Origin of the sequence: Yonghaparkia sp. Root332, from assembly GCF_001425665.1 — a bacterium.
Classification (GTDB): domain Bacteria; phylum Actinomycetota; class Actinomycetes; order Actinomycetales; family Microbacteriaceae; genus Microcella.
Genome location: NZ_LMCX01000002.1, coordinates 338,027 through 453,369, shown reverse-complemented (window position 1 = coordinate 453,369; position 115,343 = coordinate 338,027). Strand labels below are relative to the sequence as shown.

The window sequence follows — 115,343 nt, the reverse complement described above, 5'->3', positions numbered from 1 at the left end:
GCCTAGGCGGGCCGCGCGGGTTGATAGCGTGTCGGCGTGACGACGACGTCTTCCCCCGCGCCCTCCGCCGACCCGCGCCCCGGCGCCGCCGAGCCGACCCCGAGCGCGGTGATCCTGCGCCTGCGCCGCATCGCGGGCGTCCTGAGCCTCGTCGCCGGGGTGAGCGTCCTCGCGAGCATCGTCTGGCAGGTGAGCGACCAGGTCGCCGCGGGGCGATTCGAGCCGACCGAGTACTTCGCGTACTTCACGATCCAGACGGCGCTCATCAACATCGTCGTGCTCAGCGTCGGCGGAGTTCTCGCCTTCCGCACGCCGATCGACACTCCGCTGTACGCGGCCACCCGCGCGAGCGTGTTCGCGTACGCGGTCGTCACGGGCGTCGTGTACAACCTGCTGCTGCGCGGCATCCCGAACGACGACGGCTACATCGCGCCGCCGTGGCCGAACGAGAACCTGCACGTGTGGATCCCGATCTACATCGCCCTCGACTGGCTGCTCAACCCCACGCGCCCCCGGCTGCGGTGGAGCACCATGGGGCTCGCGGTGAGCTTCCCGCTCATCTGGGTGGGAGTCACGATGGTGCGCGGTGCGATCACGGGCTGGTACCCGTACCCCTTCCTCGAGCCGTTCGGCCCCGCCGGCGTGCCGGGCGTCGTGCAGTACGTCGTCGGCATCGCGGTGCTGATCATCGCCCTCGCCGCCCTCGCCGTGGTCATCACGCGCGTCCACCACCGCGTGGCGCGGCGCTGACATGGCGACGCACGAGCACCTGATCCTCGTCGAGCACGACGTCGAGGGGCACGCCACCGGCTGGGTCACGGCCCACCCCGACCTCCCGCAGGTTCGCGTGACCGACGTCGCCGCGACGCGCGGCGACGGCGTCTTCGAGACGATCAGCATCGGCAGCGGGCACCCGCAGGCCCTCGCCGCCCACCTGGAGCGCTTCGCGCGGTCGGCGCGCATGCTCGACCTGCCCGAGCCCGACCCCGCTCTTTGGGGGGATGCTGTGCGCGCCCTCGCGGAGCTGCTGGCCGATCACGACGAGGCCTGGGTGAAGATCGTGCTCACGCGCGGCGTCGAGGGTCAGCCGACGCCGACCGGCTGGGCGTACGGGACGGTCTCGGCCGACTTCCGGCGCGAGCGCACGGACGGGATCGACGTCGTGCTGCTGGATCGGGGGCTCCGCAGCGACGTCTCCGCGACATCCCCCTGGCTGCTCGCGGGGGCGAAGACGCTCTCCTACGCCGTCAATCGCGCGGCGGCGCGCGAGGCTGCGCGGCGCGGGGCGGACGACGCGCTGTTCGTCTCGAGCGACGGGCTGCTGCTCGAGGGGCCGACGTCGACGCTCGTCGTGCGCCGCGGGACGGAGCTGCTGACGCCGCCCGCCGCCCTCGGAATCCTTCCGGGCACGACGCAGGTCGACCTGTTCGCGGCGGCTCCGGAGTGGGGGCTGGAGGGACGCGTGGCGACCCTCACGGCCGCGGATCTCGCCGCCGCCGACTCGGCGTGGCTCGTGTCGAGCGTGCGGCACGCGGCGCCCATCCGATCGATCGACGGCGTCGAGCGCGCGATCGACTCGGAGCTCTCCGCAGCGATGAACGGGTTCCTCCGGCGCCGGCTGCGCTGAGCCGGCCGGGCCTGGGAGTCCTCGGGACGTTCCTCGCCGTCCCGGAGCCCACGCGCGTAGGGTGGCGGATATGAGCAGCAGTCTGGAGTGCCTGACCGACTGGATGACCCGGCAGCGCTGGTACGCCGGCAAGGGCCGCGTTCCGAACCTCGTCGAGGTGACACGCGAGGTCTGGCCGACCGATGAGCCCGAGGCTCGCGTGATCGTGCTCATCCTTCGCGACCTGGCGAACAACCCGCCCTCGCTCTATCACGTGCCGCTCGTCGCCCGGAGGACGATCCCGAAGGGCGCTGGGCCTCACCTGATCGGCCGCGACTCGGACGACGACTACCTCTTCGACGGCGCGTACGACCCCGCGTACACCTCGGCGCTGCTGAAGCGCATGCACATCCACCGCAGCGATCGTCGCGCGCGCGTGCACGGCGGCGAGCAGTCGAACACGTCGATCATCTTCGACCAGGGCGGCGAGGCGCCGCTCGTGGCGAAGGTCTTCCGGCTCGTGCACACGGGCGAGAACCCGGACGTGACCCTGCCGTCGGCGCTCACGTCGCGCGGGTACCGGCAGGTGCCGCGCATGCTCGGCTCGATCACGGGCTACTGGAACGACCCGTACCACGGCGATCGCACGGCGATGGGGCATCTGGCGTTCGCGCAGGAGTTCGTGACCGATGCGACCGACGGGTGGGAGCTCGCGCTCGCGTCGGCCGCCGCGGGCGAGGATTTCAGCGCCGAGGCGGAGCGCCTGGGCCGCACGACCGCGGAGGTGCACACGGGGCTCGCGGAGGCGATGCCGACGCGCGATGCGACCCTCGGCGACATCGTGGGCTTCGTGGCGAACTGGCACCACCGGCTGTCGGTCGCGACCTCCGATGTGCCGGCGCTGCGCGCGCTGCGCCCTGCGATCGAGGCGGTGTACGACGCGGCGCAGGATGCGCCGTGGCCGCAGCTGCAGCGCATCCACGGCGATTTCCATCTCGGGCAGGCGCTGCGTCGCTCGACGGGCGAGTGGGTGCTCGTCGACTTCGAGGGCGAGCCGCTGCGCCCGCTCGACGAGCGCAACCGGGTCGACTCGCCACTGCGCGACGTGGCTGGGATGCTGCGCTCGTTCGATTACGTCGTGGGCGCGCGTCGCAACACCGCGGCGGATGCCGCGGCTCGCGACGCCGTCGACCCCGAGTGGGCGCACCGCTGCCGCCGGGCCTTCCTCGACGGGTACATCGCCCAGTCCGGCACGGATCTCCGAGCCCACCGCGCCCTCCTCGACGCGTTCGAGCTCGACAAGGCCGTCTACGAGGCGATGTACGAGGCGCGCAACCGCCCCACGTGGCTGCCGATCCCGCTCGCGGCGGTCGAGCACCTCGTCAGCTCGGACCGAGCAAGCGCCCGCCCCGCCTGAGCCTGCGCGCGTTCACCTGAGCGCCCGCACACGACCGTCGACTTCGGCACACTCACGATGTGGAGGAGTGACGTAATCCGTTTTCGTCACTCCTCCACATCGTGAGTGCGGCGCGCGGGATTGCTGTTTCCGCAGGCCCTCGCGTCAGCGCACCGGCCGAAGAGGCATGGTGCCGGTTATGGATCTCACATCGTGGATCGCGCCTCCAGGTGTTCGCCGGCTGACGGCCGACTGGTTCGAGGCGACGGCGGAATTCGATGAGGATCAGCTGCTCGACGCCTCTCCGTTCTCGGGGATGGTGGCGCCTCGCGATACGCGCCTTCCGCACGAGCGGCTGCTCGACCACCACGGCGGCATCGTCGCCACTGCGGAGCTGCTGAAGGCCGGCGTCGACGAGATGAGCATCCGGATGCTGCTCGGCAAGAGGCGGCTCGTGAGGCTGCGCAAGGGCTGGTACGGGCGGCCGAACCTCCCCACCGACGCCGCTCGGGCGTGGCGGATCGGCGGCCCGCTCGCGTGCGTGAGCGCCCTCGTGCATCACGGCGTTCTCGACCCCGCAGTTCTTCGGGTCGACGACGGTCTGCATGTCGCCGTGCGCCAGAACACCTCGCGTCGGCCGAGCACGCTCACGATCGCGACATACCCCTTCGAGGACCGCGCGGCTGCCCCGCCGATCCTCCACTGGAGCACGCGCGACTTCCACAGCGGCGATCGCGCCGCCGTCAGCATCCGTGCCGCGCTCGAGCAGGCACGGCACTGCCGGCCCCTGCTCGCCGCGCGAGCGGCGGCAGCAGCAGCAGCAGCAGCAGCAGCAGCAGCAGCAGCAGCAGCAGCAAAGACCTAGCGGCTCAGCGCCTCCGTCAGCATCGCGATGAGCGCCTGCAGCTGCACCGTGCCCTCCTGCGAGAGCACCTCGTCCGATCCGTCGAGCGCGCGCGCCGCGAGGCCCGCCTTCGAGTCGATGAGGTCGGCGATGCGCGCGTCGATCGTCTGCGCCGCGAGGATGCGCCAGGCGGTGACGGGCAGCTCCTGACCGATGCGGTGCACGCGGTCGATCGCCTGCGTCTGCTCGGCCGAGGTCCACGAGAGCTCCGCGAGGACGACGTTGGACGCCGCCTGAAGGTTCAGCCCCACGCCCGCCGCCGACAGCGAGCAGACGATGACCGCGACATCCTCATCGTTCGTGAACGCGTCGATCGCCTCCTGACGCGCCTTCGTCGACTGATCGCCGCGCACGCTCACCGACTTCAGCCCCGCCGACGCGAAGTGCGCCTCGGCGGCATCCATGACATCGATGTGCTTGGCGAAGAACACGACCTTGCCGACGTTGCGCGCCAGCTGCGCCGTGTAGTCGGCCGCGAGCACCGCCTTCGCCGTGCCGATGCGGCGCACGAGCGTGAACACGTTGTCGCCGTTGGTCGAGCCCTTCGACTCCTCGAGCTCCGACTGCGCGACGAGGCGCACGAGCTCGGCGTCGACGCCGACCGGAGGCACCTCGCGCGCCGCCGCCACTCGGCGGTAGCGCTCCACGAGACGGGCGATGAGCGCGCGCTCGGAGTCGCGGATCGAGCGACCGTACTCGTCATCGAGCTCGACCGGGATGTCGGCGATGCGGCGAGCGGGGATGTCGGAGGCGACATCCACCTTCTTGCGCCGCACGATGCCCATATCGATGACGCAGCGACGCGCCTCGGCGAAGAAGCCCGGGTCGACGGGTGTGAGGCCCGTCTCCTCCAGTTTCACCATGAGCTCGCCCAGCGGCTTCTTGTCGTCGATCCAGCCCAGGAACTTCCAGATCATCCGGAAATCCTCGATCTGGTTGATGAGCGGCGTGCCCGTGAGCGCCATCATGAGCGCCTTCGGCGTGACCGCGCGGATGCTCGTCGCGAGAGCCTGCACGTGGCGCGAGCGCTGCGAGGTCGCGTTCTTGATGAAGTGCGCCTCGTCGACGACCATGCCCTTGAAGCCGAACCGGCCGAGCCAGCCGACGTGACGGTCGAGGATCTCGTAGTTGACGATGATGACGTCGGCGAACGCGTCGAGGTCGTCGCCGTCGCCGTGGACGACCGTCGACGAGCGCTGCGGGATCCAGCGCTGCACCTCACGCGCCCAGTTCGTCTTCACGACGTTCGGCACCACGACCAAGAGCGGGAACGCCTGCGCGACGTTCGCCGCCATGAGCGCCTGCGCCGTCTTGCCGAGGCCCGGCTCGTCCGCGAGCAGGAACGAGCGGTGACCCGCGCGCACCGCCTCGATGAGCCGCGCCTGGTGACGCATGAGCTCCATGCCGCCCGGAGTCACGAGCGAGCCCGCCTCCGGCAGATCCATCGACGCGGCCTGACCGCCCGCGCCGTACTCGAACGACCGGAACAGCGGTTCGATGAGCTCCCAGTTCGACAGGCGCGCCGTCTGCGGCTTCGGCAGCGCCGCGAGGGCCGAGAAGTCGGGGGCGAGGAAGGGGTTCGCGAGCTGCGCGCGCTTCACCGACGTCGGCAGCACCTGCTTCGCGACCTCCGGCTTCACCGGTGCGGGCTCGGTGATGATGATGAGGTCGTCCGGCTCGAGCTCGGCCCCGGAGGCCAGCAGCATGTCGCGACGCATGAGCTTGGCGGCGTCCGACACCTTGGCCTCGGGCGCGAGAAGCTGGATGAGCGTCGTGTCGCGCGCGGCCGTCTTCGCCATGATGCCGGCGAGGCCGTCGAGACGCTTGAGCACCTCGGCGCGCTCGCCCTCGGGCACCTCGCGGTCCTCCTTGACGCGCGCGCGCTCCTCGCGCACGAGCAGGGCGGCGACCTGGAACTTGGTGCGGTTCGACGGGCTCACCTTGCCGCCGCGCTCGGCGGCGTTCTCCACCTCGCGCACCGCGCGGGCGAGGATCGGGATGATGCCCTGCTCGTCGAGCGGGCGACGGCGACGGGTCGGTGAACCGCCCTTGCGCTGGGACGACTTGACACGCTGGCCGGACTGGGCCATGCCCCTCCTCGGGAACGCGCGGCACGAGGACCGCGGGGATGCTGTGGTGCGTGGGCGGGGCATCCGGACCTCGAAGGAGCATCCGTCTGCGGAACCGCCATCGGCACCCGTGATGAACCGGTGTGCAGTGGCCCCGCCGGTGTGCTCGGGGCCGGTGCCTCCGCGCCCTGACCCGGTCGAGAACGACGCGGTGGGCTCGGGAAGCTGAGAGCAGTCTACGCCTCCCGACGGCGCAACGCAGGCACCATTCTGAGAAAACCCCGACAGACGGGTGGATGCGGCCGCGGCCGCGCGGCTCAGACCCCGCCGCCGCCTCCCCCTCCTCCGCCGCCGCCGGAGGAGCCGCCGCCGCTCGAGCCGCCCGACGAGCTCGTGCCCGAGTAGCTCGACGACACGCGGGAGGACACCGTGCTGATGCCGGAGGAGAACGCGGCGGCCGAGAACGCCGACCGCCCCGAGTACCACGAGGGCTGATGCTGCTCGTCGTAGAAGCGGCCGAGCAGCTCCGCCCACTCCTTCTCGTGGCCGAGCAGCACGGCCCAGGGCAGGAGGCGCTCCGTCAGCCGCAGCGCCTCGTCGCGGTCCTGCACGTCGACCCGGTCGCGCAGGGCGCCCTCCGGCGACTGGAGCACGCGCATCCGGTCGGCCTCGGCGAGCTCGATGTACTGCTCGAGACCGCGGATGTGATCGCGGAGCTCGGCGCCCGACGCCGTCAGCGGCGAGCGCCACAGGCACACGCCCGTGACGATGAGGAGGCCGATCGCGACGGCGATGAGGACGCCGGGGAGCGCCCCGCCCCTGCCCTCGTCGCTGACGAGGATCCCGGTCACGAACGCCGTGATGACGGCGGCGAGCCCGAGCGCGGGGAGCCCCGCGGAGTGCCTCGGCGGGATCGTCGTGCGCCATCCGCGCGATCGTGCATCGGATCCGATCGTCGCGACGAGAGCGGCGATCCGGCTGCCGACGGTCGTGTCGGAGTTCTTCAGCGTGCGCTCGGAGCCAGGGGCGAGGGCGGGCCCGAAGAATGCGGCGAGGAGCTGCGACTCCCGATCGGCCAGCCCCGCGGCCGACTCGAGCCGCAGCCGCCACTGCGAGCGCAGGGAGAACCGCGCATCCACCTCGATGACGGTGATCGCGCGTCGCACCGCGAGGTCGATCAGCTGGCTCGCGACTGCGCGGCTCTGGCGGCGGACGAGCCCCGCGCCCTCGAGCAGCGTGACGCCCTTCGGGGGCAGGTACTCGGCGACGAGGACGGGGCGGCCCGTCGCATCTCGGTACCGCGTGGCGCGCAGGACGAGGGACCGGACGGCGATCGCGAGAAGCGCCAGCAGCGCGACCAGCTGCACCCACGCGGCGGGGCTCGCGAGGTACGAGCGGTCGAACAGCCGGAAGGTGCCGGGCTCGAAGCCGAGCGCGATCGTCGCCGTCTGGTACGGCAGGAGCCCGTCGGCCTGCACCGACACGACCTCCCCCTCGCGCTCGATCGGGCACGTCTCGGTCGAGCCGGCGTCGCCGCGATAGCAGGCGAGCGCGCCGGGGATGAGCGCGTCGGCGAGGCCGTCCTCCAGCACGACGCGGCCGCGGACCTGCGCGAACGGCTGCGCCCAGTCGGTGCCCGTGAGGTTCCAGTAGAACTCCTCGGCGCCGGTGTCGTCGAAAGCGTCGACGACGTCGCGCTGCGTGTAGGTGATGACGTACGTCTGCAGGCCGCGCACGTACCGCCCCTCCGGCACGGCGGCGATGACGTCGACGACGCCGGAGTCCTCCTCGACCGAGTAGGGCCGCCCGATGCCGTTCTCGTCGGTCACGCTCACGACCTCGAGCGCGGTCGTGCGCCCCTGGTACTGGGCGGGCAGCGAGCGGCGGATCCCGCGGTTCTGGTCGAACTCGGGGAACCGCGCGACGAAGGTCTCCACGGTGGTGAGCTCGGCTCTGCCCTCGTCATCGACTCCGAGCCGATACTCGACGTCGAAGGAGTCGAAGGTGAAGTCGTCGACGCTCGCCGCGAGCGGTGCGGCGACCGCGGGCGGCGACCCGAGCATCGCCGTCACGAGCACCGCGGCGAGGAGGGCGAGAGCGCGCATGCGATGACGCTAGCGCCGAACGACGCTCATGTGCCGGGGGCGGTCTCGGCGAGCCAGCCGTCGAGGGCGCTGGGCTCATCGGTGATGACGCCGTCGACGCCGTGCGCCAGGGCCTCGCCCCAGCTCTCCTGCGAGTTGAGCGTGTAGAGCATGATGCCCAGGCCCGCCTCGTGCATCGCGTCGACGACCTCCGGCCGGGCGCGCACCTCCGCGAGGCGCGTCATGACCGCCGCCGCCCCGTAGTAGTGGGCGAGCCGCACCGGGTCGGCGGGCAGCGTGTGCCGCAGCACGACGCGCGGCAGGTTCGGCGCCGCGCGCGCGAGGTGGTGCAGCGAGCCGATCTCGAAGCTCGCGAACACGATCCTGTCCTGCACGCCGGCGGCGTAGATCTCGCTCACGACCGGCTCGAGCTCGTCCTCCGTCCAGATGCCCTTGAGCTCGACGAGCGCCTTCTTGCGCGAGATCTGGAAGACGTCGACGAAGTCGTCGAAGTGCGGGATGCGCGTGCCCGCCCACTCCGGCGCGTACCAGGAGCCCGCGTCCAGAGTCTGAAGCTCGGCCCACGTGCGCTCGGCGACGAGCCCGGTGCCGGTCGTCGTGCGCTCGAGGGTCTCATCGTGGATGATCACCGGCTCGCCGTCGAGGGTCTTCTGCACGTCGAGCTCGACGAACTCCATGCTCGAGTCGAGCGCGGCCTGGATGGCGGGGATCGTATTCTCGGGCGCGCTCGCGCGGTCGCCGCGGTGGCCGGCGATGAAGGCGGGCTGGCCCGGCTCGCGCAGCGTGCCCCACATGTTGGCGGCGTGGACGGTGGCCGCGTCGTGATCGACGACCATGACGAGGACGAGAGCGAGCGACGCGGCGGCCGAGACGGTCATCCGCCGCACGGAGTACGGCCGAGGAGTGCCGCGATCGGGCGTTCGCGCTGTCGTCATCGACGTCGCTCCGTGGGTCGGGGAGCCTGCCTCGGTGCAGGGTTCCGCCACACTATCCCATCCGTTACCGTTTCGTGACCTGAATCGTGATCGCGTGTTCGCACGCTGCACAGGACGACGCCCGCCGCGCGATGCGGGTCGCGCGACGGGCGTCGTCGGTTCGGGGCGGATGCCCGCTAGATGCGATCGCGCCGGTCGCGGTCGCGCGTCGCCGCGTACGCGATAGCGGCCACGAGCGCGATGCCCAGCACCACGAGCAGCACGGTCGACCAGAGCGGGAAGCCGTCGTCGTCATCGGTCTCGACGACGTCGTCCCCATCATCGACGGGCTCGTCGGGAGCCTCCTCGGACGGCTCGTCGGCGGGCTCCTCCTCGGCTGGCTCCTCGCTCGCCTCCTCGCTCGGCTCGTCGCTCGGCTCGGGCGAGGCCGAGAGCGACGAGATCCCGGCAGGGCCCTCGCTGGCCGAGGCCGCCGCGCCGCTCGCCACGACGCCCAGCAGGGCGAGGAGCAGGCCGAGCAGGCCCGCGAGGATGAGGGCGCGGACGCCCGTGGAAGGTTCTCGGTGTGAAACGGTGCGCATCATGTCGTCCTCCTTGGACGCCGTCGTCTCCGGATCGGTGACCTCCCTGGTAGGGCGGCCTGCGAGCAATGCTCGCGCACGCGGCACGGTGCGGCGATGCGGTTGACAGCGGCACCGGCCGGGGCTACGACCGCGCGACGCTGACCTCGCGGCTACGACTGCGCAGCGACTCGGCGGCGGAGGAGGAGGAGCACCGCGGCTGCAGCGGCGGCGGCGAGGAGCACCGCGAGCGCGATGAGTCCGACCGCCATCGCGCCGCTCGAGGCGGCATCCTCCGGGTCGGACACGGGGCTTGCGCTCGGCTCCGCGCTCGGCGAGGGCTCGCGCGTGCCGCTCGGGGCGGGCGTCGCGCTCGGCGACGGAAGGAGCGTCGGAGCACGCGAGGGCTCGGGGTCGATGACGCTCGGCTGCGGGTCGGGCGAGGCGGCCGCAGCGGGCGGAGCGGGCGCCGGTTGCGCCGGGGCGGGCTGCGCGGGGGCGGGCGCAGGAGCCGGTTGCGCCGGCACGGGTGCGGGCGCCGAGTACGGCGGAAGGGACGCCCCGTAGCGCGCGAAGACCTGCACGCCCCACGTCGACCCGCCGGCGGAGAGGAACGCGATTCCGACGTCGGTGAAGTCGCCGAGCATGTTGGCGCGGTGGCCGGAGGAGCCCCACCAGCCCTGGTGCATGGCCTCACCGCTCGGGTAGCCGCGCGCGACGTTCTCCCCGATGAAGCTCCACCCGCCGGGGATCCGGCTGCCGAGCGACTGGTTGTGCGAGAGCGCGCCCGACGCGGCCATCGCCTGCGCCCACTCGAGCGCGACGGCGTCGAGCGCCGCCATGCGCTCGAGCGAGGAACGGCCCTCGCCGTTGCGCGCCTGGTTCAGGAGCGAGAAGAGCACCCCGCTCTCGTCGGCGTGCGCGGGCTGCGGTGCGGCGATCAGTGAGCCGAACAGACCCAGCACGAGGGCGAATGCGACGAGGAGTGCGGAGCGCGTGCGCGGAGCATCCGCCCCCGGAATCGTCACCAGCCGCATGGCGAGCCCCCTCGCGACGCCGTCAGCGTCGGACCGGGCGGCCCGAGACGGCGGTCTTCGCCATCGAGGATGCCATGCCGGCGAAGATCACGTCGTGGAACGGCGCGATCGCGAACCAGTACAGGCGCCCGCCGAGGCCGGAGGGGAAGAAGATCGCGCGCTGGCGGAGAGTCGACCCGCCGCCCGGGCGGGGCAGGACGGTGAACTCGAGCCAGGCGCGGCCCGGGACCTTCATCTCGGCCCGCAGCCGCAGGAACCGGCCGCGGTCGATCTGCTCGACGCGCCAGAAGTCGAGCGCGTCCCCGGGGGCCAGGCGGTCCGGGTCTCGGCGCCCGCGCCGAAGGCCGACACCGCCGACGAGCTTGTCGAGCCAGCCGCGCGCGGCCCACGCGACGGGCAGCGAGTACCAGCCGTTGTCGCCGCCGATGCCCTCGACGACCGCCCACAGGGCCTCCGGTGGCGCGGGCGTGTCGAGCTCGCGCAGGTCGGTGTAGACGGTGTGGCCGCTCCAGTCGGGGTCGCTCGGCAGCAGGTCGCTCGGCGCGCCCTGCACGGCGGCGTTGCGCCAGCTCGTCTCGACCTCGCCCTCGCGCATCTTCGCGAGCGCGTACCGGACGGCGAGCCGGTAGCCCGTGAGTCCGCCGGGCGGGGGCGGGATCACACCGTCGATGTCGTGCTCGCGCATGACCGCGTCGTACTGCAGGCTCGAGATGATCGGCACGGCGAGCGCGCGCGGGATGGGCGTGACGAGGTTGACCCACTGGCTCGCGAGATACGGCGTGAGCACGGGCAGGCTCGCGATCGGGCGCTGCTTGAGCCCCGCCTCGACCGCGTACCCGTTCATCATCTGGCCGTAGCGCAGCACGTCGGGCCCGCCGATGTCGAAGGCGCGGTTGACGGTCGCCGGCAGCGTCGCCGACTCGATCAGGTAGTGGAGGACGTCGCGCACGGCGATCGGCTGGATGAAGTTGCGCACCCACTTCGGCGCCGGCATGTACGGCAGCACCTCGGTCAGGTGCCGGATCATCTCGAAGCTCGCCGAGCCCGACCCGATGACGACGCCCGCCTGGAGCGCGATCGTCGGCACGCCGCTGCCGAGCAGGATGTCGCCGACCTCCTTGCGGCTGCGCAGGTGGCGCGAGAGCGGGCCGTCGGGGTGGAGCCCGCCGAGGTAGACGATGCGCCCGACGCCCGCGGCCCTCGCCTCGGTCGCGACGGTGCGCGCGATGCGCTGCTCGGTCTCCTCGAAGTCGCCCGAGCTCGCCATGGAGTGCACGAGGTAGTAGAGGACGTCGATGCCCGACACCGCCGCGCGCACGTCGCTGGAGCGCTGCAGATCGCCCGTGGCGACCTCGACCTCGTCGCCCCACGGCACCTCGCGCAGGCGGTCGGGGTCGCGGACGAAGACGCGGACGTCGTGGCCCGCCTCGAGCAGTCGGGGCACGAGCCGCCCGCCGATGTAGCCGGTCGCTCCGGTGACGAGTACGCGCATGCGCCCACGCTAGGCGGCGAGGCTGAGTGCCCTCGGTGCCGCGCGAGCGCGTCAGCAGAAGTCGTCGAAGACCTGGCGCGGGTGGGCCGCATCGCTGTTGTCGACGACGATCGTCGCCGCCCGACGCGGGTTCGCCTCCTTCTGGTAGAGGTACTGCCCCTCGCTGTACCGCGGCGCGAGGCTGCCCTCGCCGTCGCGCGCCACGAGCCGCGCATCGCGCACCTCGGGCGGGACGTCGAGCCAGATCGACCGGTTCCAGAGGCCGCGCAGCTCGGGCTGATGCAGGAAGATGCCGTCGATCAGGAGGACGGCATCGGCGGGGATGCTCCGCTCGCGCACCTCGAGGGGCGCGTCGTGCTCGTGGTCGAACACGGCGAGCGCGACCGAGTCCGCCCCCGAGCGGAAGGGCTCCACGAGCGCCGCCCGGAGCGCGGCGACGTCGATCGAGTCGCGGTAGTACCCCTCGGCCGAGTCGCGACCCCGCGCGTACCGCTCGACCTTCGGCCGCAGGAAGTCGTCGACCGTCGCCCGGAGCACGTGCACGCCGCGCTCACGCAGCACCGCCGCCCACGCGTCGGCGAACGTCGTCTTGCCGGCGCCGTCGACGCCGTCGATCGCGACGAGCGCGCGCCCGCGGGGGTGCGCGGCCTGCAGGTCGTCGGCCAGCTGCTCCAGGAGAGCGCGTCGGGTCTCGCTCATCGCGCCAGCCTAGGCTTGCCCCGTGACGGCCGCCGAGTCCTCCCCCAGCGCGCGCGTCATCCCGTGGTTCCTCGCGAACGCTCGGCCCCTGCCATGGCGCGCGCCGGGCTTCTCGCCGTGGGGCGTGCTCGTGAGCGAGATCATGCTGCAGCAGACCCCGGTCGCGCGCGTCATCCCGCGGCTCGAGCAGTGGCTCGCGCGCTGGCCCAGCCCCGACGCGCTCGCGAGCGACTCCCCCGCCGAGGCGGTGCGCGCCTGGGATCGCCTCGGCTACCCCCGCCGCGCCCTCAACCTGCACGCCGCGGCGGTCGCGATCAGCGAGCGGCACGGCGGCGAGGTGCCCGCTGACGTGGATGCCCTGCTCGCGCTCCCCGGCATCGGCGACTACACCGCGCGCGCCGTCGCGAGCTTCGCGTTCGGGGTCAGGGCGCCCGTGGTCGACGTCAACACGCGCCGCGTCATCGCGCGCGCGATCCACGGCCGGGGCGCGGCGGGCCCGGCCCGCACCCGCGCGGATCTCGCCGACATGGAGGCCCTCCTCCCCGACGACGCCGCGGATGCCCGGCTCATGAACGCCGGACTCATGGAGCTCGGCCAGGTCGTGTGCGTCGCCCGCGCCCCCCGCTGCGACGCGTGCCCCCTCGCCGCGCTGTGCGCCTGGCGCGCGGCCGGCTACCCCGACTACGACGGGCCGCGCGCGCCGCGGCAGGCGCGCTTCGAGGGCAGCGACCGCCAGGTGCGCGGCCTCATCATGCGCGAGCTGCGCCACGCGGACGGGCCGGTCCCGGCGGAGATCCTCGACGGGGTCTGGGCGGATGCCGTGCAGCGCGAGCGCGCCCTGGCCGGCCTGCTCGCCGACTGCCTCGCGACCGGCTCGCGCGAGGAGGGCTACGCGCTGCCCGGCTCCTGACGGCGCTCGGGCCGCGCCTCCGGCTCCGGCCGCTCCGCCGGCCGGTCCGCCGGTCGCTCCTCCGGGTGCCCGGCGATGAACAGGCTCGAGAGCTCGCCGTCGTCGTCGGGCGAGCCGTGGAACTCGAGCACGAGGTCGACGAGCCGGCGCTGCAGCTCCTCCAGCCGCTCGGGGCGCAGCTTGAAGCCCATGCGCACCATGAAGAGCTCGTCGAGGTCGCGCCCCTCGATCTCCTCGAGGAAGGTGCGAATGAGGAGGTCTCCGGTGCCGTCGGTCGGGGCATCCCACGACTTGCCCGTCGCGCGGTACGGGATCTCCACGCTCCCGCGCCGCCCGGGGCGCCCCTCCTCGGCGGCGAGGAAGCCCGTGTCGACGAGCGTGCGCACGTGGTGCAGGCTCGTCCCGGGGTTGAGGCCGAACTGCACGGCGATCTCGCGGTTCGAGTGGGACTCGTACAGGCAGTAGCGGAGGATGCGGAGCCGCAGCGGCGACGACAGGGCGCGCCTCGCCGCCCGATCGCGGGCATCCTCGCTGCTCATGGCGACCACGGTAGTGCGTCGGCGGGCGCGCGGGAAGAACCGATTGACACTTCTCAATCGGTGGCGGCAGACTGGCCGCTGTGAGCTCCGAGACCCCCGCGACCGCCCCCGCTCCCCCGGCCCCTCCCGACGCCGCGCGGACGCTGTGGCGACGCCCGAACTTCCTGCGGTTCTGGGGAGGCGAGGCGGGAGCCCAGCTGGGCAGCGAGCTCGGGTTCCTCGCGATGCCCGTGCTCGCGATCGTGCTGCTCGGCGCCGACGAGGTCGAGGTCGGCCTGCTCGGCGCGGCGGGAACGCTCGCCTTCCTCGTCGTCGGCCTCCCCGCCGGCGCGTGGATCGACCGGGCCCGCAAGCGCCCCATCATGATGCGCGCGAACGCGGTGCGCGTGGTCGCCTTCGCCGCCGTGCCGCTGCTGTGGTGGGCGGGAGTGCTCGAGGTCTGGCACCTCATCCTGTTCGCCGTCGTCGTCGGCGTCGCGACCGTCTTCTTCGACATCGCCTACCAGAGCTACATCCCCGTGCTCGTGCCGCGCGAGCGCATCGCCGACGCGAACGGCAAGCTCGAGTCGACCGCGCAGCTCGCGGGCGTCGGCGGGCCCGCGCTCGGCGGTCTGCTGCTCACGATCGTGCAGGCGCCCGTGCTCCTCGCCGCGACGGCCGCGACCTACCTGGGCTCGTTCATCATGCTCGCGACCGTGCGCGACGACGAGGTCGCGCGCCCGAAGGAGGACCGCCGCCCGCTGCGCGTCGAGATCGCCGAGGGGCTGCGCTTCGTCTTCGGCAACCGGCTGCTGCGCGCGATCACGCTCTGCACCGCGTCGACGAACTTCTTCGCCACGATCGGGCTCACGATGCTGCCCCTCCTCGTGCTGCGCGACCTCGGGCTGGGCCCCGAGATCTTCGGCATCGCCACCGCCGTCGGCGCGATCGGCGGCATCGTCGGCGCGATCGTCGCGGCGCGACTGAGCGCGCTCATCGGCGAGGGCACGATCATCCCTGTCGCGGCCCTGCTCGGCGTCGTCGGCCTCATCCCGATCGTGCTCATGCCGCTCCTGCCTGCCGCGGCCATCCCCCTGCTCATTCTCGGTCAGGCGCTCAGCGCGATCGCCGTGCTCGTCTACAACATCGCGCAGGTGAGCTTCCGCCAGCGCATCTGCCCCCTGCCGCTGCTCGGGCGCATGAACGCGTCGATCCGGTTCGTCGTGTGGGGAGTCATGCCGATCGCCGGCGTGCTCTCCGGCGTCCTCGCCGCCCAGCTCGGCATCGCGACGACCCTGCAGATCGCGCTCGTCGGCATGCTCCTCGGCTCGGGGTTCGTCGTGCTCTCACCGCTGCTGCGCATGCGCCGGCTGCCGGAATCGGCCGACGAGCACGCGGCGAGCGGCGCCTGAGACCTGACGGACGACGCGACCCGACGGACGACGCGACCCGACCGCAGCCCGTACCCCTCGCGCGCGTCGCGCAGGCGTTCATCAGCGACAATGATCAGGATGCTCGTGAGCGGCTCACCGCTCCCCCGACCACCCCGCCCTCGCGCTCGAGGGCCGCACCGCACGAGGAGTCCGCGATGACGCTGCCCGGCACCCCCACCCCCTCCGAGTCGACGCAGAGGGTCGGCGTGCTCGAAGGCGCCCTGCTGGGCGTGCTCGGCATCATGGGCGCGCTCATCATCGGCGGCTCGCTCGTCGTCATGGTCGCCTCGCTCGTTCTCGGCGGGAGCGCGCTCGAGATCTCCGAGTAGGCGGGTCGGTCTCCGGAGCAGGGCCGCCTCCGGGGCCGTGCGCGCGGCTCAGCGCGCCGCGGGCTCCTCGTCGAGGTCGTCGTCGTCCTCGTCGAACTCGCGCGGCTTGACGTAGGGGTCGGGGTCGCCGGCGTACTCGGCGGAGGCGGCCTCCGCCTCCGTCCGGGCATCCCGCTCGCGCGCCTCGCGCAGCAGCGCCTCGATGGCCGCGGCGTTCTCGGGCACCCCGTCGAGGATGAACTCGAGCGACGGCGTGAGCCGTGTGTTCAGGTTGCGCCCGACCTCGGTGCGGAGCATCCCCGTCGCCGCCTTGAGCGCCGCGGCCGTATCGGCGCGCTCCTCATCGGTGCCGTAGACGGTGTAGAAGACGCTCGCGTGCTGGAGGTCGCCCGTCACCTGGACCGCCGTGATCGTCGCGAACCCCATGCGGGGGTCGCGGATGCCGCGCTCGAGGCGCTTGGCGATGACCTCGTGGATGCGGTCGGCGACCTTGCGGACGCGGGGGCTCTCACCCATGTCTTCTTCCCCTTGCTGGTGGTGCGGGTAGTGGGACGGGCCCCCGCCTCGCGTGGAGGCGGGGGCCCGTGGCCGGCGTCATCAGACGCGCGGCTTCTCCTTCATCTCGATCGTCTCGATCTCGTCGCCGATCTGGATGTCGTTGAACTTGCCCAGGCCGATACCGGCCTCGAAGTCCGTGCGGACCTCGGTGACGTCGTCCTTGAACCGGCGCAGCGACTCGATCGCGAGGTTGTCGCCGACGACGACGCCCTCGCGAATGACGCGCGCCTTGGCGTTGCGCGTGATCGTTCCCGACCGCACGATGACACCGGCGATGTTGCCGAACTTCGACGAGCGGAAGATCTCGCGGATCTCGGCGACACCCGACTGGACCTCCTCGAACTCGGGCTTGAGCATGCCCTTGAGCGAGTTCTCGATCTCCTCGAGCGCGGCGTAGATGACCGAGTAGAACCGGATGTCGACGCCCTCGCGCTGAGCGCGCTCGCGCGCCTTCGTGTCGGGCCGGACGTTGAAGCCCACGATGATCGCGTTGTCGATCGTCGCGAGGTTGACGTCGCTCTCGGTCACGGCACCCACACCGCGGTGGATGATGCGCAGCTGCACGCTGTCGTCGACCTCGATCTTGAGCAGGGCTTCCTCGAGCGCCTCGACGGCACCGGAGACATCACCCTTGATGATGAGGTTGAGCGACTCGACCTTGCCGTCCTCGAGGGCCTTGGTGAAGTCCTCCAGGCTGATGCGCTTGCGCGCCTTGGCGAGCGAGGCGTTGCGCTCGGCGGCCTCGCGCTTCTCGGCGATCTGTCGGGCCGTGCGGTCGTCGTCCGTGACGATGAAGGTGTCGCCGGCGCGCGGAACGCTCGACAGACCCTGCACCTGCACGGGTCGCGAGGGGTAGGCCTCGTCGACCTTCTCGCCGTTCTCGTCCGTCATCGCCCGCACGCGGCCGTAGGCCGTGCCCGCGACGATCGGGTCGCCGACGCGCAGCGTTCCCGCCTGGATGAGCACGGTGGCGACCGAGCCGCGACCCTTGTCGAGTCGGGCCTCGATCGCGACGCCGCGGGCGTCGCGGGCCGGGTTGGCGCGCAGGTCGAGCCCGGCATCCGCCGTCAGGAGAACGGCGTCGAGAAGCTCGGTGATGCCCTTCTTCTGCAGCGCCGAGACGTCGACGAACATCGTGTCGCCGCCGTACTCCTCGGCGACCAGACCGAACTCGGTGAGCTGCTGGCGCACCTTGGCGGGGTTGGCCCCCTCCTTGTCGACCTTGTTGACCGCGACGACGATCGGGACGCCGGCGGCCTGGGCGTGGTTGAGCGCCTCCACCGTCTGCGGCATGATGCCGTCGTCGGCCGCGACCACCAGGATCGCGACGTCGGTCACCTGCGCACCACGGGCGCGCATGGCGGTGAACGCCTCGTGACCCGGGGTGTCGATGAAGGTGATGGCGCGCTCGATCTCCTCGTGCTCCGTCCAGACCTGGTACGCACCGATGTGCTGGGTGATGCCACCGGCCTCGCCCGCGACGACGTTCGCCTCGCGGATCGCGTCGAGCAGCTTGGTCTTTCCGTGGTCGACGTGGCCCATGACGGTGACCACGGGCGGACGGATGACGAGGTCCTCCTCGTCGTCGACCTCGTCGAGGTCGATGTCGAAGCCCTCCAGGAGCTCCTTGTCCTCGTCCTCGGGCGAGACGATCTCGATGCGCCAGCCCAGCTCGGCGCCGAGCACCTCGAAGGTCGCGCCGTCGAGCGACTCGGTCGCCGTGGCCATCTCACCGAGGTGGAACAGCACGGTCACGAGGTTGCCCGGAGGGCAGTTCATGCCGCTGATGGTCTCGAGCTTGTCGGCGAAGTCGGTGATCGAGGCGCCCTGGCGCAGACGGACCACCGTCTTGCCGTCGCCGCGGGGAACGCTGACGCCACCGACCGACGGCGCCTCCCGCATCTCGAACTCCTGCCGCTTCGTCCGCTTCGACTTGCGAGCCTTGCTCTTGCCGCCGCCACGACCGAAGGCGCCCGCCGTGCCGCCGCCGGGGCCGCGACCGCGACCGCCGCCACCGGGTCGGGGGCCGCTGAAGCCGCCGCCGGGAGCGCCGCCGGGGCGCTGGAAGCCGCCGCCACCGGCGCCGCCGGGACGACCGGGGCCGCCCGTGCGCGCCTGGAACGGCGCGTTGGTGCGCGGGGCACCGGGGCGCGGCGACCCGGGACGCGGGGCGCCGGGACGCGGGGCGCCCGGGCGCGGGGCCGTCGGACGCGGGATCGCGCCGCCGCCGGGGCGGGGCATGCCCTGCGTCGACGAGAAGGGGTTGTTGCCCGGGCGGGGCTGGCCGGGGCGGGCCATGCCCTGCTGCGAGGCGAAGGGGTTGTTGCCCGGGCGCGGGGCGCCAGGAGCCGCGGGACCGGCCGGCTTCGCGTCGGCGGGCTTCGCCTCCGCCTGCGGGGCGTCGGCGGGCGCGGCCTCAGCCGCGGGGGCCGCCGGGGCGGCCGGCGCGACGGGCGCCGCGGGAGCGGGCGCCGCCGGGGCCTCGGCCTCGGGCGCCTTGGGGGCCGCGGGGGTCGCCGGCTTGGCCGCGGGCTTCGCGGCGGGCGCGGCAGCGACCTTGGTCGCGGTCACACCAGCGGCCTCGAGCGCCTGGCGCAGCTTGCGCGCCACGGGGGGCTCGATCGTCGACGACGGTCCCTTGACGAACTCGCCGAGCTCCTTGAGCTTCTCGAGGGCGACCTTGCTTTCGATGCCGAGCTCGCTCGCGATCTCGTGCACGCGTGGTTTTCCAGCCACAATTCTCCTGTCTGGGGTCCGCTCCCAGGCAGGGGCGGACCGTTAGGGGTTGACGAAACTCATTTCGAGTCGCTCATTAGTTGTCCAAGAGCCGATCAGCCTGTTCTCTCGTGGATCCGTCGGATCCGATGTGCGTCAGAACCGGCCCCGCGTCGAGCGGACCAGCGACACGGAGCGCGCGAGCCCATGCTCGCCGCGCAGTCGCGGTTTCGACGCAGTCGCGAGTGCGATGCACCCACGCGCCCCGACCCGGCAAGCGGCTCAGGGCATCCGGCTCGACCGCTCCATCGCGAGCCACCACCCTCAGTAGCGAGAAGCGGGAAGCGCGCCGACGGCAGCCGATGCACGTTCTGACGGGATCCATACTACCCCCTCGCCCCTCGATCGCCCGAGCCGGGCGTGTCGCGCGCGGCGATCAGTCCTCCATCACGGAGTCGGGCTGGATGTCGATCTTGGCGCCGGTCAGCTTCGCGGCCAGACGGGCGTTCTGCCCCTCCTTGCCGATCGCGAGGGACAGCTGGTAGTCGGGGACGAGCGCGCGGACGGCCTTCGTCGCCGGGTCGATGACGAAGGCGTCGGTCACCTTCGCCGGCGAGAGGGCGTTCTTCACGAACGTCGCGAGGTCGTCGGAGTGGTCGACGATGTCGATCTTCTCGTTGCCCAGCTCGGCGGTCACGGCCCGCACGCGCTGACCGAGCTCGCCGATGCACGCGCCCTTGGCGTTGACGCCCGGCTCGGTCGCGCGGACGGCGATCTTGGTGCGGTGGCCGGCCTCGCGCGCGAGCGCCGTGATCTCGACGACGCCGCTCGCGATCTCCGGCACCTCGAGGGCGAACAGGCGCCGCACGAGCGAGGGGTGCGTGCGGCTCACGGTGATCGACGGGCCCTTGAGCCCGCGCGAGACGCTCGTGACGTAGACGCGGATGCGCTGGCCGTGCGGGTACTCCTCGCCAGGCACCTGCTCCTCGGGCGGGAGGATCGCCTCGATCGCGCCGAGGTCGATGTGCACCATGCGGGGGTTCGGGCCCTGCTGGATGACGCCGGCGATGATGTCGCCTTCGCGCCCCTTGAACTCGCCGAGCACCTTGTCGTCGCCGATGTCGCGCAGGCGCTGGTTGATGACCTGCTTGGCGGCGAACGCGGCGATGCGGCCGAAGTCGTCGGGGCTGTCAGGAGCCTCGCCGACGAGCGCGCCCTCCTCGTCGAACTCGGGCGCGTACACCGTGACGTGCCCGGTCTTGCGGTCGAGCTCGACGCGGGGCTGCGGCTGGTCGGAGCCGCGCTGATCGGGCTGATCGGTGTGCTTGAGGTAGGCCGTGAGGATCGCCTGCTCGATGATCTGCACGAGCTCCTCGAACGGGATCTCCCGCTCGCGCTCCATCATCCTCAGGACTGCCAGGTCGATGTCCACGTGGGGTACCTCCGCTATTCGATTGGGCGACGCGACGCGCGATGGCGCGGGCGCGGGTCGGACCTCCACGGTACCCGACTCCGCGCCCGCACCGCCTCCCGCGGCCGCTGCGGGGGGCCTCCTCAGTCGCGCCAGACCTGGACGACCGAGGGCCGCGGCGCCCGCACCGCACCAGGTTCGGTCGAGCCGTAGTCCGGGAAGAGCGAGGTCGGGGCGTCCACCGTGCCGTCCTCGCCCGGGTGCTGCACGGCGACGAGCACCATGCCCTCCTGGGCGCGGATCACGGGCCCGCACGTCTCGGCATCCCTCGGCACCGACAGGAACTGCTGCACCCGGCAGCGGTCCGGCCCCTCGAGCGGCACCTTGAAGAGCCCGTCGTTCTTGCGGATCGTGCTCGGGGCGCCGTCGGTCGAGATCCAGAGGTTTCCCTCGGAATCGAAGGCGACGTTGTCGGGGCACGAGATCGGCGAGACCATCGCGGGCGGGAATCCGGCGAAGTACGTCAGGGCGGCGCCGCTCGGGTCGCCGCAGAGCAGCAGGATGCTCCAAACGAACCGCGCACCGGCCTGCCCGTGCGACTCCACGAGCTCGATGACGTGGCCATCCCTGTTCGCGAGCCGCGGGTTGGCCTCGTCGACCGGCGCGTCGATGCCACGGCGGGTGTTGTTGGTGCACGCGATGTACACGCGACCGGTCGTCGGGTGCGGCTCCACGTCCTCGCAGCGGTCCATCTTCGTCGCGCCCACGAGGTCGGCGGCGAGCCGCGTGTGCACGAGCACCTGCTCGACGGTCATCCCCGGCACAGCGCTACGACCGTCGCGGGTGAGCGCGATCCACTCCCCCGAGCCGTCGAACGCGCCATCCTGCGGCAGACGACCCGAGCCGTCGATCTCGGCGGCGGGCGAGTCGCCCGTGAACCGCGCGACGAACAGGTCGCCCTCGCTGAGCAGCCGCAGGTTCGCCCGCCGCGCGCCCGGCCCGCGGCCGCGATTGACGCGGTGCTTCGAGACGAACTTGTAGAGGTAGTCGCCGCGCTCGTCGTCGCCCATGTACGCGACGACCCGGCCATCCTCGGCGATCGTCACGTTCGCGCCCTCGTGCTTGAACCGCCCCATCGCGGTGTGCTTCACGGGGGTCGAGGTCGGGTCGCTCGGGTCGATCTCGACGATGTACCCGAAGCGGTTGGCCTCGTTCTCGAAGCCGGCCGCCGTGCCGTCGAAGCGCGGGTCCCAGGTCTCCCACCCCGTGCTCGTGGGTCGCTGCGCGAAGCCGTATCGAGCGCGCTCGGGCGAGTCGGCGGGGGCGGAGAAGTAGCCATTGACGTTCTCCTCGCCCGACAGGACCGTGCCCCACGGGGTCGTTCCGCCCGCGCAGTTGCCGAGCGTGCCGAGCACGGTGCGCCCCTCCGGGTCGGCCGCGGTGCGCAGGAGTGCGGAGCCGGCCGCGGGACCGGTCAGCGCGAACGGCGTCTCGACGGTGATGCGGCGGTTGCGACGGCCGCCCGGAACGGTGCGCCACGGGGCCCCCGGGGCATCACGCACGACCTCGACGACGCTCATGCCCTGCGCGGCCTTGTAGATCTCGCCGCGGCGGCGCAGCTCGGCGGCGTCGCTGGACGGAGGGAACATGATCCCGGGGTTGACGTACTCGTGGTTCGCCACGAGCACGCCGGTGAGCCCGCCCTCGTCGACGAGGATGTCGAGGTAGTCGTTGTTGTAGCCGAACTGCATCGCCTGCGCGGCGGGCGACTGGGCGGCGAGGTGGAACACCGGCGCGCCGGCGAGCACGGGGTCGCCCCAGCGGATGAGCGGCGCCCAGGTGTACCCGGCGGGCACCACGAAGGAATCCACGCTCGCGTCGACGGGCGCGATGGGGTCGAAGGGCAGCCCGGTCGTGGCGGGCGCGGCGAGGGCGGGTGCCGGGCGATCGACCGACGTGCTCGCGATGGCCAGGGCACCCGCGGCGGCTCCGCCCAGGAGGGCGCGACGGCTGAAGGCCGTCTGCACGACCGAGCGGAAGCTGACGTTCTGCGAGGTGTTGCACTCCGGCCCGAGGCACGCGTCCGCGCACTTCAGCCGGCACGTGACGGGTGAGCGCTTGCCCCGCGCGTGATCGACGATCGGCAGGCTCGGTCGCTGCTCGCGGTCGGCACTGATGGTCATGGTCGGACCCCCCTCGGTCTCGTGACGGATGCTCCGCCACGCTCGCGCAGGGTCGCGACCTCCCGATGGCTCACGCGCGACCAGTCGGTGGTCGCCTCGTGAACGCGGGGTGAACCGGTCAGCCGGCCGTGCGGATCGCCTCCGGCACGTCGGCGATCGCGAGGTCTCGGCGCTCGCCCGAGCGGCGGTCCCAGAACTCGACGACTCCCTCGGCGGCCGTCCGGCCGACGATGACCACGAGCGGCACGCCGAGCAGCTCCGCGTCGCCGAACTTGACGCCCGGCGAGACCTTGGGACGGTCATCCAGCAGCACATCGAGACCCGCGCCCTCGAGCTCGCTCGTCAGCGTCTCAGCGATCTCGAACACGACCGGGTCCTTGCCGGTCGCGACGACGTGCACGTCGAACGGCGCCACCTCGCGGGGCCAGATGAGCCCGCGCTCGTCGTGGTTGGCCTCTGCGATCGCCGCCAGGATGCGCGTGACGCCGATGCCGTACGAGCCCATCGTGACCGTGACGAGCTTGCCGTTCTCGTCGAGCACCTTCAGGTCGAGGGCCTCCGCATACTTGCGGCCGAGCTGGAACACGTGCCCGATCTCCATACCGCGCGCGAGCTCGACCGGGCCCGAGCCGTCGGGCGCGGGGTCGCCCGCGCGCACCTCGGCGATGTCGGCGACCCCGTCGGCCACGAAGTCGCGCCCCGCGACGAGCGAGATCACGTGCTTCTCGGGCAGGTTCGCCCCCGTGACCCACGCCGTGCCGTCGACGACGCGGGGGTCGACGAAGAAGCGGATGCCCGTGCGGGAGGTCTCGCCGAGAACCGGGCCCTCGGCCGACCAGGGCCCGATGTAGCCCTTGACCAGGCCGCGATGCTTCGCGAAGTCCTCGTCGGTCGCGGGGTCGACGGCCGCGGGCGCGAAGGCCACCTCGGCGCGCTTCAGATCGACGTCGCGGTCGCCGGGAACGCCGACGATGACGAGCTCGGTCTCGCCGCTCAGGTGCGTGAGCCGCAGGACGACGTTCTTGAGCGTGTCCGCGGCCTCCCACGCGCGGTCCTCGCGCGCGTGCCGCTCGTTGAGCAGGGCCACGAGCGTCGCGATCGTCGGGGTGTCGGGCGAGTCGACGATCTCGGCGTCGGGCAGGCCGTCGACCGGGCGCGACTCGGGAGCGGGCGAGCGGTACGCCTCGACGTTCGCGGCGTAGCCGCCGTCGGTCCGCACGAAGGTGTCCTCGCCGATCGGCGTGGGGTGCAGGAACTCCTCGCTGCGCGAGCCGCCCATGGCGCCGGCGTCGGCGTGCACGATGACGTACTCGAGTCCGAGACGCTGGAAGATGCGCTCGTAGGCGTCGCGCTGAGCCTGGTACGAGACCTCGAGCCCGGCGTCGGTGTAGTCGAACGAGTAGGCGTCCTTCATCGAGAACTCGCGGCCGCGCAGGAGGCCCGCCCGGGGTCGCGCCTCGTCGCGGTACTTGTCCTGGATCTGGTAGATCGACAGCGGGAGGTCCTTGTACGAGGAGTAGAGGTCCTTCACCAGCAGCGTGAAGACCTCCTCGTGCGTCGGCGCCAGGAGGTAGTCGGCGCCCTTGCGGTCCTTCAGACGGAAGATGCCGTCTCCGTACTCCTCCCAGCGCCCGGTCGCCTCGTAGGGCTCGCGGGGAAGGAGCGCCGGGAACAGCACCTCCTGCGCGCCGATCGCCGCCATCTCCTCGCGGATGACCTCCTCGACGCGGCGCCGGACCCTCAGGCCGAGGGGCAGCCAGGCGAAGACGCCGGGCGCCTGACGACGGATGTAGCCGGCGCGGACGAGCAGCCGGTGGCTCGCGACCTCGGCGTCGGAGGGGTCGTCGCGGAGCGTGCGGACGAAGAGCTGGGAGAGGCGGGTGGGCACCCGTTCAGCCTAGTTCGTGCGCGGGACGGGCATCCGACACGGCACCCCCCGTTCGAGGGGATCGGCAGCGCGCAGGGCACAATGAAACAGGCCTGCGAGCGACGGCAAGGGGGGCTTGGGTCGCTCGCAGGCCCTTCCCGTCGCGCGAGAGTGCGCGCAGCGGGAAACCTGCACGACAAGAGGGTCCCCCTGGCGACCCTCGCGAGTCCTACCGCCGCCCCCCGGCGTCGTAGTCAGAACGGCCCCCCGGCCGATGTCCCCACTGTAGTGACCGCGCGGGTGCGCGGTTCAGTCCCCCATCAAGGGGACAGCCCCGCGCGAGAGGTGCGCGGGCGGCCGGATCAGGCCGTGACGACCTCGGGCTCGCCGACGGCGCCCGCGGGCATCGACGCGGCGAGGCGGTTGGCCTCCTCGATGAGCGTCGCGACGATCTCGCTCTCGGGCACGGTCTTGATGACCTCGCCCTTGACGAAGATCTGGCCCTTGCCGTTGCCGGAGGCGACGCCGAGGTCGGCCTCGCGCGCCTCGCCGGGGCCGTTCACGACGCAGCCCATGACGGCGACGCGCAGGGGCACGGTCATGCCCTCGAGGCCCTTCGTGACGTCCTCCGCGAGGGTGTAGACGTCGACCTGGGCGCGACCGCACGAGGGGCACGAGACGATCTCGAGCTTGCGCTCGCGCAGGTTGAGGCTCTCGAGGATCTTGAGGCCCACCTTGACCTCCTCGGCGGGAGGGGCGGAGAGCGAGACGCGGATCGTGTCGCCGATGCCCTCGCCGAGCAGGATGCCGAAGGCGGTCGCGCTCTTGATCGTGCCCTGGAAGGCGGGGCCGGCCTCGGTGACGCCGAGGTGGAGCGGCCAGTCGCCGCGCTCGGCGAGCTGGCGGTAGGCCTTGACCATGACGATCGGGTCGTTGTGCTTGACCGAGATCTTGAAGTCGTGGAAGTCGTGCTCCTCGAACAGGCTCGCCTCCCACACGGCGCTCTCGACGAGGGCCTCGGCGGTCGGCTTGCCGTACTTCTGCAGCAGGCGCGGGTCGAGCGAGCCGGCGTTCACCCCGATGCGGATGCTCACCCCCGCCTCCTTCGCCCGACGCGCGATCTCGCCGACCTGGTCGTCGAACTTGCGGATGTTGCCGGGGTTCACGCGGACCGCGGCGCAGCCGGCGTCGATGGCCTGGTAGACGTACTTCGGCTGGAAGTGGATGTCGGCGATCACCGGGATCTGGCTCTTCTTGGCGATGATGTGCAGCACATCGGCGTCGTCCTGGCTGGGCACAGCGACGCGCACGATGTCGCAGCCGGTCGCGGTGAGCTCGGCGATCTGCTGGAGGGTGCCGTTGATGTCAGTCGTGGGCGTCGTCGTCATCGACTGCACGCTCACCGGGTGGTCGCTGCCGACCATGACCTTGCCGACCTTGATCTGGCGGGTCTTCCGGCGAGGAGCGAGCACCTCGGGAACCTTGGGCATTCCGAGATTGACAGCAGGCACGGCGACTCGACTTTCCGGTGGAGCACGGGCGCGCGCGGCGCCCCTCAGGGACAGGCTCAGACTAGAGCACGGGGCTGAGCAGGAGCTCGGGCTCGGTCGCGGCTCGCACCTCCTCCGCGCTCACCCCCGGAGCGCACTCCACGAGCACGAGGCCGTCGGGCGTGACGTCGATCACGGCGAGATCGGTGATGATGCGGTCGACGACCCCGCGCCCCGTGAGCGGCAGCGAGCACTCGCGGACGATCTTCGCCGAGCCGTCCTTCGCGACGTGCTCCATGAGGACGATCACCCGGCGCGCGCCGTGCACGAGATCCATCGCGCCGCCCGGACCCTTGACCATCTTCCCCGGGATCATCCAGTTGGCGAGGTCGCCGGACTGCGAGACCTGCATGGCCCCCAGCACGGCCGCGTCGATCGCGCCGCTGCGGATCATGCCGAAGCTCAGCGCCGAGTCGAAGAACGCGGCGCCGGGATCGATCGTGACGGTCTCCTTCCCGGCGTTGATGAGATCCGGGTCCACGGCATCCTCGCCCGGGTACGGTCCGACGCCGAGGATGCCGTTCTCGGACTGCAGGATGACGCTCACGCCCGACGGCATGACGTTCGGGATGAGGGTCGGCAGCCCGATGCCGAGGTTGACGTACGAGCCGTCGGCGAGCTCGCGCGCGGCGCGCGCGGCCATCTGCTCTCTCGTGAGCGCCATGTCACTCCCCGTCCGGTCGACGCACGGTGCGACGCTCGATGCGCTTCTCGATGTCGGGGCCGACGACCACGACGCGGTCGACGAAGACGCCCGGCAGGTGCACCGCATCGGGGTCGAGCTCGCCGGGCTCGACGAGCCTCTCGACCTGGGCGATGCAGACGCCGCCGGCCATCGCCGCGAGCGGCGAGAAGTTGCGCGCCGACTTCTCGAAGACGAGGTTACCGTGGCGGTCGGCGACGGCGGCGTGGACGAGCGCGAAGTCGGTCGTGATGGCCTCCTCGAGCACGAACTCGCGCTCGGCGCCGCGGTACGGCAGCAGGCGCACCTCCTTCGGCGCCGAGGCGAGCGCGACCGTGCCGTCCGGCGCGTACCGCTGCGGCAGGCCCCCCTCGGCGACGGGCGTGCCGACGCCGGTCTGCGTGAAGAACGCCGCGACGCCCGAGCCGCCGGCCCGCAGCTTCTCGGCGAGCGTGCCCTGCGGCGTGAGCTCGACCTCGAGCTCGCCGGAGAGGAACTGCCGCTCGAACTCCTTGTTCTCCCCCACGTACGAGGAGGTCATCTTCCGGATGCGGCGCGCCGCGAGCAGGACGCCGAGCCCCCAGTCGTCGACGCCGCAGTTGTTGCTCACGATGCTGAGCTCATCGGCGCCCTGATGGAGCAGCGCCTGGATGAGCACCATCGGGATGCCGCAGAGCCCGAACCCGCCGACGGCGATGCTGGACCCGCTCGGAATGTCGGCGACGGCCTCGTGAGCCGATCCGACGGTCTTGTCGATGGACACGACCCTCGTCCCTTCCCGAGTCGACGACGGAGCGGCCCCGTTGCCGCTCACAGATCGACTCGGCACCAGCACCCTACCCACCCGACAGCGCTACTGTCGTTCGTATCCGCACGAGCGCTCACGAGGCGCGCGGACGAGCGCGAAGGAGCCCTCCCCATGTCGGACGACATCGTCATCATCGGCGCAGCCCGCACCCCCCAGGGTCGCGCGCGCGGCGCCCTCGCCCCGCTGACGGCCGTGCAGCTCGGGGCGACGGCCATCGCCGCGGCCCTCGCCGAGTCCGGTCTCTCGCCCGAGGCGGTGAGTCGTGTGCTCATGGGGCAGGTGCTGCAGGCGGGAGCGGGGCAGAACCCGGCTCGCCAGTCGGCGCTCGCGGCGGGCATCCCCTGGTCGGTGCCCGCGATGACGCTCAACAAGGTCTGCCTGTCGGGCGCCGTCGCCGTCGTCGATGCGGTGCGGATGCTCCGCCTCGGTGACGCGGACGTCGTCGTCGCCGGCGGCCAGGAGTCGATGACCAACGCCCCGCACCTGCTGCCCGGCAGCCGCCTGGGCTGGGCCTACGGGACCGTGAGCGCGCTCGACTCCGTCGCGCACGACGGCCTCACCGACACCACCGACGGCATCTCGATGGGCGAGAGCACCGAGCGGCATGTCGGTGCGCTCGGCATCACGCGCGCGGAGCAGGACGAGATCGCCGCCGCCTCGCACCAGCGCGCCGCCGCGGCGCGCGACGCCGGGCGCTTCGCGGCCGAGCTCGCCCCCATCGAGGTTCCCGGGCGCGGCGGGGCGACGACCCTCATCGACGACGAGGGGGTGCGCGCCGACAGCACCGTGGACTCGCTCGCCCGGCTGCGGCCGGCCTTCTCCGCGAACGGCACGATCACGGCCGGCAACGCCTCGCCGCTGAGCGACGGCGCCGCGGCCCTCGTGCTCGCCCGCGCGGCGTGGGCGCGCGAGCAGGGGGCGCCGGTTCTCGCGCGCGTCGTCGACTACGGGCAGGTCGCCGGCCCCGACAACTCCCTCCACGGTCAGCCCGCGCGGGCGATCGCCCGGGCGCTCGAGCGAGGCGGATGGCGGGCCGACGAGCTCGACCACGTCGAGATCAACGAGGCCTTCGCGGCGGTGTCGCTGCAGTCGGCGCGCGATCTCGACCTCGACCTCGCGGTCGTCAACCCCGACGGCGGCGCCATCGCGCTCGGCCACCCGATCGGCGCCTCCGGGGCCCGGCTCACCGTCCACGCCGCCCACTCGGTCGCGGCGGGGCGGGCGCGCCGCGCCGCGATCGCCCTGTGCGGCGGGGGCGGGCAGGGCGAGGCGATCCTGCTCGAGCGGGTGTGAGGCGCGCGGCGAGCATCCGCCCTCTCGACTAGAAGAGCGAGACCGGCTTGACGATGTCGGCGTAGATGAGCAGGGCGCTCATCGCGCCGAGCACGACGACGACCGCGAGCGTGAACGGCACGAGCTTCGCCGTGTCGATCGGCCCCGGGTCGGGGCGCCGGGTGAGCCTCGCGAACGCGCGGCGCAGCCCCTCCCACAGGGCGCCGGCGATGTGACCGCCGTCGAGCGGCATGAGCGGGATCAGGTTGAAGACGAACAGCGCGACGTTGAGCGAGGCGAGGAGGCCGATGAGGCTCGCCACGCGCTCGGCGACCGGGGTCGAGTCCAGGCTCGCGATCTCGCCCGCGATGCGGCCCACCCCGACCACGCTGATGGGGCCGTTCGGGTCGCGCTCCTCGGGGCCGAACGCCGCCTCGGCGACGTCGACCATCCGCTGCGGGAGGTTCAGGATGATTCCGACGACGGCGGTGACGTTGTCGCCGACCGCGGGCAGCACCTCGCCCACCGGCTGCTGCACCGTCTCGTACGCGGGCGCGATGCCGACGAAGCCGACCTCCTCGGTCAGCAGCTCGCCGTCGGGCCCCTCGACGATCTCGCCCTCGGCGTCGAACGCGTAGCGCTCGGTCAGCAGCGGCGTGATCGTGACGGTCCGCTCGGCGCCATCGCGCTCGATCACGACGGGCAGGGCGTCGCCGGCCGCGGGACGGACGAGAGCGGTGACGTCGGCCCACTCGCGGATGCTCGTCCCGTCGATCGCGACGATGCGGTCGCCCGGCAGCAGCCCCGCCTCGGCGCCCGGGGCCGCGGGGTCGCCCGACTCGCACTCCTGGCGCTCGCTCGTCGCGGGGAGGACGCACTGGGACACGCTGCCGAGCGTCGTGGAGGGCTGCGGGATGCCGAAGCCGACCAGGAGGACGGCGTACAGCAGGACCGCGATCACGAGGTTCATGAGGGGGCCGCCGAGCATGATGACGACGCGCTGCCGGACGGGGAGCCGGTAGAAGGTTCGGTGCTCCTCCCCCTCGACGATCGTGTCGGCGGAGGCCGAGCGGGCGTCCTGCACGAGGGTCTGGAAGAAGCCGGTCGAGGCGGTGCGGGCTCGACCGCCGGACTCGACGGGCGGGTACATGCCGGCCATGGAGATGTAGCCGCCGAGCGGGATCCACTTGACCCCGTACTCGGTGTCGCCGCGGCGCCACGAGACGATCGTGCGGCCGAAGCCGATCATGAACTGGCCGACCCGCACGCCGAAGAGCTTCGCGGGCACGAAGTGCCCGAGCTCGTGCAGCGCGATCGAGACGACGAGCCCGACGACGACGACGAGCACGCCGAGGATGTACAGCAGAACGGGCTCCACGGCGCCACTGTAGCGCCGCGGCACCGCCCCGGCCCTGAGTCGCGGCTGAGCGGAGCCCTGACGGGCGCTCGGCGCTCGGAGTACGATCGGTCTCCGTGACGGGGGTAGAGCAGGCCGAGCAGGTGGCGCAGCCGACGGACGAGCGCGTGGGCACCCTCGTCGCCGAGCGGTACCTGGTCGAGAGGCTCATCGGCCGCGGCGGCATGGCGACCGTCTACGAGGCCGCCGACCAGCAGCTGCCTCGCCGCGTCGCGCTGAAGATCTTCAAGCCCGAGCTCGCCGACGGCGACGATATGCGCCGCCACGAGGCGGAGGTCGCGCTGCTGGCCTCGCTCAACCACCCGGGCCTCGTGACGCTCTTCGACGCCTCGACCACGGAGGACGGCGGCGCCGTGCTCGTGCTCGAGCTCGTGCAGGGCGACGATCTGCGCCTGACGATGGATGAGGGTCCGCTCCCGAGCGAGGAGGTGGCCGTGATCGGCGCCGCCGTCGCCGACGCCCTCTCGTACAGCCACGATCGGGGCATCGTGCACCGCGACGTCAAGCCGGGCAACATCCTCGTGCCCGCCCACGACGGCACCGACACCGCGCCGCGCGCCAAGCTCGCCGACTTCGGCATCGCCCGGCTCGTCGACGAGACCCGCGTCACCGCCACGGGCGCCGTCCTCGGAACGGCGCACTACCTCAGCCCCGAGCAGGCCGTCGGCGGCGAGGTCGGCCCGGCGAGCGACGTCTACTCGCTCGGACTCGTCCTGCTCGAGGCGCTCACGGGCGAGCGGACCTTCCCGGGAACCGGCGTGGAATCGGCCGCCGCCCGGCTCGCGCGCGATCCCTTCCTCCCGCCCGACATGAGCCCCGAGTGGGCCGGCCTCATCCGCGCGATGACCGCGCGCGAGCCCGACGATCGGCCGACCGCTCGCGAGGCCGCGGAGCGTCTGCGGGCGATCGCGAGCATCCCCGCCTTCCGGCCCGTCGACGAGTCGCTCGACGCGACGCGCGTGCTGCCCGCCGTTCCGACCGAGGCCACCGAGGCGATGGGGGCGGATGCTGTGCTCGGCTCCCCCGGCGCGGCCGCGATCGACGCCCCGAGCTCGGCGCCGCGCTCGTCCGTCGACGAGCCCACCGCCGCGATGACCGCCGCGCACGCGCCCGCCGACGGCGCTGCGAGCGCGCCCGCCACGAGCATCCCCGCTCGGCACGAGAACGGGCTCGCCTCGCGCTGGGAGCAGCTCCGGACGCGGCCCCTCGCCGTCGCGGCGACGATCCTGGCCGCCCTCGTGCTCGTGCTCGTCGGCTACGGCGCATCGACGGCGCTCGCCGGGCTCGCGGCGGCCGACGCGCCGCCCGCGGCTCCCGAGTACCCCGCCGTCGACGGCGCACTGGGCGAGCACCTCGAGCAGCTGCAGCGGAGCGTGGCCCCGTGAGACGCCGACTCGGCGAAGCCCTCGGCGCCGGGGCGATCGTGCTGGCGCTGCTCGCCGGCTGCGCGCGGGCCCCGGCCTACGACCCGGCGACCGCCGAGCGCCTCCAGCAGCACGTGCTCGCAGTGAGCGACGCCTCGGCCGCCGGCGACTGGGCGACGACCACGACGCGACTGCTCGAGCTCGAGGCGTCGGCGAGCACCGCCCTCGCGCGCGGCGAGATCACGCAGGAGCGCTTCGACGCCATCATGTCCGCGCTCGCCCTCGTGCGGGCCGACATCGACGCGGCCGTCGCCGAAGCGGAGCGCGCGGCGGAGCAGGCAGCCGCGGAGCAGGCGGCCGCGGAGCAGGCCGCCGCCGAGGAGGCCGCCCGTCAGGCCGAGGAGAACAGCGGCAACGGCGACAAGCGAGGCAAGAAGGACGACTGACGGGTCGTCGCGGGCGATCGCCCGATCGGCGCCGTGACCGGGCGCTCGCACTGCTTGTACCGGCGCGCGGAGGCGAGCGCAACCCCCACTCCGCGATGAGGCGTCCCGGCCGTCCGGGGATACCGTGAGCACTGATGACGATCGAGGCGATCCACGGCGGTGCGCTCGACCCTCGGGTCGGGCGCGTCGTCGGCGAGCGCTACCGCGTCGAGCGGCTCATCGGTCGCGGTGGGATGTCGAGCGTCTACGCCGCCACCGACACCGCTCTCGGGCGCACCGTCGCCCTCAAGCTCTTCGTGAGCACAGCGCGCGGCGACTTCGATCGGCAGAGCGCCGAGATCGGCGTGCTCGCCGGCCTCAGCCACCCCGGCCTCGTCACGCTGTACGACGCCTTCGAGAGCTCCGACGGCGACGGCGTGATCGTCCTCGAGCACGTCGACGGCCCCGACCTCCGCCAGCGGCTGCGCCAGGGACGGCTCGACCCCGACGCGGTCCGGCTGCTCGGGCGCTCGATCGCCGATGCGCTCGCCTACGTGCACGGCCACGGCGTCGTCCACCGCGACGTGACGCCCGCGAACATCCTCCTCCCCGGCGAGCGCAGCCACGGCAGCCTCCCCGTCGCCAAGCTCACGGACTTCGGCATCGCGCGCATCATCGACAGCACGCGGCAGACGAGCGAGGGCTCCGTCATCGGCACGGCCAACTACCTCAGCCCCGAGCAGGCTCTCGGTGCGGATGTCGGCCCGGCGAGCGACGTCTACTCCCTCGGGCTCGTCATGCTCGAAGCGCTCACGGGCGAGCGGGCCTTCCCTGGCACCGGCATCGAGGCGCTCGCCGCGCGACTCCACCGCTCCCCCGCGATCCCAGAATCGGTGCCGCCGGAGTGGCACGGCATCCTCGCCGCCTGCGTCGCTCGCGAGGCCGGCGACCGCCCCACGGCGGACGAGGTGGTCAAGCGCCTGCGACGCCTCGGCCGGGCATCCGCCGCTCACGGGGTCCGCACCGGACCGACGGCGACCGCGACCGCCGCGTCCCCCTCCCCGGTCGCCATCGATGACGAGCACGGCGCGGGCGCCGCCGTCGGGACGAGCCTCACGATCGAGCAGGCCCTCGCGGTCGACCCGACCATCGCGACGGCGCAGTCCCGTCGCGTCCGTCTTCGCGGCCGTGACGACTACCGCGGCGCACCCAGCCGGGGGCGCCGCGCCCTCCTGCTCTACACCGCCGTCGGGGTCATCGCCGCCGCGCTCTCCGTCGGCCTCCCGCTGCTCCTGACCGTCGAGCAGACGGACCCGGTCGAGACCGTCGAGCCCGATTACCCCGGTGTGGACGGATCCCTCGGGAACCACCTGGAGCTCCTGCAGAGACTGGTGGCGCGATGAGAGCCGGAGCCGCGGTCATCCTCGCGCTCGCGATCGGCCTCGCCGGCTGCGCCTCGGACGAGCCGGAGCGGGTCTACACGCCCACCGCGGCGAACGAGCTGCAGTCCGTCGTCCTGGAGATCTCCGAGGCCGCGAGCATCGCCGACTACGCCGCGGCCGCGGGATCGCTCGACGAGCTCGAGGCCGCCACGATCGCCGCGTTCGCGCGCGGAGAGCTCAGCAGCGCCCGGTACGACGCGATCATGGTCGCCATCGGGCTCGTGCGCTCGGACCTCGAGGTCGCCATCCAGCAGGAGGCCGAGGCCACGCGCGAGCCGACTCCGACCCCCGAGCCCGTCGACGCCGGATCCGGGACGATCGGCGGGACGACGGGCGGCACGACGGTCGGCACGGGCGCGACGACCGACGGCGGCACCTCCGGGAGCACGGGCACGGGCACCGGCAACGGCAACGGTCGCGGCAACCCCGGCGAACCCGGCCCGCCGAACGACCGGGGCAAGCCGAGCGGCTGAGGCTACGGGGCGAACGCGCCGCTCGCGATGAGCGCGTCGGCCTCGGCCCGCGCCCAGCGCTCCGCCTCCAGCACGCCCTGCAGCGTCATGGGCTGCGGCTCGTGCCGGTCGACCACCGCCCGCACGACGTCCAGGATGCCCAGGTAGCTCACCGCGCGATCGTGGAACGCGTGGACGGCCTGCTCGTTGGCCGCGTTGAGCACGGCGGGGAAGGTCGCGCCCGCGACGCCGACGCTCTTCGCGAGCGCCACCGCCGGGAACGCCTCCTCGTCGAGCGGCTCGAAGGTCCAGGTGCTCGCGGTCGTCCAGTCGAGGGGCGCGCCGACGCCGACCACCCGATGCGGCCAGTCGAGGCCGAGCGAGATCGGCAGGCGCATGTCGGGCGGCGAGCACTGCGCGATCGTCGACCCGTCGACGAACTCGACCATCGAGTGGACGATCGACTGCGGGTGCACCGTGACGTCGATGCGGTCGAAGGGCACGTCGAAAAGCAGGTGCGCCTCGATGACCTCGAGGCCCTTGTTGACGAGCGTCGAGGAGTTCGTCGTGATGACCTTCCCCATGTCCCACGTGGGGTGCGCGAGCGCCTCGGCGGGCGTGACGCCCTCGAGCGAGGGGCGCGAGCGGCCGCGGAAGGGCCCGCCGCTCGCCGTCAGCACCAGACGCCGCACCTCGTGGTGCTCGCCCGCGAGCAGCGCCTGCGCGATCGCGGAGTGCTCGCTGTCGACCGGCACGATCTGCCCGGGGGCGGCGAGGCTCGTCACGAGCGAGCCGCCGACGATGAGGCTCTCCTTGTTGGCGAGGGCGAGGATGCGCCCCGCCTGCAGCGCCGCGAGCGTCGGCGCGAGACCGACCGACCCGGTGATGCCGTTGAGCACGACATCGCAGTGCACGTCCCGCACGAGCTCGGCCGCGGCCTCGGCGCCGAGGGCGACGTGCTCCACGGAGTGGGCGCGCGCCTGGGCCTCCACGAGCTCGCGGTTGCGACCCGCCGCGAGCCCGACCACGCGGAAGCGATCGGGGTTCGCGGCGATGACCTCGAGCGCCTGGACGCCGATCGAGCCGGTGGAGCCGAGGATGATGACGTCGCGCATGGTCACCATCCTGCCCGACGCGCGCCGGGCATCCGTCGCCGCTAGCTCGTAGCGAGGATGTCGACGACGAAGACGATCGTGTCCTCCGCGCCGATCGATCCGTCAGGCGTGCCGCCCTGCGGGCCGTAGCCGAGCTCGGGCGGGATGATCGCGATGACCTGCGAGCCGACGAGCTGGCCGACGAGCGCGTCGCGGAAGCCGGGGATCACGCCGCTGGTCGGGAAGGATGCGGGCTGGCCGCGCTCCCAGCTCGAGTCGAAGATCTCGCCGGTGTTCCAGTTGATGCCGGTGTAGTGGACGGTCACGGTGTCGTCCGCGCCGACCTCCTCGCCGTCGCCCTGGATGAGCGTCGCGAGCTGGAACTCGGCCGGCGGCTCCTCGTCGGGGATCGTCACGGTCGGCGCGCCGTTCTCCGCGAGCTCGACGGCCGGGAAGCCCTCGGGTGCGTCCTCCGCGCTGCCCTCGGCGCGCTCGAGCGGCTTCGGGGCGATCGAGACGACGTCAGCGACGAATACGAGCGACTGCTCGGCCTCCAGCCCGAACTGGGGCTGGCCCTCGGCGCCGAACGCGTCGGCGGGCGGGATGACGCCGACGACGCGCGAACCCTCAGTGGCGCAGACGAGCGACTTCGACAGGCCGGAGAGCAGCTCGGACTCGCTGTCGACGAGCACCTGGACCGTCTGGCCGGCCTCGAACGTGGTCTCGATCTGCTCGGCGGTGCCGCCGTTGAGGATCGTGTAGTTGACGTTGACGGTGTCGCCCTCGGCGACCGCCGCGCCGTCGCCCTCGATGACGACGGTGCGCTCGGTCTCCTCCGGCTCCAGGGGGCCCTCGAAGGAGATCTCGGGCTGAGTCTCGAAGTCGCCGGCGACCGTGATGGCCTCGGAGGAGGCGCCCGAGGCGGCGGGCTCGCAGGCCTCGTTGGCGCGGTCGGCGGTGGAGTCCTCCGCGGCGGGGGTGCAGGCGGCGAGCGTCGCCACCAGACCGAGGGAGAGCAGAAGAGCGGAGGTGCGGCGCACGAGAGAGTCCTTTGCGTCAGCGGGCACGAAGTCCCCATCCTCCCACGGCCGGCCTTGGTGCGGGCTCCGAGCGGCGGCTCTGCCCCCGGCGGCGGCTCCCCCGCCTCTACGCGCTCGCGATGAGGATGCTCACCTCGTGGTGCACGGGGAAGCTCACCGAGTTCGCGATGAAGCACAGCTCGCTCGCCCTCTCGTGGAGCGCGCCTGCCCGGTCCGCATCCGCCCTCGTGTGATGCGCCGCGAGCGTCACGATCGGCCGCAGCGTCGCCTCGGTGAGCCGGCCGCCGTCGCCGACGGTCTCGAGGGTTCCCGTCGCGTCGTCGGAGTAGTCGACGACGACGAGCCCGTTCGCCGAGGCGACGTGCAGGTAGCTGAGCATGTGGCACTGGGCGAGGGCGGCGATCACGAGCTCCTCGGGGTTCCAGCGCTCGGCGTCGCCGTGGAAGGTGCGATCGCTCGACCCGTCGATCGCGTGGTTCTTGCCGTCGGCGAGGATGCGGTGGTCGCGCCCGTAGGCCCGGTACGAGGCCGTGCCCTCGCCCCTGTTGCCCGTCCACTCGATGCGGACGGCGTAGCCGTGGTGAGCGCTCATGATCGTTCCGCCTTCCGGCCCGGGCGGAGGACCCGGGAGTACACTCATCCCACCATGACTGACACCCTCTCCGCCTCCGTTCCGAGCGCCATGAGCGAGCACGAGGTCGCCCAGGAGCGCCGCATCGTCACCGCCGTTCCCGGCCCCAAGTCGCAGGCACTGCACGCGCGCCGCCTCGAGGTCGTCTCCGGCGGCGTCGGCACGACCCTCCCCGTCTACATCGACCGCGCGCACGACGCGATCGTCGTCGACGTCGACGGCAACCACTTCATCGACCTCGGCGGCGGCATCGGCGTCATGGGCGTGGGGCACACGAACGACGCGGTCGTCGCGGCCGTCCAGGAGCAGGTCGCCAAGGTCACCCACACGCTCTTCACCGTCACCCCGTACGAGCCGTACGTGCGCGTCGCCGAGCTGCTCGTGCAGCACACCCCCGGTGACCACGCGAAGAAGGTCGTGCTCGTGAACTCCGGCGCCGAGGCGCTCGAGAACGCGGTGAAGATCGCGCGCAAGCACACGGGCCGCAACGGCGTCGCGGTGCTCGACCACGGCTACCACGGGCGCACCAACCTCACCATGGCCATGAACTTCAAGGCCATGCCGTACAACCTCGGCTTCGGGCCCTTCGCGGGCGACGTCTACCACGCGCCGAACTCCTACCCCTTCCACGACGGCCTCTCGGGCGACGAGGCCGCCAAGCGCACGATCTCGTACCTCGAGAAGCGCGTCGGCGCTCAGGACCTCGCGTGCCTCGTCGCCGAGCCCATCCAGGGCGAGGGCGGGTTCATCGTCCCCGCCGAGGGCTACCTGCTCGCGCTGCAGGAGTGGTGCACCGCCAACGGCATAGTCTTCGTCGCCGACGAGGTGCAGTCCGGCGTCGCGCGCACGGGCGCCTGGTACGCGAGCGAGCACTTCGGGCTCGTCCCCGACATGATCACCACGGCCAAGGGCATCGCGGGCGGCATGGTCCTCGCGGGCGTCGTCGGCCGCGCCGAGATCATGGACTCCGCGCACGCGGGCGGGCTCGGCGGCACGTACGGCGGCAACCCCGTCGCGTGCGCCGCGGCGATCGCCGTCTTCGAGCAGATCGAGCAGCGCGGGCTCCTCCACGAGGCGGCGCGCATCGAAGGCACCCTCGTACCGCTGCTGCGCGAGCTCCAGGCCAAGCACCCGGTCATCGGCGACGTGCGCGGGATCGGCGCGATGATCGCGATCGAGTTCGTCGACCCCGAGACGCACGAGCCCGACGCCGCGACGGTGTCGCGCGTGGCCGCGGCCGCGGCGCAGAACGGCGTGCTCGTGCTCACCGCCGGGACCTACGGCAACGTGATCCGCTTCCTGCCCCCGCTCGTGATCACCGACGAGCTGCTGCGCGAGGCGGTCTCGGTGCTCGACGCCGCGCTCTCGGAGGCGTGAGCGCCCGCAGCGACGGCGCAGGTCGCGGGCACGGCGCGCTGACCGCGGCCGGCTCGGTCGAGCTCGCGGTCATCGAGCGGTCCGGCCTCGTCGAGTCGCGGCACGTGGGGGCCGCCGCGCTCGTCGACGCCGAGGGCCGCGTGCTGCGGGCCGTCGGCGACATCCGCGCCACCGTGTACCCCCGCTCGACCCTGAAGCCTCTGCAGTCGATCGCCGTGCTCGGCACGGGCGCGCGCTTCGCCGACGACGAGCTCGTGCTCGCGACCGCCTCGCACTGCGGCTCGCCCGCGCACGTCGCCGTCGTCGAGCGGATGCTCGCGGCCGACGGGCGCGACGCCTCCGCTCTGCAGTGCCCGGCTCAGTGGCCCCTCGGCGCCGGCGCGCGCGCCGACCGCCGCGCCGCCGGCCTCGGCCCCTCCCGCACGACGATGAACTGCTCGGGCAAGCATGCCGGATTCCTGCGCGCGAGCGATGCGCTCGGCGCCGATGCCGCGACGTACCTCGATCCGGCCCACCCGCTGCAGCAGCGCATCCGCTCGACGATCGAGGAGTGGACGGGCGAGCCCGTCCGGCACTCCAGCATCGACGGGTGCGCCGCTCCCCTGCACGCCACCTCGCTCGCGGCCCTCGCGCGCGGCATCGCCCGGGTCTCCGCCGGGAGCACCCCGGACGCCGCCCGCCTGATGCGCGCGATCGCCGCCGAGCCGTGGGCGATCGACGGCCCGGGTCGCGCCAACACCCTCGCCATCGAGCGGCTCGGTGTGCTCGCCAAGATCGGCGCGGAGGGGCTCGTCGTCATCGGCACCCGGTCAGGAGTCGCCGTGGCCGTGAAGGTGCTCGACGGCTCGATGCGCGCGACCACGCCGGTCGCGCTCGCCCTCCTGGTCGACGAGGGCCTCGTCGACGCCGACGCGGCCGCCGAGGTGCTCGCCGCGATCGTCGAGCCGGTGCTCGGTGGCGACGAGGTCGTCGGTGCGCTCCGCGTGACCCTCGACGGCTGAGGCCGGGCTCGGCGCCGTGCCCAGCTAGGACGTCTTCGCGAGCTTCCGTCGGCGCGCAGCCGCGGAGAACTGCGAGATCAGCACGAGCGCGATCGCGAGCAGGAAGACGCCCGAGGCGATGACGTTCGCCTCGGCCGGGATCCCGCGGGCGGCGGCCGTGTAGATGTACGACGGGAAGGTGACGTCGGCGCCGCGGTTGAAGTTCGTGATGATGAAGTCGTCGAAGCTCAGGGCGAACGACAGCAGCGCGGCGGCGATGATGCCCGGCAGCAGCAGGGGGAAGGTGATCCGCCAGAACACCTCGCGGGGGGACGCGTACAGATCGCGCCCCGCCTCCTCCAGCGCCGGGTCCAGGCTCGCGACCCGCGCACGCACCGTGACGACCACGAAGCTGATGCAGAACATCGTGTGGGCGAGGATGATCGTGCCGATGCCCTTGCCGACGCCGGCCTGCAGGAACTGCGCGGCGAGTCCCGCGCCGAGGACGACCTCCGGGGTCGCCATCGGCAGGAACAGCAGGAGCGTCGTGGCGGAGCGGAACCGGAAGCGGTAGCGCACGAGCGCGATCGCGATCATCGTTCCCAGGGTCGTGGCGAGCACCGTCGCCACGACGCCGATGAGGATGCTGTTGCCGAAGGCCTCGCAGACTCCCTGCGCGTCGCAGACGTTGAGCCAGTTGTCGAGGGTGAAGCCGCGCCAGACGATGTTGGTGCGGCGCGAGTCGTTGAACGAGAACACGATCGTGTAGACGATGGGCACCATCAGGAACACGAGCGCCATGATCGAGTAGATCCAGATCGCGTACTTCCCGAAGCCTCTCACAGCAGGTCCTCCGTTCCGCTGCGCTTCACATACGCGCTCACCAGGATCAGGATCGCGGCCATCAGCACGAGGGAGAGCGCGGCGGCGGCCGGGAAGTTCTGCAGCACCAGGAAGTTCGCCTCGATGACGTTGCCGATCATGGCCGTATCGGTGGAGCCGAGGAACTCGCGGCTCGCGTTCACGTAGTCGCCCGCGGCGGGGATGAACGTCAGCAGCGTTCCCGACATGATGCCGGGGGCCGCGAGCGGCAGCGTCACGCGGAAGAACGTCGACCGGGGGCTCGCGTACAGGTCGCCGCCCGCCTCCACGTAGCGCAGGTCCAGCCGCTCGAGGGAGGTGTAGATCGGCAGCGTCATGAAGGGGATGAAGTTGTAGGTGAGGCCGAAGACGACCGCGAACGCCGAGCCCGTGATCGCGGCATCCCCCGGAAGGATCGCGAGCGCCTGCAGGAAGCCGACGATCGGGCCCTCGTCCGAGAACAGCTGCTTCCACGCGATGGTGCGCAGCAGGAACGAGATGAAGAACGGGGCGATGACGAGGACGAGCGCGAGCGCCTGCAGGAGCGGCCAGCGACGCAGCGTGATGCCGACGAAGTAGGCGAGCGGGAACCCGATCAGCAGGGCGAAGAGCGTCGCGAGCGCGGCGAATCCGAACGCCCGGATCGTCTGCGGCCAGTACTGCTCGAGAACGGTGACGTAGTTCTCCCAGCGGAAGGCGTTCTCGAACTGGCCGAACAGCACCGGGTCGGGCTGCTGAAGGCTCGTGATGACGAGCGAGAACAGCGGGACGAGGAAGAAGAGTCCGAGGTAGAGGAGCCCGGGCAGCAGGAGCAGAAGAGCGATCGGGCTCTTCCTGCGGGCTACCGGCTCGGCCGCCGTCGTGGCGGTCGCGAATGCGCCGAAGGCCATGGGTCAGGCCCCCTCCAGCTCCGCCTCGAGCTGCTCGCGGCGCTGCGTCGCGATCATGCTCGTGTCGGTGTCGTCGTCGAACCGGTGCGCGGGAAGCTCCGAGGGCTCGTCCGCGAGCCCGAAGGTGTGCCCGACGTCCCAGGTCATCCAGACCTGGTCGCCGTCGCGGTGCATGCGGGAGATGCTCGTGTTCTGCGCGAACACGGTGAAGAGGCCGAAAACGGGCGAGCTCACCTCGTACTGCGTGCTGACTCCGCTGAACGACACGTCGGTGATGCGCCCGGGGCCGACCATGTTACGGCCGGAATCGCGCGCTGGTTCGGTGGCGTGCAGGGTCACCTTCTCCGGGCGGACGCCGATCGCGACCTCGCCCGAGTGGCGCGAGGCGCGGTCGCGGGGAACCTCGACGCGGTTGCCCGCGACATCGACGACCATCGACGAGCCGGTCGCGCTGACGACCTGGCCCGACATGATGTTCGACTGACCGAGGAAGGTCGCCACGAAGGCCGTGCGCGGCAGCTCGTAGAGCTCCTGCGGCGCGCCCATCTGCTCGATGACGCCCTTGTTCATGACGGCGACGGTGTCGGCCATAGTCATGGCCTCCTCCTGGTCGTGCGTCACGTGGAGGAAGGTGAGCCCGACGGTGTCCTGGATTCCCTTGAGCTCGATCTGCATCTGGCGGCGCAGCTTCAGATCCAGAGCGCCGAGGGGCTCATCGAGCAGCAGCAGCGCAGGACGGTTCACGATCGCGCGGGCGAGCGCCACACGCTGCTGCTGACCGCCCGAGAGCTGGGAGGGCTTACGGGACGACACGTGGTCGAGCTCCACGAGACGCAGCGCCTCGTGAGCCAGAGCATCCGCATTCGCCATCTTGCGCCTCTTCAGCCCGAACGCGACGTTCTCGATGATCGTCATGTGCGGGAACAGCGCGTAGCTCTGGAACACCGTGTTGACGGGGCGCTGGAAGGCCTTCGTCGCCGTAACGTCCTTCCCGCCGATGAGGATCCGCCCGGCGGTGGGCTCCTCCAGACCGGCGATGAGCCGCAGGGTCGTCGTCTTACCGCAGCCGGAGGGGCCGAGCAGGGCGAAGAACGATCCGGCGGGGATGCGCAGATCCAGGTCCTCGATGGCGGTGAAGCCGGGGAACCGCTTGGTGATGCCGACCAGTTCCAGGTCGGCACCCGCCTCGGCGAATCCCGACTGCGGAACAGCGCTGATGGACACCTCGGTGGTGCTCCTTCGGATGAGTGGGGTGGAGTCGGACTACGAGCCGAGCAGGATGCTCTGGAACGACGACTGGAACTCGTTCTCCTCCTGGGCGGTGAGCCCGCGGAAGATCTTCGCGTTCGCGAGAGTCTCGGCATTCGGGAAGATGAGCTGGTTCTCGGCGACCTCAGGATCGATCGCGAGCGCCGCCTCCTTCGCGCCCTCGACGGGGGTGATGTAGTTCACCCAGAGCGCCACCTCCGCCGCGACCTCGGGCTCGTAGTAGTAGTTGATGAGCTTCTCAGCGTTCGTCTTGCGCGGCGAGCCGATCGGGATGAGGAAGTTGTCGTTCCAGAGCGTCGCGCCGCCCTCGGGCAGCACGAACTTCCACTTCTCGTAGCCGGCCTCGTAGTTGAGCAGCGTGATGTCTCCCGACCAGCAGATCGCGGCGAGGGTGTCGCCGTTGACCAGGTCCTCCGAGTACGCGTTGCCGCGGACGTTGCGGATCTGACCGGACTCGACCTGCTCGCGGAAGACGTCGAGCGCCGCGTTGAACTCGTCGGCCGAGAAGTCGCCCGAGATGTCGACGCCCTGCTCGAGCATGATGACGCCGATCGTGTCGCGCATCTCCGAGAGCACACCGACGCGGCCCTTGAGGTCGGGTCGCCAGAGGTCGCTCACCGCGCGCACCTCGTCCGTCTCGTCGGTGTTGTAGCAGATGCCGGCGAAGCCGCCCTGCCACGGCAGCGAGTGCACGCGGCCCGGGTCGAACTGAGGGTCCTGCAGGCTCGCGACGAGGTTGGCCGCGTTGGGGATGTTGTCCTTGTTGAGCTCCTGCGTGTACCCGAGCTGGATCCAGCGGTTGACCATCCAGTCGGTCAGGCAGACCGTGTCCGCCCCGATGTCCTGACCGAGGGCGAGCTGGTCGCGGACCTTCGCGAAGTAGGAGTTGTTGTCGTCGACGTCGATGAGGTAGTTGACCTCGATGCCCGACTCCTCCTGGAAGCGCTGGAGCGTCGGGTAGTTGCCGTCGTCGTCCTCGTCGATGTAGAGCGGCCAGTTCGCCCAGTTGAGCGTCTTGTCGCTCTCGGACTGATCCTCGGCGGGCGAGACCTCCTCGGAGCCGGTCGAGCACGCTGCGAGAGCCAGTGCCGTGGCGCCCGCGCCGGTGCCGGCCAGCATGGCGCGGCGGCTGATCTGCGCCCGCTTGGCCTGCGCGATGAGGCTGCGGATCATCGGGTCTTCGGGAAGCGGACGGTGCATGGCGCTGCTCCTAACGCGAATCAGGTACGACGGTGTACTCGGGTTCTGTGACGGTGGGTCGATACTGGCACACCGCTTCCGGCATCGCACCATGTGCGGCCCGATTCGTCCATTCTGAAACACAATCTTCACGAAATCAGCACATCCGGGCGAAAAAACGTGCGGAATCCATCGCCCCGTGACGCTACGCTGATGCCGCAGCGCACCGTGGCGATGTGACCCGGGACGACGCTCGCCGACACAGGAGAGAGAACATGAGAATCGCGGTTCCCGCGGAGGTCAAGAACAACGAGTACCGGGTCGCGATCACGCCGGCCGGAGTGCACGATCTCGTCGCCAACGGGCACGAGGTCATCGTGCAGGCGGGCGCCGGACTCGGCTCCTCCATCACCGACGACGAGTACGCGGCGCAGGGCGCGCGCATCGTCGCCGACGCCGCCGCCGTGTGGGGCGAGGCGGAGCTCCTGCTGAAGGTCAAGGAGCCGATCGCCTCCGAGTACGCCCACTTCCGCCCCGGCATGGTGATGTTCACCTACCTGCACCTCGCCGCGGAGAAGGAGCTCACGCAGGCGCTGCTCGACTCGCGCGTGACGGCGATCGCCTACGAGACCGTCCAGCTGCCCTCGCGCGCGCTCCCCCTCCTCGCCCCCATGAGCGAGGTCGCGGGCCGACTCGCCCCCATCGTCGGTGCGAACGCCATGATGCGCCCCAACGGCGGGCCGGGGCTCCTCGTGCCCGGAGTCCCGGGCACCCACCCCGCGGACGTCGTCGTCCTCGGTGGCGGCGTCGCCGGGACGAACGCGGTGGCGATGGCCGTCGGCCTCGGCGCGCGCGTCACCGTGCTCGACACGAACATCCAGCGCCTGCGCGAGCTCGACGCGCTCTACGCCGGCAGGGTCCAGACGATCGCCTCGAACGGCTACGAGATCGAGCGCGCCGCGGTGCGGGCCGACATGCTCATCGGGTCGGTGCTGATCCCCGGGGCGAAGGCGCCGAAGCTCGTCAGCAACGAGCTCGTCTCGCGCATGAAGCCGGGCAGCGTTCTCGTCGACATCGCCGTCGACCAGGGCGGCTGCTTCGCCGACTCGCGGCCGACGACGCACGCCGAGCCGACCTTCACGGTGCACGACAGCATCTTCTACTGCGTCGCGAACATGCCGGGCGCCGTGCCGTCGACCTCGACGCACGCCCTCACGAACGCGACCATGCCGTACGTCCGCGCGATCGCGAACCGTGGCTGGCGCGACGCGCTCCGCGCCGACCCCGCCCTCGCCCTGGGGCTCAACACGCACGACGGCAGCGTCACCAACGAGCCCGTCGGCGCGGCCCACGGGCTGGACTCGATCGAGCTCGCGAGCGCGCTCGCCTGAGCCGCACCCGGCCGGCCCCGCCCGCGCGGGGCTGGCCGGGTCACACGTCGCGACCGGCCCCGAGGCGCAGCGCCTCCCATCGCGCGCGGATCGGACGGCGCCCGTCGACCACGATGACCTCGTCCTGCGCTCCCTCGTCGCGGAGGGGGATGCTCGCGCGCGCGCCGAGCACGGCGCGCGCGTCGCTCTCGCCGGCGTCGACGAGCACCACGTCGCCCTCGCGTCGCGCGAGCGCGAGCGCCGCCCATGCGGCCTGCCACGACTCGGCGTCGGCGACGACGATCCACGCGGGGTGCGGCGGCGTCAGGCGCGATGACGTCGGATCCGATGGCTGCGGGTGCGGCGGCGGCGGATGCGGCGACTCGGTGGAGCCCGAGGGCGGCATGCTGACCGCACTGGACAGCACGGCGGGATCGGTCGCGACCGCGATTCCCGCGCGGCGCAGGCGATCGGCGGTGACCGCGGGCCGCGGCGAGACGACCGCGGTCGGACGCCCCGGGGTCGGGCGCCAGAGCGGAACCTCGGGCAGGCGCGGCCCGGGGGGCGGGCCCTCCGGCTCGATCAGCTGCACCGCCCGGCCCCGCCAGCGTCCGCGACCGGGCGGGGCCGCGGCATCGAAGTCTCCCGGTGCGCCACCGGCGGCACGATGATCGTCGAGCGAGGCGGCCCGGAGCAGGAGCACCGAGTCGAAGCGGCCAACGACGCCGGAACGGGCGCGCAGGACCGATGAGCAGCTCGCCACGAGGGAGCCTCCCCGTCGGCGGAGCCGGCGATCGATCGCGTCGAGCGCGTCGAGGACGTCCAGCGCTCGGTCGCCCGCCTCGGCGACGAGCGCGTCGATCTCCGAGGCGATGAGCACGAGCGGGCGAGGAGGGGCGGCGGCCTGCGCGGTCGCTCCGTCGAGCTCGTCGCGGAGCTCCGCGAGCACGCCGAGCGCGTCGGCGAGCCCCGCAGGCAGCACCACGACGTCGCACTGGGCCTCCCCCGCGCTGCGCGCGATCATCGCGAGGGCCTCCGCCGCTCCGCTCCCCCGCGCGCCGACGACGAGCAGCGCGCCGTCGCGCTGCGGATCCCATTCGCCACGCACGCGACGCTGCCGATCGGGATCATCGACAGCACCCAGTGCCAGCCGGAGCGGCGGGGTCGAGGCGGCGGGCGCATCCCCCTGCGGCACCGGCGCCCAGGGGTCGGGCGCGGCGAGCGCGCTCGGCGCCCCGGTCTCCGCGTCGAGCGCCCGCGCCTCAGCGCGCGTGACGCGGGCCGGGAGGGGCGGGAGCCAGGGCCGCGCGGCTCGCGGGGCCGCCGCCCATCGAGCGGCGACCGCCTCGATGTCCGCCGGGGCGATCGTGGCGATGTGGACGGCGCGCGATCGACCCGCGACGGCGAGCACCGCCCGCCCGGCGGGAGACCCGTCCGGCGGGGGCGGACCGGGAAGGAGCCCAACGGCATCGGACGCGCTGGCCATGCGGAACGCGAGCCGGATGCCGCAGTTCGCGGCGACCGCATCGCGGACCACGCCGCCGGGTCGCTGCGTGCAGAGGACGAGATGGATGCCGAGCGAGCGCCCGCGGGCAGCGAGATCGGCCACGAGGGCCTGCAGCTCGGGGAAGCTCTCGACGAGGACGGCGTACTCGTCGACGAGGATGAGCAGTCGCGCAAGGGCCGCGGGCGGCAGCTCGCCGATGTCCCGCGCCCCGTGCTCGAGGAGGGCCGTCTCGCGCCGCCGGATCTCCGCGCGCAGGCTGCGGAGCGCGCGCTCGGCGGCGACCGCGTCGAGATCGGTGAGCAGGCCCGACACGTGCGGGAGGGCGGCGAGCTCCGCGAAGGCGGACCCGCCCTTGAAGTCGACGAGGAGGATCGATCGCTCGGCGGGGGCGCCGCCGGCCGCCCATGCGAGGGCGACCGTGCGGAGGAACTCGCTCTTGCCGCTGCCCGTGGTGCCGCCGACGAGAGCGTGCGGGGCGTCGCCGAGCAGGTCGAGCTCGACGAGCCCCTCAGCATCGACCCCGATGACGCCGGGCGCCCGGAGCGCCGGCGCCCCCGAGGACTCCGATGCGGGCGACGCCACCGGCGCGACGAGCGCCGCCCAGCGCAGGGACTCGGGCAGCGCGGGCGTCGCCGTCGCACGGCGATCGACGATCGCGGCGTGCTCGCGACGCGTGGCGCCCTCGGGGCGGATGAGGCGCTCGCGGCCATCCGGCAGGCGAAGGCGCGCACGCGTGGGCGATTCCACGATCAGGTCGACGGACGCCGACGCGGACTCCCCCGACCGGACGGGAGCGGCCTCCGTGGGAACGCGCTCGACCGAGCAGCCGGGATGCAGATCGACGAGTCGTGCGATCGAATCCGCGGCCCTCCCCCGACCGATCACGCGGACCGGGCCGGCGGGGACGACGACGGGGAGAGCCGGGTGGGTCGCGGCCTGCGCGACGAGGTCGGCGAGGCGCTGAGCGGTCGGCCCGTCCTCCAGCACCGGCGGCCTCTCCGGCGCGATCGCGCTCGGGGCCGGGGCGACCCCGAGCCGGACGGGCGCCTCCGGCGTGACACCCGGGTCGCGGGCGCGGACGCGCTCGTGCACGGGCGGATGCGCGGCGTCGGCGCGCGCACGCTCGAGGGCGTGCAGCTCGGGCACCCGGGCCAGCCATGCGCTGCAGTCGCGATCGAAGCGGGCCGCCTCGTCGCGCACGTGACGACGGGCGGTGCGCCGGGAGTCCAGCGCGGTCGCGATCGCGATGAGGGGGCTGAGCGCGGCGAACACGAGAACGAAGACCGAGCCGGTGATCAGGAGGATCACCACGGCGCCGATCGCCGGGGCGATGACGGCGATCACCGGGAACGGCGTACGCGGAGGGGGCGACGGCGGGGCGGGGAGCGGGGGCATGACGAGCGCGGTCATGCACGGAGTCAAGCGCGGACGACACGAATGACGGACGGGCCGGAACGAGCTCGTGGAGCCAGGTGGCGGGCGACCGCGCTGGGGAGGAGCGGCGCCCCGGTCAGCTCACGACGACGAACTGCTCGCCGATGTCGATGCGCGTTCCGCGCACCACGCGGTACCGGCGCCCGGGTTCGCAGTAACGGGGCTCGGAGCCGGGCTCGCGGATGACAGAGCCGTTGCCCGAATGGCGATCGCTGACCCAGAACACCCCGTTGTCCTGACCGAACTCGAGGTGCGACTTCGACACGGAGCGACCCGGGTCGACGATCGTCACGAGGTGGTCGACCGCCTCGCCGGGCTCGGGGCTCGGGTTGCGGCCGATGATGCCGGAGCCGAGGACCGTGTAGCTCTCGCCCGTGGAGAACTGGAGGACGAAACGGGCTCCGGTGGAGCCGCGCGGGACGAGACGGGTGTTCTCGGTGTCGGGCTCGAGAGTGGACTCGGGCGGCGACGACACGAGCGGGGCCGGTCTCGGGGCCGGGGCGACCGCGGGCGCTGGCGGGGGGGCCGGGGCCGGGGTGGCCGCGGGCGCTGGCATCGGGACGGGCGCCGAGGTCGCGCTCACCGACGCCGGGCTCACCGCGGCCGGGCTCGCGATCGTCTCCTGCCCCACGATCGGGACCGGCGCGAGCGCCTCGCCGCACGTGCCGCAGAACAGGTCGCCGGGCTCGGGCCGCGTGCCGCAGCGGGAGCAGCCGCTCGGGGCGGCCTGCGCGACCTCCGCCCGACGCGGGCCGCCGTCGACCGGCAGGACGGAGGCGACGCCCGGCAGGACGGACGCGACGGCCGGCGGGGCGAGCGGCGGCTCGTCGGGCTCGGGCGGCGTCGCGGGCGTGATGGAGAGCGGCTCGCTCGCCGAGAACGGCATCGCCGTCGAGCTCAGCGTCACGGGAGGCACGACAGGTCCGCGCGCGGCGACCGAGCGCCCGCATTCGCCGCAGAACATGGCGATGGGAGGGAGAGTGGCACCGCAGTGCTGGCAGATCACGGCGCTCGCCTCCCCGGCTCGGTGCTCGAGCGGCCAGGATACCGGCGCAGCGAGCGCACGGAGAGCGCGGCGCGCCACCGGTCGCGGCGGCGGCGGCCCGCATCGAGACCGGCTCTCACGGCGTCCACGGCGGTCCAGACCCGGTCGGCCTCCCCGGGCTGCGGCGGCTCGGGCGCGTAGTCGACCCGATCGGCGACACGGGCGAGCACGCCCGCCTGCGGCTGGCCGATGATCCCCGCGACCTCGCGCCGGGTCGCGCCGACGGGCATGTCGAGGCCGTGGTCGGCGGCGGCGTCCGTGAGCTCGCGCCATCCGCCGAGGATCCGCAGGGTCGGGTCCGCGGCGCGCCGTCGCCGCCTCCGGCGCCCCGCCTTCGCCGCGACGACGCCCACGAACGGCGCCGCGATCAGCGCCATGGCGAGCAGGACGATGCCGCCGATCCGCGCAATGGCGGGCAGGAGGGCGAGGAGCGGATCCTCGTCCGGCCGCTCCCCCGGCTCGATCTCCGGGGGCGCCTGCTCGTCGGCTACGGGCGGCACCTCGGCGGGAGGCTGAACGGCGTTCTGCGGCCGCGACACCGGCACGGGCTCCTGCGGCTCGGCGGGCGGGATCTCCCGCTCGGGCGGCATGACGTCGATGGGTACCCAGCCCTCCCCCGCGACGTCGACCTCGATCCACGCGGTGAGCTGGTCGGAGCGCAGGCTCGCCTCCTCGCCGTCGAGCGGCCCGTAGCCGAGCACGACGCGCGACGGGAAGCCGAGCTCGCGGGCGACGAGCGCGGCGAGCACGGCGTACTGCTCGGCGTCGCCCACCATCGGTCGTCGGGTGACGAGCTCGCCGATGCGGTCGAGAGAGTGTCCGGAGCGGCTCGCCGGCTCGTCGGGGTCCACCCCGTGCGAGATGTAGCCCTGCTCGCGGATCGCGTCGAGCGCGGCCTGCAGCCGCGCGCCCGCGCCGTCGACGCCCGCTGTCACGCCATCGAGCCAGGTCCGGACGTCCTCCGAGACGGCGGCGATGCCGGGCACGGCGGTGGCGCCGGGCGCGCTGTCGGCGAGGCGGATGCTCGGCTCCTCCTCCACGACGGCGTCGAGCTCGTAGACGGTCTCGGGTGCGGCGCCGCCGATCAGCACGGCCGTGCCGGTCGTCGCGTTGAGGCGCACGCGGTCGCGCAGGTCGGCGGAGTCATCGCCCGCGAAGCGCACTCCGCGGAACTCGCCGACCGTCGGGAGCCAGCTGCCGGTGCTCTCGAGCAGCTCGATCCGGATGGTCGCGCGCTCGCCCGGCGTCTCGACCTCGCGCTCCGTCGGGATCCGCACGAAGCGCCCCGACGCCGCCGCCACCTCCGAGCTGCCGACCGCGAAGACCACGCCGTCGTAGCTGTCGAGGGTGGCGACGCGCAGGCGCGAGCCCGCCGGCGCGCCCGAGACCCGCAGAGCGATCGTGGATGCCCGGTCGAGGGAGAACGCGGAGCGGTACGCCGCGAGGGGGCTGGGCAGGTCGCGCGGATCGAAGGGCCGCTCGACGATCGAGCGCAGCACCACGCGATCCGCGGGCGGGGCGAGCGCGTCGGCGGCCGCGACGCCCGCGCCCACGGCGATGAGGAGCAGCACCGTCGCGGAGGCGAACGCGCGGGCGACGGCGCCGCGGGCATCCACCGGGTTCGCCGCGCCGCCCGCGCGGAGCGACTCGGTCCGGCGATGGCGCCGGAGAACCGCGATCCAGAGCATGAGGACGACTCCGAGCCCTGCCGCGATGCTGAGAGGGAGCGGCCGATCGTCGCGACCGAGCGCGATGGCGAGGACGAACCCGAGGGCGGGCACCGCGGTCGCGAGCGCGGGGCGGCGGGTCCGCAGAGCGATCGACGCCGTGAGCAGCGGGCCGACGTAGAGGAGCACGAGGGCGGGCACGAGGAGGGCCTGGTACGACCCGACGGGCAGATCGATCGTCAGGAGCTGGCGCCAGCCCAGTACGATCCCCGAGGCCAGTTCGAGGAGCCCCGCGGGCTCCGGCAGGATGCCGTACACGGTGCGCTCCGGCACGGCGAGAGGCACGCCGACGATCGTGAGCACCGCGACGGAGGCGAGGATGCCGCCCCACGCCGGCCAGCGCAACAGAGCACCGGCTGCCGCGATCGCGGTGCCCGCGGCGATCGCGATGACCGCGAGGAGAACGTACGGCGCGGCCCGGTACACGGGCCAGAGCGCGACGGCGACGAGCGCCCAGGCGAGGAGGGTGAAGACGATCGCGGAGGCGAGGATCGCGGAGCGGGGCGGCGCGGCGCGGGGTGCCGGCCGGGGCCGAGGCGTTCGCCCTCCGCCGGGACGCGACGTCACCGCGGAGCGCGAGGGCCGACCGCTCACCACTGCTCGGCCCCCCGCATCGCGCGGCGCAGGTCGGCGAGCGAGCCGATCGTGACGACGCTCAGCCCGCTGAGGCGCCTGCGGCCCGGCACGTGCTCGGGGTCGCACTGGATCGCGACGACCTCGACCGAGGGCGGGAAGGCCGCCGCCGCCGTGCGCAGCCGCGCCGGTCGCACGCTCGAGCCGATGACGAGGAAGGCGACCGAGACGCCGCGCGCGCTGCCGCCGGCGAGTCGGCTGACGTCGACGACGCCGAGCGCCGCGGGACTGAGGTCGACGAGGGCGAGATCGTCGAGCAGGCGGTGCGGGGCGATCGTGGAGAGGTCGCGCGTCGCGACGACGGTGCGCTTGGCGAACTCGGGCGTGAGCTCGGAGACGACGACCGAGACCTCGCGCGCGTCGCGGATAGCGCGGGCGCCCAGGCTTCCCGCGACGCTCACCGCGAGCTCGAACTCGGCGTCGGAAGCGAAGTCGATGCTCGCGATGCTGAGCGCGACGACGAGGTGGCTGCGCCGTGTCTCCTCGAACTGGCGCACCATGAAGGTCCCGGTCTTCGCCGTCGACTTCCAGTGGATGTGCCGCCGATCGTCACCCGGCGTGTACTCGCGCAGCGCGTGGAAGGCGAGATCGCTCGGCGTCAGGTCGCGCGTGGGCTGGCCCTCCAGATCGCGCACGAGCCCGCTGGAGGTCGACGGGATGTCGATCGTGCGCGGGTGGACGATGATCTCGACGGGCTCGGTGAAGGTCACCTCGCGTCGCACGAGGCCGATCGGGTCCGCCCGCACGGTGCGGACCGGACCGAGGACGAGACGGCCGCGGCGCGTCGTGGGCACGGGGATGTCGCGGTCGAGCCGGGCGCGGTGCGCGAGGCCGGGGAGGGCCACCGGCACGATCCCCTGCCCGACCGGCACGTCGAGGGACACCCCGAAGGCGCGTCGGCGCGAGGAGTTCGTGACCGCGAGCCGGGCGAGGGCGGCATCGCCGACCGCGATGCGGCTCGGGGGCGTCACGAGCTCGACGACGAGCGGCGTGCGACCGATCAGGTACAGCAGGGCCACGAGGGCGAGAGCGGCCGCCGCCACGCCGATGACGACGAGCTCGCGCCAGCCCCACAGGTACCCGGCGAGGAGCGCGAGCGGGGCGATCGCGGCGAGGGTCCACCCGACGGGCGTGACGACCGCCGAGGCGGCGCGGCGCACGCGATCGAGGCCCGCGCCCAGGGCGCGAGCGATGCGGACGGCGGCGACCAGGGCATCCGCCGTCACGCCGGTCCGCGTGCCGACGATGCGCGTGCGCGCGGTCGTCACCGTTGAGGTGAGAGTTCCCTCCTCCACGCCGCGGTGCGCGCGCTCCTCGGTGCGGCCGCGCGTCGCGGTGCGCCTGGAGTGCTCGACGGTGCGTGAGGTCACACGGCGACCCGATCGCTCGGCGGCGGGGTCTCGAGCAGCACCTGCCCCATGACGGAGGACGCGGTCACGCCGTCGAACTCCGCCTCGGGGTCGAGGATGAGCCGGTGCCCGAGCACCGGCTCGACGAGCGCCTTCACGTCATCGGGGATGACGTAGTGACGCCCCTCGACCGCGGCGTACGTCTTCGCGCAGCGCACGAGCGCGAGAGCCCCGCGCACGCTCGCGCCGAGCCGGACGTCCTCGTGCGCGCGCGTCGCCTCCACGAGCCGGGCGACGTAGTCGGTGATGACGGGGTCGACGTGCACCGTGCGGGCCGCGCCGATGAGGTCGCGGACGACGTCGAGGCCGACGACGGGCTCGAGCTTCGAGGCTCGGGGGCCGCCCGCCCCGTCGAGGATGCGCACGGTCGCGGAGTGATCCGGGTATCCGATCGCGGTCTTCATGATGAAGCGGTCGAGCTGCGCCTCGGGCAGGCGGTAGGTGCCGGCCTGCTCGATGGGGTTCTGGGTAGCGATGACGAGGAACGGGGCCTCGACCTCGTGCTCGACGCCGTCGACGGTGACGTGCCCCTCCTCCATGACCTCCAAGAGCGCCGACTGCGTCTTCGGCGAGGCGCGGTTGATCTCGTCGGCGAGCACGATCGTCGCGAAGACCGGCCCCCTGTGGAAGGAGAACTCGCCCGAGCGCTGGTCGTAGACGGTGATGCCCGTGATGTCGCCGGGCAGCAGGTCGGGAGTGAACTGCACGCGCGTCGTGGTGCCGCGGATGCTCTGCGCGAGCGCGCGGGCGAGCGAGGTCTTGCCCGTGCCGGGCACGTCCTCCAGCAGCAGGTGCCCCTCGCTCAGCATCGCCGTGAGGCTCAGGCGGATCACGTAGCTCTTGCCGAGGAGGACCTGCTCGACGTTGGCCACGATGCGGCCGGCGATGTCGGCGAACCAGCGCGCCTGGTCGGGGGTCATGGTCATTGCGGTGCTGCCTCTCGTCGACGGATGCCCGTTCGGCTCCCAGCCTGCCTCACGGCTCGTAGGTTCTCGTGTAGGCGACCCCGGCCTCGGTCACGGTGGTGCTGAGCTGCGGCGTCCCGGCCGGGCCCATCCGGAGGGTGCAGGTGCCCGCGACCTGGTCCTCGGAGAGGAGCTCCCCGCCGAGGCACGCGGTCTCGACGGCGTCGTACGCGGTGCCGGTGACGGGAGTCCAGTCGATCGTCACCTCGCGCTCCGCGGGAGCGGGGGCGGTCTCGGTGAAGACGGGGCGCGCGTCGATGAGGATCGCGGTGTCGATCGGGAACGGCTCCGACCATCCGCCGCACAGGAGGGTCTCGTTCTGCTCGCAGGCCTGAACCTGCACCTGGAGGCCGCGACCGTAGTGCGCGCCGTCCGGGGTCGTGAGCACCGTCGGCATCGACACGAGGGCCGAGTCCGCGACGGCGGCGCCGTCGACGATGAGCCGGTAGCGCACGAGCTCCGCAGCGCCCGAGGAGGTCGCGGCCGACTGGAGCACCGCATCCCATCGCCCTTCGCCGTTGGCCTGCGGTGCGCTCGCGACGATGCTCGTCACCGTGCCCGGGGTGGCTCGCGGGGTCGCCCTCACCTCGGCGCTCGCGGTGCATCCCTGACCGTTGTAGGCGTACACGACGACGCGGTACTGCACGTCGGCGGAGAGACCCCCGATGGTCAGCGAGGTCGTATCGCCGCTCACCGTGCGCACTCCGGGCGGCGGCGTGTGCGATCGGGCGCCCTCCTCCACGCCGGTGACGGTGCACTCGGGAGCGGTGCCGGAGTCGCTGATCCAGACGTAGTGGCTCTGGATGGAGCGCCCGTTGGGGGTGAATACGCCCGCCCACGACACGCTCACGCTGTGGTCCGCGGCCCCCGTGCCGGTCGTGGATCCGGTCGCGCTGGGGGCGCCGACGAGGATCGGCGGGCCGGCCGGGGTGCCCGAGCCCGAGGAGCTGTTCCACACCGTCAGCGGGTCGAAGGAGTCGTTGCGCGCGCTGACCGAGACCGCGTACGAGGTGCCGTTCTCAAGCGAGGCGTCGACGACGTTGAGCCAGTAGACGGTGCCGGCGGCGTCATCGGCGCCGACAGTGAGCTGGCGGACGACGGGGCCGACGACGACGCGGTACGAGCGGATGGGCGACGCCGAGGCGTCCTGCGCCGGCTTGCTCCAGCCGATGCGCAGGCCGCGGTCGAGCGGCTCGATTCCGACGATCGCCGGGGCGGGCGGGACGAGGTCGGACCACACCGGGTCCGGTAGCGAGGCGGGCTCGGACTCGCCCTGCGCGTTGATCGCGACGATCGAGATGCGCACGCGGTTGTCCGGCCCGTTCCCGGGGGTCGGGACGGTGCACGGCGAGAACCCGCACTCGACGGTCTGGAAGACGGAGCCGTCGCCGGCGCGCGCGACGGTCGCCCGGAAGCCCTCGATCGGCGCGTTGTTGGCGCTCCCCGGCGCCCACGCGATGTCGAGCGAGCGGTCGCCGTACGCCTGCACGCGCAGGTCGGTGACGGGGTCGGGCACGTCCTGGACGGAGATGCGCACGCTCGCCCAGACGTAGCGATCGGGATCGTCGGTCGCATCCGCCACCTGGTACTGGATCGCCGTGTCCGCGGGCGCCGCCCCCTCGGCCACCGTCACCCGGAGGCTCTGGCCGCCCTCGGTCGGTGCGACCGACACGCCGTCGGGGACCCCGGCGCCGTCGATGCCGCGGATCGCGACGACGCGCAGCGGCTGCTCGGGGAAGGGGTTGCCCGCCAGGTCGTTCGCGAGCACGTCGACGACGGTGCTCTCGCCGCGCGGGGCGATCGCGACATCGTCCGCCGGGCGGGCGAGCGGACGCGTGGAGGGCACGACGAGCACCTGGACGCGCCCTGCGGTGCCCTCGACGACGTCGTCGCGCACCGAGAGCGACACCGCGCTCGTCGTGCCCTTCGCGGCCGCGTCGTCGACGCGCAGGATGAGCCGCTGGCCCTCCACGCGGGCGCTCAGCCCCGAGCTCGGGCCGCCGGTGATCGCGTAGGCGAGCTCGTCGACGTCGTCGGGGTAGGGGTAGGAGGTGACGCGGACGAGGTCGATCTCGCGCTCCTGGCCCGGCTCCATCTCGAGCGAGGCGCCGAGGAGCACGGGCGGCTGGTTCTCGCGCGGGGTGACCGTGATCGGCAGCACGATGGTCGACACGCGCCCCTGCGTATCCTGCGTGCTCGTGCCGTCGGTGACCTCGAACGAGATCGAGGCGGGGCCGAAGTAGAGGTCCTCGGAGGTGAAGCGCAGCGTGTCGTCGTCGACGACGAGCTCGTCGCCGTTCGCGTTGGTCGCCCGCACGGTCGCGCTGTCGGTGAGCCGCACGCCGTCATCGCCGACGGCGAGCACGTAGTCGTTGATGTCGATCGTGACGGTCTCCTCGCTCACGACCTGGACGCGCGGCGCGCGCCGATCGAGCTGCGGGAAGGCATCGTCCGTGCCCGGCACCCAGATGAACGCGTAGGCGCGGACGGAGGGGTCGACCGGGTGCCGCACGACGAAGGGGATGATCTGGCGCTGGTCGTCGACCTCGATGCGCACGCGCCCGTTCGACAGGATCCGCGCGCCGCCCTCGTAGCCCTCGACGAGCTCGAGTCCGAGGTCCTCCACCTCGCCCTCGGCGAAGAACACCTGGGCGAGCACGTCGACGTCGACGGTGTCGACGTCGAGGATGTCGGAGAGCTGGAGCACCGTGTCCCGCGCGACCGGGGGCGTCAGCGGGGCGTCTTCGCGGACGACGACCGAGACGAAGGCCTGGGATGCCCCGCCCAGCCCGTTCTCGATGGCGTAGACGAATCCGTATCGGCCCTCGATCTCGGGCGGGGTGATGCGCACGTACTGGCCGTCGACGACCTCGGCCTCGGCCTCGGCGTCGGTGGACTCGACGGCGACCACCTGGAGGGGGGACCCGTCGGGGTCGGTGTCGTTCTCGAGGACGGGCACGAGCACGCTCACGCCCGTCCGCACCGTCACCTGGTCGTCATTGGCGACGGGATTCCGCGCGCCCTCGAGCCGCTGGCTGATCCCCACGCGGATCTCGCCCGTCGCGCGGGCTCCGATCGCATCGACGACCGTGTAGCGGAAGGAGTCGGTCCCGGAGCTGTAGACCCCGGCCTCGTACTCGAGGTAGTCCTGCCCCGTCTCGACGACCGTGCCCTTCTCGGGCGCGGTCTCCTGCCCGATGAGCTGCACGGAGTCGCCATCCGGGTCCATCCCCTCGACGGGGATCCGGATGCGCACGGTCTCCCCGGCGATCACGCGCGCGGTGAGAGTGCGCGGCACGGGAGGGGTGTTGGTCGACTCGTCGACCTCCCGGACGCTGATCCGGACGGTCGCCTGGGCGCGCTCGAGGCCGAGCGGCCCGAGGACCTCGTAGACGGCCGTGAACTCTCCCGGCGCATCGGGCGCGAGGTAGCGCAGGGCGTCGCCCGAGACGAAGAGCAGTCCGGAGTCTCCTTCGAGCCCGAGCGGGAGGTCGGGGGCGAGGGTGATGGGCTCGTCGTCGGGGTGCTCGTCGTTCTCCAGGACGGGGATGGTGACGGCGTCGCCGACGCGCACGATGATCGAGTCGTCCCGGGCGATCGGCGGCTGGACGCGCTCCAGGGGCGGGATCTCGATGACGGTGATCGTCCCGGTCGCCTGCGCGGCGCCGTTGCTGATGACGTACTCGATGCCGGTCGGCCCGGAGAGCGGACGGGTGAGGGTGACGCGGACATCGCGCTGCTCGAGGATCTCCGCGCGGATCCCGCTCTCGGCCGGGACGTCGGTGATGCCGGTCACCACGAGCACGCCCCCGCCGGGGTCGATGTCGGTCGTCGCCACGGCGACGGTCGCACTGCTGAGCGTGCGCACGAAGGCCGTCTTCGGGATCGTGATCGGAGCGGTGCCCGCCGCCGGCGGAGCGGCGACCTCGACGCGGACGACGCCCGTCGCGGTCTGCTCGCCGTCGGTCACGACGTACTCGAGGTAGTGCGTTCGCACCTCCTCGCTCACGAACCGGACGATGCCGCGATCCAGACTGGGCGTGATCGTGGCGCCGGGCTTGTCGGGCACGGCGCTCAGCCGGATCGGCCCCGTGCCGCCCCGGACGTGCGTGAGCGGCTCGATCCGAACCTCCTGGCCGGCGTAGGCGAGCACGACGAAGGGGTCGGCGATGATCGGCGTCTGCCCGCTCGGCTGCACGGTGACCGAGAGGGTCCCGGCCGCGGTCGCGGTGCCGTCGGAGACGGTCAGGGCGACGGGTCGGAGGCTCCCGGCGCCGCCGAGCTCCTGCACCGTCACGCGTCCGTCGGGGCGGAACGTCGCCCGGTCGGGGGCGGCCATGGTGGCATCGGCGAGGTAGAGCGGGTCGCCGTCGGGGTCGATCCAGTCACCCAGCACGCTCGAGGTGACGCTGCCGCCCTCCGCGACGAGGGTCTTGGAGGGGCGCACCTGCGCGGGCGGGCCGTTCTCGAACTGCTCCCGGATCCGCACGCGGACCGTCGCGGTCGCGGCCCCGCCGCGGCCGTCGGTGATCGTGTAGGCGAACACCACCTCTCCGCGGGCGGCGGGTGCGAGCGCGAGCTGGACGAGCTGCCCCTCGCCGACGATGTCGAGCCGGCCGACCTCCGGATCGAGCGCATCGACCTGACTGATCAGGAGCGCGTCGCCGTTCGGATCGGTGTCGTTGAGGAGGACGGGCAGCGAGGTCGACCTCCCGGGCCGGGCGCCGAGCTCGTCGTCGACGGCCACGGGCGGCTGCTGGGCGAGCTCGATCTCGGGGGGCGTGTCGAGCTGGTCGAGCTCGGCCTCCTGCTCGTCCTCCTCCTCGCGGAGCAGCTCGTCCCAGTTGTCGATGAGCGCGCCGTCGGTCTGCACGGCCCACGCGGCGCCCGAGAGCCGATCGTTGAGCACGACCCTCTCGTCGCGCACCGAGAGCTCGAGCTCGGCGCCGGGAGCGACTCCGGTCAGGTCGAGCAGTTCGGGCTCGCCCGCGCAGTCCCTCCACGCGCCGCCGTCGCTCCATGCGGCGAGCACGCAGTCGCCGACCGCGACGGGCTGGGCGGGCGCTCCGTCGCGCCCCTCCACGAGCGCCCGCGGATCCCCGCCGTCGAGCGGGACGGCGAGCAGACCGCCGCGATGCGCGATGAGCGCGGAAGCCGCCGCCGCGTCCGGGGCCGCGAGGAGGGGCTCCGAGCCCGCCGGCAGGATCGCGCTGAGGTCGATGACGCCGCTCTGCGTGTGCAGCAGGCGGCTCGCGGTCTCGAGCACGACCCAGCGATCGGAGGCGATCGAGACCTGAACCGCGGCGTCCGGCTCGAGGTCGAGGGGCCAGCGCCCCTCGACGGCATCCGGGCGGTCGGGGTCGATGCGGAGCACCTCGCCGCTCGCGGGCGACACCGCCACCACGCCGTAGCGATCATCGATCGCGATCGCCGAGCCCTCGCCGAAGACGAGCGGTGCGCTCGACGCGGCGTCGAAGTCGCCGAGGAGCAGCCGGGGCAGGATCCAGGTCTCGCCCGAGCCGGCGCTGTGGACGACCGCGGTCTCGCCGTCGATCGCGAGCGACGGATCGTCGGGAGGCAGCGGGACGCTCTCGACGACCTCCGCGCGCGCCGCGTCGATGATCTCGGCGGTCGCGTTGGCGCGGTCGACGACGACCACGTCGGCGGCCGACTGCACGAGCCGCAGGTCGGCCCCCTCCGACTCGACGACCGTGTCGAGGGCCGGGATCTGCAGGTTCGCCCGCCCGACGGAGCGCTGCTCGCCGTTGGCGATCCAGACCGATCCGTCGTTGAGGTCCAGGCGCTGGACCTCGAAGCCTGGCGAGATGATCGCGATCGTCGCGATGACCGCCGCGACGACCGCCGAGCTCGTCGCGGTGATGATGCTCGAGCGCCGAGCGTGCAGGAGGCGGCGCATCAGCGGCTCACTCCCCCGCCTCGGCGCACTTCTCGCCGCTCGCGTCGCCCACGCGGCCCTCGCGCACGACTCTGACCGTGATGCACGCCCGGTCGCCCGGGTCCACCGCGACGGCGAACTCGGTCTCCCGCTGCACGGTCTGGCCCGCGTCGGCGACCTGCACGCGGAAGGAGTCGCCCTCGGCGAGACCGGGATCCGCCCACGTGAAGACGATGGTGCCGCCGTCCTGCGCAGCCTGGATGCCCGTCACGCGCGGGATCTCGTCCTCGCCCCGGAGGGCGAGCATCGTCGCCGCCGCTCCCAGACCGATGACGACGAGCGAGACGAGAACGAGCACGACCGCGGCGGCGCGCGAGCCGGAGGTCCGTCCGACGCGGCCGCCGTTCTGCGTCGAGCTCTCCGCCGACTCCGCCGGTCCGGCCGCGTCGAGGGCGGGGGGCCGGCGTCGGCGGCGCGCCGGCCGACCGGCCGCGGAGGCCGGGGCGACGGCCTTGACGATCGTGCGATCGCCCGGGTCGGAGACGGTTGCGAGCGCCCACTCCTCGACCGAGACGTCGGCCTGCGTGGGCACGAGGCCCATCTCGAGCTCGACGCGCTGCAACTCTCGGACCAGCTCCATGGCGCTCTGCTGACGGCGGGAGGGGTCGCGCGACATCGCGCGCTTCAGCACGGCCTCGAGCGCCTCGGGCACGTCGTCGCGACCGATCGCCGGCACGCGGGCCTTCGTGATCCGGCCCATCAGCTCGTCGGAGGTGTTCGGGCCATCGGGGATCTCGAACGGCGAACGCCCGGCGAGCAGCGAATAGGTCGTGGCCGCGAGCGACCAGACCTCGCTCGTGACGGCGCCGGGCGTGTGGTCGAGGAGCACCTCGGGCGCCGACCAGGGGATGGACATCCCCACCGTGTCGTGGCTCGCCGCGGCGCTCAGGGTCGCGGCGATGCCGAAGTCCGAGAGGACCGGGTGCCCGTAGGCGGTGGTGAGGATGTTCGAGGGCTTGATGTCGCGGTGGAGCACGCCCGCGCGGTGCGCGGTCTCGATCGCGCTGCCGATCTGCACGGCGATGCGCAGCACCTCCGCGACCGGGAGGCGCTCCTTCCGGTAGCGGTCGGCCAGGCGCGCGGAGCAGAGCTCCATCACGAGGTACGGCCGGCCGTCGGCCGAGATGCTCGCCTGGTAGACCGTCAGGATCCCCGGATGGGAGGAGAGCTGGGCCATGAGGTTGGCCTCGACCTGGAACATCTGCCGGACGTTCTCGGTCACGACGTCGGCGAGCATGACCTTGACCGCGACGTGCCGCCTCGGCATGTTCTGCTCGTAGAGGAAGACGTCGGCGAAGCCGCCCGACCCGAGCAGACGGATGTGCGTGAAGCCGGGCAGGATCGGCGGCTCTGACGGTCGGCGACGTGCCACGGATTCCCCCCTCCCCGCTCGAGTCACCCTCAGTGTAGGAGCAGGCCGACGCACTCGGGCGCCGCGTCGCCGGGATGTGACGACATCGGAACGACCGGGGTCAGTCCAGCGATTCGGGAGCGCGGACGATGTCGACGACGATGATCGTGATGTTGTCGCGGCCGCCCTGCGCGAGCGCGGCGTCGACGAGCGCGTTGGCGGTCTCGCGCGCGCTCAGCCGGGCGGCGAGGTGGAGGCGCAGGCGCTCCGCCGGAACCTCCTTCGTGAGGCCGTCGGAGCAGAGCAGCAGGCGCATGCCCGGCTCGAGCGGGATCCGGGCGAAGTCGATGTCGGGCTCGGTGGAGAACCCGACGGCGCGCGTGATCACGTTGGCCTCCGGGTGGCTGTCGGCGTCGGCGGCGGCGAGCTGGCCGGAGTCGACGAGCTCCTGCACCATCGAGTGATCGGTCGTGACCTGCCGCAGCTCGTTGCCGATGAAGGAGTACACGCGCGAGTCGCCGACGTTGAAGACGGTGAGCACCGGGCGGCCCTCGTGCATCGTGAGCGCGACGCCCGTCACGGTCGTGCCGATGCCGCGGTCCTCCTCGTCGAGCTCGTGGATGTCCCACGTCGCCAGGCGCAGCGCCTCGGCGATCGCCTCGCTCTCGACGAAGTCGCCGTCGACGGCGGCCTGGAGGCGCCGCACGACGGAGTCGGACGCCCGATCGCCGTGCGCGTGCCCGCCCATGCCGTCGGCGACCGCGAAGAGGGGCACGTCGGCGAGATAGCTGTCCTCGTTGGCGGCGCGGCGGTAGCCGGTGTGGGTGACCCCGTGCCAGGAGAGCTCGATGACCTCGCCGCGGTGCGGCAGCGCGACGACGTGGCGGACGGTGCTGCGGCCGAGCGCGGTCACGAGGTACTCCGTGGGGGCTGAGGACGGTCGACCGCCATGACGACGATGTCGATCCCGTCGCCGAGGGCGATGGTCGAGTCGGGGAGCACGACGCACGACTCGCCCGGGCGGAGCCGCAGCTGCGGCCCCGTCGGCAAGTGTACGACGGTCCCGTTGCTGGAACCCAGGTCGGTCACCACGACCGACTCCCCGAGCTGCTCGATCCGAGCGTGGCGGCCGGACACGCCCTGCCGATCGGCGGGGACGACGATCCGGCGCGGCGCCGGCACCTCGGGCACGCGGCTCGCGCCGGGCCGCCGCCCGATCACGACGGGCAGATCGAGGGGCACCGGATGCTCGACCCCCGGCACGCGGAGGGCGAAGTCGGCGTGCTCGCCGATCGGGGGCGCCTCCCCCGCGCCTGCGAGCGCGCTCGCGGCGTCGCCCGGGCGATGCGGCAGGAGCGAGTCGAGCAGGAGCACGGGGCGGTCGGCGACCCGGCTGCGCGAGGGCAGGAACGGCTCGACGAGTCGGATGACGGTGTCGTCCCCCGGGGGCTCGTCGCCGTGCGGCTGGGGCGCGGCCGAGGGCGGGCCGGGATCGGAGGCGGACACGCCGGAAGGCCGGCGCCGGATCACGGTGTCGGCGGCATCCCCCTCGAGCTCCCCCATGCCGACCACGCTACCTCCCGCGGGAGGGCGCGGTCGGGCGCGCTCCCCGGCCGCGCGTCACTCGCCGAGGTACGTCATCACGTGCTTGAGGCGCGTGTAGTCCTCGAAGCCGTAGTGCGAGAGATCCTTGCCGTAGCCGGAGTGCTTGAAGCCGCCGTGCGGCATGTCGGAGACGAAGGGGATGTGCGTGTTGATCCAGACGCAGCCGAAGTCGAGGTCGCGGCTCAGGCGCATCGCGCGAGCGTGATCGTTCGTCCACACGCTCGCCGCGAGCGCGTACCGCACGCCGTTGGCGAGCGCGAGCGCCTCCGCCTCGTCGCGGAAGGTCTGCACCGTGAGCACGGGTCCGAAGATCTCCTCCTGCACCGCCTCGTCCTCCTGCCGCATGCCGGTCACGATCGTCGCCTCGTAGAAGTAGCCGCGCTCGCCCTGGCGGCGACCGCCCGTGACGATGTCGGCGTGGGCGGGCAGCCGGTCGACGATGCCGCTCACGCGCTCGAGCTGGGCGGCGTTGTTGAGCGCCCCGTAGAGGATCCCCTCCTCGTTCGGCGCGCCCGTGCGGCCGTGACTGCGGGCGCGCGCCGCGAGCGCCTCGACGACCGCGTCGTGCACCGACTCGTGCACGATGACGCGCGTCGCGGCGGTGCAGTCCTGACCGCCGTTGAAGTAGCCGGCGAGAACCAGGCCCTCGGCGACCTTCTCGGGGTCGGCGTCGGCGAAGACGATCGCCGGGGCCTTGCCGCCGAGCTCGAGGTGCACGCGCTTGAGGTCGCTCGCCGCCGACCGCGCGACCTCCATGCCGGCGCGCACCGAGCCGGTGATCGCGACCATCTGGGGGGTGGGATGCTGCAGCAGGGCCGCGCCCGTGCTCCGGTCGCCCATCACGACGTTGAGCACGCCGGCCGGCAGGAATTCCGCCGCGACCTCCGCGAGCCGGAGCGTCGAGAGCGGAGTCGTGTCGCTCGGCTTGAGCACGACCGTGTTGCCGGCGGCGATCGCGGGCGCGATCTTCCACACGGCCATGTTGAGCGGGTAGTTCCACGGCGTCACCTGGCCGATGACGCCGATGGGCTCGCGGCGCACGTAGGAGGTGTGGCCGGCGAGGTACTCGCCGGCCGATCGGCCGTCGAGATCGCGCGCGGCCCCGGCGAAGAAGCGGAGCTGATCGACCGACTGGTCGATCTCGTCGGCGACGAGCGTCGCGCGGGGCTTGGCGGTGTCCTGCGACTCGAGGTCGGCGAACTCCTCGGCGCGCTCGGCGACCGCGTCGGCGAGGCGGAAGAGCGCGAGCTGCCGCTCGGCGGGCGTCGTGCGGCCCCAGTGCGAGAACGCGCGGTCGGCGGCGCGATAGGCCTCGTCGATCTCCTCCGGCGTGCTGATGGGGGCGCGGGCGTACACCTCCTCCGTCGCGGGATCGATGAGGTCGATGCCGGCGTCGGCGCGGCTGGCGACGGTGCGGCCGTCGACGACATTGGTCAGGGTGCGAACGCTCATGCCGGAACTGTAGCGCTCGATTCGCGCGGATTCCAGGCGAATACGACGGAATCCGTCGCCCGAATCCGCTTCGCGGTGCGGGTTCACTTGAATTAGTCCGCGAGCACTGACAGAATCGGGGAATGGCAGCCCGTTCCAAGCCCGTTCAGCTCGATGATGTCTCGAAGGCGATCATCGAGCAGCTCCAGGACGATGGGCGGCGCTCCTACGCCGAGATCGGCAAGGCGGTCGGCCTGAGCGAGGCGGCCGTCCGTCAGCGGGTCCAGAAGCTCACCGAGTCGGGCGTCATGCAGGTCGTGGCGGTCACCGATCCGATGCAGCTGGGCTTCTACCGTCAGGCGATGATCGGCATCCGGGTGGCCGGCGACACGACCTCGGTCGCGGAGGCGCTCGCGCGCATCCCTGCCGTCGACTACGTCGTCCTCACCGCCGGGAGCTTCGACATCATGGCCGAGGTCGTCTGCGAGAACGACGACGACCTCATCGATCTGCTGAACAAGCAGATCCGCGGCATCGACGGCGTTCAGACGACCGAGACGTTCGTCTATCTACGACTGCTCAAGCAGTTCTACAACTGGGGAACACGATGACACTCTTCACCCGCAGCAAGAAGAAGCAGACCAGCGAGACGCACGACGTGCACGACGCTCATGGCGCGACGGGCGGCGGCGAGCTGCCGGGCTCCGTCGGCGCGACGCGCGAGGCCGAGCTTCAGACGATGGCCCGCGACCACCTCTGGATGCACTTCGCCCGTCAGTCGGGCATGGAATCGGGCGCCGGCGTGCCGATCATCGTGCGCGGCGAGGGCCATCACGTCTACGACTCGCACGGCAAGAAGTACATCGACGGCCTCTCAGGGCTCTTCGTCGTGCAGGTCGGCCACGGCCGCGAGCGCCTCGCCGAGGCGGCGCGCAAGCAGGCGGAGGAGCTCGCGTTCTTCCCGCTCTGGTCGTACGCGCACCCCACGGCCATCGAGCTCGCCGACCGCCTCGCCGACTACGCGCCCGGCGACCTCAACCGCGTGTTCTTCACCACCGGCGGCGGCGAGGCCGTCGAGTCGGCCTGGAAGCTCGCCAAGCAGTACTTCAAGCTCACCGGCAAGCCCATGAAGCACAAGGTCATCTCGCGCGCGATCGCCTACCACGGCACGCCGCAGGGGGCGCTGGCGATCACGGGCATCCCCGGCATGAAAGAGATGTTCGAGCCGCTCACCCCCGGCGGGTTCCGCGTGCCGAACACGAACTACTACCGCGCCGAGGAGATGGGCTTCCACGGCTCGCTCGAGGAGTTCGGCCAGTGGGCCGCCAACCGCATCGAGGAGGCGATCCTCTTCGAGGGCCCCGACACCGTCGCCGCGGTCTTCCTCGAGCCCGTGCAGAACTCCGGCGGCTGCTTCCCGCCGCCCCCCGGCTACTTCCAGCGCGTGCGCGAGATCTGCGACAAGTACGACGTGCTGCTCGTGAGCGACGAGGTCATCTGCGCCTACGGCCGCATCGGCGAGATGTTCGCGTGCACCGCCCTCGGCTACGTGCCCGACATCATCACGAGCGCGAAGGGCCTCACGAGCGGGTACTCGCCGCTCGGCGCGATGATCGTCAGCGACCGGCTGTACGAGCCGTTCAAGCACGGGCAGACCGCGTTCTACCACGGCTACACCTTCGCCGGGCATCCGGTCTCGGCCGCCGTCGCCCTGGAGAACCTCAACATCATGGAGGAGGAGGGCATCCTCGAGCACGTGCGCGAGAACTCGCCGAAGTTCCGCGCCGCGCTCGAGCGCTTGAAGGATCTCCCGATCGTCGGCGACGTGCGCGGCGAGGGCTACTTCTTCGGCATCGAGCTCGTGAAGGACAAGGTGACGAAGGAGACCTTCTCCGACGACGAGGCCGAGCGCCTGCTGCGCGGCTTCCTGTCGAAGGCGCTCTTCGACGCCGGGCTCTACTGCCGCGCCGACGACCGCGGCGACCCCGTCATCCAGCTCGCTCCCCCGCTCACGATCGGCCCGGCCGAGTTCGACGAGATCGAGGGAATCCTGCGGAAGGTGCTCACCGAGGCGTGGACGCGGCTCTAGACGACCACTCGGCGCAGCGCTACGCGGGGCTGAGCCACTGGCACGCGACGGCCGGCGACGATCTGTCGCCGCGCCCGTCGCTGCCGGGCGACCTCGAGACCGACGTCGCGATCATCGGCGCGGGGCTCACGGGGCTCTGGACGGCGTACGAGCTGCAGCGACGCGACCCCTCGCTGCGCATCGCCCTGCTCGAGAAGCGCATCGCTGGCTTCGGCGCATCCGGTCGCAACGGCGGCTGGGTGTCCGCCCTCTTCCCGCGCTCCGCGGCGTCGCTCGCGCAGACCCACGGGCGCGCCGCCGCGATCGCGATGCGCCGGGCCATGATCGGCACCGTCGCGGAGGTGGGTCGCGTCATCGCCGAGGAGGGCATCGACGCCCACTACACGCTCGGCGGTACCGTCGTCTTCGCCCGCTCCGACACCCAGTGGGCGGATGCCCGTGCCGAGGTCGAGCAGGCGCGCGCCTTCGGCGCCGACGCTCTCGAGCTCTGGGGCCCCGAGCGCGTGCGCGCCTCGGACGCGCGCGGCGCCGTATTCGACCCGGCCTGCGCGCGCGTGCACCCGGCGCGGCTGACGCGCTCGCTCGCGCGCATCGTCGAGCGCCGCGGCGCCACGATCTACGAGGGCACCGAGGTGACCTCGTGGGCGCCGGGGGTCGTCGAGACGGCTCGGGGGCGCGTGCGCGCCCGGCACGTGATCGCGGCCCTGGAGGGGTACGGGGCGACGGTCGCGCAGTCGCGCCGCCGCATCCTGCCCCTGTACTCGCTCATGATCGCGAGCGAGCCGCTGCCGGCCGCGGTCTGGGACGAGATCGGCATCGAGCACGGCCAGACCTTCTCCGACGGCCGCCACCTCGTCATCTACGGCCAGCGCACGGCGGATGACCGCATCGCCTTCGGCGGGCGCGGCGCGAGGTACCACTTCGGCAGCGCCATCCGGCCCGAGTACGACCGAGTGGGAAGCGTCTTCGACCACCTGCGGCGCACGGTGCAGGAGCTCTTCCCCCAGCTGCCCCCGCTGGAGGTCAGCAGCACCTGGGGCGGGCCCCTCGGGGTGCCGCGCGACTGGCACGCGAGCGTCGCGTACGACCCGCGGACGGGCCTCGGCTCGGCCGGCGGCTACGTGGGCGACGGGCTGTCGACGACGAACCTCGCCGGCCGCACGCTCGCCGATCTCATCACGGGCGCCGACACCGAGCTCACGCGCCTGCCGTGGGTCGGGCACCGCTCGCCGTCCTGGGAGCCGGAGCCCCTGCGGTTCCTCGGCGCGAACGCGGGGCTCGTCGCGATGACGGGGGCCGACATCGAGGAGCGTCTCACGAGGCGGCCGTCTCTCATCGCCCGCGCGATGGCGCCGCTCGTCGGCCACTGAACCGCTCCCGCCCAGCGCACGCGCAGGAGGCTCGGAGCAAGCGCCCCTAACCTGCGATGCGGAAGGAGGGCCGGATGACCGACACGCGCACGGCGACCACGGCGACGCGACTCGCCGACCGCTCCGGGCTCCGCTCCGGCCTCGTCCTCCTTGGACTCCTCTCCCTCTCGCTCGTGATCGGCCTCGTCGGCTCGCTCATCTCGCAGCCCGCGATCGACGGCTGGTACGCGGAGGCCGCGAAGCCCATGTGGACGCCGCCGAACGAGGTCTTCGGCCCGGTCTGGACCTTCCTCTACGCGGCGATGTCGGTCGCCGCGTGGCTCGTCTGGCGCCGACCGTCCTCCCCCGAGCGCACTCGCGCACTCACCGTCTACGGCGTGCAGCTCGCCCTCAACGCGATCTGGACCCCGGCGTTCTTCGGGCTCGGCTCGCTCGTCGGCGGCCCCGGCCTGTGGGTCGCCCTCGCGATCATCGTCGCGCTCGACTTCGCCGTGCTCGCCACGATCATCCGCTTCGGCGACGTCAGCCGGGCTGCCGCGGCGCTCCTCGTCCCCTACTGGCTGTGGGTGCTCTACGCGACGACACTCAACGCCGCGATGGCCGTTCTCGCCGGCTGAGCCCGTCGCCGCCGGTAGCGTGAGGGCGTGACCTCGACGCCGCCCGCGCATCGCCGCCGGTCGCGCGCCCGCGGCGGCAGGGGCATCCTCATCGGCCTCGCGGTCGTCGCGATCGCCGCGCAGGGCGTCGTCATCGCCGGCGCGGCCTGGGCGGTCGCGAACCCGCGCATCATCGCCGACCGGGTGACGGTGCTGACGACCGAGCTCGACCCGCTCGTCGCGGAGTACGCCGAGCGAGCCGGTGTCGGTGAGGAGGGCGTCGATCTGCTGCACGCGAGCCTCACCCGGATCGTGCCGGCGGGCGACTTCGACGACTACTGCTCCTCGGACGAGCCGGGGATCGGCGTGCTCGGCTGCTACACCCTCGACGACGGCCGCATCTACCTCTATGACGTCGAGAACCCCGACCTCGCCGCGCTCGAGCCCGTCGTCGCGGCGCACGAGATGCTGCACGCCGCGTGGGACCGCCTGACGGCGGATGAGCAGGATGCTCTCGCCCCGCTCCTCGAGGAGGCCTTCGCCGCGCTCGGCCCCGACCACGAGCTCGTCGAGCGCATCGCCGCGTACGAGGCCCAGGACCCGCGCTCGAGGATCCCCGAGCTGTACGCCATCATCGGCAGCGAGATCGCGCAGGTGCCCGCCGCCCTCGAGGAGCACTACGCGCGGTACTTCGTCGATCGCGCGGCCTCGGCCGGCCTCACCGATCAGGTGAACGCCGTCTTCGCCGACCTCGAGGCGCGGCTCACCGCCCTGAGCGACGAGCTCGAGGCGCTCGGCGCGCGCATCGATGCCGAGCAGGCCGCCTACGACGCCGACGCCACCGCGCTCGAGGCGGAGATCACGGCGTTCAACGCGCGCGCCGCCGAACCCGGCGGCTACACGAGCCAGTCGGTGTTCCTCCGCGACCGCGACGCGCTCCTCGCCCGCCAGCAGGAGCTCGACGCGCGCCTGCAGGCGACGAACGCCCTCGTCGCTCAGTACAACGCCCTGCTCGAGGAGCTCGACGCCCTCAACGCCGAGGCCGACGACCTCAACCGCTCGATCAACGTCGAGCTCGTTCCGATCGAGGAGCGCGAGGGCGTCGACGCGCCCGCGAGCGGCTGAGCGCCGGGCTCGTCAGTAGCTCGTGAGCACGTCGTTCGTGGGGAAGATGCGCTCGATCTCGGCGAGGTCGTCGGGAGTCGGCGCCCACGCATCCGCTGCCGCCGCGTTCTGCGCGATCTGCTCGGGCGTCGTGGCGCCCGCGATGACGCTCGTGATGGCCGGGCGGCTCAGCAGCCACGCGACCGTCGCCTCGAGCATCCCGACCCCCCTGCGGGAGCAGAAGGCCGCGTAGGCCTCCATGCGGTCCCAGGGGGCGTTCTCGACCAGGTGCGGGCGCTGGCGCATGATGCGCGAGTCGGCGGGGCCGCCCTCGCGCGTGAACTTCCCCGTGAAGAGGCCGTTGTAGAGCGGGAAGTACGGCAGAACGCCGACGCCGCGCGCGGCCGCCGCGGGCAGGAGCTCGCGGTCGGCGCCGCGGGTCAGCAGGCTGTACTCGTTCTGAGCGGACACGAAGCGCTCGTGGCCGTGCAGCTCGGCCACGAGGTCGGCCTCGACGAGCTGCCAGGCCGCGAAGTTCGAGTGACCGAAGTAGCGGATCTTGCCCTCGTCGACGAGCTCGTCGAGCGCCGCGAGGGTCTCCTCGATCGGGGTCGCCGGGTCGGGGGTGTGGAACTGGTAGAGGTCGATCCAGTCGGTCCGCAGGCGGCGCAGGCTCCCCTCGACCGCGAGGCGGATGTAGCGGCGGGAGCCCTTCGCGCCCCAGTGCGGGATGGGGCTCTCGTAGTCGGCGTGCCCGAACTTCGTCGCGAGCACGACCTCGTCGCGGCGGCCCGCCAGCGCCTCGCCCATCATGGACTCGCTGCGCCCGTAGGCGTAGCCGTAGATGTCGGCGCCGTCCAGGAGCGTGATGCCGTGGTCGAGCGCGGCGTGCAGAACGCGCGTCGTCCCCTCCTGCGACTCGGTCGCGCTGCCTGGGCGGCCGAAGTTGTTGCAGCCGAGCCCGATCGTCGACACGCGGAGGCCCGAGCGGCCGAGGGTGCGGTAGGTCATCTCGCTCATCCCTCCATCCTGGCGCACGCACCCGGGCGGGGGCTGCGCCGCTCCTCCCCAGGAGGCGGTCCGCGAGCGCGCGTCAGCCGCGTCCGATTCCCGCCGGTCGGGGATGCCACGGGCGGTTAGCCTGTCGACATGATGAGCACCACCGCCCCCGCCGCCCCTCCCGCAGCCGCGTCCACCGCGGCGCCCACCGCCTCGGCCGCGCCCACCTCGGCGCCGCCGTCCTCCTCCCCCGCGGGTCGTCTCGTCGTCGACTCGCCTCTCGGCCGCATCCTGCTCATCGGCGACGACGAGGCCGTGACGCGGCTCGAGATTGAGACCGCCGACGGCTTCAGCGACGGCGAGGGGCCGGACGCCCCCACGCCCGTCCTCGAGCAGGCCGCCGCGCAGCTCGCCGAGTACTTCGCGGGCGATCGGCGGGAGTTCGACGTGCCTGTCCGGCTCGGGGGCACCGCGTTCCAGCGGGCGATCTGGGCGGAGCTCGACGCGATCCCGTTCGGCACGGTGCGCAGCTACGGCGAGCTCGGGCGCGCGACCGGGCGGGCCACCGCCGGTCGCGCCGTGGGCGGAGCCGTCGGGGCCAACCCCGTCCCCCTTCTCGTCCCGTGCCACCGGGTCCTCGCGGGCGACCAGCGCATCACGGGCTACAGCGCGGGGCTCGGAGTGCCCACCAAGGTGTGGCTGCTGGACCACGAGGGCATCGCGCACCGCTGATGGGTGCCCGCATCGACCTCGTCGTCGCCGCCGACGGCCGTGCGCGCTGCGGGTGGGCTGGGGACGACCCGGAGTACCGGCGCTACCACGACGAGGAGTGGGGCCGAGAGCTCCGCGGGGATCGCGCGCTGTTCGAGAAGCTCAGCCTCGAGGCGTTCCAGTCGGGACTCTCCTGGATCACGGTCCTCAAGCGCCGCGAGGGCTTCCGCGCCGCCTTCGCCGGCTTCGAGCCGGAGGCCGTCGCCGCCTTCGACGAGACCGATGCGGACCGCCTGATGAACGACGTCGGCATCATCCGCAACCGCGCGAAGATCTCCGCGACGATCGCGAACGCGCAGGTCATCGCGCCGTGGGTGCGGGACGAGCCCGGCGCTCTCGACGCGCTCATCTGGTCGCACGCGCCCGCGCACCGCGCCGCTCGGCCCCGCTCACTGGGTGAACTGCCTGCCACCACCCCGGAATCGATCGAGCTCGCACGCGCGCTGAAGGCACGGGGGCTGCGGTTCGTCGGGCCGACCACGGCCTACGCGCTCATGCAGTCCGCCGGCCTCGTCGACGATCACCTCGACGGTTGCTGGCGGGCGGACAGCGCAGTCGCGGAGGGGTGAGCGGCGCGGTCAGCAGCGGCGCGATCAGCCCGCGGCGGCGAACCCCTCGAGCGTCGCCGGGACGATGAGCTCGAGCTCGCCGGGGGCGCCCGGGCGCATCGGCCAGCCGCACTCCCCCGCCGCGGCGATGACGCCCTCGACGGACCCGGGCAGGGGCCCGCGCTCCAGGAGCGCGCGCACGAACGCCCCCTTGCCCTTCTTGTTGAAGTGGTTCAGCGCGCGCGTCGCGCCGTCCTCCCCGAGGGAGACCACGCGCACGAAGAGGGCGTCGTCGCGCTGCGGCAGCGGACCGAGGGCCGCGTAGCCCTCGGAGCGCAGATCGAGGATCGGACCATCGATCGACGCGAGCACCTCCGCGTTCGCGCCGCTCCAGTGACGCTTGAGCGCGATCCCCGGCAGTCGCGAGTCGTGCGAGAGCCGGTAGGCCGGGATCGCGTCGCCCGCGCCGATGAGACCGAGCAGCGCCGAATGGACGAGCACGTGCGCCTCCGCTCGCGTGCGTGCCGGGCGCGCGAGCGTCGCGGCGTCGAGCGCGTCGTACAGCACGCCCGTGTATCGGTCGATCGCGGCGAGCGTCGGGCTAGAGTGGACGACGCGGTTCCGGGCCAGCTCGCGCTCCGCGGCGCGGGCCGAGAGCTTGAGCGCCCGAGCAGCGGCGGCATCGTCGGCGGCGAGCGACGCGAGCGCGTCGAGGACGGTGCGCCGGGCATCCCCCAGATCAGGGAACGACAGAGCCGCGAGATCCAGAGAGGATCCCGCGGCTCCGCCGTCGCGCTTGGTCTCGGAGGGCGGGAGGAGCAGCGTCGTCACGACGCCGACCTCCGCGGCCCGGCACCCGTGAGGGTTCCGAGGCCGGACACGTCAGGAGACGAGCTCGGCCTGGCCCGCGACGATCGTCACGGTGTCGTTCTCGACCGACAGGAATCCGTCTTCCGCACGCGCCGTGATGGCGGCGCCGCTCACGGGAGTGATGCGCACCTCGCCGGCGCTGAGGATGCCGAGGATCGGCTCGTGCCCGGGGAGGATGCCGATCTCGCCCTCGGTGGTCCGAGCGACGATCTGCTTCGCCGCCCCCGACCACACCTCGCGGTCGGCGGAGACGACGCTGACGGAGAGCTCCGCCATGATCAGCCGTTCTCCTTCTGGATCTGGGCCCACTGGCGCTCGACGTCCTCGATCGCGCCGACGTTGAAGAACGCCTGCTCGGCCACGTGGTCGAAGTCGCCGCGGACGATCGCGTCGAACGACTCGATCGTGTCCTTGAGCGGGACGGTGGAGCCCTCCACGCCCGTGAACTTCTTGGCCATGTAGGTGTTCTGCGAGAGGAACTGCTGGATCCGGCGCGCACGCGACACCGTGATCTTGTCCTCCTCGCTGAGCTCGTCGACACCGAGGATCGCGATGATCTCCTGAAGCTCCTTGTTCTTCTGGAGGATCGCCTTCACGCTCGTGGCGACGCGGTAGTGGTCGTCGCCCAGGTAGCGCGGGTCCATGATGCGGCTCGTCGAGGTCAGCGGGTCGACGGCGGGGTACAGGCCCTTCGACGCGATCTCGCGGCTGAGCTCGGTCGTCGCGTCGAGGTGCGCGAAGGTCGTGGCCGGGGCCGGGTCGGTGTAGTCGTCGGCGGGAACGTAGATCGCCTGCAGCGAGGTGATCGAGTGACCGCGCGTCGAGGTGATGCGCTCCTGAAGGATGCCCATCTCGTCGGCGAGGTTGGGCTGGTAGCCCACCGCGGACGGCATGCGGCCGAGGAGGGTGGAGACCTCCGAGCCGGCCTGCGTGAAGCGGAAGATGTTGTCGATGAAGAGCAGGACGTCCTGCTTCTGCACGTCGCGGAAGTACTCGGCCATCGTCAGCGCCGAGAGGGCGACGCGCAGACGCGTCCCCGGCGGCTCGTCCATCTGGCCGAAGACGAGGGCGGTCTTGTCGAAGACGCCCGCCTCCTCCATCTCGTGGATGAGGTCGTTGCCCTCACGGGTGCGCTCACCGACGCCGGCGAACACCGAGACGCCGCCGTGGTCCTGCGCGACGCGCTGGATCATCTCCTGGATGAGGACGGTCTTGCCGACGCCCGCGCCTCCGAAGAGGCCGATCTTCCCACCCTGCACGTACGGGGTGAGGAGGTCGATGACCTTGATGCCGGTCTCGAAGAGCTGCGTCTTCGACTCGAGCTGGTCGAACGACGGCGGCTTGCGGTGGATCGGCCAGCGCTCGCTGACCTCGACGGCAGCGCCCGGCTCGCCGTTGAGGACCTCGCCCAGGACGTTGAAGACCTTGCCCTTCGTGACGTCGCCGACCGGCACCGAGATCGGGGCGCCGGTGTCGCGCACCTCCTGGCCGCGGACGAGGCCGTCGGTGGGCTTCAGGGCGATCGCGCGGACGAGGTCGTCGCCGAGGTGCTGAGCGACCTCGAGCGTGAGCGTCGTCGACTCCTCCCCGATCGTGACGGTCGTCTGCAGCGCGTTGTAGATGCCGGGGATGGCGTCGTGCGGGAACTCGATGTCGACGACGGGGCCCGTCACGCGCGCGATGCGGCCGACGCCGGCGTTCGCGGTGGGGGTCGCCGAGGTCGAGGCCTTCTTCGCCGCGGGCTTCTTCGCGGCGGGCGTCTTCTCGTCCGGAGCAGTCGTAGTCATGGGTTCGTCCCTTTTTCTCGGTGCTTACTTCGCCGAGACGAGGGCGTCTGCGCCGCCCACGATCTCGGAAATCTGCTGGGTGATCTCGGCCTGGCGGGCGTTGTTCGCCAGACGGGTGTACTCGCGGATGAGCTTGTCGGCGTTGTCGGTGGCCGACTTCATGGCCTTCTGACGTGCGGCGTGCTCGGAGGCGGCCGACTGCAGCATCGCGTTGAAGATGCGGCTCTCGATGTACACGGGCAGGAGCGCGTCGAGCACGTCGTCGACCTCGGGCTCGAACTCGTAGAGCGGGAGCACGTCGGTCGAGCCCGGCTCCTCGACGCCGTCGACGACCTCGAGGGGCAGGACGCGCACGATCTCGGGAGTCTGCGTGACGAGGCTGACGAAGCGGTTGTAGACGATGTGGATCTCGTCCACGCCCTCCGACTCGCCGCCCGCGATGAACGCCTCGACGAGCGTGTCGGCGATGTCCTTCGCGGTCTCGAACGTCGGCTGGTCGGTGCCGCCCATCCACTCCTTCGCCGCGGCGCGGCGACGGAAGGCGTAGTACTGAACGGCCTTCCGACCGACGAGGTAGTTGACGACCTCTCGCCCCTCTCCCTCGAGCCGCGTGCGCAGCTCGTTGGCCTCGCGGATGACCTGCGAGCTGAAGCCGCCGGCGAGGCCGCGGTCGGAGGTGAAGACGACGACGGCCGCGCGGCGGGGGTTCTCGCGCTCGGTCGTCAGCACGTGGTCGACGTTCGAGTACGTGGCCACGGCCGAGACGGCGCGCGTCACGGCACGGGCGTAGGGCGCCGACGCGGCCATGCGCGCCTGAGCCTTCTGGATCCGCGAGGCGGAGATGAGCTCCATCGCACGCGTGATCTTCTTGGTCGTCTGGGCAGACCGAATCTTCTGCCGGTAGACCCGAAGCTGCGCTCCCATGTCTCTCTTTCTGTCGGAGGGGTGAGGATGTCCGGTGCCGGTACGCGGCGGGCCCTGCGCCGTGGAGGTGCGGGCCCGCCGTCGCGCCTAGCGCTTGCGGCGGACGATCTTCTCCTGGTTGATGTCGTCGGCCTCGGTCTCGTCGAACTCCTCGTGACCGGCGTGGACGCCGCCCTCGGCACCGCCCTGGAACTCGAGGACGAAGGCGTCGACCGCCTTCTCGAGCTCGGCCTCGGTGTCGCCGTCGAGCACGTTGGTGTCGCGCAGCGTCGTGAGGATCGAGGTGTTGCGGTGGAGGTGGTCGAGCAGCTCGCGCTCGAAGCGGAGGACGTCGTCGACGTCGATCGTGTCGAGCTTGCCCTTCGTGCCGGCCCAGATCGAGACGACCTGCTCCTCCACGGGGTACGGCGAGTACTGCGGCTGGCGCAGGAGCTCGGTCAGACGGGCGCCGCGCGCGAGCTGACGACGGCTGGCCGCGTCGAGGTCGGAGGCGAACATCGCGAACGCCTCGAGCGAGCGGTACTGCGCGAGCTCGAGCTTCAGTGTTCCGGAGACCTTCTTGATGCTCTTCACCTGCGCGTCGCCGCCGACGCGCGAGACCGAGATTCCGACATCGACCGCGGGACGCTGGTTGGCGTTGAAGAGGTCGGACTGCAGGAAGATCTGGCCGTCGGTGATCGAGATCACGTTGGTCGGGATGTACGCGGACACGTCGTTGGCCTTGGTCTCGATGATCGGCAGGCCCGTCATCGATCCCGCCCCGAGCTCGTCCGAGAGCTTGGCGCAGCGCTCGAGCAGCCGGGAGTGCAGGTAGAACACGTCACCGGGGTACGCCTCGCGCCCCGGAGGACGACGGAGGATGAGGGACACGGCGCGGTAGGCCTCGGCCTGCTTCGACAGGTCGTCGAAGATGATCAGGACGTGCTTGCCGCCGTACATCCAGTGCTGGCCGATGGCCGAGCCCGTGTAGGGCGCGAGGTACTTGAAGCCCGCGGGGTCGGACGCCGGTGCGGCGACGATCGTCGTGTACTCCATGGCGCCGGCCTCCTCGAGCGCGCCCTTCACGGCCGCGATCGTCGAGCCCTTCTGACCGATCGCGACGTAGATGCAGCGGACCTGCTTCGAGACGTCGCCCGACTCCCAGTTGGCCTTCTGGTTGATGATCGTGTCGATCGCGATCGCCGTCTTGCCCGTCTGGCGGTCGCCGATGATCAGCTGGCGCTGGCCGCGGCCGACCGGGATCATCGCGTCGATGGCCTTGATGCCCGTCTGGAGAGGCTCGTGCACGCTCTTGCGCTGCATGACGCCGGGCGCCTGGAGCTCGAGGGCGCGGCGACCCTCCGCGGCGATGTCGCCGAGGCCGTCGATCGGGACGCCGAGCGGGTCGACGACGCGGCCGAGGTAGCCGTCGCCGACGGGGACGGAGAGGACCTCGCCCGTGCGGGTCACCTCCATGCCCTCGACGATGCCGGTGAACTCGCCGAGCACGACGACGCCGATCTCGCTCTCGTCGAGGTTCTGCGCGAGGCCCAGCGTGCCGTCGGCGAACCGCACGAGCTCGTTGGCCATGACGCCCGGGAGGCCCTCGACGTGCGCGACGCCGTCACCGGCGTCGGTGACGCGACCGACCTCGGTCGCGACCGCGGCGCCGGGAGCGTAGCCCTTGGCGAAGTTCTTCAGCGCGTCGCGGATCTCGTCCGGGCTGATCGTCAGTTCTGCCATGTTCTTCCCTTTTCGTTCGGGCCCGGAGTGGGGCCCGTTCTGATGTGACGGCGAAGGCCTAGCCGGCCAGCCGGAGCTTGAGTTCGGTGAGTCGGGCCGCGACGCTTCCGTCGATGACCTCGTCCCCGACCTGGATGCGGACGCCGCCGATGACGGACGGGTCGACGATCTGGTCGATCGAGAACGCCCGGCCGTAGCGGCGCGCCAGGCTCGCGTCGACGGCCACGCGCTGCTCGCTCGTGAGCGGTCGAGCGACCGTGACGGTCGCGACCCCGCGACCGGCGGTGTCGGCCACGAGCTCCGCGCCGTGGCGCACGAGGGCGCCGATGCGACGGCCGCGCGGCTGCTGCACGAGGTGGCCGGCGATGGCGACGGTCTGCGCGCTCGCGGAGGAGGCGAGCAGGCTCGTCACGAGACCGAGCTTGCCCTCGGCGTCACCGCGCTTGCTGCCGATCGCGAGCTCGAGCTCGGGGTCGGAGGCGACGGCGCGAGCGAAGGCGAACAGCTCGCCCTCGACCGAGACCGTGCTCGGCGCGGTGGCCGCGACAGCGCGGATCCCGATCTCCTCGATGCCGGCCAGCAGCTCGTCCCCGCTCGACCAGCGGCTCGCGACCATGCCCTCGAGCAGGGTGCGGGCCGAGGTGGGCATGCTGCCGAAGATCGTGCCGATCAGGCCCGCCTTCGCCTCGGGCGTCGCCGAGGTGTCGGTGAGCGCGTTCACGAGCTGAGGCGAGGAGCCGATCGTCCGCGCGGCGAACAGCAGCTGCTCACCGGCCGCCAGATCGATGCCCTGAGCGGAGGCCAGCGCGCTGCGGGCCGACTCGAGGGCGCTTCTCGTCGCTGATCCCATGCCTACTTGGCCGCCTTCTCGGAGGACTCGAGCTCGGCGAGGAAGCGGTCGACGAGGGCCGTGGCCTTCGTGTCGTCGGCGAGCGATTCGCCGATGACGCCGCTCGCGAGGTCGAGCGCGAGCGAGCCGACCTCGGCGCGCAGCGAGACGAGCGCCGCCTGGCGCTCCGCCTCGATCTGCTGCTGAGCGGTCGCCGTGATGCGCGCGGCCTCCGTGCTCGCCTGCTCCTTGAGCTCGGCGAGGATGGCGCCGCCGTCGACGCGAGCCTGCTCGCGGATCTTCGACGCCTCGGCGCGGGCCTCGGCGAGGAGCTTGTTGTACTCCTCGAGCGCGGCCTTCGCCTCGGCCTGAGCCGACTCCGCCTGCTTGATCCCGCCCTCGATCTTGGCGCTGCGCTCGTCGAGCGTGGCCTGCATGCGCGGAAGGACGACCTTCCAGAACACGAGCAGGACAAGCAGGAACGGGATGATCGAGTAGACGATGTCGTACCACGCCGGAATCAGCGGGTTGACGGCTTCGCCCTCCTCCGCCGCGATGATGAGTGCTTCGAGCACGAGCGATTCCTTAGACGAAGATGAAGTAGGTCGCGATACCGATGAAGGCGAGCGCCTCGGTGAACGCAATACCGATGTACATGAGGACCGTCAGGCGGCCCTGGAGCTCGGGCTGGCGGGCGACCGACTCGATGGTCTTGCCGACGACGATGCCCACGCCGATAGCGGGGCCGATCGCGGCGAGGCCGTAGCCGACCGTCGCGATGTTGCCGTTGATCTCGGCGAGAACGGTGTTTGCGTCCACGAGGGGTGTTTCCTTCCGTGTTGGATGAACCGAGCGGGAGCTCGGTCTAGTGCTCTTCCGCCAGCGCGAGCTGGAGGTAGACAGCGGTCAAGAGGGTGAAGACGTAGGCCTGCAGCACGGCGACGAGGATCTCGAAGAACGTGAACGCCACACCGAAGAGCTGGGTGCCCACACCGGCGAGGATCCATCCGCCGCCGAGGTCGGTCATGAAGAAGGCCGACGCCGAGAAGAACAGCACGAGAAGCAGGTGGCCGACGACCATGTTCATGAGGAGTCGGAGCGTCAGCGTGATGGGCCGCAGGACGAACATCGAGACGAACTCGATCGGCGTCACGATGATGTAGAGCGGCCACGGCACGCCGGGCGGGAACAGCGCGTTGCGGAGGAACGCGCCGGGGTGCTTGCGAAGGCCCGCGTAGATGAACGCGATGTACGAGGCGACGGCGAGCACGAGCGGGAGGCCGATGACCGCGGTGCCGGCGATGTTGATCCCCGGGATGATGCCCGTGAGGTTCAGGAACAGCACCAGGAAGAAGATCGTCGTCAGCAGCGGGAGGAAGCGGCGGCCGTCCTTCTTGCCGAGCAGGTCCTCCGCGATGTTCACGCGGACGAGGTCGAGACCCATCTCGACGGCGCCCTGGAAGCGGCCGGGGACCAGCTGCATCTTCCGGGTGCCGAGCCAGAACACGAGGATCAGCAGCGCGACGACGACCAGGCGCAGCAGCATGATGCGGTTCAGCTCGAAGAACTCATTGCCTTCGAAGAGGATCGCGGGAGGGAAGAAGTCGAGGATCGACGGACCCGAGAAGCCTCCCTCGGAACCTTCTTCGGTCGCGAACGGGAGCAGGGGGATCAGGGCGGCAGCGCTCAGGGGAGTCTCCAGAATCGGGGCGGCACACAGGTGTGCCGCGGCGATCGGCAGTTGCCCTCACCCTATCAAGGAAAAGGGGCCAGACCGAATCGGCATCGGGTGCTCGGGGGGGCCCGCGCGGCGGCCCGGCGGGGCCGCAGCGGGGTGCTACGGGCGGGCCGTCGGGCGGGGATCGCTCACGTACGGGACGCGCGCTCGCGCCACCGCGACGAGGTCGACCACGAGCCCGCCGAGGACGGCGATGACGAGGGTGACGAAGAGCACTGCGGGCTCGACGAACGGCGCATCGCGCAGGGTGAAGACGAGCACGAGGAAGAGCGCGAACTTCAGCAGCCAGGCTCCGAGCACGATCCCGAAGTAGGCGGGCGAGAGCAGGTCGCCCTTCGTCACCCGGTCGGCGAGCAGGATGCTGCCGGCGGTCACGGCGAGGAACACGAAGCCCATGCCGGCGCCGATGAGTCCGCTGAGGAGACCGGGGAGCTCGGCGACGAGCGCTCCGACGATGCTGCCGACGACCGCGATCGCGACGCTCAGGGAGGCGCCGTAGACGAGGGAGAGCCGCAGCGCGGGGGCGGCGGAGGATCGGGGGCGGTCGGCGGCGGTCATCGGGTCTCCTCCGGCAGGCGACGGGATCGGGTCAGGGTGTCGAAGACGGGGTCGTTCTCGTCGAACTCCGCGTCGATCGGGGGCGCGGCGGCGTCGAGCGGGTCGAACCGCGCGAGGGGACCGTCGGCGTCGTGGCTCGACTGCGCCGCGGCCTCGGCGCGCTTCCGGGTACTCAGGGGCGCGAGCGTCACGACCGTGCACGCCATGAGCCCGAGGACGACCGCCGTGAGCGCCCATCCCCACGGCACGAACATGAACAGGAGGGTGCCGATCGCGATGACGGCCGTCCAGGCGTAGAAGATCAGCACGGCGTGGAAGTGGCTGTGCCCCATGTCGAGCAGGCGGTGGTGCAGGTGGAGGCGGTCGGCGCTGAAGGGGGACTTGCCCGCCCGCAGGCGCCGCAGCACCGCGAGCCCGAAGTCGAGCAGGGGCACCACGAGGACCGCGAACGGCAGCAGGAGCGGGATGAAGGCCGGCAGCAGCTGGCTGCGATCGATCGAGCTCGGGTTGATCTGCGAGGTGACGGTGATCGTCGAGATCGCCATCAGCATGCCCACCACGAGCGCCCCGCCGTCGCCCATGAACATCTTCGCCGGGTGCCAGTTGAGGGGCAGGAAGCCGGCCGTCGCCCCCAGGAGCACCGCCATCGTGAGCGAGGCGAGGTTGAACGCCGACTGGTTGGTCGTGATCGACAGGATGTAGCTGTAGATGAAGAAGACGCCGCCCGCGATGAGCGTGACTCCCGCGACGAGACCGTCGAGGCCGTCGATGAAGTTGACGGCGTTCATCACGAGCACGATCGCGAGGACCGTCACGATGAGCGACAGGGTCGGCGAGAGCACCGTGATGCCGTTCTCCGGGCCGATGGGCAGCGAGACGATCTGCAGGCTGGCCCAGGCGAGGAAGCCGGCGATGAGGATCTGGCTGGCCAGCTTGGTCATCCAGTCGAGGTCCCATAGGTCGTCGGCGACGCCCACGACGAGCATGACCGCCGCCGCCGCCACGATCGCGAGGATCGGGAAGGGGTCGGAGTACACCCGCTCGAACCAGCTGATCTGCGAGGCGACCGCGAGGGCGATCGCGACCCCGAGCACGATGCCGATGCCGCCGAGGCGGGGGGTGGGGCGCGTGTGCACGTCCCGGTCCCGGATGCCCGGGTACAGCTTGAATCGGTGGCTGAGAGCCAGCACCGCCGATCCGACCGCGAAGCTCGCGATCGCGGCGATCAGAGCGACGAGGGCGTAGAAGGTCACGCGATGCGCTCCGCGCCGACGACGCGGGCGATCTCATCGTCGGGGATGACGCCGTGGCGCACGATGCGCAGCCGCCCGTCGGGCAGGTGGAGGCTCGTCGCGTCGACGATCGTCGAGCCCGGGTCGCGCGCGGGGTCGCGCCCCTCCCCCACGGCGCCGCCGTCGAGGTAGACGGCGACCCGGTCGCCGAGCATGTCGAGCGCCTCCTGCGCGGTCCGCGCGGCGGGCTGCCCGCTGATATTGGCGCTCGAGACGGCGAGCGGTCCGGTGTCGGCGAGCAGGTGCAGCGCGTGGCGGTTGTCGGGCATGCGCAGGGCGACCGTGCCGCGCGTCTCGCCGAGATCCCACACGAGCGACTCGCGCGCCTCGACGATCACCGTGAGCCCGCCCGGCCAGAACTCGGCGACGAGGGCCTCGACCTCCGGCGGCACGCTCTCGGCGAGGGCGGCGAGGGTCGGGATGCCCGGGATGAGCACGGGAGGCGGAGCGTCGCGCCCGCGCTCCTTCGCATCGAGCAGCCGCTGGACGGCCTCGGGGCGGAACGCGTCGGAGGCGACGCCGTAGACGGTGTCGGTCGGGAGGACGACGAGCTCGCCGCGCCCGATGGCGCCTCGAGCCGCGCGCAGACCGGCGAGCAGCTCGGCCTCGACGGAGCAGTCGAACACGGTGGTCATGATGCGTTCATCGTAGTGGGGCATGCTTGGAGGGCCGCCCTGGCGCGGCTCCTCCCCCAGTCGACCGAACGGGATCCCGACGCGCATGAGCCTGCTCTTCCTCTTCGACATGGACGACGTCCTGTACGACTACGACTGGCGCACCCGCATGGCCGACCTCACGGCCATCACGGGGCACGACCTGCACGAGCTGCGGCGCCGGTGGTGGATCTCCGGGCTGGAGTGGCAGGCCGAGGCGGGGACACCGGCGACGCCCGAGGCGTACCTGGCCGCGGTGAACGCGTCGATCGGCGCGGACATCCCCGTGACGGAGTGGGTGCGGATCCGCGCGGAGGCGACGCGACCGCGGCCGGACGCCCTCAGTGCGGTGCGTCGGGCGAGCGAGCTGGGGCGCGTCGCGCTCCTGACCAACAACGGCATCCTGATCCACGATCAGCTGCACGTCGTCGCGCCCGAGCTCGTGCCCATCATGGGCCGCGAGAACATGCACGCGAGCGCCGCGTTCGGGGCGCGCAAGCCCGACCCGCTCGTCTACGCGCGCGTGCTCGAGCACTACGGCGTCGCCGCCGAGAGCGCCTTCTTCGCGGATGACCGGCCCGAGAACATCGAGGGCGCCGCCTCGATCGGCATCACCGCGCACCTCTACCGCGACGCGGCCGGGCTGCGCGCGGCGATCGAGGAGTTCGCCGCCGAGGCCCAGGCGGCCTAGCGGCCCCGGCGCTCGGCCGGAGCGCCCCCTCTACAGTGGGGTATGACCTCCCCCTCCCCCGCGCCCGGCCTTCTGCGCCTCGGCGTCGTCGCGAGCTCGCGCAAGCCCGACGAGCACCGCCTGCCGATCCACCCCGGGCACCTCGAGCGCATCGACGCCGATCTGCGCGCGCGCATGACGCTCGAGCGCGGATACGGGGCGCGATTCGGCATCGCGGATGCGGAGCTCGAGCCGCTCGTGGGCGCCATGGCCGACCGGGCCGAGGTCATCGCCGAGGCCGACATCGTGCTGCTGCCCAAGCCGCAGGCCGCCGACCTCGCGGAGCTGCGCGAGGGCCAGGCGCTCTGGGGCTGGCCGCACTGCGTCCAGGACCGCGCGATCACCCAGCTCGCGATCGACAGGCGCCTGACCCTCATCGCCTGGGAGGCGATGAACCACTGGCGCTCCGACGGCGGGTTCGGGCTGCACGTGTTCCACAAGAACAACGAGCTCGCCGGCTACTGCTCCGTCATCCACGCCCTCCAGCTGTGCGGCTCGACGGGCGACTACGGCCGCCGCCTCAGCGGGGTCGTGATCGGATTCGGAGCCACCGCCCGCGGCGCCGTGACCGCGCTCAATGCGCACGGCATCCACGATGTGCGCGTGCTCACGAACCGCGACATCGCCGCGGTCGGCTCGCCGATCCCGTCGGTCGACATCGTGCAGTTCGAGCACGACGCCGCGTCGCCGTTCGCGAGCACCGTCAACACCGACGACGGACCCGTCGCCCTGCCCGAGTTCCTCGCCGCCAACGACATCGTCGTCAACTGCACGCTGCAGGACCCGAACGCCCCGCTCACGTACCTGCGGGAGGACGACCTCGGCGCATTCCGCCCCGGCAGCCTCATCATCGACGTGTCGATCGACGAGGGCATGGGCTTCAGCTGGGCGCGGCCGACCTCGTTCGCCGACCCGATGCTCACGATCGGCGACTCGACGAACTACTACGCCGTCGACCACAGCCCGTCGCTGCTGTGGAACTCGACGACGTGGGAGATCAGCGAGGCGCTCATGCCGTTCCTCCGCACCGTCATGGAGGGCCCGGCGTCGTGGGCGGCGTCCGACACCATCGGCCGCGCGATCGAGATCGAGGACGGCCGCGTGCGCAATCCCGCGATCCTGGCGTTCCAGGGACGGTCGGCGGAGTACCCGCACGCGCTCGCCTGAGCGGTCAGCGGCGCGCGGTCGTCGCGCGGTCGCGGCCGAGCAGGTCGCGGTGGCAGGCGATCGCCGAGAAGCCGTCGGCGCGGAGGATCGCGCCGATGTCGGCCGCCTGCAGCTCGCCGTGCTCGATGACGAGCGCGCCGCCGGGGCGGAGCAGACGGCGGGCCGTCCGGGAGAGCGCGCGCACGGCATCCAGGCCGTCCTCGCCGGAGTAGAGCGCCGCGGCCGGATCGAACAGCCGGACCTCGGGGTCGCGTGGCACCGCGCCGAGAGGGATGTACGGAGGGTTCGAGGCGACGACGTCGACGAGGCCGTCGAGCTCGGGCAGCGCATCGGCGAGGTCGCCCTCGACGAGGCGCACGCGGCCGTCGCCGTGGCGCTCGATGTTGCGAGCGGTCCAGGGCAGGGCATCCGCCGACTTCTCGACCGCGACGACCCGGGAGTGCGGCACCTCCGTCGCCATCGCGAGGGCGATCGCGCCGCTGCCGGAGCCCAGGTCGACCGCGAGCGGATCAGGGCTCGGCACGAGCGCGAGCGCGTCGATCGCGAACTGCACGACGAACTCGGTCTCGGGGCGCGGGGTGAAGACTCCGGGGCCGACCTCGAGCTCGAGCGAGCGGAACGGGGCGAGGCCCGTGATGTGCTGGAGCGGCTCGCGCGCGGCGCGACGCGTGACCGCCGCGCGGATGGCGGCCGCGGCATCGTCGGCGACGACGGAGGAGATGAGCGCGCGGGCCTGGACTCCCCCGCGCGAGAGGCCCAGCACGTGACCGATGAGGAGGTCGGCGTCGACCTCGGGGGCGGGCACCCCTCCGGCCGCGAGGGCGTCGATCGCCTCGCGCCGCAGCGCGTCGATCGTCGTCATGAGCGGATGCCCGTGGCCGGGCTCAGGAGGCGCTCTCGCCGAGCGCGGCGAGACGGGCCTCTTCGTCTGCCTGGATGCACGACTCGATGACCGGGCCGATGGCGCCGTTCATCACCGCGTCGAGGTTGTAGGCCTTGTAGCCGGTGCGGTGATCGGCGATGCGGTTCTCGGGGAAGTTGTAGGTGCGGATGCGCTCGGAGCGATCCATGCCGCGGATCTGGCTCTTGCGCGCGTCGCTCGCCGCGGCGTCGATCTCCTCCTGCTGCTTGGCGAGGATGCGCGCGCGCAGGACGCGCATGGCGGCCTCGCGGTTCTGGATCTGGCTCTTCTCGTTCTGCATCGACACGACGATCCCGGTCGGCAGGTGCGTGATGCGCACCGCCGAGTCGGTCGTGTTGACGCTCTGCCCGCCGGGGCCGGAGGAGCGGAAGACGTCGATCTTGAGGTCGTTCTGGCTGATCTCGACCTCCTCGGGCTCGTCGACCTCGGGGAACACGAGCACGCCCGTCGTCGAGGTGTGGATGCGGCCCTGCGACTCGGTGGCCGGCACGCGCTGGACGCGGTGCACGCCTCCCTCGTACTTCATGCTCGCCCAGACGCCCTGCGAGGGGTCGGTCGCGTTCGACTTGATCGCGACCTGGACGTTCTTGAAGCCGCCCATGTCGCTCTGCGTGGAGTCGAGGACCTCGACCTTCCAGCCGCGCGACTCGGCGTAGTACGAGTACATGCGCAGCAGGTCGGCGGCGAAGAGCGCCGACTCCTCGCCGCCCTCGCCTCCCTTGATCTCCATGATCACGTCGCGGCCGTCGTCGGGGTCGCGCGGGATCAGCAGGCGCCGCAGCTTCTCCTGCGTCGTCGTCACGCGCTCCTCCAGGCTCGGGACCTCCTCGGCGAAGGCCTCGTCCTCCTTCGCGAGCTCGCGCGCGGCGACCAGGTCGTCCTGCGCCTGCACCCAGACCTCGTGCGCGTGCACGATGCGGCTGAGCTCCGCGTAGCGGCGGTTGAGCTTCTTGGAGCGCGCCGCATCGGCGTGCACCGCGGGGTCGGCGAGCTGCTCCTGCAGCGCCTCGTGCTCGGCGATGAGTGCGGCGACCGAGTCGAACATGGGTACTCCCTCGTGGGGCGGGGGCTTCGGGCCCCCGCGATCAGTCCTCCTTGTGGGCGGGCTGGGTGCGGTCGGCCTGCGGCAGCGCCTTCTGGATCTGCACGAGGAACTCGACGTTCGACGCGGTCTCCTTCAGCTTGCCCAGGACGACCTCGAGCGACTGCTGCGTGTCGTGGCCGGCGAGGGCGCGGCGCAGGCGCCAGGTGACCTTGACCTCCTCCGAGCCGAGCAGCATCTCCTCGCGGCGCGTGCCGGAGGCGGAGATGTCGACGGCGGGGAAGATGCGCTTGTCGGCGAGCTGGCGCGAGAGGCGGAGCTCCATGTTGCCGGTGCCCTTGAACTCCTCGAAGATCACCTCGTCCATCTTCGAGCCGGTCTCCACGAGCGCGGTCGCGAGGATGGTCAGCGAGCCGCCGTCCTCGATGTTGCGCGCGGCGCCGAAGAAGCGCTTCGGCGGGTAGAGGGCGGCCGAGTCGACACCGCCCGAGAGGATGCGCCCGCTCGTGGGCGCCGTGACGTTGTACGCGCGACCGAGCCGCGTGATCGAGTCGAGGAGGACGACGACGTCGTGACCGAGCTCGACGAGGCGCTTCGCGCGCTCGATGGCGAGCTCGGCGACGGTCGTGTGGTCCTCGGCGGGGCGGTCGAAGGTCGAGGCGATGACCTCGCCCTTCACCGAGCGCTGCATGTCGGTGACCTCCTCGGGACGCTCGTCGACGAGCACGACCATGAGGTGGACCTCGGGGTTGTTCTTCGCGATGGCGTTGGCGATGGCCTGCAGCACGAGGGTCTTGCCCGCCTTGGGGGGCGAGACGATGAGGCCGCGCTGGCCCTTGCCGATCGGGGCGACGAGGTCGATGATGCGCGTCGACAGCTTCTGCGGCTCGGTCTCCAGGCGCAGGCGCTCCTGCGGGTAGAGCGGCGTGAGCTTGCCGAACTCGACGCGCGCGGCGGCCTCCTCGACGGTCTGGCCGTTGATCGAGTCGATCGAGACGAGCGCGTTGTACTTCTGGCGGCCCTGGCTCTCGCCCTCGCGCGGCTGCCGGATCGCGCCGACGACGGCGTCGCCCTTGCGCAGGTGGTACTTCTTCACCTGGCCGAGGGACACGTAGACGTCGCTCGGTCCGGGCAGGTAGCCCGTCGTGCGCACGAAGGCGTAGTTGTCGAGCACGTCGAGGATGCCCGCGACGGGGATGAGGACGTCGTCCTCGCCGACCTCGGGCTCGAAGTCGTCGCCCGCGGGACCCCGACCGCGCTTGCGGTCGCGCCCGCGGCCGCGGCCGCGGCCATCGGCGTCCTGGTCGGCGCGCTCGCTCTGCGGGCCGTTCTGGTTCTGCTGGCCGCGCTCGTTCTGCGGGCCGTTCTGGGCCTGCTGGCCGCGCTGGTTCTGCTGGCCGTTCTGGCTCTGCTGGCCGCCCTGGGACTGCTGTCCGTTCTGGGCGTCCTGGCCGCGGGCGCTCTGGCGTCCGGCGGGGGCTGCGTCGCCCTGCTCGGCCTGCTGACCTCCCTGGTTGCGGTCGCGGTTGCGGCGGTTGCGGTTGCGGTTTCGACCGCGTCCGCCCGCGCTGTCGGGGTCGTCGTCTGCGGTCTCGGCGTCGCTGGAGCGGTCGGTGTCGACGGACGCATCGGCGGGCGCGACCTCGACGCCCGCAGCGGCGCCGGCGGCGTGCTCGCGAGCGGAGCGGCGGCCCGAACGACGGGCAGCGGGCGACTCGTCGCCCTCGGCGGCGGCGTCGCCTCCGCCGGTGGACGCGGTCGGCGCTGCCACGGCCGGTGCCGCCTCGGTCGCGGCGGGCTCGGTCGCGGCGGGCTCGGTGGGGGCCGCGGTGACGGTGCCGCTCGTGACGCGACGCGAGCCGCGGCGCGCGGGCGCCTCGGTGCGGGCCGCGGGAGCGTCGGGCGCCTCGGGCGCCTCGGCCGGCGCGGTCTCGGTCGACAGGTCGGCGTCGACGTCGACGCTCCCGCCGCTCTGAACGGCGACGATCGCCGCGAGCAGGTCGCCCTTGCGGAGCTTGGAGACCCCGGTGATGCCGAGCTCGGTCGCGAGCTGCTGCAGCTGCGGGAGCTTGAGGGAGGTCAGGTCGGATGCGGTCGCGCCCGAGGCGCGATCGGTGATGTCAGTCACGGAGGTGGTGTCCTTTCGACTCCGGGCATGGTGCCGCGGAGGATGCTGATCGCTTCGGACCGACCGCACGGGAGGCGGTGATGATGAACCGGGAAAACGGGCGCAACGCGGTGCCGCGGTACGAGCCGGTGGAAAAGCGATAGCTGCTTGGGGATGCCCGGGGAGGTGGGCCTAAGCCGCGGCCTCGACCGGATGCGCCACCACTGTAGCACCCTTGAAATCGACGGCCAGCATGTGCGACTGCCACGGTGTGGCGGCGTTCTGCGCGACGACCTCGGCGGCGGCGAGGCGCTGCGCGGGGTCGCCGCAGAGCACCAGGATGGACGGGCCGGCGCCGGAGACGACGGCCGCGAAGCCGTTCGCGCGGAGCACCTGGATGAGGGCATCCGTCTCGGGCATCGCGCTCGCCCGGTAATTCTGGTGGAGCTTGTCCTCCGTGGCCGCGAACAGCAGCTCCGGGCTCTGGATGAGCGCCGCGATGAGCAGCGCCGAGCGCGAGACGTTGAAGATCGCGTCCTCGTGGGGCACCGACTCCGGCTGCAGCGAGCGGGCGAGCGCCGTCGACATCGTGGTCGACTCGGGCACGCACACCAGCAGCGAGACGCCGCGATGCACGGTGAGGCGCTTGTGCTGCGGACCCTGCGGGGTCATCCAGGCGATCGTGAGCCCGCCGAAGAGCGCGGGAGCGACGTTGTCGGGGTGGCCCTCGAGCTCGGTCGCGCGGGCGAGGAGCCCGTCGGCGTCGATCTCGACGATGCCCTCCAGGAGCCCCTTGGCCGCCATGATGCCGCCGACGATCGCGGCGCCGGAGGAGCCCATGCCGCGGCCGTGCGGGATCACGTTGTGCGCCACGAGCTCGAGCCCCGGCATCTCGACCCCGTAGTGGTCGAAGGTGTGACGGATCGAGCGGACGATGAGGTTCGACTCGTCGGTCGGGACCTCCCCCTCCCCCACGCCCACGACGCGCACGGTCGCCCCCGGGGCCTCGCGCACGGCGACCTCGAGCTCGTCGTAGACCGAGAGGGCGAGCCCCAGGGTGTCGAAGCCCGGCCCGAGGTTCGCGGTCGTCGCGGGCACCTTCACGTGCACGCGGCGGCCGGCGAGTCGCGGATCGAGCGCCATCAGTGCGCGCCCTTGACGAGGCCGAGAACGTCGGCGACCTCCGCGGTATCGACGGGGACGACGGTCGGGGCGACCTCGCTGCCGTCGGCGCGCTTGAGCGCCCACTGCGGGTCCTTGAGGCCGTGGCCGGTGACCGTCAGCACCACGCGGGCGCCGCGCGGGATGACCCCGGCCTCGGCGCGCTCCAGGAGACCCGCGACCGAGATCGCCGAGGCGGGCTCGACGAAGACGCCGACCTCCTGCGACAGGAGGCGGTGCGCCTCGAGGATGCCGGCGTCGTCGATCGCGCCGAAGTAGCCGTCGCTGTCGGCGTGCGCCGCGAGGGCGAGCTCCCACGACGCGGGGTTGCCGATGCGGATGGCGCTCGCGATCGTCTCGGGCCTCCGGACGACCTCGCCCGTGACGAGCGGGGCCGAGCCGGCGGCCTGGAAGCCGAACATGCGCGGCAGCGTCGTCGCGACGCCGCGCGCGAGCTCCTCGCGGTAGCCGCGGTGGTACGCGGTGTAGTTGCCGGCGTTGCCGACGGGCAGGATGTGGAAGTCGGGAGCGTCGCCGAGCACCTCGACGACCTCGTACGCCGCCGTCTTCTGACCCTCGATGCGGTCGGGGTTGACCGAGTTCACCAGGTGCACGGGGTAGTTCGCGGCGAGCTCGCGCGCGATGTCGAGGCAGTCGTCGAAGTTGCCCTGGATCTGGATGATCTCGGCCTTGTGCGCGACGGCCTGGCTGAGCTTGCCCATCGCGATCTTGCCCTCGGGCACGAGCACGGCGGCGGTGATGCCCGCGTGCGTCGCGTAGGCCGCCGCGGAGGCGGACGTGTTGCCGGTCGAGGCGCAGATGACGGCCTTCGCGCCGTGCTCGACGGCCTTCGAGATCGCCATCGTCATGCCGCGGTCCTTGAACGACCCCGTGGGGTTCATGCCCTCGAACTTGACCCACACCTCGGCGCCCGTGCGCTCGGAGAGGTAGCGGGCGGGGATGAGCGGCGTGCCGCCCTCGCCGAGCGTGACGACCGGGGTCGCGTCGCTGATGTCCAGTCGGTCGGCGTACTCGCGCAGAACGCCGCGCCACTGCTTCGCCATCTACAGTCCTTCTACTCGCAGCACGCCGGTCACGCTGTGGACGACCGTGCTGGTGGTCAGTGCCGCGACCGTTGCGGCGAGATCGGCCTCCGAGGCCTCGTGGGTGCCGATCACCAGAGTAGCGGCGGGAGCGGTCGCTCCCTCGCCCTCGCGGATCGACACGACGGACTGTTCGACCGTCTCGACGGAGACCCCGTGCTCGCTGAAGAGGGTCGCGATCATCGCGAGCACGCCGGGCTGGTCCGCCACCTGGAGGGTGATCTGGTAGCGGGTGGTGACGGCGCTGATGGGCAGCACCGGGAGATTCGCGTGCGTCGACTCCGCGACGCCGGGGCCGCCGACGACGTGGCGGCGCGCCGCCGAGACGACGTCGCCGAGCACGGCCGAGGCGGTCTGGATGCCGCCCGCGCCCGCGCCGTAGAACATGAGGGGGCCGGCGGCCTCAGCCTCGACGAAGACGGCGTTGTTGGCGCCGTGGACCGCCGCGAGCGGGTGATCCTCGGGGACGAGCGCCGGGTAGACGCGGGCCGAGACGCCCTCGGCGAGGGTCTCGGGGTCGACGATCTTCTCGCAGATCGCGAGCAGCTTGACGACGTAGCCGGCCTTCCGGGCGGCGCGCACGTCGTCGAGCGTCACCTCGGTGATGCCCTCGCGGTAGACCGCGTCGGCGGGCACGAGCGTGTGGAAGGCGAGGCTCGCGAGGATGCCGGCCTTCTGCGCCGCGTCGTAGCCGCCGACGTCGGCGGTCGGGTCGGCCTCCGCGTAACCGAGCTCGGTCGCCGTGGCGAGCGCCTGCTCCATGGTCTCGCCGTGCCGGTCCATGCGGTCGAGGATGAAGTTCGTCGTGCCGTTGACGATTCCGAGGATGCGCGTGACGCGGTCGCCCGCGAGCGAGTCGCGCAGCGGGCGGATGATCGGAATCGCCCCCCCGACCGCGGCCTCGTAGTACAGCTGCGCCCCGACCTGCTCGGCCACCTCGAAGAGCTCGGGACCGTGCGTGGCGAGCAGCGCCTTGTTGGCCGTGATGACGTCGGCGCCCGAGTTCAGAGCCTGGAGGATGAGCGTGCGCGCCGGCTCCAGCCCGCCCATGAGCTCGACGACGATGTCGGCGCCGAGGATCAGGGACTCGGCGTCGGCGGTGAGCAGCTCGCGCGGGATGTCGGTCGTGCGCGGAGCATCCACATCGCGCACCGCGACGCCGACGAGCTCGATGCCGGCGCCCACGCGCGCGGCGAGCTCGTCGGCGTGGGTCAGCAGCTGGTCGGCCACCTGGGCGCCGACGCTGCCGGCTCCCAGCAGGGCGATGCGGAGGTTGCGGTACTCGATCACGGGCGGGTGATCCTCTCGGGTCGGGCAGCGGGGTCGTGGGGAGCGGCGGGCTCGGAGATGCCGACGTCGCGACGCAGCAGATCGGCCTCGGTCTCGCCGCGCACGATCACGCGGGAGGCGCTGTCGCGGACGGCGACCACGGCGGGGCGGGCGAGGTAGTTGTAGTTGCTGGCGAGCGAGAAGCAGTAGGCGCCCGTCGCGGGGACGGCGACGAGATCGCCCGGGGCGACGTCTCCGGGCAGGTAGTCGGCCTGGACGACGATGTCGCCGCTCTCGCAGTGCTTTCCGGCGACGCGGACGAGCGCGGGCTCGGCGCTCGAGGAGCGCCCGGCGAGGCGGACGCCGTAGTCGGCGCCGTACAGCGCGGGGCGGGCGTTGTCGCTCATGCCGCCATCGACGCTGACGTAGCGGCGCACGGCGCTCCCGCCGTCGTCCGTCGTCACGACGACGTCCTTCGTCGTGCCGACCTCGTACAGGGTCACGCCCGCGGGGCCGATGATCGTGCGGCCCGGCTCGACGGCGATGCGCGGCACCGGGATGCCCAGCTCGGCGCACACGGACCCGATCGCCTCGGCGAGATGGGTCGCGATGCTCTCGATCGCGGGCGCCTCGTCGGAGTCGAGGTAGGCGATGCCGAAGCCGCCGCCGAGGTTGAGCTCGGGCACGTCGCCGCCCGCGAGCAGCTCGGCGTGGACGGCGAGCAGGCGGCGCGCGGCCTCCAGGAAGCCGTCGACGACGAAGATCTGCGAGCCGATGTGAGAGTGCAGGCCCAGGAGCCGCAGGTGCGGGGCGTGCGCGCGGATGCGGGCGACCGCGTCGGCCGCCTCCGCGAGCGGGATTCCGAACTTCTGATCCTCGCGCGCCGTCGCGAGGTACTCGTGGGTGTGGGCGTGGACGCCCGAGTTGATGCGCACGCGCACCGACTGGGTGCGGCCGTGCCGCACGGCGGCCTCGGCGACGCGCTCGATCTCGACGAGCGAGTCGACGACGATCGCCCCGACGCCGACGCCGACCGCGCGGTCGATCTCGGCGAGCGACTTGTTGTTGCCGTGGAGGCCCAGGCGGGCGGGGTCCGCTCCCGCCGCGAGCGCGACGGCGAGCTCACCGCCGCTCGCGACGTCGATGTTGAGGCCCGCGTCGAGCATCCAGCGGACGACCTCTGTGCACAGGAAGGCCTTGCCGGCGTAGTAGACCACGGCGTCGGCGTCGAGGCTCGCGAAGGCGGTGCGGAAGGCGTCGAGCGTGCGGGCGGCGCGCGAGCGGGCATCCGCCTCATCGACCACGTACAGGGGGGTGCCGAACTCGGCGGCGAGCGCCGGGGCCGGAACGCCGCCGATCAGGAGGGAGCCGTCGGCGCCGCGCTCGGCCGAGGACGGCCAGACGTGCGCGGGCAGCGCGTTCGCGTCGTCGGGGTGGCGGAGCCACGCCGGAGCGAGCGGGTTGACGGACACGGAACGCACCTCACGGGGATCTGCACGGAAGTCTCTGCACGGGAGTGAGGCGAGCGAACCCGGATTGGTCCCTGAAGCCAGGGGAATTCTACCGTGCGCCGACAGGGGCCTTTCGCCCCTGGGCCGGGTCGCGGATGCGGAGCACACTGGGCGGGCGACGAGACGGCGCCGTCTCGCGAGAAGGGATGCGGAGATGGCCCACGACGAGCACCCGACGCTGCGGTTCCTCGGCGGGACGGGAACGGTGACGGGGTCCCGGTTCCTGCTCGAGTCGAACGGCGCGCGCATTCTCATCGACTGCGGCCTGTTCCAGGGGTACAAGCAGCTGCGGCTGCGCAACCGGGCGCCGTTCCCGGTGCCGCCGTCGTCGATCGACGCGGTCGTGGTGACGCACGCGCACCTCGACCACTCCGGCTACCTGCCGGCGCTCGTGCGCGACGGGTTCAGCGGGCCGATCATCTGCTCGTCGGGCACCGCGTCGCTCGTCGGGCTCCTGTGGCCCGACTCGGCCCACCTGCTGGAGGAGGAGGCGCGCTTCGCGGCGAGGAAGGGGTACTCCAAGCACGACTCCCCCGCCCCGCTCTACACGACCGTCGACGCCGAGCGGGCGCTCGAGAGCGTCAGCGCGCGGCGGTTCGGCGAGACGATCACCCTCCCCGGGCGCGTGGAGGCGGAGCTGCATCACGCCGGGCACATCCTCGGCGCCGCGCACGTCCGCTTCCGGGCGAGCGGACGCGAGCTGCACGTGAGCGGCGACCTCGGCCGTGCCGACGACGCACTCATGATCGCGCCCGAGCCGCTCTCCGCCCTGTCACCCGCGCACGCGCTGCTCGTCGAGTCGACGTACGGCGACCGCGCGCATCCGGTCACCGACCCGGCGGAGGAGCTCGCTCCCGTGCTCGAACGCGTGCTCGGGCGGGGCGGCGTCGTGATGATCCCGGCGTTCGCGGTCGGGCGCGCGCAGGCCCTTCTGCTGCACCTGTCGAGACTGCGGCGCGCGGGCAGGATCCCGAACGCGCCGATCTACCTCAACAGCCCCATGGCGGTGGATGCGACGGCCCTCTACCGCGCGCACCCGGACGAGCACCGCGTGACCGGCGACGACCTCGCCGACCTGTACGACCTCGCGACGATGGTCCGCACGGTGGACGACTCGAAGCTGCTGAACCTGCGCGGCGGGCCGATGATCATCGTCGCCGCGAGCGGGATGCTCACCGGCGGGCGGATTCTTCATCACCTCGCCGCATACGGCGGGGACGCGCGCAACGCGATCGTGCTCACGGGGTACCAGGCGGGCGGGACGCGCGGGGCCGCTCTCGCCGGGGGCGCGGAGTCGCTGCGGATCTTCGGCCGCGAGATTCGGATCGCGGCCGAGGTCGTGCAGCTGCAGAGCATGTCGGCGCACGCCGACGCGGAGCAGATCCTCGATTGGATGCGCGACGCGAGCGTCGAGCACGCCTACGTGGTGCATGGCGAGCCGGACGCCGCCGACGTGCTGCGCGGGCGCATCGAGCGCGAGCTCCGCGTGCGCGCGCGAGTGCCCGAGCAGGGCGAGCAGGTGGAGATCTAGCGGGTCAGCACGTGCCGCGCTGAGAGAGCGCCGGCCCGTCGAGCGCGACGTCGTCGGCGCCGAGCGCGATCACGAGAGCGTCCTCCTCGACGTCGACCTTCTCCAGGAGGAGACCGCTCGGCAGGTGCTCGGCGACACACACCGACTGCGCCGAGAGCAGGCCGTCGCCGAGCCCGCCGAACTGCTCGGCGAAGCGCTGCAGGTCGATCTCTTCCTCGCCGAGGACGAGCGAGGCGGGGGTGAAGGTCAGGGCGCCGTCCGCCGCCTCCGGCAGGAGCCCCACGCCGACCTCGAGAGGGATCCCCAGCAGGTCGAGAGTCGAGCGGAAGCGGATCTGGCCGCCCTCGAGCGCCACCTCTTCGATCGACGCACCCGAGAGAGCGCCCGCGATCGCGGCGATGTCGCCCTCCTGGACGACGAAGCGGGCATCGACGCGCTCGGTCGGCCGCGTGCTGTCGACGGGGATGCCCGTGGCCGACATGGTCAGAGTGCCGGTCAGGTCGCCGGCCGAGATCTCACCGGCGTCGACGTCGACGCGCTCGAAGCGCCCCGACGCGAGCTGAAGGAGCACCGATCGGCCCGCGATGTCGACTGCGACAGGATGCTCGGGGTCGAGCTCGAGGGCGGTGCGCACCCGATCGGCGACCTCGTCGCGGATGACTCCCCGGACGGCGCCGTCGGCGACGATCGCGGCGAGCGCGAGCACGCCGAGGAGGGCGGCCGTCACGCCGACGATGATGACCGCTCGGCGACCGCCGCGACGGCGGCTCGCGACGGGCCGGTCGGCGGGAGCGGAGGCGCTCATCGGCTACATCCGCTCCGGAGCGGAGACGCCCAGGAGGCCCAGGCCGTTGCGGAGCACCTGACCGGTCGCGTCGGCGAGCACGCGGCGGGAGTGGTGGACCGGCTCGACCGGGTCGTCGCCGACCGGTGTCACGCGGCAGGCGTCGTACCAGCGGTGGAAGGACGCCGCGAGCTCCTCGAGGTAGCGCGCGACGCGGTGCGGCTCGCGCAAGCTCGCCGCCTGGGCGACGATGCGCGGGAACTCGGCGAGGGCGCCGAGCAGGATGCTCTCCGTCTCCTCGGTCAGCAGCTCGGCCGAGAAGCGGGAGCCGTCCACCCCGGCCGCGTCCGCGTTGCGCGCGACCTGGTGCGTGCGGGCGTGGGCGTACTGGACGTAGAAGACCGGGTTGTCGTTGGTGCGCTTCTGCAGCAGCTCCGGGTCGAGAGTCAGCGGCGAGTCGGCCGGGTACCGGGCGAGCGAGTAGCGCAGGGCATCCGTGCCGAGCCATTCGCGCAGGTCGTTCAGCTCGATGATGTTGCCCGCGCGCTTGCTGAGCCGCGCCCCGTTGATGCTGACGAGCTGCCCGATGAGGACCTCGATGTCGGTCTCGGGGTCGTCGCCGGCGGCACCCGCGAGCGCCTTCAGACGATGCACGTAGCCGTGGTGGTCCGCGCCGAGCAGGTAGATCGTGCGCCCGAAGCCCCGATCCTTCTTGGAGAGGTAGTAGGCGGCGTCGGCGGCGAAGTAGGTGTGGACGCCGTTGCCGCGCCGGATCACGCGGTCCTTGTCGTCGCCGAAGTCGGTCGTGCGCACCCAGATCGCGTCCTCCTCGTCGAAGACGTGCCCCTGAGCGCGAAGGCGGTCGACCGCCTCATCGATCGCGCTGCGCGTCCCGTCGGTCGCGGAGTGCAGCGTGCGCTCGCTGAACCAGACGTCGAAGCGGACGTTGAAGCGCTCGAGCGACTCGCGGATCTCGGCGAGCTGCCAGCCGTAGGCGAGCTCCCGGGCGACCGCGACGGCGTCCGCGCGCGGGAGGTGGGCGAGGTCGGGCCGTTCAGCGAGAGCGCGCGCGCCGAGGTCGGCGATGTACTGGCCCGGGTAGGCGTTCTCCGGAGCCGGGTCGCCGAGCGCGGCCGCGAGGACCGACTCCCCGAAGGTGTCCATCTGCGCGCCGGCGTCGTTGATGTAGAACTCGCTCGTGACCGCCGCACCGGCGGCCTTCAGCACGCGCGCGAGCGAGTCGCCGAGCGCCGCCCACCGGGTGTGCCCGATGTGCAGGGGCCCCGTGGGGTTCGCGGAGACGAATTCGAGGTTGATCGACTGGCCCGCGAGAGCGTCGTTGCCCCCGTAGCCCTCGCCCGCGGCGACGATCGCCGCGGCGAGCGCCCCGGCCGCGCCGGCCTCGAGCCGGATGTTGAGGAACCCGGGACCGGCGATCTCCACGCTCGCGACGCCCTCGATCGCGCCGAACGCGGTCGCGAGCTCCTCCGCGAGCGCGCGCGGCGCGAGCCCGATGCGCTTCGCGAGCTTGAGCGCGACGCTCGTCGCCCAGTCGCCGTGGTCCCGGTTGCGCGGGCGCTCGAGCGCGATGTCGCCGACCGAGAGCGAGCCGGCCGCCTCCGCGTCGCGTCGCTCGACCGCGGCGGTGACGGCGGCGAGCAGAGACGAGGCGAGGAGGTCGGGATTCACCCTCGAATCCTACCGAGGCGCACCGGGGCGATCAGCCGAGGGCGAGCAGCTCCTCGGGCAGCTCCGGCCCGCATTCGCTCGCCGCGGCCCGCACGCGCACGGAGGTCAGGGCGAGCGCCGAGCCGTCGCTGGCGAGGTACGCGGTGTCCGCGGCATCCCGCCCCGTCGCGATGCGGAGCATCGTCCGCCGCGGCGCGAGACCGGTCGCGTCCACGAGAAGCCACTCCTCGCCCACCGCGACCTCGACGACGGCGTGGAAGTCCATCGGCTCGAGCCCAGGAGCGTAGACCGAGACGACGCGCGCCGGCAGATCGGTCGCCCGCAGGATGCCGGCGACGACGTGCGCGAAGTCCCGGCAGACACCCTGCCCCGCCTCGAGCGGCTCCGCGATGCCGTCGGTGGGGCGTGTGGACGCCCACGAGTACTCGAGGGCGCCGCCGACCGCGTCGCGCACCGCGCCGATGCGCTCGAGCGGCGGCAGCGTCGCGAAGGCTCGCACCACCTCCCCGTGGATGAGGGCGGGGACGATGTCGCTCTGCACGTAGCGGCTCGGGCGCACATCGAGGATCCGGTCCAGCGGCGAGACCGCCGCCGGCCGCGCTCGGCCGCGCACCGTCGCCTCGTACTCGATCCGCAGTCGCCCCGCGGGCGCGTCGACCGTGTGCCAGCGAGTGCCCGCCGGCCCGGGATGCTCGGCCGCCGCGAGCGATCGGCCGTCGACCGCGACGCGGAGGCGCTCCGATCGCGACAGGCCCTCCGCGTCGGCGACGGCGATCGCGAGCACGAGCGCGGTCGGCTCGCCGAGGACCCCGTCGAGCGCGCACCCGACCTCCCGGACGAGCTGAGTGCGGACCGAGGCCGGCGTCATGGCCACATGCTGGCACGGCGCCACGGCCCCGGGGAACCCGCTAGGCTGACTCTCGCCTCCGTAGCTCAGGGGATAGAGCATCAGTTTCCGGTACTGAGGGCCGCAGGTTCGAATCCTGTCGGGGGCGCTGCGTTCACTCCTGGCTGCGCCGCCGCTCCTGCGGCGCAGCGCGCTGTTCATTCCTGGCCGCGTCGCCGCCCCTGCGGCGCAGCGCGCTCCGCGCGGCTAGCGGCCGCGGTTGGCCCGACGCACCTCTTTGGGCGCGCGGCCGCCGAGGAACGACCGGGCCGAGTCGACCACGAAGCCGTGGCGCAGCGCCTGACGACCGATGAGCATCCGGAAGCCCATCGTGTCGCGATTGCTCAGCGTGACCTCCGTCGTGACGGGGCGCCCCATGATGGCGACGTCCATGAGGACGACGAGGCGCTCCTCGACATGGCCCGACGAGCTGCGCACGCTGCGGCGGTCGTGCACGGGGCACTCGACGAGCACGGCGTCCGCCGCCGACTCCTGCCAGGGGTGGATCCGGAAGCGCACGCGCTCGTCCTCGCCCTCCCCGACGAGCTCGACGTCGAACGCGTGCACCGAGGAGGTGCGGGCGCCGGTGTCGAGCTTGGCCTTGATCCAGGGGATGCCGGCGCTGGGCAGAGCGATCCACTCTCGCCATCCGGCGATGGTGATTGAATGGGCGGACTCCGTCACACCCTCATCTTGTCAGGGGCGCCCCATGAAAATCGCCATCCTCTCGCGTGCCCCGCACTCGTACTCCACCCAGCGCCTCCGCGCCGCCGCCGAGCAGCGCGGTCACCGCGTCAAGGTCCTCAACACGCTGCGCTTCGCCGTCGACCTCACGGGCCCCGAGCCCGACCTGAACTACCGAGGTCGACCGCTGTCGACCTACGACGCGGTACTGCCGCGCATCGGCAACTCGATCACCTACTTCGGCACCGCCGTCGTGCGTCAGTTCGAGCAGATGGACGTCTTCACCCCCAACACCGCCAACGGCATCAGCAACGCCCGCGACAAGCTGCGGGCCACCCAGATCCTCAGCCGCCACGGCATCGGGATGCCCGCGACGGCCTTCGTGCGCAACCGCGCCGACGTGCGCCCCGCCATCGAGCGCGTGGGCGGTGCCCCCGTCGTCATCAAGCTCCTCGAGGGCACGCAGGGCATCGGGGTGATCCTCGCTCCCCAGGCCAAGGTCGCCGAGGCGATCATCGAGACGCTGCACTCGACGAACCAGAACGTGCTCATCCAGCAGTTCATCGCCGAGAGCCGCGGCCGCGACATCCGCGCCCTCGTGGTCGGCGACCGCGTCGTCGCGGCCATGCGCCGCACGGCGGAGGGCGACGAGTTCCGCTCCAACGTGCACCGCGGCGGCTCGGTCGAGGCGGTGTCGCTGACGCCCGAGTACGAGCGCGCGGCGGTGCGCTCGGCGCAGATCATGGGCCTGCGCGTCGCGGGCGTCGACATGCTCGAGGGCAACGACGGGCCGCTCGTCATGGAAGTCAACTCCTCCCCCGGGCTGCAGGGCATCGAGTCGGCGACCAAGCTCGACGTCGCGGGCGCGATCATCGACTACATCGCCCACGAGGTCGCCTTCCCCGACATCGACGTGCGCCAGCGCCTCTCGGTGTCGACGGGCTACGGCGTGGCCGAGCTCGTCGTCCACGCCGGCGCGGACATCGTCGGCAAGACCCTCGGCGAGTCGGGCATCCTCGACCGCGACATCACGGTGCTCACCCTGAACCGCGGCACGACCGTCATCCCGAATCCTCGCGCTCGGCAGGAGCTGCTCGCCGAGGACCGGCTGCTGTGCTTCGGCAAGATGGACGAGATGCGCTCGATGACGCCGCGGCGCCGGCGCCGGGCATCCGTGCGTCGACTGCCCAAGGGCGCGACGAGCGGCGCGCAGGGCACGTCCGCCGACTCCTGACGCGTCGCGCGGACGACCCGTCGACCGCGCCTCGCCCGGCGGGCCCGATCGGCCGGGCCCGATCGGCGGGGCCCGGTCGACCGGCCTCAGTCGTCGACGCGCTCGGCGTGCGCCTCGAGGAAGCGGTAGAGCTCCTGGTCGTCGACGCCGGGGAAGGTCCCGCTCGGCAGCGGCGACAGGATGTGCGCGTGCAGCTTGGCGCTCGTCCACGCCTTGCCCCGCCAGCGGCTCGCGAGATCGCCCGAGGGGCGGCGGCAGCATGCGGGGTCGGGGCAGGTCGAGACGCGGCGGTTGGTGGTCTCGCGACCGCGGAACCACTTCGACTGCGCGAAGGGCACGCCGACGGTGATCGAGAACTCGTCGCTCGCGCTCGTGCCGGTCTGCGTCGACTCCCAGAAGGTGCCCTCCGGCGTGTCGGTGTACTGGTAGAACTCCGTCGTCCTGTTGGTGCGCGTGAAGGCGACGCGCGCGCTCCAGTTCCGGCACACGAGCTGGCCCTCGACCGAGCCGGTCACGTCGACCGGCAGGCGCAGGCCGTCGTTCTCGTACGCCTTGTACACGGCGCCGTCGTCGCCGACGCGCAGGAAGTGCAGGGTGAGGTCGAGGTGGGAGGTCGCGAGGTTGGTCAGACGCAGGGCCGCGGCCTCGTGCGTGACGCCGAAGGCGTCCCGGAAGTCCTCCACGGCGATGTTCCGATCGCTCTTGGCCTGCGAGAGGAAGGCGACGGACTGCTCGCGCGGCATGAGGCAGGCGGCGGCGAAGTAGTTGATCTCCAGCCGCTGGCGCAGGAACTCGGCGTAGGTGCGCGGCACCTCGTGGTCGAGAAGCCGGTGCGCGATCGCCTGCAGCGCCATCGAGCGCAGGCCGTGGCCCCCGGGGATCGAGGCGGGGGGCAGGTAGATGCGGCCGTTCTCGAGGTCGATGACCGATCGCGCCGAGTGCGGGAGGTCGCCGACGTGGACGAGCTCGAACCCGAGCTTCTTGGCCATGAGGCCGACCTCGCGGTGCGTGAGGGCTCCCGTCGTGTGGCCCGTCTCGCGGACGGTCCGCTCGGCGAGCTCCTCGATGTCGGGAAGGTAGTTGTCGAGCGTCCGCATGCGGTGGCGCAGCTCCGTGTTGGCCCTGCGGGCCTCCTCGGGGGTCGCGATCGTCTGGCTCTCGCGCTCCACGAGCTCGCGGTGCAGGCCGACGAGCGCCTCGAGCACCTCGTCGCTCATCGAGCGCGACGCGCGCACGGCGGGCAGACCCAGCGAGGCGTAGAGGGTCGAGCGCTGGGCGCGCTCGAGCTCGATCTCGAGCGCCGCGCGGTGCGAGGGCGGGGTCTCCTCCAGCAGATCGGCGAGCGCCACACCGAGCGCCTCGGCGATGGCCGTCAGCAGCGTGATGCGCGGCTCGCGGCGGCCGTTCTCCATGAGCGAGAGCTGACTGCCGGCGACGCCGACCCGCTCGCCGAGCTGATCGAGGGTGAGCCCGGCGGCCGACCGGAAATGACGGATGCGCTGGCCGAGGGTGACGAGGTCGCTCATGCCTTGACAATACCGAAAGATCGCCTTTTCTTACATCCTTGACGGCGCGTAACCCCGCCTTCTGGGGGGACATCATGGTCGTAACAGGGAATTCTTCCCAGGACGGAGAGACGATCATGACGCTGCTTGACCACCCGCGCGCCGATTCCCCCCTCGAGGACGCTCCCGCATCCGCTCCCGATGCGCCGACGGTGCATCCCGCCGCCGTCATCGACTGGGTCGCCGAGCTCGCCGAGCTGATGCAGCCCGCCGACATCCACTGGTGCGACGGATCGACGCGCGAGCGCCACGAGCTCCTGCAGCTCCTCGTCGCCAACGGAACCCTCGAGCAGCTCAACCCCGAGCTCCGCCCCTACTCCTTCCTCGCCCGCTCCCACGAAGCCGATGTCGCCCGACTGGAGTCGCGCACCTTCATCTGCTCGGCCGAGAAGATCGACGCCGGCCCGACGAACAACTGGGCGGAGCCGACGCGCATGCGCGCCGAGCTGACCGACCTCATGCGCGGGTCGATGCGCGGCCGCACGATGTACGTCATGCCCTTCTCGATGGGCCCCGTAGGCTCGCCGATGGCGAAGCTCGGCGTGCAGGTCACCGACTCGCCGTACGTGGTCGTGAGCACGGGCTCGATGACCCGCATGGGGACCGCCGCCCTGGAGGAGATCGCCGCGGGCGCCGAGTGGGTCCCCGCGATCCACACCGTCGGCGCGCCGCTCGCCCCGGGCGAGAAGGACGTCGCGTGGCCGTGCAACGACACGAAGTACATCGTCCACTTCCCCGAGACCCGCGAGATCTTCTCGTACGGCTCCGCCTACGGCGGCAACGCCATCCTCGCCAAGAAGGCCTTCGCCTTGCGCATCGCCTCCGTCCAGGCGCGCGACGAGGGCTGGCTCGCCGAGCACATGCTGCTCATCAAGGTGACCGCGCCGACCGGCCGGGCGTACCACCTGGCCGCCGCCTTCCCGAGCGCGTGCGGCAAGACCAACCTCGCCATGCTCTCGCCGAGCATCCCCGGCTGGAAGGTCGAGACGATCGGCGACGACATCGCGTGGCTGCGCATCGGCGCCGACGGCCGCCTGCGCGCGATCAACCCGGAGGCGGGCTTCTTCGGCGTCGCCCCCGGCACGAGCGCGAAGACCAACCCGACGGCGATGGACACCCTGTGGGGCAACACCGTCTTCACCAACGTCGCCAGGACCGAGGACGGCGATGTGTGGTGGGAGGGCATGACCTCCACCCCGCCTGCGCACCTCACCGACTGGCGCGGCAACGCCTGGACGCCCGACTCCGGCGTCCCGGCCGCGCACCCCAACTCCCGTTTCACCGTGTCCGCCCGCCAGTGCCCGTCCATCGCGAGCACCTGGGAGGACCCGGAGGGCGTCGTCATCGACGCCATCATCTTCGGCGGCCGCCGAGCGACGAACGTGCCCTTGGTGGTAGAGGCGCGCGATTGGGATCATGGCGTTTTCCTGGGCGCCACGATCGCGTCGGAGCAGACGGCGGCCGCCGAAGGCACTGTGGGCGAGCTGCGTCGCGACCCGTTCGCGATGCTGCCCTTCTGCGGCTACAACATGGGCGACTACTTCGCCCACTGGCTCGACTTCGGTCGTCGCCTGCGCCGCTCCGCCCGCGTGCCGCGCGTGTTCCAGGTCAACTGGTTCCGCAAGGGCGCCGACGGTTCCTTCCTGTGGCCCGGCTTCGGCGACAACGCCCGCGTGCTGCAGTGGATGGTCGAGCGCCTCGACGGCACCGCGGGCGCCGTGGACTCGCCTCTCGGCTCGATCCCGACCGCCGACGGACTCAACCTCGACGGCCTCGACATCGACGAGAGCCGCCTGGGCGAGCTCTTCGCCCAGGACCGCGAGGCTCTGCGCGTCGAGGCCGACGACATCGAGACGTTCTTCGCGACGTTCGGCGACCGGATGCCCGCGGAGCTCGACCGCCAGCTGGAACTGCTGCGCCGCCGCCTGGCCGACTGAGCGCTCTCGACGCGCCGTCGTCGAGCATCGCTAGACTCGCCGGCACCATCGGCGCCGCCGGGCGACCGGGGCGGTGACGGCGAGTCGGAGGGCACCCATGAGCGTGATCGACCGGTCGCGCCGACGATCGAGTCGCGCGGCGCTGGCCGTGGTGGCGATCGCGGGGGCCGCACTGTCGGTCTCGCTCGCGGTGCCGGCGACGGCATCCGAGCCTCTCGACCTCGAGGGGGCGTACGTCCTGGACTCCGCGGGAGCGCTCGGCGCCGACGCCGCTCGCGTCGAGCGCGCGCTCGACGCGCTGTTCGAGGAGACTGGCGCGGGCCTCTTCGTCGTCGTCACCGACCGGTTCGACGGCGCCGCCGACAGCTTCGACTGGGCCGAGAGGTCGGCCGTGATGTCCTCCCTCGGCGATCGCGACACCCTGCTCGCGATCGCGGTCGACGACCGCGCCTACGCCTTCTCGTACGGCCCCGACTGGCCGGTGGACCCGTCGGTCGCCGATCGCGCCGAGGTCGACCGGCTCGTCCCGGCGCTGCGCGACGACCGCTTCGCCGATGCGATCGTCTCCTACGCCGACGCCCTCGTCGACGAGGGGGCCTCCGGCGGATCGACCGGGGGCCAGAGCGGCGGTTCGGGCGGCGGTGGCTCCGGCGGGGATGCCCCCGGCGGCGGGATCCCGATCGTCGCGATCGTCGCGGGGCTGGCCGTCATCGCTCTGCTGGTGTGGATCGTCGTGCGCGCTCGACGCCGCTCCCGCGGCACGGGCGGCGCGGGCGGCGCGCTGCCCGGCGGCGCGCGGCCCGGCGAGCCCGCCGGCCCGCCCGCTCCGAGCCTGGAGCAGCTGGACAGCGCCGTCGCCCGACGCCTCGTCGAGCTCGACGACGCCCTCACCACGAGCGAGCAGGATCTCGGCTTCGCGGAGGCGCAGTTCGGCGCCGAGACGGTGGCCGGCTTCCGCACGGCGCTCCTCGCCGCCCGCGAGCGCGTCACCGAGTCGTTCCGACTGCGGCGCACCCTCGACGGCGCGGAGCCGCGCGCCGAGGCCGAGCGGCGCGCGTCGCTCGGGCGCATCGGCGCGCTGCTCGACGAGGCCGACGACCTGCTGGAGGAGCAGGAGGAGGCCTTCGACGCCCTGCGCGACGTCGAGCAGTCGCTGCCGGAGGCTCTGGCCGCGCTGCGCGCCGCCGAGGTCGCCCTCGAGGCGCGCGCCGCGACGGCCGCAGCGACCGTCGAGAGGCTGCGGAGCGAGTACGCCCTCGACGCGATCGCCGCTGTCAGCGGGACTCCCGATCAGACCGCGCGCCTGCTCTCGCTCGTGCGCGAGGAGGTGCTGGACGCCGAGGCCAAGTCCTCCACGGGCGCCACCGGCGAGGCCGCCGTCGCCGTCCGGGCCGGTCAGCTCGCCGCCGGGCAGCTGAGCGGCTCCCTCGACGCGGTCGATCGGCTCGCCGACGAGCTCGCGACGGCCAGGAGCCATCTCGCCGCCCAGCGCACCGACCTGCGCGCCGGGCTGCAGGCCGCCGCCGGCCTCCCGAGCGACGCCGCCGTGGGCGCCGCGGCTGCGGCGGCCGAGGAGGCTCTGCGCGTGAGCGAGGGCGGGGAGTCCGATCCCGTCGACGCACTGCAGGCGCTCGTCGTCGCCGACCGGCGGCTCGACGAGCTCCTGGCCACCGCGCGCGAGGCGGGTGAGCGACGGCAGGCCGCGGCGGCCGCGCTCGACCGGAGCCTCGCGGCGGCGCGCAGCCGGATCCTCAGCACCGCCGAGTACGTCGCCGCCCACCGCGGCGGCGTCGGCGCGACCGCGCGATCGACTCTCGCCGAGGCGCAGGCCCAGCTCGACGCGGCCGTCCGCGCACCGGCGGACCAGCCGGAGCAGGCCGTCCAGGCGGCGCAGCGGGCCGCCGAGCTCGCGGCCCAGGCCCTCCGTCAGGCCGAGGCCGACGTCTCCTCCACCATGAGCGGCGGCGCCCCGGTCGGTCTCCCCGGCTTCCCCGGCGGGCTCCTGGGCGGCGGGCGCTCCGGGGGCGGCCTCGGCGAGGCGATCATCGGCGGCCTCATCGGGGGCCTGCTGAGCGGCGGAGGATCGCGGGGCGGGTTCGGCGGGGGCGGGTTGCGCGGCGGATTCGGCGGGGGCTCCCCCACCTTCGGCTCGTCCCGACGCTCCGGAGGCGGCGGCTTCAGCGGCGGATCGCGCTCGAGCGGACGACGCAGCGGCGGCGGACGATTCTGAGCGGCACCCCTTACGGCATCCACGGCCCCGATCGATCGATCACGGGCATCCCCGACAGAAAGGCAGCACGAGAATGACGAAGCAATCGATCTTCGGCCGCATCGCCCAGCTCGCACGGGCGAACATCAACGCCCTCATCGACGCGGCGGAGGACCCGCGGACGATGCTCGACCAGATGGTGCGCGACTACTCCTCGAGCATCCAGGAGGCCGAGGCCGCGATCGCGCAGACGATCGGCAACCTGCGCCTGCTCGAGCAGGACCACGCGGAGGACGTCGCCGCCGCGCAGGACTGGGGGCGCAAGGCCGCGGCCGCGAGCGCGAAAGCGGATGAGCTGCGGGCGAGCGCGAACACGGCCGACGCCGACCGGTTCGACACCCTCGCGAAGGTCGCGCTCGGCCGCCAGCTGGCCGCGGAGAACGAGGCGAAGGGCGTCGAGCCGACGATCGCGGCGCAGACCGAGATCGTCGCGAAGCTCAAGACGGGGCTCGAGCAGATGCGCGGCAAGCTCGACGAGCTCGCCGCCAAGCGGGACGAGCTCGTGGCGCGCTCGACCATCGCCGATGCGCAGTCGCAGGTGCTGGACGCCGTGAAGAGCATCGACATCCTCGACCCGACGAGCGAGCTCGGCCGCTTCGAGGAGAAGGTGCGCCGCGAGGAGGCCCGCGTGATGGGCCAGCAGGAGCTCGCCGTCTCGAGCCTCGACGCCCAGTTCGAGAGCCTGGAGGACGCGAGCGAGTCCGCCGAGATCGAGGCGCGGCTCGCGGCGCTCAAGCTCGGCTCGTCCTCCGGGTCGACTCCGCCCTCGGCGATCGAGGGCTGACGCCGCTGACCGCCTCCTGGCGCCGCGTGATCGAGCGCCCCGTCATCGACCCCCGTCCGCGCTGGGCGGGGGTCGATGCCGCGCGCGGTCTCGCCGTCCTCGGCATGATCGCCGCGCACACCGTTCCCCGCCCGGGCGGGCTCGGCGCCGAGGAGCTCGTCGTCGACGGCCGCCCGTCGCTGCTGTTCGCGCTCGTGGCGGGCGTCTCGCTGGGCCTGATGACCGGGCAGGATGCCCCGCCTCCCGCCGGGGCGCGCTCCGAGCCGCGACTGCGCCTCGTGATCCGGGCGCTCGCGCTCGTGGCCGCGGGGTCGCTCCTGTGGTTGCTGCCGCACGGCATCGCCGTCATCCTCGACTACTACGGCGTGATGTTCCTGCTCATGGTGCCTCTGCTCTTCCTCCCTCGCGCGGCCCTCGCGATCCTCGGCGTCGCGACCCTCGTGCTCGCCCCCGCGCTCCGCGACGCCGTCGTGCGCGCCGGCGCCCCCGCGCAGGAGCCGGCCGCGACCCTCGTCGACTACCTGCTCACGGGCTGGTACCCGGCGCTGCTGTGGGTGCCGGTGCTCGTCGCGGGCCTCCTCGCTGCGCGCTCCGGGCTGGCTCGACCGCGCGTGCGAATCGCGCTCGTGCTGGGCGGCGCGACTGCGAGCCTCGCCGGCTACGGTGCGGGCGCCCTCCTCCCCCGGCTGCCGGCGAGCGCGGGCCTCGACCTCGACGCCGTCACGGCGGAGGCGCACTCCGGCACGGTCGCCGAGCTGCTCGGCTCGGGCGGACTCGCCGCGGTGATCCTCGGGCTGCTGCTGCTCGCCCTCGACCCGGTCGGCCGCGGCGCGGGGGTCGGCGTCCGGCGCGGCCGCAGGATCGTCGTCCTCCGCCGCATTCTCGAGCCGCTCCGCGCGCTCGGCCGCGTCGCGCTCACCGTGTACGTCGGCCACGTGCTCGTGATCGCCGCGCTCTCGCCGCTCGGCGGAGCGGGTCGCTTCGAGGGCCTCGTCGGGTGGGGCATCCTCATCCTGCTCTCCGTCGCGGGCGTGGCCGTCGGCCTCGCGTGCGAGGCTCTCGGGCGGCGCGGCCCGCTCGAGGCGGCGCTCTCGGGTCTTGCGGCCCTCCCCTTCCGACCGGCGCGAGTGCAAGACTGACCGGCATGGCAGCGCACTTCGTGGTGGTCCCCCAGTGGCAGGGCTCGGGCGCCGAGCGAGCGATGCGGCTCGTCGACGGCGCCGAGGCGATCCGCGGCGACCTGCCGGCGAGCGCGACGACGCTCGTCGAGGTGCCGCTCGAGGCCGGCGACGCCGAGCAGACGGGGGTCCACCGCTGGAGCTCGCTGCGCATCGTCCGCGAGCGCCAGACGGCCGCTCTCGCCGCGATCGGCAGCCCGGCGATCACGATCGGCGGCGACTGCGGCGTCGAGCTCGCGGCCGTCGAGCACGTCGCACGCGCCGGCCGCACGGTGCTGGTCTGGGCCGACGCCCACGCCGACCTGAACACGCCGACGAGCTCGCCATCGGGCGCCTTCCACGGCATGGTGCTGCGCTCGATCATCGACCACGGGATCGTCGCTCCGGCCGACGTGCTGCTCGTCGGCGCGCGCGATCTCGACCCCGCGGAGGAGCACGCCGTCGAGTCCCTCGGCATCGCCCTCGTCGCGATCGGGGAGGTCGGTGCCGCGGTGGCCGAGCGCGCCGCCGAGGGCGCGACGGAGCTCTACGTCCACGTCGACCTCGACGTCATCGACCCGTCGGAGTTCGCCGGCGTGGGCTTCCCCACGCCGTTCGGCACGACGATCACCGAGCTCGTCGGCGCGATCGGCGCGGCGCGCGCCGCGCTCCCGCTCTCCGGCGCGGGCGTCACCGAGTTCGCCCCCGCGAGCGCCGCGGCCGCGGGCGACGACCTGCCGAGCATCCTGCGCGTGATCTCGGCGCTCACCCGGCCCGAACCCGCCCCGGCGGCCGCCGCGGACGCGCCCTCGGCGGGCTGAGCGCCGCTGTCGACGGGCTCGCCGCGCCCGCGGACCCGGTGACTAGAGTGGCGCGCATGTCCGACTCCTCCGCCTCCCCCGCCGGCGACGGCTCCGCTCCGCGCCGCGTGACCGTCGAGCGCGACGGCCACCTCCTGCTGATCGGCCTCGACCGCGTCGACAAGCGCAACGCCGCCGATCTCGCGATGCTGCAGCAGCTCGCTCTCGCCTACGGCGAGCTCGACCGCGACGAGGAGGCTCGCGCGGGCGTCGTCTTCGCGCACGGCGACCACTTCACGGGCGGCCTCGATCTGGGCGACATCGCCCCGCGCGTCGGCCCCGAGGGCCTCGTCATGGTGCCCGACGGCGGCATCGATCCGTGGGGCGTGCAGGGCCCGCGCGTGCGCAAGCCCGTCGTGCTCGCCGTGCAGGGCACGTGCCTCACGCTCGGCATCGAGCTCGCGCTCGCGAGCGACGTCGTCGTCGCGGCGAGCGACACCTCGTTCTCGCAGCTGGAGGTCGCGCGCGCGATCCTGCCGTTCGGCGGCGCGACGCTGCGATTCCCGGCCGTCGCCGGCTGGAGCAGCGCGATGCGCTGGATGCTCACGGGCGACCGCTTCGACGCCGTCGAGGCCGCGCGCATGGGCATCGTCTCCGAGATCGTCGAGCCCGGCGAGCAGCTCGCGCGGGCGGTCGAGCTCGCGCACCGCATCTCCGTCCAGGCGCCGCTCGCCGTGCAGGCCACCCTCGAGAACGCCCGCCTCGCCGTCGCCGAGGGCCCGGCGGTCGCGGCCGCTCGCCTGCAGGGCGAGCTCGTCCGCCTGATGCAGACAGAGGATGCCGCCATCGGCATGGAGGCCTTCCTCCGTCGCGAGATCCCCCGCTTCGTCGGCCGATAGGAGCCGCACCATGACGCACCCGCCCCGCCCCCTCACCGCCACCGCCGCGACGAGCGCGCCGACGGCGGAGGAGTACGACCTCATCGTCATCGGTGCGGGCGCAGTGGGCGAGAACGTCGCCGACCGCGCCGTGCAGGGCGGCCTGACCGCGGTCGTCATCGAGAGCGAGCTCGTCGGCGGCGAGTGCTCGTACTGGGCGTGCATGCCGTCGAAGGCGCTCGTGCGCTCGGTCTCGGCGCTGCGCGCGGCCCGCGCGGTCGCGGGCGCCCGCGAGGCGGTCAGCGGTCCGCTCGACGTCGCCGCGGTGCTCGCCCGCCGCGACGACGTCGCGAGCCACTGGGACGACTCGGGGCAGGTGCGCTGGCTCGAGAGCGCGGGCATCGACCTCGTGCGCGGCGAGGCCCGGCTCGACGGCGCGAAGCGGGTCGTGGTGACCTCCCCCGACGGGAGCGAGCGGGTCGTGGTCGCGCGCACCGCCGTCGCGATCTGCACCGGATCCGACGCGGCGATCCCGGGCATCCCGGGCCTCGCCGAGGCGGAGCCGTGGACCTCGCGGGAGGCGACGAGCGCCGAGCGCGTGCCCGAGCGGCTCGCCATCATCGGCGGCGGCGTCGTCGGCTGCGAGATGGCGACCGCGTTCGCCGGACTCGGCGCGCGGGTGACCCTCATCAGCCGCGGCCGCCTGCTGTCGGGTCTGGAGGAGTTCGCGAGCGAGCTGGTCGCCGAGCGGCTCCGCGAGGAGGAGGTCACGGTTCTCACGGGCGCGTCCCCTGCGCGGGTCGACCGCGCCGCCGACGGCACCGTGACGATCGCGCTCGAGGGCGGTGCCGACCCCGTGACCGCCGACGAGGTGCTCGTCGCGACCGGACGCCGCCCCCGCACCGAGCGGCTCGGGCTCGACAGCGTGGGTCTCGAACCCGGCGAGTGGCTGCACGTCGACGACACCCTCCGCGTCGAGGGCCACGACTGGCTCTACGCGGTCGGCGACGTCAACCACCGCGCGCTGCTGACCCACCAGGGCAAGTACCAGGCGCGCGCGGCGGGCGACGTCATCGCCGCCCGCGCGCGCGGCGAGCAGGTCGACGAGGCCGCGTGGGGGCCGTACGTCGCGACGGCCGATCACGACGCCGTCCCCGCGGTCGCCTTCACCTCCCCCGAGGTGGCATCGGTCGGGATGACCGCCGCAGGCGCCGCCGAGCGCGGGCTCGCGACCCGGGTCGCCGACTACGAGCTCGGGCACGTCGCGGGGGCGAGCCTGCACGCCGACGGCTACCGCGGCCGCGCCCGGCTCGTGATCGACGACGAGCGGGACGTCGTGATCGGCTTCACGGTCGTGGGCGACGACGTCGCCGAGCTCCTGCACGCGGCGACGATCGCGATCGTGGGCGAGGTGCCGGTCGCTCGGCTGCAGCACGCGGTGCCCTCCTACCCCACGATGAGCGAGGTCTGGCTGCGGCTGCTCGAGATCGATCGGGCCCAGCGCCGCGGCTGAGCACCGGCATCACCTCCCCGCCGCGACACGCGCACCTGCTAGGAATGGGGCATGACCGACGTCCGGCCCCGCTCCGCGCGCGCCATCGCCGCGCTCGCGAGGGTGCGCTGGCTGCGTCGCGTCGGCCTGCACCCCGTCGTCGCCCTTACCGGCTACGCCCTCGTCTCCGCGATCGCACTGGTCTGGGGCGCCGTGCTCGGGGGGTTCCGCGTGTCGCGGCGCGGCGGGGTCGTCGTGTGCGCGGGGCTGCCCCGCTGGGCGTTCGGCCGCGGCGGCACGACCCTGGGCGCCGTGTACCTCACGCGCGACGCCGTGAGCCCGCGGGTTCTCGAGCATGAGGCCGTGCACCGCGCGCAGTGGCGCCGATACGGGCTCGCGATGATCCCCCTCTATCTCGCGGCGGGGCGCGACCCGCTGCGCAACCGTTTCGAGATCGCGGCGGGCCTGCGATCGGGCGGGTACGTCTGATGCGCACGGTCGTCGTCACGGGGGCGAGCTCCGGCCTCGGCGCCGCCGCGGTCGTCGAGCTCGCGCGCCGCGACTGGCAGGTCGCGGTCGTGGGCCGGGATCCGGAACGGACCGCCGCCGTCGCCGCGCGCGCGGGGGGCATCCCGTTCACCGCCGACTTCGACGAGCTCGACCAGGTGCGCGCGCTCGCGACCGATCTGCTCGCACGGTTCCCCCGCATCGACGCGCTCGTGAACAACGCCGGAGGCATCGTCAGCCGCCGCACCGTGACCGTCGACGGCAACGAGACGACGCTGCAGCGCAACGTGCTCGCCGCGGCCCTGCTCACCGAGATGCTCGCGCCGCGCCTGCGGGCCGGGCGCGAGACGGGCAGGGTCGTCCTCACCTCGAGCGTGCTCAACCGGCTCGGCGGGCTGCGGCTGGACGACCTCGACTTCGCGAGCCGCCGCTACGGGGCGGGCTGGCGGGCCTACGGGGCGAGCAAGCTCGCGACGATCCTCTACGCGCGATCGCTCGCGGCGCGCACCGGGCTCGAGGCCCACCCCTTCCACCCCGGCTACGTCCGCAGCGGCTTCGGGGCCGAGTCGCGCTCGGCGCGGCTGCTGCAGCTTCTGAGCGGGTCGATGCAGATCTCGCCCGAGGCGGGCGCCGCGCCGCTCGTGCACCTCGTCGACACGCCCGAGCTCGGGGTGCCGAACGGCACCTACTTCGACGGGCTCGACCCGCTCGGCGCCACGCACCCCAGCGCGGGCGACGCGCGCCTCGCCGACGAGCTGTGGCAGGCCGTCGCGCGCCGCATCGACGTGCCGGCGGCCGTCGAGCGCTGACCCGCACCGATCGCGGCCGCGTGCGGGATCACCACTGCGGCGGGTGGAGCCGCACCCGCCGACGGCGCTCCCACTGCGCGCCGAGGGCGAGCAGGTCGGCCTCGCCGCCGGGCCGGCCGATCAGCTGGATGCCCATCGGGAGCCCGGGCTCCGCCGAGTCGCCCGACGTGAGGCCGACGGGGAGGGTGAGGGCGGGGAGTCCGCTGACGTTCACGAAGCTCGTCCACGGCGTGTACTGCACCTGCTGCTCGAAGTTGCGCTCCGCATCCCCGGCGTCGTACCAGCCGAGCGGGCGCGGCGTCATCGCGACGGCGGGCGTCACGACGACGTCGACGCTCGAGAAGCGGCGGATGACCCGGCGCTCGAAGCCCGTGAGCCAGGCGAGCGACTCGAGGAGCCGATCGACCGGCAGCGCTCGCCCGCGCTCGACGAGCCACGCGGTGAGCGGCTCGAGCAGCGCGAGCTCGGCGTCGGTGCGGGCGGGGATCCCCGCGGCGCCCGCCATCCACACCGTGCGGAAATGGGGGCCGTAGTCGGGCTCCGCGTCGAGCGAGATCTCCTCGACGCCGTGGCCGAGCGCCGCGAGCTCGGTGACCGCCTCCTCGAGGGCGGCTCGGGCCTCGGGGGCGATGCCGATGTCCGTCCACGCGTCCCACGGGGAGCTCGTCATTACGCCGAGCTGGAAGCGGCCCTCTCCGCGCACCGCCGCACCGAGGAACGGGCCGTCGTGCGGGCTCGGCGCGCGCGTCGCGAACTCCCAGGGCGTCGCGGTCGCGAGGGCGTCGAGCAGGAGGGCGGCATCCGCCACCGTTCGCGCGATGGGGCCGGGGACGACGAGGCCCGCGAGCCGGTCGAGCCCGCTGCCCCCCGGCAGCCTGCCCCGCGAGGGCTTGAGCCCCACGAGACCGCAGGCGGCGGCGGGGATGCGGATGCTGCCGCCGCCGTCGCTGCCCGGCGCGACGGGGAGGAGCCCGGCCGCGACCGCCGCGGCGGCTCCCCCGCTCGACCCGCCGGCGCCGCGCGCGAGGTCGTACGGGTTGCGCGCGGGAGGAGCGATGAGCGACTCCGTGTACGAGGCGAGACCGTACTCGGGCGCCGCGCTCGCGCCGACGCTCACCGCACCGGCCGCGTCCAGCTGCTCGACGAGCTCGTGCGAGTCGGTCGCGATCGCGTCCGCGTGCAGTCGCGACCCGTAGCTCGTGCGCTGACCCGCGCGGGGAACGAGCTCCTTGTCGGCGATCGGGAGCCCCCACAGCGGCGCGGTGGGCGGCACGGAGCTCTCGACCTCGCGCGCGCGGGCACGGGCGCGCTCGGGCTCGACGACGGTGAGGGCGCCGACGGCCGGGTTGAGCCGCTCGACGCGCGCGAGGTAGTGCTCGAGCAGCTCGCTCGGCGAGACGCGTCCCGCGTGCAGCCATTCCCACTGCTCGAGGGCGGTCAGATGGTGGAGTTCGAACACCCTCGCGAGCCTAGCGACGGCACCCGTGCAACGATTCGGCAACGAAGGCCCGTCCCCGCCTCTCGCACGTGCCCGGTCGGAGTTCCGGCGGTGCGCCGACTGTTAGATTCGCGCCGACGATCTCGCAGCCTAGGAGTGCCATGACCCCGATCCGCCTGCTCTCGAGCGCCACGGCGCTCGTCCTCGCCCTCGGCCTCGTCGGCTGCGCGAGCGAGCCGGAGGAGCCGGCGGCGGTCGAGACGGCCGAGCCGACGACGTCGCCCGAGCCGGTCGAGACCGCCGAGCCCGAGCCGGTCGTGGAGACGTTCGCGATGCCGACCGACTGCACGACGATCCTCCCCGAGGCGCGCGTCGCGTCCTTCCTCGACCAGGGCATCGTGCTCGTCGGCGGTCCGGGCACGGAGATCGGCGCGACCTACCTGCCCGAGCCGACGCGCGAGGAGGCCGCGGGCGGCATCAGCTGCTTCTACGAGGACGAGGCCCGGCCCAACATCGCCGCCTTCACCCTCAGCGTCGCCCCCGTCTCGACGGCGACGCGCGCGCAGATCGTGACCGACCTCACCTCGCAGGGGCTCAACACGGGAGCGACCGAGAACGGCGATGCGACCTTCTGGGTCCTCGGAGACGAGGAGGGCCCCGGCGCCGTGCATCACGTCATCACCGACGACGCCTGGATCTCGGTCATCACTCTTCTGGGCGGCGAGGTCTTCTACGAGGAGGCCGTCGTGATCGCGGGCGACATCCTCGACGTCGTCTACAACTGATCGGCTCACGGCCTCGCCGGCGCGTCAGCGCTTCTTGAGCGACTTCTGCAGCATCACGATGCCGAGCCAGCGCTCGAACTTGAAGCCGACGCGCGCCATCTCGCCGGTCTTCCGGAACCCGAAGCTCTCGTGGAGGGCGATCGACGCCTCCGCCCCGCGGTCGGCGATGACCGCGATGACCTCCTTGATGCCCGCGGCGCGCGAGCGCTCGAGCAGCTCGCCGAGCAGCGACCGCCCGAGCCCCTTGCCGGTGGACGCCGGGCCGAGGTAGATCGAGTTCTCGACCGTGAAGCGGTAGGCGGCCTTCTCCTTCCACGGGTACACGTAGGCGAAGCCGAGGATGACGCCCGCGGGCGACTCGGCGACGAGGAAGGGGTGGCCGAGCGAGCGCACCTTCGCGAACTTCGTCTTGAGCGCCCGGAGGGTCCACGGCTTCTCATCGAAGGTGACGGTCGAGTTCGCGACGTAGTGGTTGTAGATCTCGCGCACCCAGGGCAGGTCGGCCTCGGTCGCCTCGCGGATCGTGTACGCGAACGGCGCCTCCGGCTCCGGCTGCTTGCGCAGGTGCGGCGGCAGCACGCGTCGCGGTTGGTACTCCTCCTCCAGCACGCGCCCAGTCTAGGCGGGCAGCGACCAGTCGACCGCGGCGCCGCCCTGCGCGAGAAGGAGCGCGTTCGCGCGCGAGAACGGGCGGGAGCCGAAGAATCCCGTGCGCGCCGACAGGGGGCTGGGATGCGCGCTCCCGACGACGGGGACGTCGCCGAGCAGCGGCAGCGCCGACTGCGCATCGCGGCCCCACAGGATGGCCACGAGCGGGCCTCCCCGCTCCGCGAGCGCGCGCACCGCGCATCCCGTCACCTCCTCCCAGCCCCGCCCGCGGTGCGAGCCCGGCGAGCCCGGTCGCACCGTGAGGACGCGGTTGAGCAGCAGCACGCCCTGCCTCTGCCAGGCCGAGAGGTCGCCGTGCTCGGGGGTGGCGATGCCGAGGTCGTCGCGCAGCTCGCGGTGGATGTTCACGAGGCTGCGCGGGAGCGGGCGCACATCGCGGTCGACGGCGAAGCTCAGGCCGATCGGGTGCCCGGGGGTCGGGTACGGGTCCTGCCCCAGGATCAGCACGCGGACGTCGGAGAGCGGCGTGCGGAGGGCGCGCAGCACGAGGGGCGCCTCGGGCAGGAAGGGCGAGCCGGCGGCGGACTCGGACTCGAGCTCGGCCAGGAGCGCGACGGCGCGGTCGGCGACAGGGGCGAGCGCGTCGGACCAGTCGGGCGCGACGAGGCCGTCGAGGGGGCCACGCACCTCTGCTAGCGCACCCGCAGCGGCTCGCGCACGAGCTTGTGCTGCGCGGCCTGCGCGACGGGA

The 115,343-nt window shown here is 72.6% G+C and carries 100 protein-coding genes, 1 tRNA gene and 1 pseudogene (1 of these 102 cut by a window edge); 37 read left to right on the top strand and 65 right to left on the bottom strand.

All coding sequences use genetic code 11. The features are described 5' to 3' along the window. The first annotated feature begins 36 nt into the window (after positions 1-36). From ASC54_RS09860 to ASC54_RS09845, 4 genes are all read left to right on the top strand, one after another. Entirely contained in the window at positions 37-750 is a 714-nt protein-coding gene (locus ASC54_RS09860) for a Pr6Pr family membrane protein (protein WP_055898701.1), read from the top strand. A gap of 1 nt (position 751) precedes the next feature. Further along, entirely contained in the window at positions 752-1,627 is an 876-nt protein-coding gene (locus ASC54_RS09855) for an aminodeoxychorismate lyase (protein WP_055898698.1), read from the top strand. Between the two features lie 70 nt (positions 1,628-1,697). After that, on the top strand, positions 1,698-3,023 hold the full coding sequence (locus ASC54_RS09850) for a hypothetical protein (protein ID WP_055860545.1): 1,326 nt from the start codon (positions 1,698-1,700) through the stop codon (positions 3,021-3,023). Between the two features lie 178 nt (positions 3,024-3,201). Next, positions 3,202-3,867, top strand: a complete 666-nt coding sequence (locus ASC54_RS09845; RefSeq protein WP_055898695.1) for a type IV toxin-antitoxin system AbiEi family antitoxin domain-containing protein — start codon at positions 3,202-3,204, stop codon at positions 3,865-3,867. Here ASC54_RS09845 and ASC54_RS09840 read toward each other — a convergent pair. The 7 genes from ASC54_RS09840 to ASC54_RS09810 form a co-directional block, all read right to left on the bottom strand. Next, on the bottom strand, positions 3,864-5,996 hold the full coding sequence (locus ASC54_RS09840; RefSeq protein ID WP_055898693.1) for a DEAD/DEAH box helicase: 2,133 nt from the start codon (positions 5,994-5,996) through the stop codon (positions 3,864-3,866). The two genes, ASC54_RS09845 and ASC54_RS09840, sit on opposite strands and share 4 nt — an antisense overlap. Before the next feature lie 296 nt (positions 5,997-6,292). Beyond that, positions 6,293-8,080 carry a DUF2207 domain-containing protein gene (locus ASC54_RS09835; RefSeq protein ID WP_055898689.1) on the bottom strand — a complete coding sequence of 596 codons (1,788 nt, stop codon included), beginning with the start codon at positions 8,078-8,080 and terminating at the stop codon, positions 6,293-6,295. 26 nt (positions 8,081-8,106) lie between these two features. Beyond that, complete coding sequence (locus ASC54_RS09830) at positions 8,107-9,015, bottom strand: glycerophosphodiester phosphodiesterase family protein (protein WP_082515031.1); 909 nt, start codon at positions 9,013-9,015, stop codon at positions 8,107-8,109. A 176-nt stretch (positions 9,016-9,191) separates the two neighbouring features. Beyond that, positions 9,192-9,599, bottom strand: a complete 408-nt coding sequence (locus tag ASC54_RS09825) for a hypothetical protein (RefSeq protein WP_055898683.1) — start codon at positions 9,597-9,599, stop codon at positions 9,192-9,194. Between the two features lie 149 nt (positions 9,600-9,748). Continuing rightward, positions 9,749-10,612 carry a CAP domain-containing protein gene (locus ASC54_RS13260; RefSeq protein WP_055898680.1) on the bottom strand — a complete coding sequence of 288 codons (864 nt, stop codon included), beginning with the start codon at positions 10,610-10,612 and terminating at the stop codon, positions 9,749-9,751. Positions 10,613-10,634: 22 nt separating this feature from the next. After that, positions 10,635-12,104 carry an SDR family oxidoreductase gene (locus tag ASC54_RS09815; protein WP_055898677.1) on the bottom strand — a complete coding sequence of 490 codons (1,470 nt, stop codon included), beginning with the start codon at positions 12,102-12,104 and terminating at the stop codon, positions 10,635-10,637. A gap of 51 nt (positions 12,105-12,155) precedes the next feature. After that, the gene (locus ASC54_RS09810; RefSeq protein ID WP_055898674.1) at positions 12,156-12,803 is read right to left on the bottom strand and encodes a hypothetical protein; all 648 of its coding nucleotides are present in this window, start codon (positions 12,801-12,803) and stop codon (positions 12,156-12,158) included. A 22-nt stretch (positions 12,804-12,825) separates the two neighbouring features. Here ASC54_RS09810 and ASC54_RS09805 point away from each other — a divergent pair, with 22 nt between their 5' ends. Further along, positions 12,826-13,713: an A/G-specific adenine glycosylase gene (locus ASC54_RS09805; protein ID WP_055898671.1), complete on the top strand. Its 888-nt coding sequence runs from the start codon at positions 12,826-12,828 to the stop codon at positions 13,711-13,713. On the opposite strand, the gene ASC54_RS09800 is transcribed toward ASC54_RS09805, so the two are convergent. Next, the gene (locus ASC54_RS09800; protein WP_055898668.1) at positions 13,692-14,252 is read right to left on the bottom strand and encodes a transcriptional regulator; all 561 of its coding nucleotides are present in this window, start codon (positions 14,250-14,252) and stop codon (positions 13,692-13,694) included. The two genes, ASC54_RS09805 and ASC54_RS09800, sit on opposite strands and share 22 nt — an antisense overlap. Positions 14,253-14,332: 80 nt before the next feature. Between ASC54_RS09800 and ASC54_RS09795 the strand changes: the two genes are divergently transcribed. Both ASC54_RS09795 and ASC54_RS12865 read left to right on the top strand, forming a co-directional pair. Continuing rightward, positions 14,333-15,643 carry an MFS transporter gene (locus tag ASC54_RS09795; protein ID WP_235451448.1) on the top strand — a complete coding sequence of 437 codons (1,311 nt, stop codon included), beginning with the start codon at positions 14,333-14,335 and terminating at the stop codon, positions 15,641-15,643. 176 nt (positions 15,644-15,819) lie between these two features. After that, on the top strand, positions 15,820-15,993 hold the full coding sequence (locus ASC54_RS12865; RefSeq protein ID WP_156376812.1) for a hypothetical protein: 174 nt from the start codon (positions 15,820-15,822) through the stop codon (positions 15,991-15,993). 48 nt (positions 15,994-16,041) lie between these two features. Here the strand turns inward: ASC54_RS12865 and rbfA are convergent, their stop codons facing one another. The 9 genes from rbfA to ASC54_RS09755 all read right to left on the bottom strand — a co-directional run bounded on the left by rbfA (position 16,042) and on the right by ASC54_RS09755 (position 27,722). Next, positions 16,042-16,509 (bottom strand): 30S ribosome-binding factor RbfA, encoded by a 468-nt coding sequence (rbfA, locus tag ASC54_RS09790; RefSeq protein WP_055860513.1) that lies wholly within the window; start codon positions 16,507-16,509, stop codon positions 16,042-16,044. Positions 16,510-16,590: 81 nt separating this feature from the next. Next, positions 16,591-19,269 carry a translation initiation factor IF-2 gene (gene infB / locus ASC54_RS09785; protein ID WP_055898665.1) on the bottom strand — a complete coding sequence of 893 codons (2,679 nt, stop codon included), beginning with the start codon at positions 19,267-19,269 and terminating at the stop codon, positions 16,591-16,593. A 94-nt stretch (positions 19,270-19,363) separates the two neighbouring features. Further along, entirely contained in the window at positions 19,364-19,651 is a 288-nt protein-coding gene (locus ASC54_RS12670) for a YlxR family protein (protein WP_082515030.1), read from the bottom strand. 51 nt (positions 19,652-19,702) lie between these two features. Then, positions 19,703-20,698, bottom strand: a complete 996-nt coding sequence (gene nusA / locus ASC54_RS09780) for a transcription termination factor NusA (RefSeq protein ID WP_055860507.1) — start codon at positions 20,696-20,698, stop codon at positions 19,703-19,705. Positions 20,699-20,820: 122 nt separating this feature from the next. Then, positions 20,821-22,860, bottom strand: coding sequence for a PhoX family phosphatase (locus ASC54_RS09775; protein WP_055898663.1), 2,040 nt, complete (start codon positions 22,858-22,860; stop codon positions 20,821-20,823). 118 nt (positions 22,861-22,978) lie between these two features. Further along, positions 22,979-24,748 (bottom strand): proline--tRNA ligase, encoded by a 1,770-nt coding sequence (locus tag ASC54_RS09770; RefSeq protein ID WP_055898660.1) that lies wholly within the window; start codon positions 24,746-24,748, stop codon positions 22,979-22,981. A gap of 341 nt (positions 24,749-25,089) precedes the next feature. Beyond that, on the bottom strand, positions 25,090-26,238 hold the full coding sequence (gene ispG / locus ASC54_RS09765) for a flavodoxin-dependent (E)-4-hydroxy-3-methylbut-2-enyl-diphosphate synthase (protein WP_200932313.1): 1,149 nt from the start codon (positions 26,236-26,238) through the stop codon (positions 25,090-25,092). A 61-nt stretch (positions 26,239-26,299) separates the two neighbouring features. Further along, on the bottom strand, positions 26,300-26,941 hold the full coding sequence (locus tag ASC54_RS09760; protein ID WP_055860494.1) for a CoA transferase subunit B: 642 nt from the start codon (positions 26,939-26,941) through the stop codon (positions 26,300-26,302). 1 nt (position 26,942) lies between these two features. Continuing rightward, on the bottom strand, positions 26,943-27,722 hold the full coding sequence (locus ASC54_RS09755) for a CoA transferase subunit A (protein WP_055860491.1): 780 nt from the start codon (positions 27,720-27,722) through the stop codon (positions 26,943-26,945). 156 nt (positions 27,723-27,878) lie between these two features. On the opposite strand from ASC54_RS09755, the gene ASC54_RS09750 reads away from it, so the two are divergent. Then, positions 27,879-29,060, top strand: a complete 1,182-nt coding sequence (locus tag ASC54_RS09750; RefSeq protein WP_055898654.1) for an acetyl-CoA C-acyltransferase — start codon at positions 27,879-27,881, stop codon at positions 29,058-29,060. A gap of 28 nt (positions 29,061-29,088) precedes the next feature. On the opposite strand, the gene ASC54_RS09745 is transcribed toward ASC54_RS09750, so the two are convergent. Next, on the bottom strand, positions 29,089-30,417 hold the full coding sequence (locus tag ASC54_RS09745) for an RIP metalloprotease (RefSeq protein ID WP_055898651.1): 1,329 nt from the start codon (positions 30,415-30,417) through the stop codon (positions 29,089-29,091). A 95-nt stretch (positions 30,418-30,512) separates the two neighbouring features. Here ASC54_RS09745 and ASC54_RS09740 point away from each other — a divergent pair, with 95 nt between their 5' ends. The 4 genes from ASC54_RS09740 (at position 30,513) to ASC54_RS12860 (ending at position 34,160) form a co-directional block, all read left to right on the top strand. Then, entirely contained in the window at positions 30,513-31,841 is a 1,329-nt protein-coding gene (locus ASC54_RS09740; protein ID WP_055860483.1) for a serine/threonine-protein kinase, read from the top strand. Then, positions 31,838-32,266 (top strand): hypothetical protein, encoded by a 429-nt coding sequence (locus ASC54_RS09735; protein WP_055898648.1) that lies wholly within the window; start codon positions 31,838-31,840, stop codon positions 32,264-32,266. The genes ASC54_RS09740 and ASC54_RS09735 overlap by 4 nt, the downstream gene beginning before the upstream one ends. Before the next feature lie 134 nt (positions 32,267-32,400). Next, positions 32,401-33,648: a serine/threonine-protein kinase gene (locus ASC54_RS09730; protein ID WP_055860477.1), complete on the top strand. Its 1,248-nt coding sequence runs from the start codon at positions 32,401-32,403 to the stop codon at positions 33,646-33,648. Further along, a complete protein-coding gene (locus ASC54_RS12860) occupies positions 33,645-34,160 on the top strand; it encodes a hypothetical protein (protein ID WP_055898644.1) in 516 nt (171 codons plus the stop codon). Before ASC54_RS09730 ends, ASC54_RS12860 begins: the two co-directional genes overlap by 4 nt. Positions 34,161-34,162: 2 nt before the next feature. Here the strand turns inward: ASC54_RS12860 and dxr are convergent, their stop codons facing one another. The 3 genes from dxr to ASC54_RS09710 form a co-directional block, all read right to left on the bottom strand. Further along, positions 34,163-35,254 (bottom strand): 1-deoxy-D-xylulose-5-phosphate reductoisomerase, encoded by a 1,092-nt coding sequence (gene dxr / locus ASC54_RS09720; RefSeq protein WP_200932312.1) that lies wholly within the window; start codon positions 35,252-35,254, stop codon positions 34,163-34,165. Between the two features lie 41 nt (positions 35,255-35,295). After that, positions 35,296-36,300 (bottom strand): FKBP-type peptidyl-prolyl cis-trans isomerase, encoded by a 1,005-nt coding sequence (locus ASC54_RS09715; protein ID WP_235451447.1) that lies wholly within the window; start codon positions 36,298-36,300, stop codon positions 35,296-35,298. 79 nt (positions 36,301-36,379) lie between these two features. Beyond that, positions 36,380-36,865, bottom strand: a complete 486-nt coding sequence (locus tag ASC54_RS09710; RefSeq protein WP_055860466.1) for an OsmC family protein — start codon at positions 36,863-36,865, stop codon at positions 36,380-36,382. A gap of 54 nt (positions 36,866-36,919) precedes the next feature. On the opposite strand from ASC54_RS09710, the gene gabT reads away from it, so the two are divergent. After that, entirely contained in the window at positions 36,920-38,281 is a 1,362-nt protein-coding gene (gene gabT / locus ASC54_RS09705; RefSeq protein ID WP_055898636.1) for a 4-aminobutyrate--2-oxoglutarate transaminase, read from the top strand. Then, positions 38,278-39,282: an asparaginase gene (locus ASC54_RS09700; protein ID WP_235451446.1), complete on the top strand. Its 1,005-nt coding sequence runs from the start codon at positions 38,278-38,280 to the stop codon at positions 39,280-39,282. Before gabT ends, ASC54_RS09700 begins: the two co-directional genes overlap by 4 nt. Positions 39,283-39,306: 24 nt before the next feature. On the opposite strand, the gene ASC54_RS09695 is transcribed toward ASC54_RS09700, so the two are convergent. From ASC54_RS09695 to ASC54_RS09680, 4 genes are read right to left on the bottom strand one after another with little or no spacing between them, the layout of a single operon-like run. Beyond that, positions 39,307-40,062: an ABC transporter permease gene (locus ASC54_RS09695; RefSeq protein WP_055862036.1), complete on the bottom strand. Its 756-nt coding sequence runs from the start codon at positions 40,060-40,062 to the stop codon at positions 39,307-39,309. 38 nt (positions 40,063-40,100) lie between these two features. After that, entirely contained in the window at positions 40,101-41,012 is a 912-nt protein-coding gene (locus ASC54_RS09690; protein ID WP_055860460.1) for an ABC transporter permease, read from the bottom strand. Positions 41,013-41,015: 3 nt separating this feature from the next. Continuing rightward, a complete protein-coding gene (locus tag ASC54_RS09685) occupies positions 41,016-42,230 on the bottom strand; it encodes an ABC transporter ATP-binding protein (protein ID WP_055862034.1) in 1,215 nt (404 codons plus the stop codon). 45 nt (positions 42,231-42,275) lie between these two features. Continuing rightward, positions 42,276-43,481, bottom strand: coding sequence for a PotD/PotF family extracellular solute-binding protein (locus tag ASC54_RS09680; protein WP_055860457.1), 1,206 nt, complete (start codon positions 43,479-43,481; stop codon positions 42,276-42,278). A gap of 254 nt (positions 43,482-43,735) precedes the next feature. On the opposite strand from ASC54_RS09680, the gene ald reads away from it, so the two are divergent. Beyond that, complete coding sequence (ald, locus tag ASC54_RS09675; protein ID WP_055898633.1) at positions 43,736-44,851, top strand: alanine dehydrogenase; 1,116 nt, start codon at positions 43,736-43,738, stop codon at positions 44,849-44,851. A gap of 40 nt (positions 44,852-44,891) precedes the next feature. On the opposite strand, the gene ASC54_RS09670 is transcribed toward ald, so the two are convergent. The 11 genes and pseudogenes from ASC54_RS09670 to ASC54_RS09625 form a co-directional block, all read right to left on the bottom strand. Continuing rightward, entirely contained in the window at positions 44,892-47,747 is a 2,856-nt protein-coding gene (locus ASC54_RS09670; RefSeq protein WP_055898631.1) for an FtsK/SpoIIIE domain-containing protein, read from the bottom strand. A gap of 100 nt (positions 47,748-47,847) precedes the next feature. Beyond that, entirely contained in the window at positions 47,848-48,678 is an 831-nt protein-coding gene (locus ASC54_RS09665; RefSeq protein WP_156376811.1) for an FHA domain-containing protein, read from the bottom strand. Between the two features lie 33 nt (positions 48,679-48,711). After that, a pseudogene (locus tag ASC54_RS13275) lies at positions 48,712-48,777 on the bottom strand (zinc-ribbon domain-containing protein); the annotation flags it as partial. Further along, positions 48,774-51,110 (bottom strand): transglutaminase domain-containing protein, encoded by a 2,337-nt coding sequence (locus ASC54_RS09660; protein WP_082515029.1) that lies wholly within the window; start codon positions 51,108-51,110, stop codon positions 48,774-48,776. The pseudogene ASC54_RS13275 and the gene ASC54_RS09660, both read right to left, overlap by 4 nt. 23 nt (positions 51,111-51,133) lie before the next feature. Then, positions 51,134-52,546, bottom strand: a complete 1,413-nt coding sequence (locus tag ASC54_RS09655) for a DUF58 domain-containing protein (protein WP_235451443.1) — start codon at positions 52,544-52,546, stop codon at positions 51,134-51,136. After that, positions 52,543-53,511, bottom strand: a complete 969-nt coding sequence (locus ASC54_RS09650) for a MoxR family ATPase (RefSeq protein ID WP_055898625.1) — start codon at positions 53,509-53,511, stop codon at positions 52,543-52,545. Before ASC54_RS09650 ends, ASC54_RS09655 begins: the two co-directional genes overlap by 4 nt. Positions 53,512-53,560: 49 nt before the next feature. After that, positions 53,561-59,467 carry an Ig-like domain-containing protein gene (locus tag ASC54_RS09645; protein WP_055898622.1) on the bottom strand — a complete coding sequence of 1,969 codons (5,907 nt, stop codon included), beginning with the start codon at positions 59,465-59,467 and terminating at the stop codon, positions 53,561-53,563. 7 nt (positions 59,468-59,474) lie between these two features. Continuing rightward, positions 59,475-60,878 (bottom strand): serine/threonine-protein kinase, encoded by a 1,404-nt coding sequence (locus ASC54_RS09640; RefSeq protein ID WP_082515028.1) that lies wholly within the window; start codon positions 60,876-60,878, stop codon positions 59,475-59,477. Between the two features lie 100 nt (positions 60,879-60,978). Beyond that, the gene (locus ASC54_RS09635; protein ID WP_055860431.1) at positions 60,979-61,770 is read right to left on the bottom strand and encodes a PP2C family serine/threonine-protein phosphatase; all 792 of its coding nucleotides are present in this window, start codon (positions 61,768-61,770) and stop codon (positions 60,979-60,981) included. After that, on the bottom strand, positions 61,767-62,420 hold the full coding sequence (locus ASC54_RS09630) for an FHA domain-containing protein (RefSeq protein WP_055860428.1): 654 nt from the start codon (positions 62,418-62,420) through the stop codon (positions 61,767-61,769). The genes ASC54_RS09635 and ASC54_RS09630 overlap by 4 nt, the downstream gene beginning before the upstream one ends. 57 nt (positions 62,421-62,477) lie before the next feature. Beyond that, a complete protein-coding gene (locus ASC54_RS09625; protein WP_055860425.1) occupies positions 62,478-63,914 on the bottom strand; it encodes a gamma-aminobutyraldehyde dehydrogenase in 1,437 nt (478 codons plus the stop codon). A gap of 122 nt (positions 63,915-64,036) precedes the next feature. On the opposite strand from ASC54_RS09625, the gene ASC54_RS09620 reads away from it, so the two are divergent. The 5 genes from ASC54_RS09620 to ASC54_RS09600 all read left to right on the top strand — a co-directional run bounded on the left by ASC54_RS09620 (position 64,037) and on the right by ASC54_RS09600 (position 69,073). Then, positions 64,037-64,504, top strand: coding sequence for an Lrp/AsnC family transcriptional regulator (locus tag ASC54_RS09620; protein ID WP_055860422.1), 468 nt, complete (start codon positions 64,037-64,039; stop codon positions 64,502-64,504). A gap of 128 nt (positions 64,505-64,632) precedes the next feature. Then, positions 64,633-65,982, top strand: a complete 1,350-nt coding sequence (locus ASC54_RS09615) for an aspartate aminotransferase family protein (protein ID WP_235451479.1) — start codon at positions 64,633-64,635, stop codon at positions 65,980-65,982. Next, on the top strand, positions 65,967-67,352 hold the full coding sequence (locus tag ASC54_RS09610; protein ID WP_235451442.1) for an FAD-binding oxidoreductase: 1,386 nt from the start codon (positions 65,967-65,969) through the stop codon (positions 67,350-67,352). The genes ASC54_RS09615 and ASC54_RS09610 overlap by 16 nt, the downstream gene beginning before the upstream one ends. 74 nt (positions 67,353-67,426) lie before the next feature. Continuing rightward, positions 67,427-67,969, top strand: a complete 543-nt coding sequence (locus tag ASC54_RS09605; protein ID WP_055860419.1) for a TspO/MBR family protein — start codon at positions 67,427-67,429, stop codon at positions 67,967-67,969. Between the two features lie 27 nt (positions 67,970-67,996). Next, a complete protein-coding gene (locus ASC54_RS09600) occupies positions 67,997-69,073 on the top strand; it encodes a hypothetical protein (protein WP_055860416.1) in 1,077 nt (358 codons plus the stop codon). A gap of 12 nt (positions 69,074-69,085) precedes the next feature. On the opposite strand, the gene ASC54_RS09595 is transcribed toward ASC54_RS09600, so the two are convergent. Further along, positions 69,086-70,072 carry an aldo/keto reductase gene (locus ASC54_RS09595; RefSeq protein ID WP_055898616.1) on the bottom strand — a complete coding sequence of 329 codons (987 nt, stop codon included), beginning with the start codon at positions 70,070-70,072 and terminating at the stop codon, positions 69,086-69,088. Positions 70,073-70,201: 129 nt separating this feature from the next. Here ASC54_RS09595 and ASC54_RS09590 point away from each other — a divergent pair, with 129 nt between their 5' ends. Both ASC54_RS09590 and ASC54_RS09585 read left to right on the top strand, forming a co-directional pair. Continuing rightward, positions 70,202-70,783: a methylated-DNA--[protein]-cysteine S-methyltransferase gene (locus ASC54_RS09590; RefSeq protein ID WP_082515026.1), complete on the top strand. Its 582-nt coding sequence runs from the start codon at positions 70,202-70,204 to the stop codon at positions 70,781-70,783. Next, on the top strand, positions 70,783-71,391 hold the full coding sequence (locus ASC54_RS09585) for a DNA-3-methyladenine glycosylase I (RefSeq protein WP_055860409.1): 609 nt from the start codon (positions 70,783-70,785) through the stop codon (positions 71,389-71,391). The genes ASC54_RS09590 and ASC54_RS09585 overlap by 1 nt, the downstream gene beginning before the upstream one ends. Positions 71,392-71,415: 24 nt before the next feature. On the opposite strand, the gene ASC54_RS09580 is transcribed toward ASC54_RS09585, so the two are convergent. From ASC54_RS09580 to ASC54_RS09525, 12 genes are all read right to left on the bottom strand, one after another. After that, on the bottom strand, positions 71,416-72,201 hold the full coding sequence (locus tag ASC54_RS09580; protein ID WP_235451441.1) for a YaaA family protein: 786 nt from the start codon (positions 72,199-72,201) through the stop codon (positions 71,416-71,418). A gap of 51 nt (positions 72,202-72,252) precedes the next feature. After that, entirely contained in the window at positions 72,253-72,516 is a 264-nt protein-coding gene (locus ASC54_RS09575; RefSeq protein ID WP_055898614.1) for a F0F1 ATP synthase subunit epsilon, read from the bottom strand. 2 nt (positions 72,517-72,518) lie between these two features. Then, positions 72,519-74,027, bottom strand: coding sequence for a F0F1 ATP synthase subunit beta (gene atpD, locus ASC54_RS09570; RefSeq protein ID WP_235451440.1), 1,509 nt, complete (start codon positions 74,025-74,027; stop codon positions 72,519-72,521). A gap of 24 nt (positions 74,028-74,051) precedes the next feature. Then, complete coding sequence (locus ASC54_RS09565; RefSeq protein ID WP_055860403.1) at positions 74,052-74,951, bottom strand: F0F1 ATP synthase subunit gamma; 900 nt, start codon at positions 74,949-74,951, stop codon at positions 74,052-74,054. 87 nt (positions 74,952-75,038) lie between these two features. Then, entirely contained in the window at positions 75,039-76,673 is a 1,635-nt protein-coding gene (gene atpA / locus ASC54_RS09560; RefSeq protein WP_055860400.1) for a F0F1 ATP synthase subunit alpha, read from the bottom strand. Between the two features lie 58 nt (positions 76,674-76,731). Continuing rightward, positions 76,732-77,523 (bottom strand): F0F1 ATP synthase subunit delta, encoded by a 792-nt coding sequence (locus tag ASC54_RS09555; RefSeq protein WP_055860397.1) that lies wholly within the window; start codon positions 77,521-77,523, stop codon positions 76,732-76,734. A 2-nt stretch (positions 77,524-77,525) separates the two neighbouring features. Next, complete coding sequence (locus tag ASC54_RS09550) at positions 77,526-78,077, bottom strand: F0F1 ATP synthase subunit B (RefSeq protein ID WP_055860394.1); 552 nt, start codon at positions 78,075-78,077, stop codon at positions 77,526-77,528. Positions 78,078-78,087: 10 nt separating this feature from the next. After that, positions 78,088-78,321, bottom strand: a complete 234-nt coding sequence (gene atpE, locus ASC54_RS09545; protein ID WP_055860391.1) for an ATP synthase F0 subunit C — start codon at positions 78,319-78,321, stop codon at positions 78,088-78,090. A gap of 46 nt (positions 78,322-78,367) precedes the next feature. Further along, the gene (atpB, locus tag ASC54_RS09540; RefSeq protein ID WP_369813329.1) at positions 78,368-79,177 is read right to left on the bottom strand and encodes a F0F1 ATP synthase subunit A; all 810 of its coding nucleotides are present in this window, start codon (positions 79,175-79,177) and stop codon (positions 78,368-78,370) included. A 162-nt stretch (positions 79,178-79,339) separates the two neighbouring features. After that, positions 79,340-79,798, bottom strand: a complete 459-nt coding sequence (locus ASC54_RS09535; protein ID WP_055860383.1) for a hypothetical protein — start codon at positions 79,796-79,798, stop codon at positions 79,340-79,342. Beyond that, positions 79,795-81,051, bottom strand: coding sequence for an MraY family glycosyltransferase (locus ASC54_RS09530; protein WP_082515024.1), 1,257 nt, complete (start codon positions 81,049-81,051; stop codon positions 79,795-79,797). The genes ASC54_RS09535 and ASC54_RS09530 overlap by 4 nt, the downstream gene beginning before the upstream one ends. Beyond that, the gene (locus ASC54_RS09525) at positions 81,048-81,725 is read right to left on the bottom strand and encodes an L-threonylcarbamoyladenylate synthase (protein WP_055860381.1); all 678 of its coding nucleotides are present in this window, start codon (positions 81,723-81,725) and stop codon (positions 81,048-81,050) included. Before ASC54_RS09525 ends, ASC54_RS09530 begins: the two co-directional genes overlap by 4 nt. An 85-nt stretch (positions 81,726-81,810) precedes the next feature. Here ASC54_RS09525 and ASC54_RS09520 point away from each other — a divergent pair, with 85 nt between their 5' ends. Next, positions 81,811-82,434, top strand: coding sequence for an HAD-IA family hydrolase (locus tag ASC54_RS09520; RefSeq protein WP_055860378.1), 624 nt, complete (start codon positions 81,811-81,813; stop codon positions 82,432-82,434). Positions 82,435-82,476: 42 nt separating this feature from the next. Next, positions 82,477-83,640 carry a N(5)-(carboxyethyl)ornithine synthase gene (locus tag ASC54_RS09515; RefSeq protein WP_055898613.1) on the top strand — a complete coding sequence of 388 codons (1,164 nt, stop codon included), beginning with the start codon at positions 82,477-82,479 and terminating at the stop codon, positions 83,638-83,640. A 4-nt stretch (positions 83,641-83,644) separates the two neighbouring features. Here ASC54_RS09515 and prmC read toward each other — a convergent pair whose 3' ends face one another. The 7 genes from prmC to lysA all read right to left on the bottom strand — a co-directional run bounded on the left by prmC (position 83,645) and on the right by lysA (position 92,716). Continuing rightward, positions 83,645-84,502: a peptide chain release factor N(5)-glutamine methyltransferase gene (gene prmC / locus ASC54_RS09510; protein ID WP_055898611.1), complete on the bottom strand. Its 858-nt coding sequence runs from the start codon at positions 84,500-84,502 to the stop codon at positions 83,645-83,647. 22 nt (positions 84,503-84,524) lie between these two features. After that, positions 84,525-85,607 (bottom strand): peptide chain release factor 1, encoded by a 1,083-nt coding sequence (gene prfA / locus ASC54_RS09505; RefSeq protein ID WP_055898609.1) that lies wholly within the window; start codon positions 85,605-85,607, stop codon positions 84,525-84,527. 40 nt (positions 85,608-85,647) lie between these two features. Next, positions 85,648-87,732, bottom strand: a complete 2,085-nt coding sequence (rho, locus tag ASC54_RS09500; RefSeq protein WP_055898606.1) for a transcription termination factor Rho — start codon at positions 87,730-87,732, stop codon at positions 85,648-85,650. Between the two features lie 171 nt (positions 87,733-87,903). Then, a complete protein-coding gene (gene thrB, locus ASC54_RS09495; protein WP_055860363.1) occupies positions 87,904-88,854 on the bottom strand; it encodes a homoserine kinase in 951 nt (316 codons plus the stop codon). After that, positions 88,854-89,936 (bottom strand): threonine synthase, encoded by a 1,083-nt coding sequence (thrC, locus tag ASC54_RS09490; protein WP_055860360.1) that lies wholly within the window; start codon positions 89,934-89,936, stop codon positions 88,854-88,856. Before thrC ends, thrB begins: the two co-directional genes overlap by 1 nt. Further along, positions 89,937-91,265 carry a homoserine dehydrogenase gene (locus ASC54_RS09485; RefSeq protein ID WP_055898603.1) on the bottom strand — a complete coding sequence of 443 codons (1,329 nt, stop codon included), beginning with the start codon at positions 91,263-91,265 and terminating at the stop codon, positions 89,937-89,939. It abuts the gene before it with no gap. Continuing rightward, entirely contained in the window at positions 91,262-92,716 is a 1,455-nt protein-coding gene (lysA, locus tag ASC54_RS09480; protein WP_055898600.1) for a diaminopimelate decarboxylase, read from the bottom strand. The genes ASC54_RS09485 and lysA overlap by 4 nt, the downstream gene beginning before the upstream one ends. A gap of 193 nt (positions 92,717-92,909) precedes the next feature. Here lysA and ASC54_RS09475 point away from each other — a divergent pair, with 193 nt between their 5' ends. Further along, positions 92,910-94,286: an MBL fold metallo-hydrolase RNA specificity domain-containing protein gene (locus ASC54_RS09475; protein ID WP_055898597.1), complete on the top strand. Its 1,377-nt coding sequence runs from the start codon at positions 92,910-92,912 to the stop codon at positions 94,284-94,286. A gap of 4 nt (positions 94,287-94,290) precedes the next feature. Here the strand turns inward: ASC54_RS09475 and ASC54_RS09470 are convergent, their stop codons facing one another. The 3 genes from ASC54_RS09470 to ASC54_RS09460 are packed head-to-tail and all read right to left on the bottom strand — an operon-like array spanning position 94,291 to position 97,627. Continuing rightward, complete coding sequence (locus ASC54_RS09470) at positions 94,291-95,091, bottom strand: DUF2993 domain-containing protein (RefSeq protein ID WP_055860348.1); 801 nt, start codon at positions 95,089-95,091, stop codon at positions 94,291-94,293. A 3-nt stretch (positions 95,092-95,094) separates the two neighbouring features. Further along, positions 95,095-96,759, bottom strand: a complete 1,665-nt coding sequence (gene argS / locus ASC54_RS09465; RefSeq protein WP_055860345.1) for an arginine--tRNA ligase — start codon at positions 96,757-96,759, stop codon at positions 95,095-95,097. 31 nt (positions 96,760-96,790) lie between these two features. After that, positions 96,791-97,627, bottom strand: a complete 837-nt coding sequence (locus ASC54_RS09460) for a transglutaminase family protein (RefSeq protein WP_055898596.1) — start codon at positions 97,625-97,627, stop codon at positions 96,791-96,793. A 54-nt stretch (positions 97,628-97,681) separates the two neighbouring features. Here ASC54_RS09460 and ASC54_RS09455 point away from each other — a divergent pair. Next, positions 97,682-97,754, top strand: a tRNA-Arg gene (locus ASC54_RS09455). A 98-nt stretch (positions 97,755-97,852) separates the two neighbouring features. On the opposite strand, the gene ASC54_RS09450 is transcribed toward ASC54_RS09455, so the two are convergent. Continuing rightward, entirely contained in the window at positions 97,853-98,329 is a 477-nt protein-coding gene (locus tag ASC54_RS09450; protein ID WP_055860338.1) for a RimK/LysX family protein, read from the bottom strand. A 25-nt stretch (positions 98,330-98,354) separates the two neighbouring features. Here ASC54_RS09450 and rimK point away from each other — a divergent pair, with 25 nt between their 5' ends. Beyond that, positions 98,355-99,563: a 30S ribosomal protein S6--L-glutamate ligase gene (gene rimK / locus ASC54_RS09445; RefSeq protein ID WP_055860335.1), complete on the top strand. Its 1,209-nt coding sequence runs from the start codon at positions 98,355-98,357 to the stop codon at positions 99,561-99,563. Between the two features lie 86 nt (positions 99,564-99,649). Here the strand turns inward: rimK and ASC54_RS09440 are convergent, their stop codons facing one another. Further along, positions 99,650-101,089, bottom strand: a complete 1,440-nt coding sequence (locus tag ASC54_RS09440) for a helix-turn-helix domain-containing protein (RefSeq protein WP_055860331.1) — start codon at positions 101,087-101,089, stop codon at positions 99,650-99,652. A 116-nt stretch (positions 101,090-101,205) separates the two neighbouring features. Between ASC54_RS09440 and ASC54_RS09435 the strand changes: the two genes are divergently transcribed. The 9 genes from ASC54_RS09435 to ASC54_RS09395 all read left to right on the top strand — a co-directional run bounded on the left by ASC54_RS09435 (position 101,206) and on the right by ASC54_RS09395 (position 111,761). Next, positions 101,206-103,065, top strand: coding sequence for a phosphoenolpyruvate carboxykinase (GTP) (locus ASC54_RS09435; RefSeq protein WP_055860329.1), 1,860 nt, complete (start codon positions 101,206-101,208; stop codon positions 103,063-103,065). A 97-nt stretch (positions 103,066-103,162) separates the two neighbouring features. Next, entirely contained in the window at positions 103,163-105,295 is a 2,133-nt protein-coding gene (locus ASC54_RS09430; protein ID WP_055898593.1) for a TPM domain-containing protein, read from the top strand. Between the two features lie 73 nt (positions 105,296-105,368). Then, complete coding sequence (locus tag ASC54_RS09425) at positions 105,369-106,118, top strand: PspA/IM30 family protein (protein WP_055860322.1); 750 nt, start codon at positions 105,369-105,371, stop codon at positions 106,116-106,118. A gap of 26 nt (positions 106,119-106,144) precedes the next feature. Next, positions 106,145-107,257, top strand: a complete 1,113-nt coding sequence (locus ASC54_RS09420; protein ID WP_055860319.1) for a heparan-alpha-glucosaminide N-acetyltransferase domain-containing protein — start codon at positions 106,145-106,147, stop codon at positions 107,255-107,257. Positions 107,258-107,262: 5 nt separating this feature from the next. Next, positions 107,263-108,096, top strand: a complete 834-nt coding sequence (locus tag ASC54_RS09415; RefSeq protein ID WP_055898591.1) for an arginase family protein — start codon at positions 107,263-107,265, stop codon at positions 108,094-108,096. A 56-nt stretch (positions 108,097-108,152) separates the two neighbouring features. After that, complete coding sequence (locus ASC54_RS09410) at positions 108,153-108,974, top strand: crotonase/enoyl-CoA hydratase family protein (RefSeq protein ID WP_055860314.1); 822 nt, start codon at positions 108,153-108,155, stop codon at positions 108,972-108,974. A 10-nt stretch (positions 108,975-108,984) separates the two neighbouring features. Continuing rightward, positions 108,985-110,466 carry an NAD(P)/FAD-dependent oxidoreductase gene (locus ASC54_RS09405; protein WP_082515021.1) on the top strand — a complete coding sequence of 494 codons (1,482 nt, stop codon included), beginning with the start codon at positions 108,985-108,987 and terminating at the stop codon, positions 110,464-110,466. Between the two features lie 51 nt (positions 110,467-110,517). Continuing rightward, on the top strand, positions 110,518-110,934 hold the full coding sequence (locus tag ASC54_RS09400) for a hypothetical protein (RefSeq protein WP_055860311.1): 417 nt from the start codon (positions 110,518-110,520) through the stop codon (positions 110,932-110,934). Further along, positions 110,934-111,761, top strand: a complete 828-nt coding sequence (locus ASC54_RS09395; protein ID WP_200932311.1) for an SDR family NAD(P)-dependent oxidoreductase — start codon at positions 110,934-110,936, stop codon at positions 111,759-111,761. Before ASC54_RS09400 ends, ASC54_RS09395 begins: the two co-directional genes overlap by 1 nt. Before the next feature lie 28 nt (positions 111,762-111,789). Here ASC54_RS09395 and ASC54_RS09390 read toward each other — a convergent pair whose 3' ends face one another. Continuing rightward, a complete protein-coding gene (locus ASC54_RS09390) occupies positions 111,790-113,220 on the bottom strand; it encodes an amidase (protein ID WP_055898587.1) in 1,431 nt (476 codons plus the stop codon). Positions 113,221-113,360: 140 nt separating this feature from the next. Here ASC54_RS09390 and ASC54_RS09385 point away from each other — a divergent pair, with 140 nt between their 5' ends. Beyond that, positions 113,361-113,984 carry a hypothetical protein gene (locus ASC54_RS09385; protein ID WP_055860305.1) on the top strand — a complete coding sequence of 208 codons (624 nt, stop codon included), beginning with the start codon at positions 113,361-113,363 and terminating at the stop codon, positions 113,982-113,984. A gap of 24 nt (positions 113,985-114,008) precedes the next feature. Here ASC54_RS09385 and ASC54_RS09380 read toward each other — a convergent pair whose 3' ends face one another. The 3 genes in view from ASC54_RS09380 to ASC54_RS09370 are tightly spaced (at most 9 nt apart) and all read right to left on the bottom strand, a layout consistent with a single transcriptional unit that may run on beyond the window. Further along, complete coding sequence (locus ASC54_RS09380; protein ID WP_055860302.1) at positions 114,009-114,593, bottom strand: GNAT family N-acetyltransferase; 585 nt, start codon at positions 114,591-114,593, stop codon at positions 114,009-114,011. Between the two features lie 9 nt (positions 114,594-114,602). Further along, positions 114,603-115,280: a uracil-DNA glycosylase gene (locus tag ASC54_RS09375; RefSeq protein WP_055898584.1), complete on the bottom strand. Its 678-nt coding sequence runs from the start codon at positions 115,278-115,280 to the stop codon at positions 114,603-114,605. Positions 115,281-115,285: 5 nt separating this feature from the next. Then, on the bottom strand, positions 115,286-115,343 hold the end of the coding sequence (locus tag ASC54_RS09370) for an SDR family oxidoreductase (RefSeq protein ID WP_055898581.1). It continues 734 nt past the right edge of the window; the window shows 58 of its 792 coding nt (coding positions 735-792); its start codon lies off the right edge, out of view — the gene reads right to left on this strand; it ends in the stop codon at positions 115,286-115,288.

Coding starts and splice junctions, on each gene's coding strand:
- ASC54_RS09850 (WP_055860545.1), top strand. CDS start 1,698: ATGAGCAGCAGTCTGGAGTGCCTGACCGACTGGATGACCCGGCAGCGC.
- ASC54_RS09470 (WP_055860348.1), bottom strand. CDS start 95,091: ATGAGCGCCTCCGCTCCCGCCGACCGGCCCGTCGCGAGCCGCCGTCGC.
- atpA (WP_055860400.1), bottom strand. CDS start 76,673: ATGGCAGAACTGACGATCAGCCCGGACGAGATCCGCGACGCGCTGAAG.
- ASC54_RS09830 (WP_082515031.1), bottom strand. CDS start 9,015: ATGACGACAGCGCGAACGCCCGATCGCGGCACTCCTCGGCCGTACTCC.
- ASC54_RS09555 (WP_055860397.1), bottom strand. CDS start 77,523: ATGGGATCAGCGACGAGAAGCGCCCTCGAGTCGGCCCGCAGCGCGCTG.
- ASC54_RS09435 (WP_055860329.1), top strand. CDS start 101,206: ATGACGCTGCTTGACCACCCGCGCGCCGATTCCCCCCTCGAGGACGCT.
- ASC54_RS09710 (WP_055860466.1), bottom strand. CDS start 36,865: ATGAGCGCTCACCACGGCTACGCCGTCCGCATCGAGTGGACGGGCAAC.
- ASC54_RS09620 (WP_055860422.1), top strand. CDS start 64,037: ATGGCAGCCCGTTCCAAGCCCGTTCAGCTCGATGATGTCTCGAAGGCG.
- ASC54_RS09815 (WP_055898677.1), bottom strand. CDS start 12,104: ATGCGCGTACTCGTCACCGGAGCGACCGGCTACATCGGCGGGCGGCTC.
- ASC54_RS09430 (WP_055898593.1), top strand. CDS start 103,163: ATGAGCGTGATCGACCGGTCGCGCCGACGATCGAGTCGCGCGGCGCTG.
- ASC54_RS09680 (WP_055860457.1), bottom strand. CDS start 43,481: ATGCACCGTCCGCTTCCCGAAGACCCGATGATCCGCAGCCTCATCGCG.
- prmC (WP_055898611.1), bottom strand. CDS start 84,502: ATGACGACGATCGACGCGCTGCGGCGCGAGGCGATCGACGCCCTCGCG.
- ASC54_RS09750 (WP_055898654.1), top strand. CDS start 27,879: ATGTCGGACGACATCGTCATCATCGGCGCAGCCCGCACCCCCCAGGGT.
- ASC54_RS09515 (WP_055898613.1), top strand. CDS start 82,477: ATGACCTCCCCCTCCCCCGCGCCCGGCCTTCTGCGCCTCGGCGTCGTC.
- ASC54_RS09575 (WP_055898614.1), bottom strand. CDS start 72,516: ATGGCGGAGCTCTCCGTCAGCGTCGTCTCCGCCGACCGCGAGGTGTGG.
- rimK (WP_055860335.1), top strand. CDS start 98,355: ATGAAAATCGCCATCCTCTCGCGTGCCCCGCACTCGTACTCCACCCAG.
- ASC54_RS12860 (WP_055898644.1), top strand. CDS start 33,645: ATGAGAGCCGGAGCCGCGGTCATCCTCGCGCTCGCGATCGGCCTCGCC.
- ASC54_RS09410 (WP_055860314.1), top strand. CDS start 108,153: ATGTCCGACTCCTCCGCCTCCCCCGCCGGCGACGGCTCCGCTCCGCGC.
- ASC54_RS09760 (WP_055860494.1), bottom strand. CDS start 26,941: ATGGCGCTCACGAGAGAGCAGATGGCCGCGCGCGCCGCGCGCGAGCTC.
- ASC54_RS09395 (WP_200932311.1), top strand. CDS start 110,934: ATGCGCACGGTCGTCGTCACGGGGGCGAGCTCCGGCCTCGGCGCCGCC.
- ASC54_RS12865 (WP_156376812.1), top strand. CDS start 15,820: ATGACGCTGCCCGGCACCCCCACCCCCTCCGAGTCGACGCAGAGGGTC.
- ASC54_RS12670 (WP_082515030.1), bottom strand. CDS start 19,651: ATGGATCCCGTCAGAACGTGCATCGGCTGCCGTCGGCGCGCTTCCCGC.
- ASC54_RS09475 (WP_055898597.1), top strand. CDS start 92,910: ATGGCCCACGACGAGCACCCGACGCTGCGGTTCCTCGGCGGGACGGGA.
- ASC54_RS09565 (WP_055860403.1), bottom strand. CDS start 74,951: ATGGGAGCGCAGCTTCGGGTCTACCGGCAGAAGATTCGGTCTGCCCAG.
- ASC54_RS09440 (WP_055860331.1), bottom strand. CDS start 101,089: ATGAGCGACCTCGTCACCCTCGGCCAGCGCATCCGTCATTTCCGGTCG.
- ASC54_RS09605 (WP_055860419.1), top strand. CDS start 67,427: ATGACCGACACGCGCACGGCGACCACGGCGACGCGACTCGCCGACCGC.
- ASC54_RS09585 (WP_055860409.1), top strand. CDS start 70,783: ATGGGTGCCCGCATCGACCTCGTCGTCGCCGCCGACGGCCGTGCGCGC.
- ASC54_RS09825 (WP_055898683.1), bottom strand. CDS start 9,599: ATGATGCGCACCGTTTCACACCGAGAACCTTCCACGGGCGTCCGCGCC.
- ASC54_RS13260 (WP_055898680.1), bottom strand. CDS start 10,612: ATGCGGCTGGTGACGATTCCGGGGGCGGATGCTCCGCGCACGCGCTCC.
- ASC54_RS09625 (WP_055860425.1), bottom strand. CDS start 63,914: ATGAGCGTTCGCACCCTGACCAATGTCGTCGACGGCCGCACCGTCGCC.
- ASC54_RS09845 (WP_055898695.1), top strand. CDS start 3,202: ATGGATCTCACATCGTGGATCGCGCCTCCAGGTGTTCGCCGGCTGACG.
- ASC54_RS09405 (WP_082515021.1), top strand. CDS start 108,985: ATGACGCACCCGCCCCGCCCCCTCACCGCCACCGCCGCGACGAGCGCG.
- ASC54_RS09385 (WP_055860305.1), top strand. CDS start 113,361: ATGACCCCGATCCGCCTGCTCTCGAGCGCCACGGCGCTCGTCCTCGCC.
- thrC (WP_055860360.1), bottom strand. CDS start 89,936: ATGGCGAAGCAGTGGCGCGGCGTTCTGCGCGAGTACGCCGACCGACTG.
- atpD (WP_235451440.1), bottom strand. CDS start 74,027: ATGACTACGACTGCTCCGGACGAGAAGACGCCCGCCGCGAAGAAGCCC.
- ASC54_RS09460 (WP_055898596.1), bottom strand. CDS start 97,627: ATGACGCCGGCCTCGGTCCGCACTCAGCTCGTCCGGGAGGTCGGGTGC.
- ASC54_RS09775 (WP_055898663.1), bottom strand. CDS start 22,860: ATGACCATCAGTGCCGACCGCGAGCAGCGACCGAGCCTGCCGATCGTC.
- ASC54_RS09535 (WP_055860383.1), bottom strand. CDS start 79,798: ATGACCGCCGCCGACCGCCCCCGATCCTCCGCCGCCCCCGCGCTGCGG.
- ASC54_RS09840 (WP_055898693.1), bottom strand. CDS start 5,996: ATGGCCCAGTCCGGCCAGCGTGTCAAGTCGTCCCAGCGCAAGGGCGGT.
- ASC54_RS09400 (WP_055860311.1), top strand. CDS start 110,518: ATGACCGACGTCCGGCCCCGCTCCGCGCGCGCCATCGCCGCGCTCGCG.
- ASC54_RS09425 (WP_055860322.1), top strand. CDS start 105,369: ATGACGAAGCAATCGATCTTCGGCCGCATCGCCCAGCTCGCACGGGCG.
- ASC54_RS09520 (WP_055860378.1), top strand. CDS start 81,811: ATGAGCCTGCTCTTCCTCTTCGACATGGACGACGTCCTGTACGACTAC.
- prfA (WP_055898609.1), bottom strand. CDS start 85,607: ATGTTCGACTCGGTCGCCGCACTCATCGCCGAGCACGAGGCGCTGCAG.
- ASC54_RS09415 (WP_055898591.1), top strand. CDS start 107,263: ATGGCAGCGCACTTCGTGGTGGTCCCCCAGTGGCAGGGCTCGGGCGCC.
- ASC54_RS09595 (WP_055898616.1), bottom strand. CDS start 70,072: ATGAGCGAGATGACCTACCGCACCCTCGGCCGCTCGGGCCTCCGCGTG.
- ASC54_RS09670 (WP_055898631.1), bottom strand. CDS start 47,747: ATGACCGCGCTCGTCATGCCCCCGCTCCCCGCCCCGCCGTCGCCCCCT.
- ASC54_RS09695 (WP_055862036.1), bottom strand. CDS start 40,062: ATGGCGCTCGTGTTCCTGATGGTGCCCATCGTCTACACGATCGTGTTC.
- dxr (WP_200932312.1), bottom strand. CDS start 35,254: ATGCGCGACGTCATCATCCTCGGCTCCACCGGCTCGATCGGCGTCCAG.
- ASC54_RS09730 (WP_055860477.1), top strand. CDS start 32,401: ATGACGATCGAGGCGATCCACGGCGGTGCGCTCGACCCTCGGGTCGGG.
- rbfA (WP_055860513.1), bottom strand. CDS start 16,509: ATGGGTGAGAGCCCCCGCGTCCGCAAGGTCGCCGACCGCATCCACGAG.
- ASC54_RS09835 (WP_055898689.1), bottom strand. CDS start 8,080: ATGCGCGCTCTCGCCCTCCTCGCCGCGGTGCTCGTGACGGCGATGCTC.
- ASC54_RS09800 (WP_055898668.1), bottom strand. CDS start 14,252: ATGAGCAGCGAGGATGCCCGCGATCGGGCGGCGAGGCGCGCCCTGTCG.
- ASC54_RS09525 (WP_055860381.1), bottom strand. CDS start 81,725: ATGACCACCGTGTTCGACTGCTCCGTCGAGGCCGAGCTGCTCGCCGGT.
- ASC54_RS09690 (WP_055860460.1), bottom strand. CDS start 41,012: ATGGCCTTCGGCGCATTCGCGACCGCCACGACGGCGGCCGAGCCGGTA.
- ASC54_RS09645 (WP_055898622.1), bottom strand. CDS start 59,467: ATGCGCCGCCTCCTGCACGCTCGGCGCTCGAGCATCATCACCGCGACG.
- ASC54_RS09810 (WP_055898674.1), bottom strand. CDS start 12,803: ATGAGCGAGACCCGACGCGCTCTCCTGGAGCAGCTGGCCGACGACCTG.
- thrB (WP_055860363.1), bottom strand. CDS start 88,854: ATGGCGCTCGATCCGCGACTCGCCGGCCGCCGCGTGCACGTGAAGGTG.
- gabT (WP_055898636.1), top strand. CDS start 36,920: ATGACTGACACCCTCTCCGCCTCCGTTCCGAGCGCCATGAGCGAGCAC.
- ald (WP_055898633.1), top strand. CDS start 43,736: ATGAGAATCGCGGTTCCCGCGGAGGTCAAGAACAACGAGTACCGGGTC.
- ASC54_RS09650 (WP_055898625.1), bottom strand. CDS start 53,511: ATGACCATGACCCCCGACCAGGCGCGCTGGTTCGCCGACATCGCCGGC.
- ASC54_RS09855 (WP_055898698.1), top strand. CDS start 752: ATGGCGACGCACGAGCACCTGATCCTCGTCGAGCACGACGTCGAGGGG.
- ASC54_RS09590 (WP_082515026.1), top strand. CDS start 70,202: ATGATGAGCACCACCGCCCCCGCCGCCCCTCCCGCAGCCGCGTCCACC.
- ASC54_RS09615 (WP_235451479.1), top strand. CDS start 64,633: ATGGCCCGCGACCACCTCTGGATGCACTTCGCCCGTCAGTCGGGCATG.
- ASC54_RS09630 (WP_055860428.1), bottom strand. CDS start 62,420: ATGGGGGAGCTCGAGGGGGATGCCGCCGACACCGTGATCCGGCGCCGG.